General features: G+C 46.1%; 111 protein-coding genes and 1 tRNA gene (2 of these 112 cut by a window edge). 81 read left to right on the top strand and 31 right to left on the bottom strand.

Going from position 1 to position 115,343, the window contains the following annotated elements; all coding sequences use genetic code 11:
• The 11 genes from melA to LC508_RS21565 form a co-directional block, all read left to right on the top strand.
• Nucleotides 1-205, top strand: partial view of an alpha-glucosidase/alpha-galactosidase gene (melA, locus tag LC508_RS21515; protein WP_103731213.1) — the 3' portion only. It extends 1,118 nt beyond the left edge of the window; the window shows 205 of its 1,323 coding nt (coding positions 1,119-1,323); its start codon lies off the left edge, out of view; it ends in the stop codon at nucleotides 203-205.
• Between the two features lie 29 nt (nucleotides 206-234).
• Complete coding sequence (locus tag LC508_RS21520) at nucleotides 235-1,236, top strand: Gfo/Idh/MocA family protein (protein ID WP_103731212.1); 1,002 nt, start codon at nucleotides 235-237, stop codon at nucleotides 1,234-1,236.
• A gap of 29 nt (nucleotides 1,237-1,265) precedes the next feature.
• Entirely contained in the window at nucleotides 1,266-2,303 is a 1,038-nt protein-coding gene (locus tag LC508_RS21525; RefSeq protein ID WP_103731211.1) for a zinc-dependent alcohol dehydrogenase, read from the top strand.
• 172 nt (nucleotides 2,304-2,475) lie between these two features.
• Nucleotides 2,476-3,096, top strand: a complete 621-nt coding sequence (locus LC508_RS21530; protein ID WP_103731210.1) for a hypothetical protein — start codon at nucleotides 2,476-2,478, stop codon at nucleotides 3,094-3,096.
• A gap of 237 nt (nucleotides 3,097-3,333) precedes the next feature.
• On the top strand, nucleotides 3,334-3,903 hold the full coding sequence (locus LC508_RS21535) for a PduL/EutD family phosphate acyltransferase (RefSeq protein WP_033142122.1): 570 nt from the start codon (nucleotides 3,334-3,336) through the stop codon (nucleotides 3,901-3,903).
• 266 nt (nucleotides 3,904-4,169) lie between these two features.
• The gene (locus LC508_RS21540) at nucleotides 4,170-5,165 is read left to right on the top strand and encodes a hypothetical protein (RefSeq protein ID WP_103731209.1); all 996 of its coding nucleotides are present in this window, start codon (nucleotides 4,170-4,172) and stop codon (nucleotides 5,163-5,165) included.
• Nucleotides 5,166-5,477: 312 nt separating this feature from the next.
• Nucleotides 5,478-6,380, top strand: a complete 903-nt coding sequence (gene pfkB, locus LC508_RS21545) for a 1-phosphofructokinase (protein WP_103731208.1) — start codon at nucleotides 5,478-5,480, stop codon at nucleotides 6,378-6,380.
• 15 nt (nucleotides 6,381-6,395) lie between these two features.
• Nucleotides 6,396-8,309 carry a PTS fructose transporter subunit IIABC gene (locus LC508_RS21550; protein ID WP_103731207.1) on the top strand — a complete coding sequence of 638 codons (1,914 nt, stop codon included), beginning with the start codon at nucleotides 6,396-6,398 and terminating at the stop codon, nucleotides 8,307-8,309.
• A 25-nt stretch (nucleotides 8,310-8,334) separates the two neighbouring features.
• Nucleotides 8,335-8,592: an HPr family phosphocarrier protein gene (locus LC508_RS21555; protein WP_033142125.1), complete on the top strand. Its 258-nt coding sequence runs from the start codon at nucleotides 8,335-8,337 to the stop codon at nucleotides 8,590-8,592.
• Between the two features lie 175 nt (nucleotides 8,593-8,767).
• Entirely contained in the window at nucleotides 8,768-10,420 is a 1,653-nt protein-coding gene (gene ptsP, locus LC508_RS21560) for a phosphoenolpyruvate--protein phosphotransferase (protein WP_225305246.1), read from the top strand.
• Nucleotides 10,410-11,156 (top strand): DeoR/GlpR family DNA-binding transcription regulator, encoded by a 747-nt coding sequence (locus LC508_RS21565; RefSeq protein WP_103733220.1) that lies wholly within the window; start codon nucleotides 10,410-10,412, stop codon nucleotides 11,154-11,156. The genes ptsP and LC508_RS21565 overlap by 11 nt, the downstream gene beginning before the upstream one ends.
• Before the next feature lie 64 nt (nucleotides 11,157-11,220).
• Here the strand turns inward: LC508_RS21565 and LC508_RS21570 are convergent, their stop codons facing one another.
• On the bottom strand, nucleotides 11,221-12,102 hold the full coding sequence (locus tag LC508_RS21570) for a helix-turn-helix transcriptional regulator (protein WP_118593846.1): 882 nt from the start codon (nucleotides 12,100-12,102) through the stop codon (nucleotides 11,221-11,223).
• Between the two features lie 537 nt (nucleotides 12,103-12,639).
• Between LC508_RS21570 and LC508_RS21575 the strand changes: the two genes are divergently transcribed.
• The 9 genes from LC508_RS21575 (at nucleotide 12,640) to LC508_RS21615 (ending at nucleotide 23,329) form a co-directional block, all read left to right on the top strand.
• Nucleotides 12,640-13,464, top strand: a complete 825-nt coding sequence (locus tag LC508_RS21575; RefSeq protein ID WP_146051791.1) for a uroporphyrinogen decarboxylase/cobalamine-independent methonine synthase family protein — start codon at nucleotides 12,640-12,642, stop codon at nucleotides 13,462-13,464.
• A 175-nt stretch (nucleotides 13,465-13,639) separates the two neighbouring features.
• A complete protein-coding gene (locus LC508_RS21580) occupies nucleotides 13,640-15,397 on the top strand; it encodes a cache domain-containing sensor histidine kinase (RefSeq protein WP_033142129.1) in 1,758 nt (585 codons plus the stop codon).
• 9 nt (nucleotides 15,398-15,406) lie between these two features.
• On the top strand, nucleotides 15,407-16,159 hold the full coding sequence (locus LC508_RS21585) for a response regulator transcription factor (protein ID WP_033142130.1): 753 nt from the start codon (nucleotides 15,407-15,409) through the stop codon (nucleotides 16,157-16,159).
• Between the two features lie 379 nt (nucleotides 16,160-16,538).
• Nucleotides 16,539-17,888, top strand: a complete 1,350-nt coding sequence (locus LC508_RS21590) for an ABC transporter substrate-binding protein (RefSeq protein ID WP_033142131.1) — start codon at nucleotides 16,539-16,541, stop codon at nucleotides 17,886-17,888.
• 60 nt (nucleotides 17,889-17,948) lie between these two features.
• Nucleotides 17,949-18,857 (top strand): carbohydrate ABC transporter permease, encoded by a 909-nt coding sequence (locus tag LC508_RS21595; RefSeq protein WP_081960425.1) that lies wholly within the window; start codon nucleotides 17,949-17,951, stop codon nucleotides 18,855-18,857.
• Nucleotides 18,858-18,862: 5 nt separating this feature from the next.
• Nucleotides 18,863-19,702 carry a carbohydrate ABC transporter permease gene (locus LC508_RS21600; RefSeq protein ID WP_103732727.1) on the top strand — a complete coding sequence of 280 codons (840 nt, stop codon included), beginning with the start codon at nucleotides 18,863-18,865 and terminating at the stop codon, nucleotides 19,700-19,702.
• 14 nt (nucleotides 19,703-19,716) lie between these two features.
• Nucleotides 19,717-21,594: a Gfo/Idh/MocA family oxidoreductase gene (locus LC508_RS21605; protein WP_103732726.1), complete on the top strand. Its 1,878-nt coding sequence runs from the start codon at nucleotides 19,717-19,719 to the stop codon at nucleotides 21,592-21,594.
• 24 nt (nucleotides 21,595-21,618) lie between these two features.
• Nucleotides 21,619-22,791 (top strand): Gfo/Idh/MocA family protein, encoded by a 1,173-nt coding sequence (locus LC508_RS21610; RefSeq protein WP_033142133.1) that lies wholly within the window; start codon nucleotides 21,619-21,621, stop codon nucleotides 22,789-22,791.
• Between the two features lie 88 nt (nucleotides 22,792-22,879).
• Nucleotides 22,880-23,329 (top strand): MarR family winged helix-turn-helix transcriptional regulator, encoded by a 450-nt coding sequence (locus LC508_RS21615; RefSeq protein WP_033142134.1) that lies wholly within the window; start codon nucleotides 22,880-22,882, stop codon nucleotides 23,327-23,329.
• A 63-nt stretch (nucleotides 23,330-23,392) separates the two neighbouring features.
• On the opposite strand, the gene LC508_RS21620 is transcribed toward LC508_RS21615, so the two are convergent.
• The gene (locus tag LC508_RS21620) at nucleotides 23,393-25,174 is read right to left on the bottom strand and encodes a DUF885 domain-containing protein (protein WP_103732673.1); all 1,782 of its coding nucleotides are present in this window, start codon (nucleotides 25,172-25,174) and stop codon (nucleotides 23,393-23,395) included.
• Between the two features lie 126 nt (nucleotides 25,175-25,300).
• On the opposite strand from LC508_RS21620, the gene LC508_RS21625 reads away from it, so the two are divergent.
• The 5 genes from LC508_RS21625 to LC508_RS21645 all read left to right on the top strand — a co-directional run bounded on the left by LC508_RS21625 (nucleotide 25,301) and on the right by LC508_RS21645 (nucleotide 31,508).
• Nucleotides 25,301-26,617 (top strand): hypothetical protein, encoded by a 1,317-nt coding sequence (locus LC508_RS21625; protein ID WP_225305406.1) that lies wholly within the window; start codon nucleotides 25,301-25,303, stop codon nucleotides 26,615-26,617.
• A 19-nt stretch (nucleotides 26,618-26,636) separates the two neighbouring features.
• Nucleotides 26,637-27,566 (top strand): thioredoxin-disulfide reductase, encoded by a 930-nt coding sequence (gene trxB / locus LC508_RS21630; RefSeq protein ID WP_103732674.1) that lies wholly within the window; start codon nucleotides 26,637-26,639, stop codon nucleotides 27,564-27,566.
• Nucleotides 27,567-27,647: 81 nt separating this feature from the next.
• Nucleotides 27,648-28,928 (top strand): galactokinase, encoded by a 1,281-nt coding sequence (locus LC508_RS21635; RefSeq protein ID WP_033142137.1) that lies wholly within the window; start codon nucleotides 27,648-27,650, stop codon nucleotides 28,926-28,928.
• 1,595 nt (nucleotides 28,929-30,523) lie between these two features.
• A complete protein-coding gene (locus LC508_RS21640) occupies nucleotides 30,524-30,865 on the top strand; it encodes a PadR family transcriptional regulator (protein WP_103733318.1) in 342 nt (113 codons plus the stop codon).
• Complete coding sequence (locus tag LC508_RS21645; protein ID WP_118593847.1) at nucleotides 30,858-31,508, top strand: hypothetical protein; 651 nt, start codon at nucleotides 30,858-30,860, stop codon at nucleotides 31,506-31,508. Before LC508_RS21640 ends, LC508_RS21645 begins: the two co-directional genes overlap by 8 nt.
• 662 nt (nucleotides 31,509-32,170) lie before the next feature.
• Here the strand turns inward: LC508_RS21645 and LC508_RS21650 are convergent.
• Genes LC508_RS21650 through LC508_RS21680 form a run of 7 tightly spaced genes read right to left on the bottom strand, consistent with a single transcriptional unit; the run spans nucleotide 32,171 to nucleotide 38,664 of the window.
• Entirely contained in the window at nucleotides 32,171-33,832 is a 1,662-nt protein-coding gene (locus LC508_RS21650) for a sensor histidine kinase (protein ID WP_033142679.1), read from the bottom strand.
• Nucleotides 33,829-34,506, bottom strand: coding sequence for a response regulator transcription factor (locus LC508_RS21655; protein ID WP_033142724.1), 678 nt, complete (start codon nucleotides 34,504-34,506; stop codon nucleotides 33,829-33,831). Before LC508_RS21655 ends, LC508_RS21650 begins: the two co-directional genes overlap by 4 nt.
• A gap of 10 nt (nucleotides 34,507-34,516) precedes the next feature.
• Nucleotides 34,517-35,188 (bottom strand): phosphate signaling complex protein PhoU, encoded by a 672-nt coding sequence (gene phoU, locus LC508_RS21660; RefSeq protein ID WP_033142680.1) that lies wholly within the window; start codon nucleotides 35,186-35,188, stop codon nucleotides 34,517-34,519.
• A gap of 1 nt (nucleotide 35,189) precedes the next feature.
• Entirely contained in the window at nucleotides 35,190-35,948 is a 759-nt protein-coding gene (pstB, locus tag LC508_RS21665) for a phosphate ABC transporter ATP-binding protein PstB (RefSeq protein ID WP_033142681.1), read from the bottom strand.
• A gap of 1 nt (nucleotide 35,949) precedes the next feature.
• Nucleotides 35,950-36,813, bottom strand: a complete 864-nt coding sequence (pstA, locus tag LC508_RS21670) for a phosphate ABC transporter permease PstA (protein ID WP_103732672.1) — start codon at nucleotides 36,811-36,813, stop codon at nucleotides 35,950-35,952.
• The gene (gene pstC, locus LC508_RS21675) at nucleotides 36,806-37,690 is read right to left on the bottom strand and encodes a phosphate ABC transporter permease subunit PstC (protein ID WP_103732671.1); all 885 of its coding nucleotides are present in this window, start codon (nucleotides 37,688-37,690) and stop codon (nucleotides 36,806-36,808) included. Before pstC ends, pstA begins: the two co-directional genes overlap by 8 nt.
• A gap of 29 nt (nucleotides 37,691-37,719) precedes the next feature.
• The gene (locus tag LC508_RS21680; RefSeq protein WP_103732670.1) at nucleotides 37,720-38,664 is read right to left on the bottom strand and encodes a substrate-binding domain-containing protein; all 945 of its coding nucleotides are present in this window, start codon (nucleotides 38,662-38,664) and stop codon (nucleotides 37,720-37,722) included.
• A gap of 237 nt (nucleotides 38,665-38,901) precedes the next feature.
• Between LC508_RS21680 and LC508_RS21685 the strand changes: the two genes are divergently transcribed.
• Nucleotides 38,902-40,599: an AAA family ATPase gene (locus LC508_RS21685; protein ID WP_118593848.1), complete on the top strand. Its 1,698-nt coding sequence runs from the start codon at nucleotides 38,902-38,904 to the stop codon at nucleotides 40,597-40,599.
• Between the two features lie 65 nt (nucleotides 40,600-40,664).
• Here the strand turns inward: LC508_RS21685 and LC508_RS21690 are convergent, their stop codons facing one another.
• From LC508_RS21690 to LC508_RS21730, 9 genes are all read right to left on the bottom strand, one after another.
• Nucleotides 40,665-41,285, bottom strand: a complete 621-nt coding sequence (locus tag LC508_RS21690) for a V-type ATP synthase subunit D (RefSeq protein WP_033142686.1) — start codon at nucleotides 41,283-41,285, stop codon at nucleotides 40,665-40,667.
• A gap of 67 nt (nucleotides 41,286-41,352) precedes the next feature.
• Nucleotides 41,353-42,741 (bottom strand): V-type ATP synthase subunit B, encoded by a 1,389-nt coding sequence (locus LC508_RS21695; protein WP_103731600.1) that lies wholly within the window; start codon nucleotides 42,739-42,741, stop codon nucleotides 41,353-41,355.
• 12 nt (nucleotides 42,742-42,753) lie between these two features.
• Nucleotides 42,754-44,520: a V-type ATP synthase subunit A gene (locus LC508_RS21700; RefSeq protein ID WP_033142688.1), complete on the bottom strand. Its 1,767-nt coding sequence runs from the start codon at nucleotides 44,518-44,520 to the stop codon at nucleotides 42,754-42,756.
• Nucleotides 44,513-45,100: a V-type ATP synthase subunit E gene (locus LC508_RS21705; RefSeq protein WP_103731599.1), complete on the bottom strand. Its 588-nt coding sequence runs from the start codon at nucleotides 45,098-45,100 to the stop codon at nucleotides 44,513-44,515. The genes LC508_RS21700 and LC508_RS21705 overlap by 8 nt, the downstream gene beginning before the upstream one ends.
• Nucleotides 45,101-45,118: 18 nt before the next feature.
• Nucleotides 45,119-45,427 (bottom strand): V-type ATP synthase subunit F, encoded by a 309-nt coding sequence (locus LC508_RS21710; protein ID WP_033142690.1) that lies wholly within the window; start codon nucleotides 45,425-45,427, stop codon nucleotides 45,119-45,121.
• Between the two features lie 42 nt (nucleotides 45,428-45,469).
• The gene (locus LC508_RS21715) at nucleotides 45,470-45,907 is read right to left on the bottom strand and encodes an ATP synthase subunit C (RefSeq protein ID WP_033142691.1); all 438 of its coding nucleotides are present in this window, start codon (nucleotides 45,905-45,907) and stop codon (nucleotides 45,470-45,472) included.
• Nucleotides 45,908-45,929: 22 nt separating this feature from the next.
• Nucleotides 45,930-47,879, bottom strand: coding sequence for a V-type ATP synthase subunit I (locus LC508_RS21720; RefSeq protein WP_103731598.1), 1,950 nt, complete (start codon nucleotides 47,877-47,879; stop codon nucleotides 45,930-45,932).
• 17 nt (nucleotides 47,880-47,896) lie between these two features.
• Complete coding sequence (locus LC508_RS21725; RefSeq protein ID WP_033142693.1) at nucleotides 47,897-48,937, bottom strand: V0D/AC39 family V-type ATPase subunit; 1,041 nt, start codon at nucleotides 48,935-48,937, stop codon at nucleotides 47,897-47,899.
• Between the two features lie 4 nt (nucleotides 48,938-48,941).
• On the bottom strand, nucleotides 48,942-49,253 hold the full coding sequence (locus tag LC508_RS21730; protein ID WP_033142694.1) for a hypothetical protein: 312 nt from the start codon (nucleotides 49,251-49,253) through the stop codon (nucleotides 48,942-48,944).
• A gap of 258 nt (nucleotides 49,254-49,511) precedes the next feature.
• Here LC508_RS21730 and trmB point away from each other — a divergent pair, with 258 nt between their 5' ends.
• The 9 genes from trmB (at nucleotide 49,512) to LC508_RS21775 (ending at nucleotide 56,155) form a co-directional block, all read left to right on the top strand.
• On the top strand, nucleotides 49,512-50,165 hold the full coding sequence (gene trmB, locus LC508_RS21735) for a tRNA (guanosine(46)-N7)-methyltransferase TrmB (RefSeq protein WP_033142695.1): 654 nt from the start codon (nucleotides 49,512-49,514) through the stop codon (nucleotides 50,163-50,165).
• Between the two features lie 79 nt (nucleotides 50,166-50,244).
• Nucleotides 50,245-50,388, top strand: coding sequence for a hypothetical protein (locus LC508_RS21740; RefSeq protein ID WP_156120879.1), 144 nt, complete (start codon nucleotides 50,245-50,247; stop codon nucleotides 50,386-50,388).
• Nucleotides 50,389-50,458: 70 nt separating this feature from the next.
• Nucleotides 50,459-50,776 carry a thioredoxin gene (gene trxA, locus LC508_RS21745; RefSeq protein WP_018595538.1) on the top strand — a complete coding sequence of 106 codons (318 nt, stop codon included), beginning with the start codon at nucleotides 50,459-50,461 and terminating at the stop codon, nucleotides 50,774-50,776.
• Between the two features lie 166 nt (nucleotides 50,777-50,942).
• A tRNA-Lys gene (locus LC508_RS21750) sits at nucleotides 50,943-51,015 on the top strand.
• A gap of 159 nt (nucleotides 51,016-51,174) precedes the next feature.
• Nucleotides 51,175-51,969, top strand: coding sequence for a SagB/ThcOx family dehydrogenase (locus LC508_RS21755; RefSeq protein ID WP_199687233.1), 795 nt, complete (start codon nucleotides 51,175-51,177; stop codon nucleotides 51,967-51,969).
• A 16-nt stretch (nucleotides 51,970-51,985) separates the two neighbouring features.
• On the top strand, nucleotides 51,986-52,531 hold the full coding sequence (locus LC508_RS21760; protein WP_033142696.1) for a TetR/AcrR family transcriptional regulator C-terminal domain-containing protein: 546 nt from the start codon (nucleotides 51,986-51,988) through the stop codon (nucleotides 52,529-52,531).
• Between the two features lie 136 nt (nucleotides 52,532-52,667).
• Entirely contained in the window at nucleotides 52,668-54,035 is a 1,368-nt protein-coding gene (locus LC508_RS21765; protein ID WP_103731597.1) for a radical SAM protein, read from the top strand.
• Between the two features lie 28 nt (nucleotides 54,036-54,063).
• Nucleotides 54,064-55,035: a lysylphosphatidylglycerol synthase transmembrane domain-containing protein gene (locus LC508_RS21770; protein ID WP_158587248.1), complete on the top strand. Its 972-nt coding sequence runs from the start codon at nucleotides 54,064-54,066 to the stop codon at nucleotides 55,033-55,035.
• A gap of 94 nt (nucleotides 55,036-55,129) precedes the next feature.
• Nucleotides 55,130-56,155, top strand: a complete 1,026-nt coding sequence (locus LC508_RS21775; protein ID WP_103731595.1) for an SDR family oxidoreductase — start codon at nucleotides 55,130-55,132, stop codon at nucleotides 56,153-56,155.
• Between the two features lie 97 nt (nucleotides 56,156-56,252).
• On the opposite strand, the gene LC508_RS21780 is transcribed toward LC508_RS21775, so the two are convergent.
• Nucleotides 56,253-56,699: a GatB/YqeY domain-containing protein gene (locus LC508_RS21780; protein ID WP_033142700.1), complete on the bottom strand. Its 447-nt coding sequence runs from the start codon at nucleotides 56,697-56,699 to the stop codon at nucleotides 56,253-56,255.
• A 349-nt stretch (nucleotides 56,700-57,048) separates the two neighbouring features.
• Nucleotides 57,049-57,687 carry a trimeric intracellular cation channel family protein gene (locus LC508_RS21785; protein WP_033142726.1) on the bottom strand — a complete coding sequence of 213 codons (639 nt, stop codon included), beginning with the start codon at nucleotides 57,685-57,687 and terminating at the stop codon, nucleotides 57,049-57,051.
• 214 nt (nucleotides 57,688-57,901) lie between these two features.
• Here LC508_RS21785 and LC508_RS21790 point away from each other — a divergent pair, with 214 nt between their 5' ends.
• The 3 genes from LC508_RS21790 to LC508_RS21800 all read left to right on the top strand — a co-directional run bounded on the left by LC508_RS21790 (nucleotide 57,902) and on the right by LC508_RS21800 (nucleotide 61,287).
• Complete coding sequence (locus LC508_RS21790; RefSeq protein ID WP_118593850.1) at nucleotides 57,902-59,086, top strand: P-loop NTPase family protein; 1,185 nt, start codon at nucleotides 57,902-57,904, stop codon at nucleotides 59,084-59,086.
• The gene (locus LC508_RS21795) at nucleotides 59,079-59,822 is read left to right on the top strand and encodes a PD-(D/E)XK nuclease domain-containing protein (protein WP_118743611.1); all 744 of its coding nucleotides are present in this window, start codon (nucleotides 59,079-59,081) and stop codon (nucleotides 59,820-59,822) included. The genes LC508_RS21790 and LC508_RS21795 overlap by 8 nt, the downstream gene beginning before the upstream one ends.
• Nucleotides 59,823-59,967: 145 nt before the next feature.
• Complete coding sequence (locus LC508_RS21800) at nucleotides 59,968-61,287, top strand: sodium-dependent transporter (RefSeq protein ID WP_103731319.1); 1,320 nt, start codon at nucleotides 59,968-59,970, stop codon at nucleotides 61,285-61,287.
• 57 nt (nucleotides 61,288-61,344) lie between these two features.
• Here LC508_RS21800 and LC508_RS21805 read toward each other — a convergent pair whose 3' ends face one another.
• Together LC508_RS21805 and LC508_RS21810 are read right to left on the bottom strand one after the other, a co-directional pair.
• Nucleotides 61,345-62,946: a helix-turn-helix domain-containing protein gene (locus LC508_RS21805; protein ID WP_103731320.1), complete on the bottom strand. Its 1,602-nt coding sequence runs from the start codon at nucleotides 62,944-62,946 to the stop codon at nucleotides 61,345-61,347.
• The gene (locus LC508_RS21810) at nucleotides 62,921-64,747 is read right to left on the bottom strand and encodes a sensor histidine kinase (RefSeq protein WP_199687236.1); all 1,827 of its coding nucleotides are present in this window, start codon (nucleotides 64,745-64,747) and stop codon (nucleotides 62,921-62,923) included. The genes LC508_RS21805 and LC508_RS21810 overlap by 26 nt, the downstream gene beginning before the upstream one ends.
• 192 nt (nucleotides 64,748-64,939) lie before the next feature.
• Between LC508_RS21810 and LC508_RS21815 the strand changes: the two genes are divergently transcribed.
• The 6 genes from LC508_RS21815 (at nucleotide 64,940) to LC508_RS21840 (ending at nucleotide 71,668) form a co-directional block, all read left to right on the top strand.
• Entirely contained in the window at nucleotides 64,940-66,205 is a 1,266-nt protein-coding gene (locus tag LC508_RS21815; protein WP_255625456.1) for an ABC transporter substrate-binding protein, read from the top strand.
• An 84-nt stretch (nucleotides 66,206-66,289) separates the two neighbouring features.
• On the top strand, nucleotides 66,290-67,147 hold the full coding sequence (locus tag LC508_RS21820; protein ID WP_033142728.1) for a carbohydrate ABC transporter permease: 858 nt from the start codon (nucleotides 66,290-66,292) through the stop codon (nucleotides 67,145-67,147).
• Between the two features lie 10 nt (nucleotides 67,148-67,157).
• Complete coding sequence (locus LC508_RS21825; protein ID WP_033142704.1) at nucleotides 67,158-68,012, top strand: carbohydrate ABC transporter permease; 855 nt, start codon at nucleotides 67,158-67,160, stop codon at nucleotides 68,010-68,012.
• Between the two features lie 23 nt (nucleotides 68,013-68,035).
• Nucleotides 68,036-69,145 carry a glycoside hydrolase family 172 protein gene (locus LC508_RS21830; RefSeq protein WP_103731322.1) on the top strand — a complete coding sequence of 370 codons (1,110 nt, stop codon included), beginning with the start codon at nucleotides 68,036-68,038 and terminating at the stop codon, nucleotides 69,143-69,145.
• Between the two features lie 10 nt (nucleotides 69,146-69,155).
• Entirely contained in the window at nucleotides 69,156-70,391 is a 1,236-nt protein-coding gene (locus LC508_RS21835; RefSeq protein ID WP_103731323.1) for an ABC transporter substrate-binding protein, read from the top strand.
• A gap of 104 nt (nucleotides 70,392-70,495) precedes the next feature.
• Complete coding sequence (locus LC508_RS21840) at nucleotides 70,496-71,668, top strand: NAD(P)-dependent malic enzyme (RefSeq protein WP_033142707.1); 1,173 nt, start codon at nucleotides 70,496-70,498, stop codon at nucleotides 71,666-71,668.
• A gap of 97 nt (nucleotides 71,669-71,765) precedes the next feature.
• On the opposite strand, the gene LC508_RS21845 is transcribed toward LC508_RS21840, so the two are convergent.
• A complete protein-coding gene (locus tag LC508_RS21845; RefSeq protein ID WP_103731324.1) occupies nucleotides 71,766-72,827 on the bottom strand; it encodes an acyltransferase family protein in 1,062 nt (353 codons plus the stop codon).
• A gap of 206 nt (nucleotides 72,828-73,033) precedes the next feature.
• On the opposite strand from LC508_RS21845, the gene LC508_RS21850 reads away from it, so the two are divergent.
• Complete coding sequence (locus LC508_RS21850; RefSeq protein ID WP_103731325.1) at nucleotides 73,034-74,425, top strand: CapA family protein; 1,392 nt, start codon at nucleotides 73,034-73,036, stop codon at nucleotides 74,423-74,425.
• 56 nt (nucleotides 74,426-74,481) lie between these two features.
• On the opposite strand, the gene LC508_RS21855 is transcribed toward LC508_RS21850, so the two are convergent.
• Nucleotides 74,482-74,730: a hypothetical protein gene (locus tag LC508_RS21855; protein ID WP_033142708.1), complete on the bottom strand. Its 249-nt coding sequence runs from the start codon at nucleotides 74,728-74,730 to the stop codon at nucleotides 74,482-74,484.
• A 136-nt stretch (nucleotides 74,731-74,866) separates the two neighbouring features.
• On the opposite strand from LC508_RS21855, the gene cysK reads away from it, so the two are divergent.
• From cysK to ybaK, 3 genes are read left to right on the top strand one after another with little or no spacing between them, the layout of a single operon-like run.
• Nucleotides 74,867-75,796 (top strand): cysteine synthase A, encoded by a 930-nt coding sequence (cysK, locus tag LC508_RS21860; RefSeq protein WP_103731326.1) that lies wholly within the window; start codon nucleotides 74,867-74,869, stop codon nucleotides 75,794-75,796.
• A gap of 20 nt (nucleotides 75,797-75,816) precedes the next feature.
• Nucleotides 75,817-77,160, top strand: a complete 1,344-nt coding sequence (locus LC508_RS21865) for an MATE family efflux transporter (RefSeq protein ID WP_103731327.1) — start codon at nucleotides 75,817-75,819, stop codon at nucleotides 77,158-77,160.
• Between the two features lie 13 nt (nucleotides 77,161-77,173).
• Nucleotides 77,174-77,668 (top strand): Cys-tRNA(Pro) deacylase, encoded by a 495-nt coding sequence (gene ybaK, locus LC508_RS21870; RefSeq protein ID WP_054350442.1) that lies wholly within the window; start codon nucleotides 77,174-77,176, stop codon nucleotides 77,666-77,668.
• 95 nt (nucleotides 77,669-77,763) lie between these two features.
• On the opposite strand, the gene LC508_RS21875 is transcribed toward ybaK, so the two are convergent.
• Entirely contained in the window at nucleotides 77,764-78,378 is a 615-nt protein-coding gene (locus LC508_RS21875; RefSeq protein ID WP_033142712.1) for a GDSL-type esterase/lipase family protein, read from the bottom strand.
• A 264-nt stretch (nucleotides 78,379-78,642) separates the two neighbouring features.
• On the opposite strand from LC508_RS21875, the gene LC508_RS21880 reads away from it, so the two are divergent.
• From LC508_RS21880 to LC508_RS21935, 12 genes are all read left to right on the top strand, one after another.
• Nucleotides 78,643-79,152, top strand: a complete 510-nt coding sequence (locus tag LC508_RS21880) for a prepilin peptidase (RefSeq protein WP_103731328.1) — start codon at nucleotides 78,643-78,645, stop codon at nucleotides 79,150-79,152.
• Nucleotides 79,149-80,156 carry a P-loop NTPase family protein gene (locus tag LC508_RS21885; protein ID WP_103731329.1) on the top strand — a complete coding sequence of 336 codons (1,008 nt, stop codon included), beginning with the start codon at nucleotides 79,149-79,151 and terminating at the stop codon, nucleotides 80,154-80,156. Before LC508_RS21880 ends, LC508_RS21885 begins: the two co-directional genes overlap by 4 nt.
• Complete coding sequence (locus LC508_RS21890) at nucleotides 80,140-81,333, top strand: CpaF family protein (RefSeq protein ID WP_103731330.1); 1,194 nt, start codon at nucleotides 80,140-80,142, stop codon at nucleotides 81,331-81,333. Before LC508_RS21885 ends, LC508_RS21890 begins: the two co-directional genes overlap by 17 nt.
• Nucleotides 81,323-82,060: a type II secretion system F family protein gene (locus LC508_RS21895; protein ID WP_052099551.1), complete on the top strand. Its 738-nt coding sequence runs from the start codon at nucleotides 81,323-81,325 to the stop codon at nucleotides 82,058-82,060. Before LC508_RS21890 ends, LC508_RS21895 begins: the two co-directional genes overlap by 11 nt.
• Nucleotides 82,050-83,285, top strand: coding sequence for a type II secretion system F family protein (locus tag LC508_RS21900; RefSeq protein ID WP_118593853.1), 1,236 nt, complete (start codon nucleotides 82,050-82,052; stop codon nucleotides 83,283-83,285). Before LC508_RS21895 ends, LC508_RS21900 begins: the two co-directional genes overlap by 11 nt.
• 41 nt (nucleotides 83,286-83,326) lie before the next feature.
• Nucleotides 83,327-83,494 (top strand): Flp1 family type IVb pilin, encoded by a 168-nt coding sequence (locus LC508_RS21905; RefSeq protein ID WP_103732463.1) that lies wholly within the window; start codon nucleotides 83,327-83,329, stop codon nucleotides 83,492-83,494.
• A 10-nt stretch (nucleotides 83,495-83,504) separates the two neighbouring features.
• Nucleotides 83,505-84,911, top strand: coding sequence for a DUF5702 domain-containing protein (locus LC508_RS21910; protein WP_103732464.1), 1,407 nt, complete (start codon nucleotides 83,505-83,507; stop codon nucleotides 84,909-84,911).
• Between the two features lie 24 nt (nucleotides 84,912-84,935).
• Nucleotides 84,936-85,781 (top strand): TadE/TadG family type IV pilus assembly protein, encoded by an 846-nt coding sequence (locus tag LC508_RS21915; RefSeq protein ID WP_103732465.1) that lies wholly within the window; start codon nucleotides 84,936-84,938, stop codon nucleotides 85,779-85,781.
• Nucleotides 85,782-86,222, top strand: coding sequence for an A24 family peptidase (locus tag LC508_RS21920; protein ID WP_052099549.1), 441 nt, complete (start codon nucleotides 85,782-85,784; stop codon nucleotides 86,220-86,222). It begins immediately after the preceding gene.
• A gap of 12 nt (nucleotides 86,223-86,234) precedes the next feature.
• Nucleotides 86,235-86,660, top strand: a complete 426-nt coding sequence (locus tag LC508_RS21925) for a hypothetical protein (RefSeq protein WP_103732466.1) — start codon at nucleotides 86,235-86,237, stop codon at nucleotides 86,658-86,660.
• A 61-nt stretch (nucleotides 86,661-86,721) separates the two neighbouring features.
• On the top strand, nucleotides 86,722-88,095 hold the full coding sequence (locus tag LC508_RS21930; RefSeq protein WP_103732467.1) for a DUF6382 domain-containing protein: 1,374 nt from the start codon (nucleotides 86,722-86,724) through the stop codon (nucleotides 88,093-88,095).
• A gap of 220 nt (nucleotides 88,096-88,315) precedes the next feature.
• Nucleotides 88,316-88,906, top strand: a complete 591-nt coding sequence (locus LC508_RS21935; RefSeq protein ID WP_033142097.1) for a rhomboid family intramembrane serine protease — start codon at nucleotides 88,316-88,318, stop codon at nucleotides 88,904-88,906.
• Nucleotides 88,907-88,931: 25 nt separating this feature from the next.
• Here LC508_RS21935 and LC508_RS21940 read toward each other — a convergent pair whose 3' ends face one another.
• Nucleotides 88,932-89,657 carry a sensor histidine kinase gene (locus LC508_RS21940; protein ID WP_103732468.1) on the bottom strand — a complete coding sequence of 242 codons (726 nt, stop codon included), beginning with the start codon at nucleotides 89,655-89,657 and terminating at the stop codon, nucleotides 88,932-88,934.
• Nucleotides 89,658-89,817: 160 nt separating this feature from the next.
• Here LC508_RS21940 and LC508_RS21945 point away from each other — a divergent pair, with 160 nt between their 5' ends.
• Both LC508_RS21945 and LC508_RS21950 read left to right on the top strand, forming a co-directional pair.
• Nucleotides 89,818-90,225, top strand: coding sequence for an HIT family protein (locus LC508_RS21945; RefSeq protein ID WP_033142069.1), 408 nt, complete (start codon nucleotides 89,818-89,820; stop codon nucleotides 90,223-90,225).
• 43 nt (nucleotides 90,226-90,268) lie between these two features.
• Nucleotides 90,269-90,802, top strand: coding sequence for an RNA polymerase sigma factor (locus LC508_RS21950; RefSeq protein WP_225305407.1), 534 nt, complete (start codon nucleotides 90,269-90,271; stop codon nucleotides 90,800-90,802).
• Between the two features lies 1 nt (nucleotide 90,803).
• Here LC508_RS21950 and LC508_RS21955 read toward each other — a convergent pair whose 3' ends face one another.
• Nucleotides 90,804-91,871 carry an undecaprenyldiphospho-muramoylpentapeptide beta-N-acetylglucosaminyltransferase gene (locus tag LC508_RS21955; protein ID WP_054350461.1) on the bottom strand — a complete coding sequence of 356 codons (1,068 nt, stop codon included), beginning with the start codon at nucleotides 91,869-91,871 and terminating at the stop codon, nucleotides 90,804-90,806.
• Between the two features lie 97 nt (nucleotides 91,872-91,968).
• On the opposite strand from LC508_RS21955, the gene LC508_RS21960 reads away from it, so the two are divergent.
• From LC508_RS21960 to LC508_RS22000, 9 genes are all read left to right on the top strand, one after another.
• Nucleotides 91,969-92,928 (top strand): DUF4367 domain-containing protein, encoded by a 960-nt coding sequence (locus tag LC508_RS21960; RefSeq protein WP_103733250.1) that lies wholly within the window; start codon nucleotides 91,969-91,971, stop codon nucleotides 92,926-92,928.
• Between the two features lie 10 nt (nucleotides 92,929-92,938).
• The gene (locus LC508_RS21965; RefSeq protein WP_103733249.1) at nucleotides 92,939-93,427 is read left to right on the top strand and encodes a DUF6147 family protein; all 489 of its coding nucleotides are present in this window, start codon (nucleotides 92,939-92,941) and stop codon (nucleotides 93,425-93,427) included.
• A gap of 118 nt (nucleotides 93,428-93,545) precedes the next feature.
• On the top strand, nucleotides 93,546-95,153 hold the full coding sequence (locus LC508_RS21970) for an MBL fold metallo-hydrolase RNA specificity domain-containing protein (RefSeq protein ID WP_033142065.1): 1,608 nt from the start codon (nucleotides 93,546-93,548) through the stop codon (nucleotides 95,151-95,153).
• Between the two features lie 194 nt (nucleotides 95,154-95,347).
• Complete coding sequence (gene glnA, locus LC508_RS21975) at nucleotides 95,348-96,778, top strand: type I glutamate--ammonia ligase (RefSeq protein WP_033142064.1); 1,431 nt, start codon at nucleotides 95,348-95,350, stop codon at nucleotides 96,776-96,778.
• A gap of 66 nt (nucleotides 96,779-96,844) precedes the next feature.
• Nucleotides 96,845-97,117 carry a DUF6171 family protein gene (locus LC508_RS21980; protein ID WP_033142063.1) on the top strand — a complete coding sequence of 91 codons (273 nt, stop codon included), beginning with the start codon at nucleotides 96,845-96,847 and terminating at the stop codon, nucleotides 97,115-97,117.
• Nucleotides 97,118-97,132: 15 nt separating this feature from the next.
• Nucleotides 97,133-97,516, top strand: a complete 384-nt coding sequence (locus tag LC508_RS21985; protein WP_103731833.1) for a DUF6483 family protein — start codon at nucleotides 97,133-97,135, stop codon at nucleotides 97,514-97,516.
• An 86-nt stretch (nucleotides 97,517-97,602) separates the two neighbouring features.
• A complete protein-coding gene (locus tag LC508_RS21990; RefSeq protein ID WP_033142061.1) occupies nucleotides 97,603-97,926 on the top strand; it encodes a PadR family transcriptional regulator in 324 nt (107 codons plus the stop codon).
• A complete protein-coding gene (locus tag LC508_RS21995) occupies nucleotides 97,913-98,524 on the top strand; it encodes a DUF1700 domain-containing protein (protein ID WP_103731832.1) in 612 nt (203 codons plus the stop codon). Before LC508_RS21990 ends, LC508_RS21995 begins: the two co-directional genes overlap by 14 nt.
• Nucleotides 98,521-98,754: a hypothetical protein gene (locus tag LC508_RS22000; RefSeq protein ID WP_103731831.1), complete on the top strand. Its 234-nt coding sequence runs from the start codon at nucleotides 98,521-98,523 to the stop codon at nucleotides 98,752-98,754. Before LC508_RS21995 ends, LC508_RS22000 begins: the two co-directional genes overlap by 4 nt.
• A 9-nt stretch (nucleotides 98,755-98,763) precedes the next feature.
• Here LC508_RS22000 and LC508_RS22005 read toward each other — a convergent pair whose 3' ends face one another.
• On the bottom strand, nucleotides 98,764-99,390 hold the full coding sequence (locus LC508_RS22005) for a response regulator transcription factor (RefSeq protein ID WP_033142058.1): 627 nt from the start codon (nucleotides 99,388-99,390) through the stop codon (nucleotides 98,764-98,766).
• Between the two features lie 10 nt (nucleotides 99,391-99,400).
• A complete protein-coding gene (locus LC508_RS22010) occupies nucleotides 99,401-100,486 on the bottom strand; it encodes a sensor histidine kinase (RefSeq protein ID WP_103731830.1) in 1,086 nt (361 codons plus the stop codon).
• 201 nt (nucleotides 100,487-100,687) lie between these two features.
• On the opposite strand from LC508_RS22010, the gene LC508_RS22015 reads away from it, so the two are divergent.
• From LC508_RS22015 to LC508_RS22025, 3 genes are read left to right on the top strand one after another with little or no spacing between them, the layout of a single operon-like run.
• On the top strand, nucleotides 100,688-101,620 hold the full coding sequence (locus LC508_RS22015) for an ABC transporter ATP-binding protein (RefSeq protein ID WP_103731829.1): 933 nt from the start codon (nucleotides 100,688-100,690) through the stop codon (nucleotides 101,618-101,620).
• Nucleotides 101,621-101,631: 11 nt separating this feature from the next.
• Nucleotides 101,632-102,771 carry an ABC transporter permease gene (locus LC508_RS22020; protein ID WP_103731828.1) on the top strand — a complete coding sequence of 380 codons (1,140 nt, stop codon included), beginning with the start codon at nucleotides 101,632-101,634 and terminating at the stop codon, nucleotides 102,769-102,771.
• On the top strand, nucleotides 102,758-103,969 hold the full coding sequence (locus LC508_RS22025; RefSeq protein WP_103731827.1) for an ABC transporter permease: 1,212 nt from the start codon (nucleotides 102,758-102,760) through the stop codon (nucleotides 103,967-103,969). The genes LC508_RS22020 and LC508_RS22025 overlap by 14 nt, the downstream gene beginning before the upstream one ends.
• Nucleotides 103,970-104,022: 53 nt before the next feature.
• Here the strand turns inward: LC508_RS22025 and LC508_RS22030 are convergent, their stop codons facing one another.
• Together LC508_RS22030 and LC508_RS22035 are read right to left on the bottom strand one after the other, a co-directional pair.
• Entirely contained in the window at nucleotides 104,023-105,132 is a 1,110-nt protein-coding gene (locus tag LC508_RS22030; protein ID WP_033142053.1) for an SLC13 family permease, read from the bottom strand.
• Nucleotides 105,133-105,140: 8 nt separating this feature from the next.
• Complete coding sequence (locus LC508_RS22035) at nucleotides 105,141-105,392, bottom strand: TIGR03905 family TSCPD domain-containing protein (protein ID WP_033142095.1); 252 nt, start codon at nucleotides 105,390-105,392, stop codon at nucleotides 105,141-105,143.
• A gap of 1,187 nt (nucleotides 105,393-106,579) precedes the next feature.
• Here LC508_RS22035 and LC508_RS22040 point away from each other — a divergent pair.
• The 7 genes from LC508_RS22040 to LC508_RS22070 form a co-directional block, all read left to right on the top strand.
• On the top strand, nucleotides 106,580-107,500 hold the full coding sequence (locus LC508_RS22040) for a hypothetical protein (RefSeq protein ID WP_147396170.1): 921 nt from the start codon (nucleotides 106,580-106,582) through the stop codon (nucleotides 107,498-107,500).
• Nucleotides 107,501-107,531: 31 nt separating this feature from the next.
• Entirely contained in the window at nucleotides 107,532-107,939 is a 408-nt protein-coding gene (locus tag LC508_RS22045; protein WP_118593856.1) for a hypothetical protein, read from the top strand.
• Between the two features lie 499 nt (nucleotides 107,940-108,438).
• Entirely contained in the window at nucleotides 108,439-109,242 is an 804-nt protein-coding gene (locus LC508_RS22050) for a prepilin-type N-terminal cleavage/methylation domain-containing protein (RefSeq protein WP_103733152.1), read from the top strand.
• Between the two features lie 169 nt (nucleotides 109,243-109,411).
• Nucleotides 109,412-110,674, top strand: coding sequence for an AfsR/SARP family transcriptional regulator (locus LC508_RS22055; RefSeq protein ID WP_033142050.1), 1,263 nt, complete (start codon nucleotides 109,412-109,414; stop codon nucleotides 110,672-110,674).
• A gap of 36 nt (nucleotides 110,675-110,710) precedes the next feature.
• A complete protein-coding gene (locus LC508_RS22060; RefSeq protein ID WP_033142049.1) occupies nucleotides 110,711-111,160 on the top strand; it encodes a hypothetical protein in 450 nt (149 codons plus the stop codon).
• Nucleotides 111,161-111,372: 212 nt separating this feature from the next.
• Nucleotides 111,373-111,582 (top strand): hypothetical protein, encoded by a 210-nt coding sequence (locus tag LC508_RS22065; protein ID WP_033142048.1) that lies wholly within the window; start codon nucleotides 111,373-111,375, stop codon nucleotides 111,580-111,582.
• Nucleotides 111,572-115,343, top strand: the 5' portion of a protein-coding gene (locus LC508_RS22070; protein ID WP_118593857.1) for a DUF7601 domain-containing protein. 1,355 nt of this gene lie beyond the right edge of the window; only the first 3,772 of its 5,127 coding nucleotides appear in the window; its start codon is at nucleotides 111,572-111,574; its stop codon lies off the right edge, out of view. The genes LC508_RS22065 and LC508_RS22070 overlap by 11 nt, the downstream gene beginning before the upstream one ends.

The following is a 115,343-nucleotide window of genomic DNA, read 5'->3' on the forward strand; positions in this document are numbered from 1 at the left end:
GGAACAGTGCGCTGCCATAAACCGTACGAACATCAATGTTCAGCTTCTGACGATCCAGGCCGCAAAATCCAGACGGAAAGAGGATATTTATATGGCGGCCATGATGGACCCCCATACAGCGGCGGAACTGTCCATGGATGACATCAGGGCAATGTGCGATGAAATGCTGGAGGCACACGGTTCCTGGATGCCTGAATACAGATAATAAACGTAAAAAGCAAGGAGATAAGTCAGATGGAGAAAGTATTGAGAGTGGGTGTGCTGGGCATGGGAAATATGGGAAAAGCCCATGCGCGCAGTATGATGAGAATGGAGAATGTGGAGATTGCAGGACTGTGTTCTTCTCCGGCAGATGATGCAGAGGCCTTTGCCCGTGAAAATCATCTGGACTGCGGGATTTATGATGACGGTTTCCGCATGATAGAGGAGGCAGACCTTGATGCACTTTATATCTGCCTGCCGCCTTTTGCCCACAGCGGACAGCTTGAAGCGGCAGCAGACAGGGGAATCCATGTATTTATTGAAAAGCCCATTGCCCTGGATGTGGAGAGAGGAAAATCCATGTCGGATGCAGTGGAGCGTAATCATATTGTTTCCCAGGTAGGATACCATATGAGATTTGGAAGTGCGGTCAGGAAATTTAAAGAGTATATGGAAAACGGTACTGCGGGAAAACCTACGCTTTACATGGCAGATTATGAGTGCAACAGCCTTCACGGGCCCTGGTGGCGTGATGTTTCAAAATGCGGCGGTCAGGTTTTTGAGCAGGTCATCCATCTGTATGATATGGGGCTTTATCTGATGGGGGATGCGGATTGTGTGAACGGACATATTGCGAATCTCTGCCATCAGGATGTGGAGGGTTATACCATTGAGGATACCAGTGTCTGCAGTATACATTTTAAAAATGGCGCTCTGGGTTCCATATGCGGTTCCAACTGTTCCGTAAAAGAACAGTGGAACGGCAGATTCCGGGTCATCTGTGAGCATATGACAGCAGATTTCACTGACCACAATCACGGTGTTTTTACTTTTACAGATGAGAAAGAGCTCCGTACAGAAACGGTTGCGGAGGAAGTGGATGCCACGTATCTGGAGGACTGCTGTTTTATAGACACTATACGGGGCAGAAGGGAAAATACGGCAGGTGTGCCGGAAGGTTTAAAAGGTCTGCGGCTGGTGAGCGCAGTGGTGGAATCATCAGGAAAAAACGGGGCACGTGTTGTGCCGGAATAAGAAAGAAATGACAAAAAGGAGAAGGTAAAATGACAGGAAAAGAGATTGTTTCAACAGAACCGAGAAAAGCATACCTCAGAGAATATGAAGACGTTCCGGTGAAAGAGAATGAGATTCGCGTGAAAGTAGAATTTGCCGCGGCAAAACACGGAACGGAGTTTACTCATTTCAGGGGTGAAGATCCATTTTTGGAAAATATTTTTGATGAAGAATATCTTCTTTTCAGAAAGAGCAAAGAGGCAGCAGAGAAACCATTTTTTATGCGCCCCGGAAATATGTGGATCGGTCATATCACAGAGATGGGAAAGGAAGTAAAGGGATTTGAAATCGGAGAGCGGATAGCCGGTTATGGCCCTCTCAAAAGTACCCACACCCTCAAGGCAGAGGAGGCATTTAAGATGCCGAAACGTATGACATGGAAGGAAGCTGTGTGCTATGACCCTGCACAGTTTGCCCTTGGAGGAATCCGGGACGGTCAGGTAAGGGTAGGAGATAATGTGGTGATCTCAGGTCTGGGAGCCATCGGCCTGCTCGCTGCACAGTTTGCAAGACTGGCGGGAGCGGCAATGGTGATTGTATGCGATCCTATCGAAAAGCGGAGAAATGTAGCATTGGAGAATGGGGCGGATCTGGCTCTCGATTCTTCCTCCGTGGATGTGGGATTTGAGATCAAGAAAGCAACCGGGAAACGTGGGGCTGATGTAGTGATAGAGACCAGCGGTAATTACCATGCGCTCCAGCAGGCGATCAGGGGTGTGGTTTATAACGGAAATGTAGCTGTCGTCGGATGGTATCACGAATGTCTGGGCGGCCTGAATCTCGGAAGGGAAGCACACTTTAACCAGCCCAACATCATTATATCAAGAGCCTGCAGTGAGCCGAACCGGGAATATCCCAGATGGAGCTTTGAAAGAATCTGTAACACCTGTTGGGATATGCTGGCAAAAGGCCTGCTGAAATGTGAAAATATTGTTGACCCGGTTGTGCCCATAGACAAGGCCGCTGAGACCTATATGAGTATTGACAGGAACCCGTCCAGCAGTGTAAAGATGGGAGTAGAATTTTAACTGAATAAAGTTGGTGTATAACGGCCGGCCGGAGACATCCTGCAGGCCGTTATTTTCATGTTTCCCTTCCCTCCGTTGGAAGATTGTGTTAAACTAGACAAAGAAAAAGAGTGAAAAGCTAAAAGTACCGGGATGTGCCCGGTCTGTGAGAGAACGATTAAGGGATAAAAAGATGAAGATTTTGAAAACGGCGGGGAAAGTCATAGCAGCACCTGTGCTTTTCTGTGTATTTTTGCTGGCAAGGTGTTTTCAGTTTTTTTTAAAGGTCTGTGGAGCTGTGGTAACATTTGTGTGCATTCTGGCAGCCGTGGTGCTGACCATCGGCGTGGTGGCACAGATTGCGCTGCAGATGCAGGGACGCGGTCCGGGGATCGCAGCGATCATCATCAGTGTCTTGGTGGCGGCTGTTCTGGCATACGTGCCGGGCGCCGGTGTAGGTGCCGTGATGGTTGTTCTGGAAGGTATCTGCAGCTGGATCATGAAGTTTTATAAAACAGCGCTGGAGAGCGTACATATTGTGCACAAAAAGACAGGATACAAATGGGCCGATTATGACTGGGACAGCAATAAAGTCTACAACAGTGTCAGGAATTCTGCCATTGGAGAGAGCGAGAGAAGGATACATTACTTTAAGGGTATCCACACCCAGGAGGAGTTAAAGCGGCGCGCCTGGGCACTGCTGAAGATCTACCAGCCGGACAACCGGTTTGGGGAGGATGAGATAACGAGAAGCATTATGGCGGAATATGATTATTTAAAAAAGAAGCTGCCCAAAAGCAGCAGCGAGGAGTGACAGCAGGCGCCTTCCGGCAGCAGTACACTTCGCCTCATGTACCGCGAAAAATGCAAAAAGTGCCAAAAGAATCCCTGCGGATGCGTTGACAAGCCTTTAAAAAAAGTTATAATAATAAATAGAGAATGTTAATTGCAACAGGAGTATGGTTGTTGTGTGTGTTGAATGTATGTATTCGTAACAGTTCAGCTGACTGAACCGTTATGAACAAATTAATGATTGTGTGGAGGATATGAAATGAAAGTATTAGTGGAAACATCTGCAAGACATTTACACTTATCCCAGGAACATCTGGAGATTCTGTTTGGCAAAGGCCATGAGCTGACTGTAAAGAAAATGCTGAGCCAGCCGGGACAGTTCGCATGTGAAGAAAAAGTTGAAGTGATCGGTTCCAAAGGCAGCCTGAAAATGTCTGTTTTAGGACCTGTAAGAAAAGATACTCAGGTTGAAGTATCCCTGACAGACGCAAGAAGCCTTGGCGTTGCTGCTCCTATCCGTGAGTCCGGCGATATCGCAGGCACAGGCGCATGTAAATTAGTTGGCCCGGAAGGTGAAGTAGAACTGACAGAGGGCGTTATTGCTGCAAAACGTCACGTACATATGACTCCGGAAGATGCTGAAAAAGCAGGCGTAAAAGACAAAGACATCGTTAAACTGGAAATCGAGTCTCCAAACGGAAGATCTCTTACATTCGGTGATGTAGTTGTACGTGTAAGCGCTTCTTATGCAACAGCAGCACACATTGATACAGATGAAGCCAACGCTTTGGCTCCTGGAAAAGAGTGCTACGGAGAAATGACGAAATAATCTGAGACTGACAGATTTGCGCCCGGTATTGACCGGGCGCTTTTTTTATAAAATTACTATTTACATTACCCTTGACAGAATCCCCCGGTTCTGTTACGCTGAGAACATATTCAAAACGAAGGCGTTCTGCTTTTGATTTCTTCGCAGTTTCTGCGGTTTTCCATTTTTAACAAATCTATAAAAGGAAGTGGGTGAGGCTTTGGGCGAAGTCTGTCTTTTTGTATTGTATTTTCCATTCTAAAAAGATATAATAAAGGGAGAAATGTATGGGAGACATTGCATATCAAAATAAAGATATTGCACTTAAATATTTCGGCGATGCACTGAAGAATAAAAAACTGACTGTATATGGCCTGCCGCATATAAAAATAAAGGATTCCAGGCCTACAAACCTTCCTGCTATAGAAGCCAATGAGTTAAGGATAGATAATCTATTTATCCTTGAGGACGATTCCTATGCGCTGATCGATTATGAGAGCACTTTCGGGATTCAGGACATCATAAAATATGTAAACTACATAGCCAGGATCTTGAAACGTTTTATCAGACAGGAAAAAGGCCGGAGATCAGGAAAAGGCAGAAAAAGGCTGCCGATCATCCATCTGATCATTATATTTTCAGCAGATATAAGTGATATAGATCCAAACATTCTGGACGTGGGATGTATGCAGCTGAAAATAGAACCGGTGTATCTTCTGCGCATGGATACAGCAAAAGTTTTATCAAAAATTCAGTGTAAAGTGGAAATGAAAGAAGCTTTGGATGATGATGAACTGCTGGAACTGATTGTTCTGCCGCTTACGGTAAAAGGCAGGGCAGAAAAGCAGGCATTGGCAGAGGAGACGGTAAGGCTGGCGCAGGAGATTCGGGATGAGGAGCAGCGCATGCAGGCCCTTGTCGGAATCCTTACCTTTGCGGATAAGATCTTAGACAGGGATTATGCAAAAAGGATCAAGGAGGTGATAGGCATGAATAAGGTTGAACAGTTATTTTTTGATGAAGGAGTTGAGATGGGTATTGCAAAGGGCATTGCCAGAGGCAGAGTAAAAGGTGCGGCAGAGGGCAGAGCGGAGCTGATTGGATGTATAAGAAAGAAGTTAAAAAAGGGCTATGCGGTGATTGAGATTGCTGAAGTATTGGAATTGGAGGCCTTATACGTCAGGAGAATAGCAGATCTGATACAAAATGAGCCCGAGGATTCTGATGTGGAGATTGCCGAGAAGCTGTTCCGGGAGGAGAGCGTGCAGCAGACCGCCGGATAAATCGGGAATGCTGATAAAATGTTATTATATGGTATAGGAAAGCCGAAGAAAGAAGATATTAATAGGGATATCTTTTTGCCTTCGGCTTTTTATATTGTCTTGAGGAAATACAAAGAATATAAATGACCGAGTATGAACGAATATGGATATATATACTTGAATACACATTAAAATATTCAAAACTGTGCATATTGCACCAAAATGAGTCGCCATTTTCGTGAATTAATTTGATTGAATTTGAACGAATATGGCTGTATAATACAGATAGTGAAAGAAAGAGATAACCGGAACAACCGGACAGGAGGGAAGCATATGATTTACACGGTCACATTCAATCCGTCACTGGATTATATCGTTTCCGTCGAGGATTTTCAGCTTGGTATGACGAACAGGACAGATTCCGAACTGCTGCTTCCGGGCGGCAAGGGCATCAATGTATCCACAGTGCTCATGAACCTGGGTATTGAGAATACGGCACTGGGATTTACCGCCGGATTCACTGGCGATGAGATCCGCAGGAAAGTGGAGGAGATTGGCGTGAAAGCGGACTTCATCCAGATAGAGAAGGGAGTCTCAAGGATCAATCTGAAGCTGAAATCCATTGACGGTACAGAGATTAACGGACAGGGGCCGGATATTGGGAAAGAAAAGGTGGAGGAGCTGCTTCGGCGGCTGGATGGCCTGAGTGAGGGGGATGTGCTTGTCCTTGCAGGCAGTATCCCGGCATCTATGCCGGATGATATTTACAGGGATATCATGAAGCGGCTCACCGGGAGAGGAATCATGATCGTGGTGGATGCCACCAGAGATCTGCTGGTCAATGTACTGGAGTATCACCCCTTCCTGATCAAGCCCAACAACCATGAACTGGGAGAGATATTCGGTACGGAGATCAAAACCAGGGAGGAAGTTCCCCCATACGCCAGAAAGCTGCAGGAAATGGGGGCTTGTAATGTGCTGGTTTCCATGGCAGGGCAGGGCGCGGTGCTGGCTGCTGCAGACGGAAGCTGCCATATGGCGCCTGCCCCAAAAGGGAGGCTTGTAAATGCAGTGGGAGCAGGGGATTCCATGGTGGCCGGATTTCTGGCCGGATGGATGGAAAAGAAAGATTATGTCCACGCATTTCATATGGGAATCGCGGCGGGAAGTGCCAGCGCGTTCTCGGAATACCTGGCGAAACGCGAGGAAATAGAAGCTGTCTATCAAACCATATAAAGGAAGGAAACGGGTATGAGAATAACAGATTTACTGGACAAGAGAAGTATTTCCCTGAATGGTGCCCCAAAAAGCAAGGAGGAGGCACTTGACCAAGTGGTCGCTCTGATGACAAAGAGCGGTAAGATCAATGACGAGGAGGCCTACAGAAAGCAGGTATATGCAAGGGAGGAGGAGAGCACCACAGGAATCGGTGAAGGAATCGCCATTCCTCACGGAAAATGTGACGCGGTTGACAGACCCGGCCTGGCGGCCATGGTCGTGAAGAACGGTGTTGACTTTGATGCCCTGGACGGGGAACCCGTGACTCTGATCTTTCTGATCGCGGCACCCAACACGGAAGACAATGTACATCTGGATGTGCTCAGCAAGCTTTCCGTTCTAATGATGGATGAAGATTTTTCAGACTCTCTCAGAAATGCAGGGTCTGTGGAAGAATTTCTGGAGATCATAGATAAGGCAGACGATGAAAAACCGGACATTGACCAGCGCCTGGCAGAACCCGCAGAGGAGCAGGGAGGGCAGGCTAAGATTCTGGCTGTTACCTCCTGTCCCACCGGCATTGCCCATACCTATATGGCGGCCGAGGGGATTGAGAAAGCAGCCAAGGCCAGAGGCTGTTTTGTCAAGGTGGAGACAAGAGGTTCCGGCGGTGCTAAAAATGTGCTGACAGACAGGGAGATCCAGGAAGCGGACTGCATCATTGTGGCCGCGGACGCACAGGTTCCCATGGACCGTTTTGACGGCAAAAAGGTGATTGAATGTCAGGTTTCAGACGGTATCAGCAAGGCAGACACACTGCTTGAGAGAGCGGTAAACGGGGATGCTCCTGTATACCACGCATCCGGTGCTGTGCAGAAGAGCTCCCAGACAAAGAGCGGCGGCAGTGTGGGACATCAGATTTATACACAGCTTATGAACGGCGTATCCCACATGCTTCCCTTTGTGGTGGGAGGCGGTATCCTGATCGCCATTGCGTTTTTGATCGACGGTTTCAGTGTGGATATGAATTCCCTGCCCATGGACCAGAGGGCGGATTTCGGTACCATCACACCGGTTGCAGCTCTGTTTAAAAGCATCGGCGGTACAGCATTTGCCTTCATGCTTCCGGTTCTGGCGGGATTCATCGCCATGGCTGTCGGTGACAGGCCTGCCCTTGCGGTTGGCTTTGTAGGCGGCATGATTGCATCCCAGGGACAATCCGGTTTTCTGGGCGCTCTGGCAGCGGGATTCGCGGCCGGTTATCTTATCCGTCTCCTTCGCAGGGTGTGTGATAAGCTTCCACAGGCCATCGAGAAGATTGCCCCGGTCCTGATCTATCCGGTTGTGGGGATTCTGGTTATGGGGCTGCTCATGACATTTGTGGTGGAACCCATCATGGGCGGTATCAACACAGCCCTGAACAATGGATTGACAAGTATGAGCGGCTCCAGTAAGATTATTTTAGGATTGATTTTGGGCGCCATGATGGCCATTGATATGGGCGGTCCTTTCAACAAGGCAGCCTATGTATTCGGAACAGCGTCCATCGCGGCGGGAAATTATGATATTATGGCAGCGGTTATGATCGGCGGTATGACACCTCCCTGTTCCATCGCTCTTGCAACACTGCTGTTTAAGAATAAATTTACGAGAGAACAGAGGGAGGCAGGCCCCACCAACTTTATCATGGGTCTGGCATTTATCACAGAGGGAGCCATTCCCTTTGCGGCTTCCGATCCCCTCCATGTGATTCCCGCATGTATGATCGGCTCCGGTGCTGCCGGGGCGCTGAGTATGCTCTTTAACTGTACACTGATGGCTCCCCACGGCGGAATCTTTGTTTTCCCTGTGGTTGGAAATGCGGTAATGTATCTGGTGGCGCTTGTGGCCGGAACTATTGTTTCTGCCGGGCTGCTGGGCGTTTTTAAGAAGAAAGTAAATGAATAAATAATCATAAAAGGAGAGAAAGATCATGAAAGAATTTAAGTACACCATCACAGACCCGGAAGGCATCCATGCACGTCCCGCAGGAGAGCTGGTTAAAGTTGCAAAAGGATTTGCCAGCAGCATCAAACTTGCAAAGGATGGAAAAGAAGGAGACTGCAAGCGGATTTTCGGTATCATGGGCCTTGGCGTGAAAAAAGGACAGGAAGTGACCCTGACATTTGACGGCGAAGACGAGGATGCCGCATATGAGGCAGTGAGCACATTTATGCAGGAAAATCTGTAATCAAAGCAAAATGAGTAAGAAATAGTTTAAAATACATTTGGGTAGGCAAGAAGCTGCTGCAGAGGAAAGCTGCAGCAGCTTTTTTCAGGTTACTGATCACACGCGGCTGTCCCGCCATGCACGGAGTGAACAGCAGCATTTTACAGGCAGGAACATGTCAGAAAGGAGTACAGGGATGAAGGAATATAGAGGAAAAAGTGTATTTGGCGGTATTGCAATTGGAAAGATATGTGTATACCGGAAAGGGGAACAGCAGGTCAAACGCGTAAAGACAGAGGATACCGACGATGAGATGCAGCACTACACCCGGGCAAAGGAGGAGGCAGTCAGTCAGCTGAAAGGCCTGTATGATAAGGCAGTAAAGGAAGTGGGGGAGGCGAATGCCGCTATATTTGAGATCCATCAGATGATGCTTGAGGATGATGACTATAATGAATCTGTCGAAAATATTATCAGGACACAGAAGGTCAATGCAGAGTACGCCGTCGCAGCGACCAGCGACAACTTTTCCCAGATGTTTGCCTCCATGGAGGATGAATATATGAGAGAGCGGGCTGCTGATGTAAAAGACATTTCCGAGCGTATCCTGGCAGTTCTGGGAGGCGGGTCGAAAAGTACGGTGAACACAGAGGAACCGGTGATTATCCTGGCGGATGATCTGGCGCCCTCCGAGACAGTGCAGCTTGATAAAGATAAGGTCCTCTCCTTTGTCACCGTCCACGGTTCCGTAAATTCCCATACCGCCATTCTGGCCCGTACCATGGGGATCCCTGCTCTTATCGGAACCGACATCCCTCTGGATGACCGTGTGGACGGAAAGCTTGCTGTAGTGGACGGCGCGGACGGCACAGTCTATGTGGACCCTGACCCGGAATTCCTTACCGAAATGCAGAAACGCCGGCAGGAGGAAGAGGAGAAAAAAGAACTTCTCCAGCAGTTAAAAGGAAAAGAAAATATAACGCTTGACGGTAAAAAAGTCATGCTATATGCTAATATTGGAAATATAAAAGATCTGGCTACTGTTGTACAGAATGATGCCGGCGGAATCGGCCTTTTCAGAAGTGAATTCATCTATCTGGAGAAGGAGGATTACCCCACCGAGGAGGAACAGTTTAAGATTTACAAAACGGTGGCTGAGACCATGGCCGGAAAGCGCGTGATCATCCGCACCCTGGATATCGGCGCCGACAAAAAATGCGGTTATTTTCATATGGATGATGAGGATAATCCGGCTCTGGGATACCGGGCCATCCGCATCTGCCTCACTCGCCCCCAGGTGTTCAAGACACAGCTCCGGGCTCTGTTCCGGGCTGCTGTCTACGGGAATCTGGCGGTCATGTATCCCATGATAACAAGCCTTTGGGAGATTAGGAGGATAAAGGAGATCGTGGAGGAAGTGAAAGCAGAGCTGGAGGAGCAGAATATGGATTACCGGATACCGGAACAGGGTATCATGATAGAAACGCCCGCAGCGGTCATGGTAAGCGCGGACCTGGCAGAAGAGGTGGACTTTTTCAGCATCGGCACCAATGACCTGACCCAGTATACCCTGGCTGTGGACCGTCAGAATCCACAACTGGATGCGTTCTATGATCCCCACCATCCTGCAGTCCTGGCCATGATTCGGATGACTGTGGAAAATGCCCACAGGGCAGGTATCTGGGCAGGAATCTGCGGAGAGCTGGGTGCGGACCTGACTCTGACCAGGGAGTTTCTGGCCATGGGAGTGGATGAACTCTCTGTTTCGCCCGGACGGATTCTCCCCATCCGCAAAATCGTTCTGGAGACAGATGTAGAAGAATACAAGAGGAAGAAAAATGCTGACTGAGAAACGTTTTGAAGAGATACTGAAGCTTCTGGATGAAAAGAAAAGTATAACGGTCACGGAGATAAAGGAAATGCTGAATACATCAGAATCCACCATTCGCCGTGACCTGACAGCCCTCGACCGGGCAGGAAAGCTGGTAAAGGTGTTCGGCGGTGCCGTGGCGGTGGATGCTGCGTTTACGGCTGCGGAGCCTTCCGTGGCCCAGAAAGTCGGTGTGAACAAGGAAGAAAAGCAGGCCATAGCCCGCTATGCCGCCTCTCTGCTGGTACCGGATGATTTTATCTATCTGGACGCAGGGACGACCACAGGATACATGATCGACTATGTCACAGAGAGATCCGTAACCTTTGTGACAAACGCGGTATCCCACGCACAGCGCCTGGCAGCCCTGGATTTCCGTGTCCTTTTGATCGGCGGGGAACTGAAGGGAACCACAGAGGCGGTAGTGGGAAATCAGGCAATCTTAAGCCTCCAGAACTTTCACTTTACAAAAGGTTTCTTCGGCACAAACGGAGTCAGCAGAAAAGCAGGCTACACCACACCGGACTGCAATGAGGCCCTGGTGAAGAAAACTGCCCTGGAACAGTCCGGAAAACGCTATATCCTGGCGGATGCGGCAAAGTTCGGGAATATCAGCTCTGTCACATTTGCACCCTTTGAATCTGCGGAGGTCCTGACCGACCGGGAACCGCCGGAATCTTTTGCAGGGTGCAGGAATGTTTTGATCATTAAATAGCAGGGATAAAAAAGAGTCCGGTTTTCCGGACTCTTCTGTTTACATTACCATCAGTGGTTAATATTTAGACTGTGTCTTGAAAGCTCTTTTTATGATTCAGTTGATATTTTTTAGGGCTGATACCAGTCTGTGATTTAAAAGATCTGCTAAAATGCGGTAGGCTGTTATATCCTGTCATCATACATACAGATTCAACAGAAAACCCCTGGAGCAGCAGTTCCTTTGCCTTTATAATTCGACAACGAATCAGATATTGATTAGGTGATGTTCCTGTCACCTTTTTAAAAATATTACATAAATAGAATTTATTAATATAAAATGCTTTAGACATTATATCGAGATTTAGATTCTCAGCATAATTTTGATGAATAAAATTTATGATTTGGTAAATCTGACGGTACTGGGCAGTAATATCAAGCATTGTAATTTTGTGATAATTTCTATAGTTCTGATTAACTTTCAATAAAAATTCTCCTAATAAAAGCCGTGCATTTAGTTCTGAACCGTAATTTCCATTTTCCTTTTTTAATTGTATGATCTTATCTAATAATAATGAATATTCTGCAGCATCCTGGCATGAGATAGGGAGTATCCAGGGTGTTTTGAATGGACGGAAGTAAAAACATTCCAGTAAGTCAGTCTGAGGTGTGGATAGGCCTTCCACGAATTCAGGTGAGAAAAATATAACATATCTGTCATGACTTTTATTGGCGGGTGATAGCATGTTATAGTGCAGATCCATGTGATTAAAAAGAAGTAGTGTATTTGCTGCGATAGGATGCCGTTCTTCTGCAATCATTGTTATAATACCATCGGTACGCACCAGCATGACTTCCAGTACATCATGGATGTGATAATTATTTTTAGCACTTATGTAAGATTTTTTGTATTGGACAGAGAAGTCCTGAGAGAAAGATTCTTTATATCGTTCATATTCATTTTTCAATACAGTCTCCTTCACGGGATATCTTCTACATTATTGCCGTTTTCCGGTATTTGGTTTTATTTGATATTTTTGTTCTGAGGGACAGCAGCAACATAGATAACAGATATCAATAGCTTTAAAAGATATATTCATTATACCGCTGCCAGTGAAAAAAACAAGAATTATCAAAAAAAATAATGAATTTCTAAAATAAAACAAAACAATCCTGATATTATAATTTCAAGATTAATAAAAATATAATTTTGATAAATATTAGTAAATTGGGAGAATGGAAAAATGGAGAGCATTAAAAGATATCTGGACGATTTGGAGTACAGAATTGATGACGAGCAGGAAATCAGGTTGGCACAAGAATGGGAAAATTTTGCTCGTGGGGGTATCACATCTGGTTATTTTAGTCCAAAAAGGAATATAAAAAAGCCGGCTTTAATCGACTGGCCCCGAATAATGATTAATGATGCAATAGAGGACTATGAGTTAATGATACTTTCTCAACTAAAGATGTGTTCTGATATTTTAGCAAGTGGGGGCGGTGAAATGCTGAGTGTCCGGGCGAATTACGGAACTGGCATCATTCCCACCATGTTTGGCGCTCCTTTCTTTATTATGCCATATGAAAATGACACGCTTCCTTGTACCAGAAATCTGGAAAGAGAGGAGGATACCATCTCCAAGCTGCTGGAACGCGGAATTCCGGACCTCCGCAGTGGACTTGGTAAAAAGGTGTTTGGATTTGCCATGTATTTGAAAGAACTGATAAGGGATTATCCAATGATACAAAAACATGTTCACGTTTATTCTCCTGACCTGCAGGGGCCGCTGCCTATTACAGAAAACTTGATGGGTTCCAACATGTATGTGGATTTGTATGATGAACCAGAAGAAGTCGAAAATATGATGCAGCTTGTGACGGATACTTTTATAGCGGTACAACGGGAATGGTATTATTATTATCCGCCATATAGCCAGGATATGTGTGTGGATTGGGGAATGCTCCACAAAGGAAATGTTTTAATCCGTAATGATGCAGCCATGAATATTTCGGGTGCTTGTTATGAGAGATTTGTACAGCCCTATGATCAACAAATATTAAATGCCTTTCGTGGAGGTGTGATACATTTTTGCGGAAAAGGGGATCACTATATTGACAAGCTGGCAGATTTAAAACAGATGTATGCCATCAATATGTCCCAGCCGCAGTGGAACGATATGAGCATTATATATAAAAATACTGTGGATAAAGGAATACAGATCATAGGTCTGGACCCTGCTGAGTGTGAAAGGGCGGTTCGGGAAGGAATTGAATTAAAGGGAAATGTGTACAGCGGTATTTCGTTGTCTGCCTGGATAAAAGATAAATAATATTTAGCCGCCGCTGCTGTGTATAGCACGGCGGTTTTGCTTACTTGAAATAGGCACAATATATGGAAAAAAATGGAATAAAATATATCTATTTGTCAGTTGCCTATATATTGCTTTGGTGTTAGTATGAAATAAATATGAAATTTCTGAAAATTTAAGGAGAAATATATGCCATATGAAGTATATAAGAAATAAAATGGCTTTCTTAATCAACAATATAAAACTGAAAAATAAGATACTATTGATTATGATAACTTGCATTAGTCTTATGACAGTATTTTCCCTCATAAGCATATATCATATTATTTCGACTTACAATTACACATTGTTTCAATCTGTAACCAATGTTCTAACCTACACCAACTATGATATTACAAAACAGCTTAATGGCTATGAACGCCTTTCTGGCTTGATATTAAAAGATACCAGGATTCAGGAAATACTCAGTAACGTGAAAGATTCTGATACACTTTATACAGAGGAGTATAACGAGCTTTACTACGAACTTTCCACGTATCTTAAGGAATATACATATATAAATTGTATTTCTCTGTATTCTGATAAGGCAGAAATTATTGTCCAGAACAAAGCTGCCTCGCCTTTGAACGATGAACTGAAAGAAGACATTGAAAAAAAGCTGGCAAGTGGTAAGGGAAGGGAAATCTGGGTTACTGAATACTGTGAGGAGCGTGGATTGATTCTTGCCAGAGAGATACGGAGAATGAAGGAAATCAAACTAGATCATTTAGCAACACTTATTATTAATATAGATACGCCGGGACTAATGGAGGCTGCACATGCTTTTAATCAGTATAAAGAATTTCATTATCTTCTTATAGATCAGGATGGAATCCCGATTTACAATCCATCAGGTTTTTCACTGCAGATTTTGGATGATGTTTATACAAATACAAAACAGAAATCATACGATATTCTTAAAATAGATAAAAGAAAGTACTTTGCAGTTTGCAGCCTAATGAGTGGATTGGGGTGGAATTATATATGCCTTGTACCGTATGACGATATAGTCAAACAGATATCTGCCTCCATATTACAGGCAAGTGTTCTGTTCATCATTTGTATTTTCATAGTGATATGGTTGACAAATTGGTTGATACATAAGCTTATGCGGCATTTCAAATATCTGATTTTGAAAATCAAAAAGTTTATGGGGGAGGAGGAGAGTATTGTGGAGAGTAATTATAATTATGCAGATAGAAGTGATGAAATAGGCCTGTTGCATCAACAGTTTGATGAAATGGAAAAACGTATAATGGAATTGATTCATACGAATTACGAAAAAGAACTGAGTATAAAGGAAGCTAAAATAGAAGTTCTTGAGACTCAGATAAACCCACACTTTTTATATAATACACTGGAGACAATCAATTGGAGAGCGAAAGTGATTAAAGAACAGGAAATCAGTGAGATGGTAGAGGCGCTGGGAAATTTACTTCATGCAACATTGGCTAATAAAGCAGGTATTATCACATTAGAGCAGGAACTGGATTTAGCCAGGTATTATGTTGTTATCCAGCAGGCAAGTATGGATGAACATCTTCTATACAGCCAGAAAGTGCCGGAAGAACTTCTGACGGCATTGTTGCCAAAGTTGATTATTCAACCATTGATTGAAAATGCAGTTATACATTCTATGGATGCTATGCTTGAGTCATGTATTATACAAATAACTGCATCAAAGGAAGGCAACGAATGGGATATTATAGTAAAAAACAATGGGTCAAAATTTCAGGAAAATCTTTTGGATAAGCTTAGAGAAGGGAGAGTTAAGCCAAGTGGTCATGGAATAGGTCTTTTAAATATAGATAATAGGATTAAGTTGACTTATGGAGAAGCTTTCGGATTGTTTTTGTACAATGATGGGGATATGGCGGCGGCAAAGGTACATTTGCCGTTCCACGAAGCAGAATAGGAGACAAATATGTTTAAAATAATAATTGCAGATGACAAGAAGATAATCAGGGAGAGTATCTGCGAGGTTATTGATTGGGGAAGCCTCGGCGTGGAGATGTCTGGTGTTTGTAAAAATGGGACGGAAGCTTATAATCTTGCTATGAAAATCAGACCGGATATTATACTAACGGATATTAGGATGCCTGGAATGACGGGATTAGAATTGATTAAGAAACTTTTTGAAAAAGGCATTTCGGCCAGATACATATTACTCTCAGCTTATGGGGAGTTTGAATATGCGCGGGAAGCCATGAAATATAATGTAAAACATTATTTATTAAAGCCCTGTAACGAAGAACAAATTATGAGTGCAGTAAGTGAAGTCTGCAGTGATATATTGAAAGACCGCAGTAAAGGTTTAGATATCGAGTCAGAAGAACAGCGGTCTTATTCCGATGTGATTGAGAAAATTATGATGCTTGTTGAAGAGAATATGGGGAATTCCGAAATGTCTTTGAAATGGATTGCAGAGAATTTTATGTTTATGAATGTGGATTATTTAAGTCGACGTTTTCAGCAGGAAACGGGGCAAAGATTTTCTGCCTATCTTAATGGTATACGGATGAGCAGAGCAAAGGAAATACTGATTAAATATGGCGGTGATGATATCTTTGCCATTGCGGAACAGGTAGGATATGGGAATAATCCGCAGTATTTCAGCCAGTCCTTTAAGAAATCTACGGGAATGAGCCCCCGCGAATTTGCAAAGAGAGTATACTAAACACAAGATTACGGAATTCTGATTATAATATGCCGCTTTTGTTGGTTATACCCAATAAAAGCGGTATTTTTTGAGGTTTATTTCAAAGATATGATAGACGAATTAGAGAAGATATATGTTTGATTGAAATATGACTATAATAAATTGGAAATTGTCTAAAAAGTAGGAAAAATGAACAAATGAGTAGGTTTTATATATATAAATAAATTATGGAAGGGAATATAATTTGTCTATATTCAAGTGATCACATGATAAAAGAGGGAATGCACAAAAAATACGGCCGTATTTTGGTGCTAAGTAATTTTTAACAACAGAAAACCGACAGAGTAATTTTCTATCAATAATGTATCAGATAATATGAATATATGGAGGATGACGAATGAAAAGAAAATGGATTTCACTGCTGATTTGTGCATTTATGGTGACAGGGCTTTCCGCGTGTGGAGGACAAGGTGAGGCAAAAGACGACAGGAATGATATAGAGGCAGAAAAAAACGAAACTGACGAAAAGGAAGAGGGGGAACCTGTTGAACTGGTTACATCCTGGTGGGGGTCTCAGATACGGAACGAAAGGTTTATATCATGTTTTGACTTGTATACGGAGCAAAATCAGGGTGTGTCAATTGAAACTCAGACTTCCAGTTTTGATGATTATTTTGTCACATTGTCGGCAGCAGCAGCGGGAGGAACACTTCCGGATCTGATGATGTCCCAGTCTGATTATATGGCACCATATGTAAATGCAGGTCAGCTTCTTGATCTGACGCCGTACATAGAGAGCGGAGCTTTAGATGTAAGTAATGTCAGCAAAGCTGTGTTGGACACTGGCAGGATGGGAGATGGGATATATGGAATCACTGCGGGGACAGCAGCACTTTCTATGGTGTATAACAAGACACTGCTGGATGATTTGGGAATAGAAATAAAAGACTTTATGACTATTGATGATTTTACAAGCATATGCAAAAAAGTTTTTGATGAGACTGGCGTAAAGACATTTCTGATCGGTCCATGCGATGGCATGGAGATGATGCTCAGAAGTGAGGGTAAGGTACTATTTGAGGACGGAAGGCTTGGGGTTGATAGTTGGGAGGAGTTACTTCCATATTGGGAACTGCTTGAGCAGGGGAATGAAGAGGGGTGGCTGCTGGATTATAGTGTAAGAATTGGCAGGACTGCGTTGGAGGAGGATCCGTTGATTAACTTTACTTCTCCTGAGACACAATCCTGGTGTGCAACATATAATTCAAATCAGATGGCAGCTCTTCAGGCTGCAGCACCTGAGGGGTTGAAGCTGGGTATTACCACCAGACCATCTGATGACGCCAAAAAATCGAATTATGTAAGACAGTCCATGTGCTGGACCGTTTCTGCTGCAAGTCAGCACATAGATGAGACTATAGCCCTTCTAAATTGGTGGCTGAACAATGAAGAACCTAATGATATTATCAAAGGCGAGCCGGGCGTTCCAGCATCTGCAGTAATTGCAGAACATGTTGCAGAGGGACTGGACGAAACCAGTTCCATGATTTTCAATTATATTACGAATGTAGTTGCCCCTAATTCTTCTCCGGCAAATCCAGCGCCACCTTCGGGGGTAAGTCAGATAAGAGACGGTTTGATGGAAGATATTAACGAAAAAGTATATTACGGTGAATATACTCCGGAACAAGCAGCTAAGGAATTATTTGAACAGGGAAATAAAATACTCCAGGAGGCTAAAGAATAAAAATATGTAAAGAAGGGCTGCCCCAAAAGCGGGGCAGCTCTTCAGAAAAAGGGTGGTAATATGCAAAACAAAATGACTGCAGGAAGTACCGGGAAGTGGAAGAAAAGGCTTTGTTCTGAAAGTGTGGCGGGATATATTTTTTCTTTGCCGTTTATCTTGGGATTCCTTCTTTTTATTCTGGTTCCCATGTTGATATCCATGTATTATTCTCTGTGCGATTTCAATATTGTGAGTGAACCTCGATTTGTGGGATTGAAAAATTATATAACCATATTTACGGATGACCCAAAATTCTACAAAGCACTTAGCGTTACACTGTTTTACACCTTTGTAGCTGTGCCTCTTCGGGTAGTGTTCGCACTTTTAGTAGCATTAGTGTTATTAAAAACTACAAAAATGACACCTGTGTATAGGGCGATGTACTATCTTCCGTCAATCATTGGGCCCTCTGTAGCGGTGGCAATTTTGTGGAAACAGATGTTTTCAGGGGACGGGGTAATAAATCAGATATTCGGACTGCATCACCTGTGGCTGGGCAGTACCAAGACTGCAATATGGGTGATCATACTTCTGAGCGCCTGGCAGTTCGGCTCCTCTATGCTTGTATTTCTTACAAGTATCAAGCAGATTCCGGCTACGTTGTTTGAAGCAGCAAAGGTTGATGGGGCTATGGGAATAAGGCGTTTCTTCAGTATTACGCTGCCGCTTATTACGCCTGCAATTTTTCTGAATTTTCTACTTCAGTTTATTAACGGGCTGCTGGTTTTTTCTCAGGGTCAGATTATCACTGCAGGAAAACCGCTTGATTCAACACTGTTTTATGTATTATATATGTATGATCAGTCATTTTTATATAACAGTGCTGGGTATGCGGCAGCACTGGGATGGGTGCTTCTGGGAATAATCGCAATCTTCACGGCTGTACTGTTCGGAACAAAGAAGTTTTGGGTATATGAAGGAGGATATTAGGAATGATCAGAAAAAAAAAGAATAATATCATTTATCATATACTGACATTGCTGGGAGGAATCCTTATGCTGTATCCATTGATTTGGATGCTCATGAGTTCCTTTAAAGAAACTAATACCATTATTAATACGGCAACACAGCTATTTCCAGAGGTTGTCACTTTTGACAATTACCAAAACGGATGGAGAGGTGTTTCACACACTACGTTTGGAGTGTTTATCAAGAATACAGCATTCGTTACACTTACCGTAGTATTTGGAAGTCTGCTTTCATCCTCTCTAGTGGCTTATGGTTTGTCACGACTCAGGTTTAAAGGAAGGAATATTTTGTTTGCGCTTGTCCTGCTGACTATGATGCTGCCAGAGCAGGTAATGATGATACCTCAGTATCTCTGGTACCACAATTTGGGATGGGTTAACAGTTTTAAACCATTGATTATACCTTACTTTTTTGCTATTCAGGGATTTTTTGTTTATTTGCTGATGAATTTTATAAACGGTATCCCCAGAGAGCTGGATGAGGCTGCGAAGATTGATGGATGTTCTTATTATACAATTTTTACAAAGATATTTGTTCCACTTATGAAGCCGGGCCTTGGAACTGTAGCAATATTTGCATTTATCAATAGGTGGAATGACTATATGGCACCGCTTCTCTATCTGAAAAAAACTAAAATGTATACCATAAGTATAGCCCTGAAGTTATATTGTGATCCAAGTTCTACATCGGATTACGGTGCCATGTTTGCTATGTCAACCATATCACTAGTGCCGGTTCTTTTAATTTTTATATTTCTACAGAAATATTTGGTTGAAGGTATGAGTACGCAGGGACTTAAAGGTTAAGGGAGGATATTATTATGAATATTTCAATTTTTACGGATGAATTATATGTCGATGTGGATAAGGCTCTGCCTGTGATCAAGGGATGGGGAGTAACTCATGTGGATTTTAGAGGCATGATTAATGGAAAGGGAATAGAGTTTCAGACGGAAGAGGAACTCAGGGACTTAAAAGAAAAATTGGACAGATATGGTCTCAAAGTCGGTGCATTACAGACCTCTTTGGCAAAAGTCCATCTGCCAGATAAAGAAAGACAAGAGGAAGAAAGGGAGAAACTGGAAGGTATTATCCGTGCATCGGAAATATTGGGTACAAAGCTGGTTAGATGTTTTTGTTATTGGCAGCAAGAACCGGAAGACAAATATTTTGGAGCTCTGGCTATGATGCCGGATATGATGAATCAGGTTCTTGAACGGTTCCAGCCGTTGGCAAGTAGAGCCAAGGAAGCAGGACTTATTTTGGGATTTGAAAACTGTGGACAAACACCGGATGAAGTGATTTCCATTTTGAAAGCACTTGATGTACCCGGATGGGGTATGGCGTGGGATCCCGCTAATTATTTTGATGTACTTCCTGAGGCAAAAGGGGACTGTATTTCTTATTTTGCAAAAGCGCTGCAGTATACAAATATGATTCATGCCAAAAGCTGGGGTGTGATAGATGAATTAGGATTTAAACATGTTCCATGGGATAGAATATTGGCAGGTGCATCCACATTAGGTAAAGATTTTCCTGTATCTATTGAGACACACAATCCTCCTTTTTCTCCATATACAAATAAGGAAGCCACACATATTGTATATAATTACATTAAAAAAATGATGCCTGCATCAGCTCCGTCGGACATGCAGAGTGCGTTAAAAATTATGGATGAATTTCCCAGGCCATATTCTGCTGATCCGGTACGTTTTGTAGTCGTCGGTCTTGGAATGGGCAAGAATAGGGCAAAGCAGATAACAGAGACGGATGGAACCTGCTTATATGGAGTGTGTGATATAAATGTCGAGAAGGCAAAAGAAATTGGGGAATTGTACAAGGTACCATATAGCGATGACATTGAAACTTTTCTTCAAGATCCGGAAGTGGAGGTGATGTATATTGTTACACCTACGGGTATGCATTGTTCTATTGCAGAAAAATGCCTTGAGGCAGGCAAACACGTGTTGGTGACAAAGCCGATAGATGCTAATGTGGACAACTGTAGCAGAGCAATTCAATTAGCGAAGGAAAAGGGATTGCTGTTCGGTATTGATTTTGATTTCCATTTTGATACAGAGCTGAGCGACCTGAAAGCAGCACTAGAGAAAGGCTTTTTTGGTCAAGTGCTGTCGGTCAATACAATACTCAATATACTCCGAACTGATGAATATTACAAGGAAAACGGAGAATGGAGGGGAACATGGAAACTGGATGGCGGAGGAGCCTTTTCAAACCAGGGTATACATGAAATAAACAGGATACTTACGTTATTTGGAAGACCAGATAAAGTAAGAGCTATGATTGATACCAAGATACATGATATTGAGGCGGAAGATTTTGGTATATCAGAATGGATTTATGAGGGTGGACCTACTGTCCGATTTTCATCCACTACATGTTATCCGGCATCCACATGGAGTGCTCGAATAGAGATTATTGGGACGAAAGGTGTTTATTATTATACAACAGGCGGACCTGAGGGAAATCACATTTATTGGTGGAGTGATGGAAAATGGAAAGAGGAGGCACCATATCCCACAAGCAGACAGTGGAGGCAGGCGAGCGATAATTTCGCATATTGTGTAAGAACAGGTCAAGCTCTGGAACTCGATGCGGAAGTGGGAAGGGAATCCCGATATATTCTAGACAAAATGTATGAAAGTGCCAAGAGCGGAGAAGGATGGGTGAAGCTCTGAAGAAGAAAGCAGGGCAGTGAAAGTATGGAAGAAGTTAGAATAGGAATCGTGGGATTTGGTAATATAGGGAGTGCCCATGCATCATGTATATATGAAAATAATGTAGAGGGTCTGAGGCTGACTGCAGTATGTGACATAAACTTAGACAAAAGAAAGCGCGCAGAGAGAAAATACCCAGATATTGAAGTCTTTTCAGATTACAAAGAACTTGTAGACAGTAAATCGGTGGATGCCGTCCTTATTGCAGTGCCGCATCGGCTGCACACTGTTGTTGGGATATATGCACTTAATGCAGGCTTGCATGTACTTACGGAAAAACCGGAAGCGGTATCGGTGACAGAAGCTAAAAAGATGAATGAGGCGGCCCAAAAATCAAATTGTGTTTTTGGAATTATGTTTAATCAGAGAACAAATACACTATTCCAAAAAGCTCGTGATATGATACACACGGGTAGCCTGGGTGAACTTAAGAGCTTGATATGGATTGTTACTAACTGGTACAGGACACAGGAGTATTACGATTCTGGGGGATGGCGTGCGACATGGAAGGGTGAGGGGGGTGGAGTTTTGATAAATCAAGCACCCCATAATTTGGACTTGATGCAGTGGATTTTTGGTATGCCTGACAGAGTATATGCTTTCTGTAATGTGGGAAAATATCATAACATTGAGGTGGAGGATGAAGCCCTTATTTATGGCATGTATAATAGTGGTGCAACAGCTGTATTTATTGCTTCCACAGGAGAATATCCGGGCACGAACAGATTAGAGATAAGCGGAGATCAGGGCAAGATGGTATTGGAAAATGGAACTCTTAAATACTGGAAGTATGACATTCCCGAACGCTATTACTGTTTTCATGCAGAACAGTATGAAGAAATGCCGAAAATAAAATATCAGGAATTTTTTGAAAGTGAGAAGGAGATTGGACATAGGGGAATACTTCAGAATTTTTCAGATGCAATTTTGAAAGGCACACCTTTATTGGCACCTGGAGAAGAGGGAATCTTTGAGCTGTCTATTTCTAATAGTGCTTATCTTTCTAGTTGGACCGACAAAGTTGTAGAAATTCCGTTTGATGATGATATGTTTAATCGTATGCTGGAGGAACACACCAAAACATCCCCAACAAATAAAAGTATTACAGATGAAAAATTAAGCAGCAGCTATAAAAAAAGATGGAAGGTAAATTGGTAAGGTAAATCCTTTGATTATCAAAAGTTTTGATTGTTTTATATATATAAATCATATATAATAGAATCAAACATAACAAAGGAGTGATAAAGTGGAACCTTATGAAGTCTTTCATGACGTCCTGGTCAATCTTTTCCAGGAAATTATGGATATAGAAGAGAAGGCCCTTATTACTTCTGAATTCAAAGATATTTCCGTAAACGACATGCACATTTTAGAAGCAATCGGAGTGAACAGCGCCCGAAACATGTCATCCGTGGCAAAGACCCTGTCCGTGACCGTGGGAACCCTGACGATTGCCATAAACAGCCTGGTGAAAAAAGGATATGTGAACCGAGTCAGAAGTGAGGAGGACCGTCGGGTGGTGCTCATATCCCTGACAAAAAAGGGAGAAAAGGCCAATACCCACCATATGAAATTCCATGACGGAATGATTCAGGCTCTGATGAAGGACCTGGATGAAGAGCAGCAGAAAATACTGGTGAAGTCATTGCTGAATCTGAGAAAATTCTTTGATTCCTACAGGGATAAGAAAGAATAGAAATTTCAAAAATGCCGTAAGAACAGACTGCATCTCTGCAGACTGTTTTTACGGCATCTCTTTTTACTGTTTATATTCCATGAGCAGATATTTTTTCAAAACAGGAAACTGTGCAGGTCCCAGTTCCAGAATGTATCGGTGAAATTCCTTTAACTGGAAGGACTTTCCGGCAGCCGTCTGCGCTTCTTTTTTCAAATCCATAAAGTTCAGATATCCCAGATAGTATTTCAGATAATTCCCCGGATTTTCCACTATATACTGGAAGATTTCCCTGCATGTATCCTGTGAGGCGATTCCAAAAGAGTTCAGTGTCTTTGTCACTGTCCCCAGGTCCCAACCATGGTCATGGATACCAATGTCCAGCAGGGAATAGAGGCAAAGGCTCACGGAGCGGTTCAGCCACAGAAGTTCCATCAGGGAATCATCCAGTTTCAGATATTCTGCGCCGTACCCATAGGACAGGGATTCCACGTAAGTGGCCCAGCCCTCCACATAACCGCCGAAACTCAGGAGATGCCGTATATCATCCGGTTCTGTTTTTCCGAAATACAATGTCTGGTACAAATGACCCGGAAATCCCTCATGCGCCAGTGTAGTGAAGAGTTCCGCCTCGCTTACCTGACTGCTCTTGTTGATATAGATGATATTGGGACTCAGGGTATCGGCCGGTGGTGTGAGGTAAAAGGCAGGGCTGGAAAAGTTCTCCATGGATTCATGCACATATTTTACCTTGTAGGCAGGCTTTCCGCTGTCGGGGAAATCTTCGCAGATGGCTTTGTTCAGGTAATCAAGCATCTGTGCCGGCGTACTGCTGCAGGTTTCCGGCAGGGAGGAGGCATCTGCCAGCAATTTGGGATTGGATACAATCAGGCTCTGCATTTTTTTATAATCGGTCAGGAGTTGCGTGTAGAGCCGTTCTTCGATTTCCTTGATGGTCCTGTAATCTCCGGTTTCACTGCGGATCAGATATCGGTAGTATGATGTCCCTCCAGGGAGATTGGACAACCCTCCGGAATTTGTTCCGTTTCCCTTTAAGTCAGCCAGACCTTTGGCCAGGGACTGATAGGCAGGGAAGACACGTTTGGCCATGATTTTTTCATGCATTTTTATGTAAGAGTCAGCCTGCTTCTGAGTCATGGCTTTCCGGGAGACAAATCCCTTCATCTTATCCTTAAACATGGTGGAAAGATAATTGGCGGACAGGTCTTCTGTGAACGCATTGCACTGGGCAATGATGCGGTCCACGCTGGTATCACTCATAAACAGGCCTTCTTCTGCCTTTTTCTTTTCAAATTCCAGGATCTCGTCAAAATATCCGGTCATGGAGGAGAGAAGTGTAAAGTAATCCTTGATATCATCAGAGGTGCGGAAAGTATATTCCGCCAAAAGTACAGGAAGCTGGGACTGGATGCCGAGATTGGGGCTCAGCGGTTCCTGCAGCATATAATTATCTTTTATGGAAAGCTGTGTGTTAAAGTCAAGCTTCAGGATGTCGTAGGTGATACGGTTGTCTTTGGACAGCTCTTTGTAGGTGAACTTTTCCAGGTTTTTCTTGTACTCCTCCACGGAATCATAGCTGTCCTTTAGTTTATCCGGGTCCATGGAACCCAGCTTGATGGGATAATTCTTTATCCCGTATTTTTCAGGATAGGCCAGAGTATAATGGAGGTTTAAGGTGTTGGATTTCACCTCCTCGGTAAAAAGCTGATGTGTAAATTTTTCAAAACGGGCATCTTCTGTAAGAAAGCGGTCTTTTTGGGTATAAATAATAAGGAAGAGGAAGACAGCCAGGACAATAAAACAGGGGACCAGAAATCTCTTCTTGGAAGATAAGAATTTTTTCAAAAGATGCTCCTTGGATGATACTTGAGAACTCTTTAACAGTTTATGAAAAAATCAGGCATGTATGCGTATTTTCATTGTAAAAGGGCACGGGGATGTGATAAACTTTTGGTAGTGGATGTAAAGGAGGTGACTGGTTTGAAGAAGAAGTTATGTATGGTATGCCTGCTGGCAGCGCTTCTGACGGCGGGCTGTACACAGAACGGGCAGGAACCCGCGCCTGAAGATGAGGACGTGATGACGCTGCCGGATGAAGAACAAACAGATGAGGAGACAAAAGAAGAACAAAAAGAATACAGCGTGGAGCTTTCAGATAAACTCTCAGATTTTCAGTTTTCCATCAATGAGACGGTCTACACACTTCCGGCAAAGCTGCAGGAGTGGAAGAATGCCGGCTGGACCTATGAGAAGGACAACGGCAAAAAAGCCCTTGATCCGGAATCTTTCCTGGAAGGTGAGACGCTGGACAGTGAGGGCGGTTCCCTTACGGCGGATATTGTCAACCTGGACGGGGAGAAGAAACTGCTTGGTGAATGCTATGTAGGCGGTGTACAGCTTGAGAGCGGGGAGGATGACAGCCGTGTCTACCAGCTTCCGGGAAAAATCAGGATGGGAACCTCCACTTTGGATGAAGTCACAGAGGCATACGGCATGCCGACGGACCAGTATGAAGAAAAGGATAATATCTACCTGACTTATGAATATGGAATTTACAAGCAGGCTGATCTTGTATTTGACGTACAGGATGAGATACTGTATAAGGCAGTGCTGAAAAATTACAGAGAGCCTGAGGACAGTAATGAAGAGGTAAGTAAAGAGACCCCGGCGGAGGTGCTGAGCTATCAGGCACCGGGAGCATTTCCGGAGGACATCATGGAGTTTGTGGTGCGGTATGGGGGCGATTTCTATAAGCTTCCGGCTCCGGTCTCAGAATTTACGAAGAACGGGTGGGAGATTTTGGAGGATGGTTCAGACAGCATTGTTAAGAGCGGCCGCCATGGTTATGTGACGCTGGAGCGTGACGGACAGACCCTGTATGCAGTGGTGAACAATTACGCTGATCTGGCAGTCCCTCTGGAAAACAGTTTTGTTATCAGCGTGCACGGCGACTTTGATGTCACCAAAGTATCTGTGGAGATTTACAGGGGAATCACCTTGGGTATGAGTGAAGAGACTATGAAAGCTCTGCTTGGTGATAATGTATATGAGACGGAGGAGCTGGACAATGGTGTTTCCTATTTTATCTACGCAGATGAGGCAAAACAGAATTACACCAGGATCTTTGTGGATAAGGACCTGAAGCTGGTCAGAGAAATAGAACTGTCCAACAGCCCGGACACACTTTCTGCGGCGGCCATCGGTACGCCAAAGGAAGAGCCGGACAGCGTGGATGCCGCGGCGATGTACGGGGATGACGATTTTCCCAGTGACGCAGGCGAAGAATAAAGAACAGAGGTAAAACAAAATGGAGCAGAAAATATACGACATCATCATCATCGGTTCAGGCCCGGCAGGGCTTTGTGCAGCGATTTATGCCAAACGGGCACAGCTTGATATGCTGGTCATTGAGAAAGATTTCTCCAGCGGGGGGCAGATGGTGAAGACCTACGAGGTGGACAATTATCCGGGACTTCCGGGGATGAGCGGCTATGATATGGCGGAAGCTTTCCGAGGCCATGCGGATAAACTGGGTGCGGTATTTGTCAGGGAGAATGTGAAAGAGGTACAGACAGCGGGTGAACTGAAGAAAATAATCACAAATAAAAACCAGTACCTTACAAGAACCCTTGTTATTGCGGCAGGTGCCCGGCACAGGACACTGGGAATCCCCGGTGAGGAGGAATTTTCCGGAATGGGTGTTTCCTACTGTGCTACCTGTGACGGCGCATTTTTCAAGGACGGGGTCACGGCTGTGATCGGCGGCGGCGATGTGGCGGTGGAGGATGCCATTTTCCTGTCCAGGATTTGTAAAAAAGTGTATCTGATCCACCGCAGAGATGAACTTCGGGCAGCAGGTATTTTGCAGGAAAGCGTAAAGGCTATTGAAAACGTGGAGATTGTGTGGGATACTATTCCGAGGGAAATCAGGGGCACAGACCAGGTGCAGAGTCTCGCGGTAGAAAATGTAAAGACAGGGGAGACGAAGGAGCTTGCCGTTGACGGTGTATTTATCGCAGTGGGTATCCTGCCTAACACAGAGGAATACGGCAGTCTTGTAAAATTAAACAATGCCGGCTATATAGAGGCGGGAGAAGACTGTGCATCCAGCGTTCCGGGTATCTTTGCAGCCGGTGACATACGGACAAAACAACTGCGCCAGATCGTGACAGCAGCGGCAGATGGAGCCAACGCGGTGGATTCTGCCCAGAAATACCTGATGGAACAGAAATTATGAAAAAAATATAAGAAACATTCAGTCAGGTCCGGGCATTTACTGCACAGACCGTACAGCAGTATGATAAAGGAGGAATTACAAATGAAAAACATGAAGGTTCTGGCAGAGGAAATACTCCAGGGAAAATACGATGAGATTCTGAAAGAGATCTATGTGGATGAAAGCGTTCTGGATTACCAGAGAAAACGTTATAAAAAGGCAATTGAAGAATTTGAGAAAATTTTTGGCGAGAGTGATGTGGAAATCTACAGCGCTCCCGGCAGATGTGAAGTCGGAGGCAACCATACAGACCATCAGAACGGCATGGTTTTGGCTACATCCATTAACCAGGACGCGCTGGCTGTTGTGGGCAGATCAGAGGATGGCATGATCCATGTGCTCTCAGACGGATATGAGATGGTGGATGTGGATGTCAATGATCTGGAAGAGCGTTACGATGAGGAGGGCACAACGGCTGCCCTGGTACGTGGTGTTGCAGCCGAGTTAAAGGCAAGAGGGTATGAAGTACAGGGGTACAATGCTTATATTGTCAGTGATGTTCTGATCGGTGCGGGCCTGTCATCCTCTGCAGCGTTTGAGGTTATCCTTGGAACTATCATATCCGGCCTCTTTAATGAAGGCAGTATTGATCCGGTTGTGATCGCGCAGACAGGACAGTATGCGGAAAATGTTTATTTTGGAAAACCATGCGGCCTGATGGATCAGATGGCATGTTCCGTAGGCGGTATGATCCATATTGATTTTAAAGAGCCGGGCAGTCCGGTTGTGGAAAAGGTCCCCTCAGATTTTGAATCTTACCAGTACAGCATGTGTATTGTGGATACAAAAGCTTCCCATGCGGATATGGGGGATGACTATGCATCTATCCCGGAAGAGATGAAAAAAGTGGCAAAATTCTTTGGAAAGACGTATCTGCGCGAGGTTGAGGAGGATGACTTTTACAAACAGATCTCTGGTCTGAGAAGTGTGCTGGGAGACCGTCCTATCCTGCGTGCGCTTCATTTCTTTGAGGAGGAGAGAAGAGTTGAGGGAGAGGTAAAGGCTCTGCGAGATGGGGATTTCAAAGAATTTCTGGAATTGGTAAAGGATTCCGGCAACTCTTCCTTTAAGTATCTCCAGAATATCTACAACAGCACCAATGTGCAGAAGCAGGCGATGTCTATTGCGCTCGCTGTCAGTGATAAGATTCTGAGAAAGCATGGAGTATCACGGGTACACGGCGGAGGATTCGCCGGTACCATTGAAATTTTTGTGGAAAACAGTTTTGTAGATGAGTATAAGGCCAGAATGGACAGGGTCTTCGGAAAAGGTTCCTGCCAGATTCTGAAGGTTCGTCAGTCAGGCGGAAGAAGAGTTTTATAATGATCTGATTAGGTGCTGCACCGGATAAATCCCTGATAGGGAGTGTCCGGTGCAGTTTTTATATAGGGGATATGTTATGGGGGATTGAGGTGTAGGGATGATGGGGATATAGATTCAGGAATGAATTCAGGAGTAGATTCAGGAGCAGGTTCAGGAATAAGTTCAAGTATAGGTTCAGGTATAGCTTTCAGGAATAGATTCAGGTATAGGTTAAGTTAGTGTTTAGAGGGGGAATTCATGTAAGGAAAATAGAAATATGGTTTACACTGGTTTACGTAATTTTACTGTCGGGTTACATAACGAAATCTGGGACATGGGGATGCCGTCGAAGAGGGAAAATTGAAGAAAATAGTAGGATTTTTAAGACATAATTTTCAGAATATTCTCAATTGTAGAATATGCACAATGCTTGTCGAAAAAACCAACATTTACCACATTCCATCCTCAAAGTTATCCACACACAAAAATCCACAAAACCCTGTAAAAATGAAGTTATCCTCAAAGTTATCCACATTCTCCACAAAAATGTGTGTGGATTAATATGATTTACATAATAAAAGAAAGAACAAAGGTTTTGTACACTTGTGATAAAAAGAAGAATTTTGGGGAAAAGTGGGGAAAAGGGATTGACATTTTTGAAATCTATTATTTGACGAGGTGCGACAAAATATGCTAATATCCGGGAAAAACTGATGATATTTTCTGAAAATTGCTGGTTTCCATAAAACTGTGAGGTGACGGGTGTGGGAGAGTTATGGAGAGGGGAGTTGCGGGTGGCTCACGGACGGTGCGCAGGAGGTATCCGTGTGGGGAAAAAGTCAGGGGAGACAGGGGCCGCGAATAAGAGCAAGGAAGTCAGCCTGCTGATTTTAAATAGTAAAAACAAAAAGATATGGGAGGTTATATATAAAAGAAGACTTCTTCTAAATTATATGTAAAATAAGAAGAAAGCGAAGCTGGGTGCTGTCAGATTACGGACGAAAGCCGAGGAAGTGCCTTAAATTATATGTAAAATAAGAAAAAAACGAAGCTGGGTGCTATCAAATTACGGACGAAAGCCGAGGAAGTGCCTTAAATTATATGTAAAATAAGAAAAAAACGAAGCTGGGTGCTATCAAATTACGGACGAAAGCCGAGGAAGTGCCTTAAATTATATGTAAAATAAGAAAAAAACGAAGTTGGGTGCTGTCAAATTACGGACAAAAGCCGAGGAAGTGCTTTGGATTATATGTAAAATAAGAAGAAAGCGAAGCTGGGTGCTGTCAGATTACGGACGAAAGCTGAGATGTAAAGTGAGAAGAAGGGAAGTCAGGCGTATTTAGATTAAATGCAAATGTCAAACTGTCTTTATGATTATCTATTTGGCAGGAAAAATATTGGTTATCCTTTGTAGTTGTCTACAAAAAGAGAAAATGCACGGGAATTTATTATATACCTGGATTGACGAGTATCCAACATAACAAATTACTACTGAGTGTCTACAGAAACAACTGCATTATAGATATTGTTTAGATAGAAGAATGCAATTGACAAAACAACTATCTTGCATTACAATGTAGCTAACTATATTGCAATGCAAGATAGGAGGTAAAGCGGTGATTTCTTCACAGATGTTGAAGGGGACTTTAGAGGGGTGTGTGTTGGCTATTATTGGGAAGGGGGAGGCTTATGGGTATGAGATTTCGGAGCAGTTGGGGGAGTATGGATTTGGGAAAGTGGCTGAGGGGACGATTTATCCGCTGTTGCTGAGATTGGAGAAGAATCAGTTGATACAGGCTACATTTCGGGAGTCGGAGGTAGGGCCCAGAAGGAAGTATTATTCTATAACGCAGGAAGGAAAAAAGGAATTCAAAAGATTTCTGGAGAGTTATATGGAATTATCCGGTGCAGTTTCCAGTTTGTTGGATGATGTGAAAGGGGATTTAATAAATGAATAAACAAACAAAGCAGTTAATGAAGGAAAATAATGACTTATCTTTTCATCTGAAAGCAGCAGATAATAAAATTCTGACTGATATGGTAGTCTATATCCGAGGTGCGGATATCAGCGGATACCAACAGGAACTGGTCAGGCGTGATATTACACAGATGATCCTGGACGGAGAGCAGAGGGGGGATACCATGGAGGACATAATAGGCAGTGATTACAAGATATTCTGCGACAATGTTCTGAGAGAGGTTCCACATCTCACCCGTGCGGAAAAAGCGGTCTCCTTTTTAGGAACGTTATGTGTCGCATTAGCAGTCCTGCTTGCAGTCCGCCTTCTTTTCGGTCTGTCAGACATGTTTGGAGACACCCCCACCTGGCCTTATATCCCCGTAACCACAGGTGCTATCATAAGTATGGTCATACTTTTATGCTCCGTCCTCCTTCTGTATAACACCATCACCAGAAATTCCTTCAACATCAGTTCCCAAAACAACAAAAGAATTCCCGTACTTTTCGCAGCCATTATACTGGCCTGCATCTGTGCTGATTTCTTCCTGAAAACAGTCATTCTTTCCGTCCACATATCCATTGTCCTCATTGCCATTCTACTCCTGCTCATCATCTATAAAATAACAGACACCATTAACTAAACCAAACTAAAACTAAAGCCTAACCTGTAGCCAAAATGTATCTAAAAATTAGTAAGCCACAATAAAATTGTAGTTATACAACAGCAATACAAATGCTGCATATGAATCCATTATAAGAATAGAATTGAAAATCTTAGTTTTCAGTATTTTAGTCGTTTTACAAAAACACTTACACAAAAACAGCATATACAACAACCAACAATTTTATAATATACATTTCAACCGCCTTAAACCAACAGATACTGACTTGCGGAACCCCAGACGGAATATTGGAGGAACGTGAATAGAGTTTCTTAATGAAAAACGGCCTCCGGGTGCGTGATGAAATTTGATTTCCGAATCAAATTTCAAGGATAGTTGAGCGGACTAATCATCAGATTAGTGCGCGGTTCTATCCGGTTCACGTACCCGGAGGCCGTTTTTCATTTAGAAACTCTTCACGTCCCGACTATTCCGTCTGGGGTTCTGCAAGTCAGAATCGTCCGCATAAGCCAAAGCAGGTTCCGCAAGTCAGAATCGTCCGCATAAGCCAAAGCAGGTTCCGCAAGTCAGAATCGTCCGCATAAGCCAAAGCAGGTTCCGCAAGTCAGAATCATCCGCATAAGCCAAAGCAGGTCCCACAAGTCAGTATCCCCCGCTTAAGCAATAATACAGAAAAAAAGTCAACACTCCTTCCCCCACACCAGCCGAAACAAACTCCCTTCCCCCACACAACTCTCCAATTCCACCTGCGCCCCCAAATAAGCCGCCCCATGCTTCACAATCGACAACCCAAGCCCAGTGCCCCCAATCTCTTTGGAATGGCTCTTATCCACCCTATAAAACCGTTCAAACACCCTGGCCTGATCCGTGGAAGGGATTCCGATGCCCGTGTCCGCTACAGATACGCTGATTGTATTCTTCCCATTCAGGACAGTGACAGTCACCTTCCCGTCCGGATGATTATATTTAATGGCATTATCGCACAGATTATAGAGAACTTCCTCCAAAATCGGCCTGGTAGTATTGAATACAGCATGTTCCCCCTCTAAGAAGAGCGAAACCTGTTTGCGTTTTGCAGGCTCCCGCAGCCGTTCCAATGTCTCTTTTGCCAGAGTATACAGATCTGTTTCCTCCTTTTGATAAGGAAGACACCCCTCATCAAGCTGTGATATCTTGATCACATCCCCGACTAAGGCAATCAGCCTCTGTGCCTCATCGAAAATCTTTCCGGCGAATTTATTGATGTCCTCCGGTTTCACAAACCCATCCTGTATGATTTCTGCAAATCCAGATATAGAAGTAAGCGGTGTCTTCAACTCATGTGACACATTGGCAGTGAATTCCCTCCGCAGATTTTCCCGCTGAATTTTTTCAGTTATGTCAACCAACAAAAGCACTGCGCCGGTCACTTCTTTATCTCGGAGCACAGGGTTGGCAATGACCTGGCAGAAGTTCTCACCAATCTGCAGATCGGAAGTGGTGTGTTTTCCGGATAGGACTGCATCCACGGTCTGCTGGAAGGATTCACTTCTGTTGAGAGAGAGAACGCTGGCATGTGCCTGTGCCTCTGTGGCATCCAGCAGATGCAGGGCGCTGGAGTTGTAGGAGAGAAGGTCAGTCTGGGCGTCAATGACTAAAAGCCCCTCACTCATATTTTCCGTGATGATGGAAAACTCCTGCTGCTGTCTTCTGGCATCTGAGAGCTGCCTGCGGATAGTGCGCTGTTGTTTGTTGATCTTTGTGAGCAGTGGTGATATCTCGTCGTAGGCCTCTGTGCGCTCCGGCTGATCCAGGTCCAGGCTGTTGATGGGTGAGACAATTTTCTTGGAAATGCGCGCAGCAAAAAGGGCGGAGAGCACTACCATCATGAGCAGCACATACAGCATGGGCTGTACCAGCTCTCCAATCAGGGCAGCTACAGTGTACTGGGTGCTGGATACACGGAGAATCTGGCCGTTTGAGAGCTGCTTGGCATAGTAAATTGTTTTTTCCGAAAGCGTATCGGACTGGCGTGTAGCCTTTCCGACACCCTTTAGTTTTGCTGCGATCACTTCCTGGCGGTTGGAATGGTTCTCCATTTTAGAGGCGTCAGCCTTGTTATCAAAGAGAACACTGCCATCCTCGGCGATGAGAGTGATTCTGGCGGATTCCGCAGGAAGATCATCTAAGGCGGTAATGCCCATGTTTTCCACAGAGATTGCCAGATAAGCAGTTTCAGATTTCAGTTCCTTTTCAATCTGGCTGCCGAAATAGTGATACAGAATGCCCATAATGAAGCCCAGTCCGATGACCAGCACAAGAGCAGATACAAGCATTATGGAGCGGAAGATTCGTTTTGTCATGCGGTTTTTCCTCCAATTTTATAACCCACTCCCCTTACGGTTTTGATACAGTCACCGGCGCTTCCCAGCTTTTGGCGCAGGGTGCGGACGTGGACATCAATGGTTCGGCTCTCCCCGTCAAATTCATATCCCCAGATGCGGTCCAGAAGCTGGGCTCTGGTAAATACGGTCTCCTGTTCCGACAGAAGGAGGCAGAGCAGTTCAAATTCTTTCAGGGTCAGGATGATCTCTGTGCCGTCCACCCGCACGATATGGCGCGAGGGGCAGACGTAGAGGGAGCCGAGGCGGTATTCCGGAATCTTTTCCTGTTCCTGGCTGCGGCGCAGCAGGGCACGGATGCGGGAAATCAGTTCCATCATCCGGAAAGGTTTCGGAATATAGTCGTCGGCTCCGTTGTCGAGTCCCAGTACCGTGTCATATTCACTTCCCTTTGCGGTCAGCATGATAACGGGAAGCTTTTTCGTGTCTCTGGATGTGCGGAGCTTTTTTAATATGCTCAGCCCGTCCTCCTCCGGAAGCATGATATCCAGGAGCACCAGGGAGGGGACAGCCACGGACATGGCATCCCAGAAGTCAGAGGGCCGTGCAAAGCCTTCCGCTTCCAGGCCCTGGCTGTTCAGGGTGTAAGTGACCAGTTCCCGGATATTTTCATCGTCCTCTACAAGATAAATCAATTTATTCACCTCATTCTTTTTCCGTATCCAGATGATGTTCATCGCTTTTATGGATACCTGTTATGGAATATTGTACCCATTCTGCCACATTTACGGCATGATCGCCAATCCGTTCAAAATACTTGGCGGCCATGAGAATATCCAGGGCGGCCCTTGGGTCCACGTTATTTTTCCGAATCAGATCCAGCAGCTCGCCTTTTACCTTGTTGAAGAGGTCATCCACTATATCATCGGAGATGACCACAGATTCCGCCAGCTCCAGATCATTTTTAACAAATGCATCTACGCTTAAGGTTACCATGCGGATGGTAGCTGCCGCCATGTCATGAATCTGTACTTTACTGCTGATGCTGCTGCTGACAATATATGGAGCCAGGTCTGCAATATCTGCTGCCTGGTCACCGATGCGCTCCAGGTCGGAGATCATTTTAAGGGCAGCAGATATGATTCTCAGATCGCGTGCTACGGGCTGCTGCTGTAAAAGAAGGCGCATACAGATATTTTCAATCTCCCGCTCTTTCTCATCAATTTCACCCTCCATGGCAGCTACCTTTTTCACAACATCCCGCTCCGGCTGATCCAGTGCCTGGGCGGCCAGAGTGATGGCCTGTTCACACAGGCTTCCCATTTTGATCAGTTCTACATGAAGCTGTTCTAATTGTTTGTCAAATCTTGTGCGCATATCAACCAAACCTCCCTGTAATATAGTCCTCTGTGCGTTTATCCTTTGGCATTGAGAATATTTGTTCTGTTTCACCGTACTCCACAATCTCGCCCAGCAGGAAAAAGGCAGTTTTATCGGAAATACGGGCTGCCTGCTGCATATTGTGGGTAACCATGACAATGGTGTAATCCTTTTTCAGTTCCACTGCCAGGTCTTCAATCTTGGATGTGGATATAGGGTCAAGGGCGGATGTGGGTTCATCCATAAGGAGGACTTCCGGCTGGACAGCCAGCGCTCTTGCGATGCAGAGCCTCTGCTGCTGGCCACCGGACATGCCCAGAGCGTTCTGCTTCAGGCGGTCTTTTGTCTCATCCCAGATGGCAGCATCCCGCAGGGATCTCTCCACAATGTCATCCAGCTTTGCCTTGGAATGGATACCGTGGGTGCGGGGGCCGAATGCAATGTTATCGTAAATACTCATGGGGAAGGGATTGGGCTTCTGGAACACCATGCCTACCCTTTTCCGCAGCAGGTTTACATCCATTCTGCCGTAAATATCCTCGCCATCCAGTAAAATACTGCCCTCGATACGGCAGCCCTCAACCAGGTCATTCATGCGGTTCAGGGATTTTAAAAGTGTGGATTTACCGCAGCCGGAGGGGCCGATGAAGGCGGTGATCTTATTTTCCGGTATCTTTAAATTTATGTTCTTCAGCGCCTTAAAGTCTGTATAATACAGATCCAGGCTGCTGATGGATATCTTTTCCGTATTGTTCATATTACATTCCTTTCGCCAGTTTTTTTGCCAGAGTGCCGGAAATCCAGTTGATGACCAGCACCAGCAGAAGCAGTACAACAGAGACAGCGTAGGCCTGGTCCATATACAGACCCTCTCTGGAGAGATTGTACATATGGACAGCCAGTGTGGAGCCTGAGGACATTACGCTTGATGGTACCTCAGCCACAGCTCCCGCGGTATAGATCAGAGCGGCTGTCTCGCCTACGATCCTGCCCACAGACAGGATAACACCGGCCAGTATGCCGGGAACGGCGCTGGGCAGTACGATGCGGAAGACGGTGCGCAGTTTTCCGGCGCCCAGGCCAAAGCTTCCCTCACGGAAGGAGTCCGGAACGGATTTCAGGGCCTCCTCTGTGGTCCGCATTATGAGGGGAAGGATCATGATAGACAGTGTCAGGGCACCGGCCAGCAGAGAATATCCCCATTTTAGTGTGGTCACAAAGAAGAGGGCGCCAAACAGTCCGTATACGATAGAAGGAATACCGGACAGGGTCTCTGTGGTAAGGCGGATGATCTCCACGAATTTGTTCCCGCGTTTGGCGTATTCCACCAGATAGATGGCAGAGAAGATACCAAGGGGGACAGCGATCAGCAGAGATAAAAAGGTGATGACCAAGGTATTGATAATGGAGGGCATCATGGACGCATTCTCCGACGTATATGTCCAGGCAAAGAGTTCCGGTTTCAGATTGGGAACCCCGTTTATTAAAATATAGGCAATTAAGAAAAACAGGACGGCAAAGGTAACGGCAGCGCAGAGCATCACCAGCATCATAAGGATAAATGAGCCGGGGGTGCGCTTGTACTCTCTCAGTTTCTGCCGCAGGTTATGATCATTATGCATGGCGGTTCCTCCGATTGAGCAGGGCTACACAGAAGTTGATCAGCAGAATGAAGACAAACAGGACCACACCTGTGGCGATCAGCGCTTCCCTGTGCAGGTCTGCTGCATAGCCCATTTCCAGTACAATATTGGCGGTCATGGTGCGGACACCCCGGAGGATACCCCTGGGCATTCTGGGCTGATTGCCGGCGATCATGACAACCGCCATGGTCTCACCGATGGCACGGCCAATCCCCAATACCACGCCGGCAATGACACCGGATTTGGCAGCAGGGAGCACAATGGCAAAAATACTCCTCTCATGTGTGGCACCAAGGGCCAGCGCCCCTTCGTAGTAGGTGCGCGGAACAGAGCGCAGTGCGGATTCACTGACACCTATGATAGTGGGCAGTATCATGATTCCCAGTAAAATAGAGGCGGTCAGCATACTGCTTCCGTTTCCTTCCCGGAACATGCCGCGGATCAGAGGGACAAGCACCACAAGACCGAAGAAGCCATACACGACAGATGGGATTCCGGCCAGCAGTTCCGTAGCTGATTTTAAAAACGGGTATATTTTTTTCGGGCAGTATTCAGCCATGAAGATGGAGGTCAGGATGCCTATGGGCACGCCTATGACAATAGCTCCGGCTGTCACATAGATACTTCCCATGATCATAGGGAAGATACCGAATATGTTGTTGCCCGGTTTCCAGCGCTCTCCTAATAGGAAACTGAAAAAGCCGATTTCCTTCATGGCAGGAATGCCGTTTACAAAAAGGAAGAGACAGATTAAGGCAACTGCGAATATGGATGCGCAGGCAGCTATAAAAAAGACTGCCTGCATTACTTGTTCCTTACGCTTATTTTGTTTGCAAAACGGGTTGTGTTTTTTCATACTTTCTAACCTCGGATAGGAGTGTGGGATCAAAGGGCTTCATCCCAGGCCAGAGCATCTCCGGTGAAGATGGATTTTACCTGGTCAGAGGTCATTTCATCGGTGGGGTTGCTATTGTTCACAATAACAGCAATACCGTCCAGGGCAATGACTGTAGGGGTCAGGCCAGCGTCCAGTTCAGAATCTTTCAGTTCTCTGGAAGCCATTCCGATATCACACACACCATCAATGGCATTCTGCATGCCGGTGGTGGAATCACTTGTCTGAATCTCAATCTCCACATTGCTGTTCATCTCCGCGTAAGCTTCTTTCAGCTTCTCCATGACGGGAGATACAGAGGAAGAGCCTGCAATGACAACCTTGCCGGATGCGCCGTTTGATGCGTAGGCTTCTGCGCTGTCCAGGGGGATGTAGTTGTTGTCAGCCACTACAGCCTGGCCTTCTTTACTCAGAATGAAGTTGATGAAGTCCTGTCCGGCTTCACTGAGACCTTCTCTTGCCGCAATATTGAAAGGTCTGGAAATTTTGTAGGTGCCTGCTTTAATGTTTTCCGCTGTGGCTTCTGTACCGTCAATTTTTAAAGCTTTCACTGTATTATTTAAAGAGCCGAGGGAAATGTAGCCGATGCTGTACTCATCCTGTGCTACACTGGACATCATGACAGAGGTGCTGTTTGTGATGTTTGCCTCCTCAGTTGTCATATCCATCTTTTCACCGTTTACTTCCTCTTCAATGCCGAACAGTTCAACAAAAGCACCACGTGTACCGGAACCGTCTTCCCTGGATACCACTGTGATGTCATTGGTGCTGTCCCAGTCACCTGATGTATCTTTTGAGCCGCTGTCGGCAGTTCCTTTATCAGATTCTGTACCGGATGCGGCCTCTGTGCTGTTTCCTGCATCTTCATTTCCGCCGCATGCTGCAAGTCCGAATACCATTACACCGGCGAGTATAACTGCTGCTAATCTTTTCATAGTTTTGATCTCCTTTTTCCTCGAATTGTCTAATGATTTGTCCTTGTTACGAATTTCAGTATATAGGGGGAAAGTAAAATACAAAATCTTGATTTTGTTAAATGTAAGTAAAGTTAAATAAGAAATATTTTGAAATGTAAAATGTTAAATGAAGCATAAATGCTATAATTACAGAAAATATGTGCTATAATCTTTTTATGGAGCTGCAAATTATAAAGACTGCTGCAGGAGGTCTATATGGATAAAAGCAGGAAGATTCTCCCGGTGGGAATCAGTGATTTCAGGAAAATTATAGAAGAACAGTATTATTTTGTAGATAAGTCACTGCTCATAAAAGAGATCATAAATTCAGGAGCAGAAGTAACGCTTTTGACAAGACCGAGACGATTCGGAAAAACCCTGAATATGAATATGATAAAATTATTTTTTGAAAAATCTGAGGAAGAGACGGCAAGTCTGTTCCAGGGACTTAAAATATGGCATTGTGAGGATACGGAAAAATACAGGTGTGAGCAGGGAAAATATCCGGTAGTATTTTTAACGCTAAAGGATATAAAATGTGACAGTTGGGGTGAAACTTACGAAAAATTGAAGAATATGATCCAGTTGGAGTATAATCGCCATGCATATTTGCTGCAGAGTGAATGTCTGACGAAGTTTGACCGGCAGTATCTGGGACGAATACTGAATATGGATGCTTCAGATGCCGACTGGCAGGATTCCTTAAATCGACTGACCGGATATTTAAAAGCTCATTATAAAACACCGGCAATTCTTCTTATTGATGAATATGATGTCCCTATACAGCAGGGGCATATGCTGGATTATTACGATAAAGTTATAAATTTTATGAGAAATTGGCTTTCAGGAGGCCTTAAAGATAATCAAAACCTAAAATTCGCTGTGTTAACAGGGATTCTTCATATTGCACAGGAGAGTATTTTCAGTGGTCTGAATAACCTGGATGTGTATACTGTACTGGATAAGACTTACAGGGAATATTTTGGTTTTACACAGGAAGAAGTGGATGAGATTGCTGCGTATTACGACTGCAAAGAGAAAAGCGGGGAGTTACGAACATGGTATAATGGCTATAATTTTGGCGGAATAGATATCTATAACCCATGGTCGGTGGTAAAATATATCCGTGCCGGAAATAAACCGGCGCCTTACTGGCTGTCCACAAGCAGTAATGATTTTGTGCACAGGATCATTGAAAGAAGTTCTCCTGAGACCGAAGATGCCTTAAAAAAGGTTATGGATGGCGGATACCTCATGACTTCACTTAACACACAGGTAGTATATCCGACAGTTTATGATAATCCGGATAATATCTTCAGTTTTCTGGTCATGACAGGATATTTGAAAGTCAATGCATTGGAGGAATTGGAATATGGTGAGGATTATGTTTTGTGTATTCCAAATGAGGAAATAGCTTGTGTTTATAAAGAGGAGATACTGTCAGTATTCGATGTGCAGAATGAGGGGATAATACGATACTCTGCCCAACTGCGGAGAGCACTGTTTACAGGGGACTTGGGACAGCTCGACGAACTGCTCCATAAGATAATAAAATGTTCAGTCATCTTTTATGACATACATGAAAGCTTTTACCATGGATGGATGCTGGCCCTGACAAGTATGTTTTATGATACTCATTATGTGCGTTCCAACAGGGAATCTGGAAAAGGTCGGTACGATATTATGATGGAACCTAAAAGTGCTCGTTTTCCGGGGATTATCCTGGAATTTAAGGTATTGACTGAGAACAGGGCAAAAGAGGTGGAAGAAAAGCTGCATCAGTTAGCAGAGAGTGCCCTTCAGCAGATAAATGAATGTGATTATGAAGCAGAGTTAAGAGACAGAGATTGCAGGAGCATTATAAAATATGGTATTGGATTTTATAAAAAGGAGTTTTCAATCGTAAAAGGATGATTTCTATATGATTAAAATAGGGGCGGCCGGCGTGCATTTTCCGCACTTCCGGCCGCTTTTCTTATTTACCCTTTCTGCTGCATCCTCTTGATCACCTTCAGACGGGTAAATTCTTCTCTCTCTTTTTCCTCCAATGCATTGGAAATAGATTTTGTCAGATCCTCAAATTTGGGGATTGTGATATTTTTCAGCGCGTTGGCGCGCTTCTGTGTTTTCTTAATATTGATAGCCAGCCTGTAGGCGGAATTTTCCACCATGGACAGGCGGATGGTGAGCTGCTTTACCTTCTCAAAGGCCGCTTTCGCTTCATCCAGGGAGGCTTTAGTGCCGTAGTAGGCATATGTGGGCGCCCCCGAGGCCGGATCAGACTGTACCAGGGGGATTTCTGTTCCCATGACACTTCTGGTCTTGATGCGGATGGAATCCTCCACAGGCACGGTGCGGGATATCTCCTGCACATTGCTGATGCCGATTTCCATGTTGGCCTTCTGGAGTGCTGCATAGGCGGTGCGGAAGGTGATATCGATCTGGTCCTGGATATCCTTGGCCTGGTCGATCAAATCCATCAGCTCACGGATGAGAATATTCCTCTTCTTGTCCATCAGGTCAAAGCCCTGCCTGGACAGCGCCAGGGAATTCTTGGCTAATATGAGATTACCTTTGGTTGGAAAGGTATTTGGATCCATAACATCACCCTTTCTGTGTTTTCAATCCATGTTCGGTCGATGCTCTTGTTTTTGGTGATTTCCTTGTTTATGATTCCTCTTCCGAAGGATGATAATACTGATCCAGAATCTTGGTGTCGATACGGTCCAGTTCGTCTCTCGGAATCATGCCCAGCAGTTTCCAGCCCAGGTCAAGGGTTTCCTCAATGCTGCGGTTCTCATCTGGTCTTTGGCCTACAAAATTGTGTTCAAAGGCATCACCGAATTTCAGGTATTTCTTATCCAGAGGTGAAAGCTCATCCTCACCGATAACAGAAGCCAGCGCCCTTGCGTCTCCCACCTTGGCATAGCAGGAGAAGAGCTGATTGGCGACGTCCTGATGGTCGCCTCTTGTGTAGCCTTCACCGATACCGTCCTTCATAAGCCTTGACAGGGAGGGCAGTACATTGATAGGCGGATAGATGGCCTGTCCGTGGAGCTGCCGCTCAAGAACGATCTGTCCTTCTGTGATGTAGCCGGTAAGGTCAGGAATGGGGTGTGTGATATCATCATTGGGCATGGTCAGGATCGGTATCTGTGTAACAGAGCCGGTTCCGCCTCTTACAATGCCGGCGCGTTCATACAGGGTTGCCAGCTCACTGTACAGGTATCCGGGATAACCCTTTCTGGAAGGAATCTCGCCTTTTGAGGAAGAAACTTCACGCATGGCCTCCGCAAAGGAGGTGATATCTGTCAGGATAACAAGAATGTGCATTCCTTTTTCAAATGCCAGATACTCCGCAGCGGTCAGTGCCACTTTCGGGGTGATCAGTCGTTCCACAACCGGGTCATTTGCCAGGTTCAGGTACATGACCACATGGTCTGCAACACCGCTCTCCTCAAAGGTGCGGCGGAAAAATTCAGCAACGTCGTATTTGACACCCATAGCGGCAAATACAATGGCGAATTTTTCATTGCTGTCCCCGCCAAGGGAAGCCTGCTGTACGATCTGAGCTGCAAGCTGGTCGTGAGGAAGGCCGTTTCCTGAGAAAATAGGAAGCTTCTGTCCTCTGATCAGGGTGGTCAGGCCGTCAATGGCCGAGATACCGGTCTGGATATAGTTACGGGGATATTCCCTGGTTACCGGGTTCAGGGGAAGTCCGTTGATGTTGGTGCGGACTTCCGGCATAACAGGACCCAGGCCGTCAATGGGTTTTCCGATGCCGTTGAAGGTTCTTCCCAAGATATCAGCGGAGAGCTCCACCTCCATGGGATGGCCTGTGAGTTTTGTGTGGGTGTTCAGAAGGGACATGTTTTCCGTGCCCTCGAACACCTGGATCACTGCTTTGTCTTCATATATTTCTACAATTCGGCCCAGCTTTTTGGAACCGTCGTCCACCTTGAACTCCACAATTTCATCAAAGGAGGCATCGCGTACGCCTTCCAATACAACCAGAGGTCCATTGATTTCGCTCAAGCCGAGATATTCTATTGCCATAATCGTTCCTCCTTATGCATTCTTTTCCATGACGGTATTGTAGAAGTCGTCAACAGCCTTCATGTAATCGTCAATAAGTTCCAGCTTGTCATTGGGAACATCATATTTGATGGATATGATCTTCTCAAATATATTCTCCCTGCGGAGCACGGACATGGGCATACCCATGGCGATCAGGCTTCGGCAGCGTTTGTATAGGTACAGGATGACTTCCATCATCTTAAACTGCTTATCCAGGGACACGCAGGTGTCGTCAGGATGGAAGGCGTTCTGCTGCAGGAAGCCCAGACGGATGACTCTGGCAATCTCCAGCGTCAGCTTCTGGTCATCCGGGAGCACATCGCTTCCGATCAGCTTTACGATCTCCATCAGGCTGCTCTCCTGGTTCAGGATAGCCATCATGCGGTTTCTGTCATCCACGAATTTGGGTGATACATTCTCACTGTACCAGTGGGACAGATCCCCCAGATACTCGCTGTAGCTGGTGAGCCAGTGGATAGCAGGGAAATGTCTGGCATAGGCCAGGGATTTATCAAGACCCCAGAAACAGCGCACGAAACGTTTGGTGTTCTGGGTGACAGGCTCGGAGAAGTCACCGCCCTGGGGTGATACGGCTCCGATAATGGATACGGAACCCTCCGTGCCGTTTAAGTTCTGCATCATGCCTGCCCTCTCGTAGAATGCGGAGAGGCGGGAGGCCAGATAAGCGGGGAAACCTTCCTCGGCGGGCATTTCCTCCAGACGGCCTGACAGCTCACGAAGGGCTTCAGCCCACCTTGAAGTGGAGTCTGCCATGATGGCCACATCATATCCCATATCCCTGTAGTATTCCGCCAGGGATATGCCTGTGTAGATGGAAGCCTCACGGGCTGCCACGGGCATGTTGGAGGTGTTGGCGATCAGCGTGGTACGTGCCATGAGGGCATTGCCGGTCTTGGGGTCATGGAGCTTTGAGAAGTCTTCCAGAACCTGGGTCATTTCGTTGCCGCGCTCGCCGCAGCCGATGTAGACAATGATGTCCGCATCTGACCACTTGGCGATCTGGTGCTGTGTCATGGTCTTTCCTGTTCCGAAACCTCCGGGAACGGCTGCTGTGCCGCCTTTTGCAATGGGAAACAGGGTATCCAGGATACGCTGTCCTGTCACAAGAGGTATCGTAGCCGGGTAACGCTTGTTTGTGGGGCGCGGAATACGGATCGGCCATTTCTGCGCCAGTTTGAGGGGATACTCACTGCCGTCGGCAAGCTGGACCACTGCCAGCACATCGGTTACGGTGTAAGCGCCGTCTTTTACCACCTTGGATACAATGCCTTCCACCTGAGGCGGAACCATGGATTTATGCACAATGGACGGGGTTTCCTGCAGCTCCGCGATGATGGTGCCGCCGTGGACTTCCATACCGTCCTTGATAGTCATGTGTACGTCCCATTTTTTTTCTGTGTCCAGGGAATCTACCTGCATACCGCGGGAGATATATTTACCGGACTGTTTGGCAATCACGGAGAGTGGACGCTGGATACCGTCGAAAATATTGTCCAGGATTCCGGGGCCGAGCATAACGGAAATAGCGTCACCTGTGGCTGTTACCGTTTCCCCCGGCTTTAAACCGCTGGTTTCCTCGTAAACCTGAACAGTAGTGGTATCCTTTTTCAGAGAAATAACCTCGCCGACCAGGTGTTCCTTTCCCACGTATACCATTTCCGACATCTTGAATCCTGTATTACCTTTCAGATAAATGACGGGACCGTTGATGCCATAGATAATTCCTGTTCTATTCATGTAGCAGTCCTCCGTCAAAATTAAATTCTTCTTTTTCGCTTTCGTATAAGGTTTTAAATGTGTGGTCGATCAAAATATTTTTAGCCGGAATCACAGCGCGGACACCTCCCATGAAGGGAGTCTCCGAGATGTGAAGGGAAGTCCCGCATCTGGCCGCCAGTGTTTCCAGCAGGGAAGAATCCGCAGGGGTCAGATAGATCTGTACCTCATCCTCACCGGCAATGGTAAGGGCCTCCCGGATCTTTTCTTCCAGCCAGACCAGGTATTCGGGGCTGCTCATGAAAGTCTCCAGTTTATTTCTGACCTCCACAAACAGTACCTCACGCAGTTCCTGCTGTTTTTTTGACAGACGTCTTTTGATGTGAAGCTGCTCCGCAGACAATGCCTTGTTGATCTCGCGTTTTGCGTTCTCTGTCTCCAGCTTTAACTGGTTGCCGGCATTTTTCTGTTTATCTTCTTTATGTTCAGCGAGCATCTGGGAGAGAGCAGCGCGGTATTCTTCCAGGGCCTTTTCAGACTCATCCCGTGCGCTTTCCATGGATACTTCGTAGAAATGCTGCAGTTTTTCTTCGGTTGTCATGTCATTCACCTTCTTTATCTATAATTTCAAACCGATTGCCTCATTGACATAAGAGAGAATAAAATCTGGTGCACGGCCGGTACCATGTCGGTCGGGGATTTCTATAATGAGCGGCAGACGATGGTTCAGCCGCATGTCGTCAATGATATCGGGAAACTCTCTGCCGAACTTTTCCGTCAGCAGGATGATGCCGTTTTCCTTGTTGGCAATGGCGTCCTCCAGAGCTCTCCTGAGCTCCTCGCGTTCATGCACCACAACACCCTCCACGCCTGCAAGCCGCATGCCTGTATAGGTGTCAATATTATCGCTGATCAAAAACATTTTCATAATGCATCAGTCTCTTTTCTTTATCAAAATATAAGGCAGCCCTTATCCCAGTTTACCTAAGATCATGAAGGAGATGATCAGTCCGTACAGAGCAATACCTTCTGCCATAGCTACGAAGATCATGGATTTACCGAACAGGGAGCCATCCTCGCTGATAGCACCTAAAGCAGCGCTTGCGGAGGAGGCAACAGCGATACCGGAACCGATGCCGGAAAGTCCTGTAACCAGTGCGGCGCCGATGTAGCCAAGGCCCGTTGCGAGGCCTGCGGATGCTGTGTCAGTGGCAGCGCTTACGGAAGCGGTTCCGCCGATCATGACGATGGAAGCCACTAAAAGGGTTCCGAAGAAGAAGAAACAGTTGACTCCCAGTGATTTTTTGTAGCGTTTTTTATTTTTCTCTCCCAGGAAAAAGTATCCGAAGGGAACAATGATGCTTAAGATCAGTGCGGCTGCTATAGTAAATTGAATTAATGTTGTCATAATAATGAATCCTCCTTAGGTTTTATGCATTTTTGTTTTCTCTTTTTACGCGCTTTAAGAATGGGTGGAATTCCCTGCCGCTGCCTTTGTAGAAGCGACTGAACATCTCATAATATTCCAGACGGAGTACCTGGATACCTACGATCAGGCCCTCCATTGCGCATACGAAAGCATTGCCCAGCACGATGACCAGCCAGTTGATGCTGCCCCCGCTCTCAGCGCCCGCCAGCATGAGCACAACGCCCATCATGGCTGCATGGCTGACAGCAAATGCGCCGATACGGACGAAGGAAAGGGTGTTGGAGAGATAACTCAGCATGACCTCGAACAGTTCAAAGAAGCTCTGAACAAAGAACATGACCTTTCCGCCCTCCACAACGGGCTGTTTTTTCTTGATGATTCGCGTCAGCGGCTCTTTCAGCATGATCAGTATAAGCGGCACGCCGAACATAATGACCAGGATCGCGGTTGCCGGAAGGGAATGACCCGTCAGGTACAGTAGGATCATAACGGTCAGTGCCCCGTAGAATACAAGGCCGCAGACGGCATTCTGGTCAAACAGGATATTTTCCGTATCATGGCACCTCACCGCGTTGATGATGTGGAAGATCATGGTCAGCAGTATGAGGAACATACCAAAGACGATCGCCACGATGAACACGGTGTTCATGTTGCCAAGGCCCGGTACATTGGTCATGGCATCCACAGGCCGCAGCCATATGGGTGACAGCACATCCTCAAATCCGAAGATGCTGCCGAACATGAAGCCAAAGAAAGTGGAGAAGATACCGGCTGTGCCGATGATGGCAGCCAGATCCATTTTCTTAAATTTGTACAGCAGAAAACCGCCGATCGCCAGCAGAAGCCCCTGTCCCACATCACCGAACATGGCGCCGAAGATGAAGGAATATGTGATGGCCACAAACATGGTGGGGTCCATCTCATTGTAGGCGGGAAGGCCGTACATTTTAACATACATCTCAAAGGGTTTGAACACCTTGGGATTTTTCAGTTTGGTAGGCGGCTGTGTGCGAATATTGTTCTGGTCATCCTCGATGATGCAGAACAGCCTGGCATCGTCCTCAATGTCTTTTTGGAAAGCCAGGGCATCCTTCTCAGTCATCCATCCGCAGAGAATGTAGAAGGTCTCCTGATGCTCCTTGACGCAGGCAGCAACCTTTCTCACGTCAAAGTTGGTGGAGAGGGCACTTAAAGCCTCTTTTGCTGAGAGTATGGCAGATGCGTCGTCGCGGAGCATCAGCCGTATCTCTTCCTGGCAGGAAGCCATGTGTTTGTCCAGGGTCTCCAGCTTCATTTTCAGCTCCCTGTGTATGGCCTGAGGCGTGCCGTGGTAGTAATCCTTTTTCAGATAGATTCTTTCAAAATGCATGGAAGAGAAAATCGCGTCCACTTCCTCCATCTTGGTCCAGGGCACGAAATAGACGCCCCATACATATTCATCCTCATGGCATGGATAAAACCAGGTATCCATACCATCATAGACATACTCTTTGAACTTGTTGTAATATTCCTTCGCGATCCGGCCGAATCGGACCTGGACAAAACGGTAGTGCACCAGTTTATCCACATCTTCCGGCAGGTTCAGGAAGGGGGTGATTCGGTTTAAGTCTTCCACAACTGCCGTCCGCTGTGCCTTCAGGTCATCGCATTCTGCATTGATGTCTGAGAGCTTCTGGCTGAGGGAGTCAATAAGACCGGTGGCTTCATCCAGGGAAATATCCCTGACAGGCACATCCTCTGTGTTCTGCAGCAGCCCTGCAAACTCTGTGGCCTTGTTCAGAAGCTCCTTATAGGGGTTGATCTGAATATAGGGGGACAGGTGCTGCACCTGCGTCAGCTGTGCCATGGCATTTTCCAGATGGATTTCATACTTAGCCAGGTATTCGTTGACAACTCTGTCAATGTCAGACTTCGGACCGGTAATGCTCAAGAATTTCATTTTCTCAATCATGTCAATTACCTCCGAGGTTAGTTTTTGTGAATATAATCCAGCGTCTCAGCCGGGGACAGTCCGTAGCGGATACACTCTATGGCAGTGGTGAGCCGGTCTACTTCGTGTTCCTTGTGATAAAAATAGGAATAGATCATAATAACTGAGTGCGGATATTTTCTTGCTTCTGATTCCAGGATATTCCTGAGATTCAGAGTGTAGTATTCTTCCAGGTTCTCCGGCGCAAGTTCCGGATAACGTTTTTTATAAGCAGTAGTATCCAGCACGCGGCGGAATTCTTCATTGTCCGCTGCCTCAACCAGTGCGGTGATCTCTTTGTGGGAGAGCTTATAGTGCACAGGTATGAGCAGTGCGTAGATATCAGCCGGGGCCATATGGTAATACCTGCGGGAACGGTAGATCCACTGCAGGTTGAGCATATCGAATTTATTGCCGTAGGCTTTGATGATCTCTTGCAGATCTCTTTTTTTGAACAGCTTATCTTTCACTGACCAGATATTTGCAAAGTAATACTGGTCCAGCGCCATGCCGTAATCAAAAAGGAGCGGTGTATATTCTTCCCCGATTTTTGACAGAGGAGAGTAATATTCCGTACCTTTCAAACTGTTTACAAATTCTTCAATTGTATTTGCTTGGGTAAGCTTTTCCAAATCCAGTTTGGAATGCCGGTCAAAGAAATCTTTGAACAGCGACAGATCCAGCCCTTCCCGGGTCTTGTCAAACACCCTTCTGAGGCATTCCTTCATAACGGCGATCTCGTACCGCTTAAAGTACAGAGCCATAAAGGTGCGCTGGGAGGGATTGGCGAATTTGTAAATCTTAGCAAAGTTCTGATGGATCGTGTGGGTAAGCAGCTTCTCGATGTCACCCCTGTGGAGGGAGTTTTCATCCAGGTCAGTCCACAGTTCTTTGAATCCGGGCTGCTTTTTTAAGTAGGCAACCACCTGGGGAACAGATTCCAACTGAGAAATTTCCTGATACTGCTTTTCCGTCATGAGCTTGCTCTGCATGGCACGGATCTTGGTTGAAAGACCGCTGTAAGATAACAGGGTTCCCATAACATCACATCCTTAATATTTTGTCATACAGTTTCTGAGCCATCTCTTCGTGATGCGCTTCATAATACTTTTCCATTTTATGCAGGATTTCATCCGTCTCCGCCTTCTGGTTTTCCAGTTCTTTCTCCATGCTGACCTCCAGGTTCCTGCGGATGGACTCCAGTTCTTTGGCAGTCTGCCGGTCTACTTCCTCGTCAAAGGCTTTGATCTGGGCATCATTTTCTTCGGAAAGCCTTTTTTTCTGGACGGCAACGTCCTCCATGATCCGGGAAGCTGCGGCTTCTATTTCTGCCAGTTTGCTGATAACATCTTCCATAGATTTTCCTCCTTGTGTCTTCTTTATATCATACACCTTTTTCAGAAAAAATCCATAGAAATCTTCATAATTTTTAAGCTAATTTATACAAAAGATATAATTATTATGGTGGTTTTTCTCGTGTTTTTTGGCGAATTTTGCGGTAATCTTTGACAAAACAAAAAGTTTTCAGTTATACTGAAGGAAGACGGAAAAAGCCGGCTCTGGGGCCGGCGTGCTTCGTCTGCAAGAAAGACAAGGAGAAAGGCTGGATATAAAATGCGTTTGAGAAACATACCCGGGGCAAAGGATGCCATTGCCGAGAGCGCTTATGTGATACAGAATCCTCAGGAAAATGCAGGAAAGTGGCATGAGATATTTCAAAACGGAAATCCTGTCCATATAGAGGTCGGCATGGGAAAAGGCCGTTTTATCATGGATATGGCGGCGAGAAATCCACACATTAATTATGTAGGGATTGAAATGTACGACAGCGTTCTTCTGCGGGCGCTCCAGAAAATGGAGGAGCGGGAAACAGAGGCAGAGGCGCTGAAAAATCTGTTTTTCATGAGAATGGATGCCAGGGAGCTGCCGCTTGTATTTAATCGGGGAGAAGTGGACAGAATATATTTAAACTTTTCCGATCCGTGGCCCAAGGAGCGCCACGCAAAGAGAAGGCTCACTTCAAGGCAGTTTCTGGAGCGCTATGACGCTGTTTTGGCAGAGGACGGCACAGTGGAGTTCAAGACAGACAACAGAGACCTCTTTGATTTCTCTGTGGAGGAGGTAAAGGAAGCCGGCTGGAAACTATTGGCCTGCACCTATGACCTGCATCACGATGAGGAACTGAGTCGGGGAAATGTCATGACTGAGTACGAGGAGAAATTTTCCTCTATGGGGAATCCCATACACAAGCTGGTCACAGCCAGATAGGGATGCAGAAGCCGGGTTTCGGTCCGGGATTTTCGTCATATGATATAGAGAAGCAGTTTTACCTGAAAGGAAGTATCCTATGGCGAAGAAGAAAAACATGCAGAACTCCCTCTTTGAATGGGCATATACAAACAGGAAAGCGGGCAGCAAAACTGCTGATATTTTAAAATCAGTCGGAGAAGTGGAGAAGCTTTTAAGTTCAGCTGGAAAGAAGAAAAAGTGATCTAATGGGGAAAAACAGTAAAAACTACTATAAGAAAGCGTAAGAGCGCTTAACCGGAAAGGAGAAAATCATGGTTGAAGTGATTACGGAACAGAATTTTGACAAGGTTGTGATGGGGGCGGATCTTCCTGTACTGGTGGATTTTTATGCAACCTGGTGCGGCCCGTGCAAACAGATGGCACCTGTGATCGAGGAGCTGTCAGAGGATCTGGAGGGCAAAGCCCTCTTCGGCAAGGTCAATGTGGATGAAAATATCAATCTCGCGCAGAGATATAAAATCATGCAGGTCCCGACCTTTCTGTTCGTCAAGGACGGTAAGGTGATGAGCCGGGAGACCGGTGGAATCAGCAAGGAAGAACTGGCAGAGGAACTTGGGGTGTGGCTGTAAAGCCGCCCCCGGCCTGCGGCCGGCAGTCGAAAAAAGGCAGAAAATGCGTTAACGAACTGCAGTGTTACATGTATATGATAAAAAACATAAAAAAATGTAAAAAAGATACTTGCATTTTTCCAGTATATCGCTTATAATATGTCTTGCGTTACAAAATAAAGCGTATGCGCCTTTAGCTCAGTTGGTAGAGCAGTAGACTCTTAATCTATTTGTCCAGGGTTCGAGTCCCTGAAGGCGCACTAAAAAGCACTGTTTTTGCAGAGTTGGAGCTGCGGGGACGGTGCTTTTCTTTTCGTGTTCTGCCCAGCGCTGCGTAGAGTCCGGGTTTGGAAACGGATTGTGCAGATGCAGGATCTTTGTTATAATATAGAGCAAAAAGGACTGGGAGGATGATGGGTATGAAGGATGAGACAAAATATAAGATCATGCAGAACCGGGAACTGCTGAAAGCCTACAATGTTTCCGATGTCAATGCTGAGGCCACAGACCAGGAACAGAAGCTTGCGGCAGCGCCTTATGTGAAGGATAAAAGGGGCGGGGAGACCATAACTCTCACAACGGATTTTGACGGCATTGCAGGCAGTATGGACCTGTACGGGCTTCTTAAGAACAGGGTGAGCCGGAGAAAATACAGCAATGAGGCGCTCACGTTAAGAGAACTGTCTTTTCTTTTATGGGCAACCCAGGGGATCCGGAAAGTGGTGGGGAAGAATAACTTTGCCACATTCCGTAATGTTCCGTCAGCCGGTTCCCGCCATGCCTTTGAGACCTACCTGTTTGTCAGTCATGTGGACGGGCTTGACAAGGGGATTTACCATTATCTTCCCATGGAACATGCGCTGGAAGTGTGGGATGGGAGGCAGGATTTTGAGGAAGAACTGACCCATGCGCTCTGCGGGCAGCGATTTGCGGCGTCTGCGCCTGTGACTTTTGTATGGAGCGCGGTTCCATACCGGATGGAGTGGCGGTATGGGCTGAAGGCTCATAAGTATATCCTTCTGGACGCAGGGCATGTGTGTGAGAATCTGTACCTGGCATGTGAGGCTGTCGGCTGCGGAACCTGTGCTATCGGCGCCTATGACCAGGATGCCCTTGACGAGCTTCTGGGCTTTGCCCCGGGGCCCTCCGCCGAGACTGATTATGAATGTGCCGTGTATGCGGCAGGTGTGGGTAAGGCTGTGACGGAGGAGTAGGCAAAGGGGGAGTTTTATGTCGGAATCGTATATTACCAAAAATGCCCTGGCTGCGTCCATGAAAAAGCTTATGGAGGAACGGGATTTCTCCAAAGTGACTGTGGCTGATATCTGTGAAGGCTGCGGGATGAACCGGAAGAGCTTTTATTACCATTTTAAAGACAAATATGAGCTGGTGAACTGGATCTTTTATGAGGAGTTCCTGAAAAACATGGATGTGAGCCGCTATAAGACATCGCGCGATATTCTGGAAGATCTGTGCAAATATTTTTACAGGGAGAGAACCTTTTATGAAAATGCGCTGATGGTGGAGGGGCAGAATTCTTTCAGGGAATACCTGTTTGAGAGCATGCTCCCGGTGATCAAAACCCAGACAAAAGATCTGTTCCGGGACAGAGAATACAATCTGTTTTTTGTGTATTTCTTTTACGAGGCGTTTTTGGCTGCTATTATAAGCTGGCTGCGTGACGGTGAGAAGATACCGCCGGATGAGTTTCTGAGACAGCTTCATGCCATCCTCATAACGCTGGCAGAAAATTTCATAGAGGAGAGCAGAGAGTGAGAGCGGGCCTGATAAGGCCTGCTTTTTTTAGACATTTTTCGCGGGGTGTCCCAAAATGTGACAGTGTGAAAATTGTGACCAATGACGGATAATTACCGGGGCCATATAATCATATTCATACAAGGAGGGATTATGTATGAGTAAAATAACACACGCAGCTACAAGAGCGGCTTTCGGAACTGCCATTGACGGAGTTCTGAAGTATGTCAGCAGGGACAGGAAAGAGCATATGATGAAGCTGGTGGACCTGTCTGAGAAATTTTTGGGAGACACCTTCCGCCAGCAGACTTATGATGGTGCCAGAAACCTGATTCTGGAGGATGGGAAGTGGATGCAGTTTATTGACAGGGCACTGAGCGAGCTGGACCCTCATGTGCTGAAGACGACTGCGCTGAATCTGGGATTTGAGGCGGGATTTGCAGGGTTTAAGAAGACCAGGGAGCTTTCAGAGAAGCTGGATACCAACATACCCTGGATCATTCTCATGGACCCCACAAGCGCCTGCAATCTCCACTGTACGGGGTGCTGGGCCGCAGAGTACGGCAATAAACTGAATCTGACATTTGAGGATATGGACAGCATTATCACCCAGGGAAAAGAACTGGGGATCTATTTCTATATGATGACAGGCGGGGAACCGCTGGTGCGCAGAAAGGATATTATCCGTCTGTGCGAAAAGCACAGTGACTGTGCATTCCACGCTTTTACAAACGCCACGCTGATAGACGAGGAATTGTGCAGGGAAATGCAGAGGGTAGGGAACCTGTCTCTGTCTATCAGCCTGGAGGGATTTGAGGAGGTCAACGACGGAAGAAGAGGACAGGGTATCTACAAAAAAGTGCTGGATGCCATGGATCTGCTGAAAGCCCACGGGCTTATCTTCGGAACCTCTATCTGTTATACCAGGAACAATGTGGACGTGGTAAGCTCAGATGAGTTTTTGGATCTGATCATTGAAAAGGGCTGCCGTTTCACCTGGTATTTCCACTATATGCCGGTTGGAAATGACGCAGCCACAGAACTGCTCCCCACTCGGGAACAGAGGGAATATATGTACCACAGGGTACGCGAGATCCGAGCAAAAGAGGGAGGGAAACCTATTTTTGCCATGGACTTCCAGAATGACGGCGGGTATGTGGGAGGCTGCATCGCAGGGGGAAGGTTCTACTGCCACATCAATCCCAACGGAGATATGGAACCCTGTGTGTTTATCCATTATTCGGATGCCAATATACACAATAACACCCTGCTTGAATGTTTTCAGCAGCCCATTTTCCAGGCTTACCGCCGGGGCCAGCCTTTCAATGAAAATCACCTGCGCCCCTGCCCCATGCTGGAAAATCCGGAATGCTTAAAAGCCATGGTTGAAGAAACAGGCGCCAGATCCACAGACCTGCAGTCCCCGGAGAGCGCGGAGCATCTGTGCGAAAAATGTATGCCTTATGCAAAGGATTGGAAGGATAAGGCAGACGAACTGTGGGAGAACAGGAAAAGCAGAGGTTAATCAGGCGAAATTGCAAGTGGTGAGGCAAATGGCAAAAAGAAAATATATAAAATATGGCATAGTGGTTTTGATAACAGCTCTGCTGGTGTTTTATTTTCGTGATTCCTGGGGAGAAACTGCCCGGGAGATCATGCATACTCCCTTAAAAAATGTTCTGGCCGTCACGGGTCTCTCCACTTGCTTTTTCTTAATAGATGGGAGAATCATACAAATGCTGGCAGGGCGCACAAAACAGGAATTCTCTGTGCGGCATGGAATCGGCTGTGCCTTCTACTGCGCACTTTTCAGGATGGTTACGTTCGGAAGCGGTACAGCCGTGGCCGAGGTGTTTTATCTGAACAAGAAAAAAGTATTGCCCGCAAAGGCCAGTTCCGCTGCGGTCGTGCAGTACACGGCCCAGAGAATCGCAGTCGGAGTCTACGGTACTGCGGGCTTTCTTTTCCTCTCCCTGAAGAACAGACAGCTCCTGGGAAAATACCATACATATCTTCCTGCCGGAATCGGAATCTGCATTCTGATCGCAGCCGTGCTGCTGACCATCAGTGTATCGAAAACCGCAGCAGGATGTATCTTTCAAGCAGCGGATAGAGCAGCCGCAAAACACCCCAAATGGAAGGAAAAGCTTGAAAAAGCCAGAGAGCAGACGGAAATTCTCCAACAGGAAACAAGAGATCTGTTTCTCTATGACAGAAAAAGGCTGGCTGAAATTTTTCTATGCAGTCTTGCGAAAATGACATGCTGGTATCTGATTCCCTGTGTCATGCTCTGCGGACAGAACGGAAATTCCTTTGACACAGTGCTGCCTCTGACTGCAGTTTCTTACATGCTGTCAGGCGTGATTCCCGTGCCTGGAGGCTTTGGGTCTGTGGAAGGCATATTTTATCTTTTTTTTTCACCGCTGACCGGACAGGGAGCGGTATTGTCCGCCATTCTCATATTCCGCTTCGCGGTGACATTTTTTCCGGCCCTTATAGGTGCCTTCGTCTTTTTTACCGAGTAATGCTTGTGTGCCGCGGTTTCCCGGGATATAATAAAACTTACAGACCGGGTGTATATCAAACCGGTAATTTTATGATTCGGGAGGAAAAAGAGAGATGAGAGTGCTATTTATCGGAGGCACCGGAACCATCAGCATGGCGATCACCAGAAGGCTGCTGACAGAGGGACACAAAGTGTACCTGCTGAACCGGGGAACACGAAACGGGGAGCTGCCTCCGGGAGCCATCGGGCTTACGGGAGATATTGAGGATGAGGAGCAGATAGGCAGGCTTACAGAGGGCATGAAATTTGACGTGGTGGCAGACTTCATTGCATTTGTGCCGGAGCACGTAGAGCGTGATTACAGGATGTTTAAGGGAAGGACCGGACAGTATATATTCATAAGCTCCGCGTCCGCATACCAGAAGCCCCCTTCTGACTACAGAATGACAGAGGGAACCCCGCTTGCCAACCCAAAATGGCAGTATTCCAGGGACAAGATCGCCTGCGAGGCGTTTCTTATGGAGAAATACAGGGAAGAAGGATTTCCCGTGACCATAGTACGTCCAAGCCATACTTATGACGAGCGCAGCATCCCTATGGGACTTCACGGCGACAACGGAAGCTACCAGGTAGTCAAACGGATCAAAGAGGGAAAACCGGTGCTGATACCGGGAGACGGAACATCACTTTGGACGGTTACCCACAACTCCGATTTTGCAAAAGGCTTTGTGGGCCTTATGGGAAACATCCATGCCATTGGCGAGGCAGTTCAGATCACCTCAGATGAAACTCTGACCTGGAACCAGATCTATCAGACAGTTGCGGACGCGCTGGGCGTACCGCTTCATCCGGTGCGCGTCTCCAGTGATTTCCTGGATGCCTGTAGCGATTACGACTTCAACGGCAGCATGATGGGGGATAAATCCAATTCCGTGGTATTTCTAAATGACAAACTGAAACGCCTGGTACCCGGCTTCACAGCCGTAAAACGCTTCGACCAGGGTGTCCGGGAAAGCCTTGCCTACATTGCATCCCATCCGGAATGCCAGAAAGAGGACCCGGAATTTGACGCCTTTTGTGACCGGGTAGTGGAAGCCCTGGAACGTGCAAAAGACTACGTGAGAAAAGGGATCTCATAAAACAAGGGACAGACATACCGGATAATTGTAAAATCACCGGTACGTCTGTCCCATTTTCTTCCTGATCCATAACCATTCGGCCGCCTGAACAGCTGCCTTAATTCATCATACTTCCCAACACCTGGTTCACCAGCTTGCCGTCTGCGATTCCCTTTACTTTCGGCATCAGGACCTTCATGATCTTTCCTTTATCCTTACCGGTAGGAGCCTCAATCTCCAGCTCTTTCAACACACCGGCGATCACTTCCCTGATCTCCTCCTCATTCAGCATTTTCGGAGCAAATTCTTCATAGACAGCAATACGCTTTGTACACTCATCAATAATTTCACTTCTATCTGCAGGAGTCATTTCCAGAGTTTCTTTTGTCTGTTTGATCTCTTTTAACACCACTTCATTCTCTTCCGCCTCAGTCAGGTCTTCTCTCTTATCAATGGCTTTATTTTTCAGAGCTGACAGCAGCATGGACAAAGAATCCTTACGTTCTTTCTCACCGGCTTTCATAGCAGCGACCATGGCTTTTCTTACTTCATCAATTTTACTCATTGTCGGAATCTCCTTTTCATTTTTTATAACGCGCAAAACCTATCACGTTCCCGTCCATTAGTATACCACTATCATTTCCCTCTTTCCACATTTTTATTTATAATGTCAGACGATGAGAATCGTCAAGATGTTTTTATCTTTTATACCTCCCGCAGATGGTGTCAGGGATGTCGGGGCGGTGTCTTCCTTTGACAGACATTGCGGCAGTGAACCGGAAAATCCACCGTTTACGGAAACTTAGGCGCGACGGCTCTTCCGGAGCGTCTTAGTTGCAGTTAACGGTTAGTTGGAGGCGAACGGAGCTGGCTGTCAAAGGAAGACACCGCCCCGGCATCCCGTCCGCCCTTCTTCATCTAACCCGTAGCAAATTCCACCTAAAATAAGCCGCCAGCAGCCGAATCACCACCGTAACGATCAACCCCAAAATAACCCCCGCCGGCTCCCCCATAGAATCCCTGCACACAACACATACAATCCCGCCGGCAATAGAAGCACACGCATAAATCTCCCTTACCAGAATATAAGGCGTCTCCCCTGCCATAATATCCCTCAGCACACCCCCGCCGACTCCCGTGAGCACACCCACAAACACAAAAAAGAACGTATTATTATCCGTCACCACACTGGCTGCTGCCTGAATCCCCACCACCGTGAAAATCCCCAGCCCCAGAGTATCACACAGCATCATCACGTTATCATAATACTTATTCTTAGCCCTTGATTTAAGAATCTCCGGATTCGTATAAGTAATAGCAAAAAGCAATGTAGAAGTCAGTATGGCAAAAAGCACATACACCGGCTTGGCAAATGCGGTAGGCGGAGTGATTCCCAATATAATATCCCGCATCATACCACCGCCCACCGCCGTGGTAGCTCCCAGAATATTAACCCCGAAGATATCCATTTTTTTCTCAATGGCGATCATTGCCCCTGATGAGGCGAAAGCCACTGTGCCTATTATTTCCAGTACAAAGATAAAGGTATCCATATTTTCCCCTTTGAAATATATTTTATTATCCATTATACGATAAACATATAAAAAAATCGTCAGAAACGGACATAATATTATACGGAAATATAAAAAGTACACGTTTACCATTTTCTTTGATCTTCGCAGATATATTTATATAAAATATAATAAAATGTGTAAAAATGAATAAAATATGTTATAATTATAATAATTTATATTATGAGGTGATAATATGGGATTAAAAGCAGAAAATGTATTTAAACCGGGGGCATATCCGGAATATACATATGTATCCAGAAACTATGAAAATACAGGCATATCGTATGAGCTGCGTTTAAAGCAGGCGTTAAGGACGGCGGGATGCCTGACTTCCCTGATCGGCCCTTCTAAAATGGGAAAGACGATATTATGTGAAACGGTGATTGGCTTTGATAATATTGTTGAAGTTTCCGGTGCTGATTTTAATAATAATGCTGACTTTTGGGCCACTGTAGCAGCAAAAGTAGAGCTACCTTATTTGGGTGAGATCACAACAGAGAGAGAGATGAAGGAAGGAGAAGCGAAAGAAACAGACAGTAAAAGCGAAAGATATGTACTATCTAAGGATAAAGTCATTCAATATTATAAAGACCATGATAAAGTGCTGGTAATTGATGATTTCCATTATGCGTCTAAGGAAATGCAGATGATAATGGCACAGCAGCTGAAAGATGCCATCAGAAGAGAATTGAAGGTGGTGGTGGTTTCCCTGCCGCATAGGTCAGATGACGCAATACGGCAGAATGCTGATCTGTCAGGAAGACTGAGCTTGATCAATATTGAGGCGTGGAAAAAAGAAGATCTGAAGGAAATCGCACTAAAAGGCTTTAAACAGCTCAATATTAAAATAACAGATGAAGTTGCTGACCGGCTGGCTGTTGAATGTCTGACATCACCACAGCTAATGCAGTATATCTGTCTGAGTATCTGTACATTGCTGGAGGATAAAAATGAAGACACAGTAAATGAAAATATTCTGGAAACAGCATATAGATTTACAACAGTTAATTTTAATTATTATGATGTAGTGAATGTAATGTCTAAAGGACCGAATACACGAGGAAAGAAAAGAAATAAATATAAAACTGTGACAGGAAGAGAATTGGATCTATATGGATTGATCGTAGAATCGTTAGCGAAAAATCCCCCTGTTATGGAGCTGGATTTTGACGCAGTTTATGACAGAATAGTAAAATTGATTCCGGAGAAAGAAGGTAGACCGGATAAACAGTCAGTGAAAACCCATTTGAATAATCTGCATCTTATACTGAAAGAGAAAGAAGAGATATACAAAGCCATTGACTGGAAAGACGGCAAGGTTTATATTTTGGATCCGCTGTTTTTATTTTATCTGCGATGGGGAAGAATAGGTGAATAATTTGTTAAAGGATTATATAGAAGCGCTGAAAGGGATAGATACAATAGAGAAATATGAGTTATTTATCCCGAAGTTGAATGAAATGCTGCAGCAGGAGGCTTATAATGCTGAGATTATCCGGGCAGTCCGAAACAGGGAAACGTATATGTCCAATAGGTTTTCAAAGGAATCCGCTACAGATAATATGCTGAAAGCAAAAGAGAAACTGATATTCTATTTGAACAGTATTTTGTCGGAAAACGATGAAAGTCCATCACAGACGGTTCAATTTTATATTGAAAAGTATTTAAATAATTTTTATTCATTTTTAGAGGCATTGAGGGAAGTAAGCCCACACAAAAGAGCATCGCTAAAAGCAGAAAATATGCAGGAAATACGAATAGAAAATGAATATGATCTGCAGCATTTACTATTCGCAGCTCTGAAACCGTTATGTTTGGATGCCAGGAAAGAAGTGACCGAGGATTCAGGAGTCGGAGCCGTAAGAAGTGATATAAAAATTCCTTCTGTCAACACTGTCATTGAAGCAAAATGTACAAGGAACACAATGAATTTAAAGAAGCTGACAGAGGAAATAGAAGCTGACATTGTACATTATGATGCTGATTATATATATTTTTACATTTATGACAGAGAAAAAATTATAAAAGATAAGTATACTTTTGAAATAAACTTTAACCGAAACTTTGATGGTAAAGTAATAAGGGCTGTTATATTACAACCTGTGCATATGTAAAGAGGTACGGAATTGTGTCAGATGATTTGACTTTTCCTCCTGTCTTTGATACATTAAAGCTACATACTTCAAAAAGCTAACGCATCAACCGGTCAGGGGACAAAAGCTGGCTGCCCCGGTACCGGATCACACGGAGGAAAAGAAAATGCAGAAACACAATAACGGCAGCTTCACCAATTCCCTGGGCTTTGTACTGGCCTGTGTGGGCTCTGCGGTGGGGCTTGGGAATATATGGATGTTCCCATACAGACTGGGAGAATACGGAGGCGCGGCTTTTCTGATCCCGTATCTCTTCTTTATCTGCCTGTTCGGTTTTGTCGGCCTGTCGGCTGAGTTTGCCATAGGGCGCCGGGCGGGAACAGGTACCCTTGGCTCTTACGAATACTGCTGGGAATCCAGAAAGAAGGGAAAGATCGGAAAGGTACTGGGCTGGATTCCGCTGTTAGGTTCTCTGGGGATCGCCATCGGCTATTCCATCATCATCGGCTGGGTGCTCCGCTTCCTGGCAGGCTCTGTGACAAATACAGTGCTCACAGAGGATTCCGCAGAATTTTTCGGACAGGTAACAGCCAATATGAAAAACCTGCCCTGGCATGTTCTTGTCATTGCCATTACCGTGATCATCCTGATCACCGGAGCGGTGAATCAGATTGAGAGGGCGAATAAGATTCTGATGCCCCTGTTTTTCATCCTTTTTGCCATTCTGGCGGTGAGAGTGTTCTTCCTGCCGGGGTCCCATGAGGGGTACCGTTTCCTGTTCGTGCCCAAATGGGAGGCGCTGGCGAAGGTGGATACCTGGGTCATGGCTATGGGACAGGCGTTTTTCTCATTGTCTATCACAGGTTCGGGCATGATCGTTTACGGCTCCTACCTGAGCAAAAAGGAAGATATCCCCAAATCTTCCATACAGACAGCAGTCTTTGATACCATTGCGGCCATGCTGGCAGCCCTGGCTATCATGCCGGCTGTGTTTGCCTTCGGGATCGAGCCATCCGCAGGTCCGTCCCTGATGTTCATTACGATACCGAATATCTTCAAGCAGATGCCCATGGGCCGGCTTTTTGCCGTGATCTTCTTCCTCTCCGTCTGCTTTGCGGGTATCACATCCCTCATCAATATGTTTGAGGCGGTGATCGAGAGCTGGCAGCAGAAGTTCGGTCTGCAGAGGACAAAAGCAGTTGCCCTCTGCGGCGGTGTTGCACTTGCAGTAGGGCTGCTTCTGGAGGAGGAGTCTAAGGTGGGGCACTGGATGGATTTTATCACCATCATCATCGTGCCGTTCGGAGCCGTGCTGGGAGCTGTTTCCATCTACTATGTCCTTGGATTTGACAAGATTAGGGAAGAGCTGGAGGAGGGCAGGAAAAAGCCCCTTCCGAAAGCCTTTAAAGTGGCTGCAAAGTATCTGTACGTGCCCCTGGCAGTCATCGTATTTATACTGGGCCTCATCTATAAAGGAATCGGATGACGCTCCTGTCATAATGTAAAATTATAGTAACTGTTCAGCTGGCTGAGTAGTTACAAATTATATTCCGGAATGTTGTTCTCTGTACGCGGAGGGCGACATTCCGATTTTCTTTTTAAAGCTGTTGCTGAAATAATACTGGTTGGCATATCCGCACCGGCTGCTGATCTCCTTCAGAGACAGGGTGGAATTTTTCAGGTACTGGCAGGCCGCTTCTATTCTGAGGGCAGTGATGGTGTCGCTGATACTCTGCCCATACACTTTTTTAAAGAGGGCGCTGAGATAAGCAGGGCTTACATTGGCATGTCCGGCAATGTCACCTAAGCAGAGGGTATTGTCCTCATAATTTTCCCTGATGTAGCAGAGAACCAGCTCACAGACCTGGTCATGGTAGGTCTGCAGCGAGGTGTCCAGCTTCTCGCATACCTGGAGACAGAGATGGTTCATCCATTTGAAAAATTCTTCGTAAGTGTGAAACAGTTCAAAGTGGTTGTAAACGGAAATAATGTCATTTTCCAGGTCACCGGTGTCAATGTTCAGCTCATACAAGAATTTCAGGATACGGCCCAGAAGGGAGTAGATCCTTATGAACACTATATTCTTGGTCTGGTATTTCAGTGACACCTCCTGAAAGAATCCTCTGAGCCACTCTTCAATGGCAGGGGCGTTTTTCTGACAGAGGAGGCGGATCAGCTCCTCCTCCTTTGACTCGGAGAAAGAGAAGAGGCTGAACTCCCGTCCGAGAGCCTCCCGGGCATCAAAAATATTTTTATGAGGAAAGAAAAACCGGTATTTCAGCGCATGGGAGGCATTTTCGTAGGAGATATGCAGATCCCAGAAATCCTCCACCACAGTGCCGATGCCCACGTTCAGGGAGAACACCCCTTCCCGGTACTTCTCCATCAGGCCTGCAACAGCCTTGTGGGCGGCCTGAAGGAAATGCCCGGGACTGTTGGTGTTCTGGGCAAGTATGGCGATGATGCCGTTAAATTCCTTCACAAAATAAACCTGCCCGAAGCCTTTGCACTGTTCTCCTAACAGATCGCAGACATTTAAGAGCTCGATCTGGTACTGAGTGATGCCCAGCCCGTCTTCCGCCTGGGAGGCGTTTTCTACCTCCAGCTTCAGCACATTAAAACAGGAAAAGTCAAGGTTTAAGTTCAGGTATCCCGGATAGCGCCCCAGATGTCCGGCCGCGTCCTTGCCGGAATAGTGAAGAAGGTCCGAAAAGAATTTTTCCGTCATCAGAGGGCGGCTCTGCTCCACAAGCTCCCGGTTGTGCTGCTCCCTGTCAATGGCAGTGAAGGCGTTGCGTATTTTCTCTGTCAGGTAGCCGTAGTCCAGAGGTTTTTCAATATAGTCGCAGACACCCAGGCGGATGGCGCGTTTGGCGTACTCGAATTTGTCATAGGCACTGATGAGAATGATCTTCACCAGGGGATTGACGGACAGGGCAAGGCTGCTCATGGAAATGCCGTCCAGGTTGGGCATCTCAATATCCGAGATGATCAGGTCCACAGGGGCGCGCCGCATAGATTCAATGGCGGAATCCCCGTTGTTCTCCACATGGACCACCTCCGCATCCAGAAGCTCCCAGTCTATATTTCTTACAATGCCCTCTGCGGAGAGCGCATTGTCATCCACAATCATTACTTTCTTCATCGCTGTCCTCCATCTGTTCAAATGTGATCACAATTTCAGTCCCCTCGTTGAGTCGGCTGTCCACCCGGACGGTTCCGTTGTCGAAGGAGGGACTGGAGAGTCTCTTGTTTACGTTTCCAATGCCGAAATGTTTCTGATAGTCAACCGTCCTGTTTTCCAGTGTGGCGCGCAGATCCTCAAGCTGCCTGGGGGCAATGCCGGCTCCGTTGTCGGTTATGGTGATGATGACCGTATCATCCCCGTAAGAGACATCCAGGGAAATGTGCACACAGGGGGTCTGCCGGGAAATGCCGTGCTGGATACTGTTTTCCAGGAAAGGCTGCAGGGTAAAGCGGCATATAAGGAAGTTCTGGATGCCGTCCTCCGCCCGGATCTCCCAGCTCAGGCTGTCCCCGTGGCACAGCTTTTCCATTTCCAGATACAGACGCGCGATCTCAAGCTCATCCCGGATGGCGATCAGATCCCCGGACTTGCGCAGGGTGAGCCTGTAAAAGCGGGTCAGGTCTGTGATCATCTCATCCGCGGTCTTAAGGCGGTCCAGGCTGATGCAGGTCTTGATGGAACCCAGAATGTTGTAGAGAAAATGCGGGTTGATCTGAGACTGGAGAAGCTGGTATTTCAGCCGTTCCTCTGACAGGGAGAGTTCCAGGATGGAATCCATGTTCTGATTCAGGGATTCCTGCATGTTCTGGAAGGTGATCCCCAGCCGGTCTATCTCGTCATAGGAGGAGGGAGACTTTGCCGCGGAAACCAGCTCCGGTACCGGGGAAGGGGTATTCTTTCCGAGATGAAAGGATTCCATGGCAAGGGAAAGCCTCTTCAGCCGTTTGGTCAGATTGCCTGAGATCATAATGATGACAAGGACCGTAAGCGGCAGGGATACCAGCAGGGTAAATACAAGGGTCTTTAACAGAATCTGTGTGTTTTTCCGTATATAGCTGCCGGGAATCTCCGTAACGTGATACCAGCCGTTGTCCAGCCTGGCAGTGTGGTAATTGATATCCCCGGCCTTTTGTGTTTCCGCCTCATCCCGGGAGATCAGGTCCAGGGTATCCTGATCCAGGACCGTGCCGCAGAGGGACGCATCGCTGTGTGCCATGATGGTGCCGTCCTCCGCTGCCAGATAGCTTGTGATATCCGTATCGCTGAATGTGTCCGCAAGGGCATCGGAGAACTCAGCCGGGTCTATGAGGATCGTGTAGGCGTACTCCGTGGCTCCCGTTCCCTGGTTGCGCAGGAGGCGGCAGCAGACGATCACATCCCTGGCTGTATAGCCGTCTGACAGGATGAAAGGGATCTGCATATCCGGATGATAGAACCAGATAGAATCCGTTCCGGGATTGAGCCGTTTCTGCCGGGGGATACGGAAGCTCTCCAGATCCTCCAGAGGGTAAAAATAAAGCCCCTCCCCTGCCCCTGTCTGCTCCCGGGGCAGAAATATGGAAATATGGTAATAGCCGAATGTAGTCTTGAACATGGAGATATCATTTCTCACACTGCCGAACACAGACAGGGACTGGGTGGATGAGCTGTCCGTCTGTGACAGGGTATACATATCATACTGAATGGAATCCGCCACATTTTCCGTCTGCCGTATGCGGTCATTCATCTGTACATTAAGCTGGTCATCTGCCAGGAGGGCAGAGCTCATGATCTTATCCTCAGCAATCTGATAGGTCACATGGTAGAAGATAAAACCAAGGGTGCCCAGGGGCAGCAGGGTGCAGACCAGAAAGGCCAGCAGCAGTTTTGCCTGGAAATGGGAAAAGACGGACCATATTCTGTCAGAAATTTTTTTCATACCTGACTCCTTCTTCATATATTTTAATGGTTCCCATTATAAAACACGGATAATCCCCATTTCAACACAGATAAAAATAATATAAACGAATCAAAAAATATTGTATTTTGAAAAACAGATATCTTTGGTATTTTTATGCTATCAAAAAACAATGCAGACGGCACGAAAGAGAATGCCGGAAATGGAGGAATTATGAAAAAGACAGTTAGTATTCTACTTACAACAGCTTTGGCGGCCGGTATGCTGGCAGGCTGCGGCGGCAATTCCAGCGAGACGAAAGAGGAGGGCAGCAGCGCAAAAAAAGGGGATTATGACCTGACCCTCTACAGCATCAACACCACAGACCCCGACTTTGACGACTGGCTGAAAAATGTGGAGGATGCCACAGGGCTGAAGATCAATGTCATTGCAGCTCCTACGGATTCCGACACCCGCCAGCAGAAGATAACCACCATACTCTCCACAGGCGACAGCAGCGTGGATATCATTGAAATCAACGATGAGATGAGCGCTTCCTTCAAGAACTCCGGCTGGCTGGAAGGCTTAAACGACACAGTTATGACAGAGGATATCCGCGGCGAATTTCCCCAGGGCTACCTGGAGGATATGATCACAGATAAAGACGGAAATATTATCGGTGTGCCGGGCTACTCCGGATATCTGGCTTTCTGGGTGAACCAGGAGATCATGGATGAAGTGGGCATTGCATCCATTGACACAAAAGAGGATTTTGTGAAATACATGGAAGCTGTCTCAGGGGACGGCAGATATGGCTACGGCGGTTCCTGGGAGAAGACCTATGTCTTCAATGAGATTGCCCAGTTTGTCAACATGTTCGGCGGTGATTATTTCGACTGGACCAACCCTGCCAACAAAGAGGCGATCCAGTTCCTGCATGACATGGTGCAGAACGGACAGACACCCATTGACCAGATCGCTGACAAATACGAGCAGATGAATCCAAAGGCCAATGACGGCAAATACGGAAGCTGGTTCATGTGGGGCCTGGGAACAGACTATGAGAAGGCAGATATGCTGGGCGCAGACAAGATCCATATGGCAATGGTACCGGATTTCAGCGGAAAAGGCCAGCGTGCCATCTTCACGGATTCCTGGAGCTATGTTCTGAACAAAGCATCCGAGAACAAAGAGGCAGCAGTCAAATTCCTGGAATATATGGCGGATGAGGGCGGTATGGAAGCCTCCTACAAGGCATTTGACCGTTATCCCGCCAGAGCTGACGTGGCTGCGAAAGTGGTTCCGGACACAGATCCTGCAAAGGAAATGTACAGCAGATACGCAGAGGAATGCAATGTGGCAGGACGTCCCATGCTTCCCCAAACCATGGAGTTCATCACAGATATGGGAACCATTTACCAGTCCTGCATGAAGGATGAGATCACAGTGGATGATTTCTGCAAGAAAGCACAGGAGCTTGTGGATAAATACAGTAAATAATGTCAGGCACAGGCACCGCAGCGGATCCCATCCCGCGGTGCCTTTTTGAGAGGAGGAAGCCAATTGACCATCAGTAAGAAATCAATGAAATGGATACCGTGGATCCTGATCCTGCCGGTTATCCTGATCCGTGGGTTCACAACCCTGTACCCCATCGGGGCAACCCTGAAAAACAGCCTGTTTGACATTAAGGTGCTGTCAGGTGTCAATGAATTTGTAGGACTCAGCAATTATATCAATGTGTTTAAAGACCCCAAGATCATTTCCTCGATCAGTTTCACCGTGATCTTCGTGGTGGTATCCATGGTCTTCCATGTTGTCCTGGGAGTGGCACTGGCTCTTATCCTGAACATGAAATTTAAGGGGCGCCGGTTTTTGCGGACGATCGTGCTGATTCCCTGGGCCATGCCCGCTGTCGTGATCGGTATGGCAGCCAAGTGGGGATTTAACAATGACTATGGCATGATCAATGATTTTATCCGCCGGTTCGTGTCGGATTTCCAGTTTAACTGGCTGATCAATACAGGGTCCGCCAGGGCTGCGGTGATCGCCATGGACCTGTGGAAGGATCTGCCGTTCTTTGCCATACTGGTACTTTCCGGCCTGCAGTTTATTTCCGGGGATATCTATGAGGCAGCCAAGGTGGACGGGGCAAACGGCATACAGAGCTTTTTTAGGATCACGCTTCCTCTGATCACACGCAATGTGATCACCCTGTGTATTCCCTTTACTCTGTGGAGGCTGACCACCTTTGATCTGGTGTATGCCATGACATCAGGAGGACCGGGGGAGGATACGTCCCTGATCGCTTACCGGATCACCATGGAGGCGTTCACCAACCTGAACGTGGGGTACGCGGCAACGCTGGCGGTGATGCTGTTCCTTGTGATGGCGCTGTTTTCCTGGTTCAATATAAAGGTTATGAACAGGATGTCTGATTAGGAGGATGAACATGAGAGATACCAAGAAATACAGAATTTACAGAGGCTGCGTGACAGCCGGCAGATGGCTGCTGTTTGCAGTCGTGGCTTTCCTCATACTCTTTCCGGTGTACTGGATATTTATTTCATCCATCACACCGCCGGGTGAGCTGTTCCAGACACCCATTCAGTATCTGCCGAAACATCCCACACTGGAAAGCTATCAATTTCTGATTGAAAATGTAGGATTACTTGCTAAAATAGGAAATACAGTATTGATCGTAGGTGTGACACTGGTTGTCAGCACAGTGCTGTGCGCCATGGCTGCCTATGGTTTTTCAAGGTTCCAGTCAAAGGCTGTCAGCATCGCGTTCGCGTTCATCATTGCGACCATGCTGATTCCTGAAGTGGTGACTGCAAGACCTTTATATGAGTTCATGCGGAAGGTTGGGCTTTATGATACATATCCGGGGCTTATCATTCTCTATATCAGCGCTGTGATTCCCTTTACCGTGCTGATCCTCAGGAATTTTGTGTCGGAGATACCGGTATCCTTGGAGGAGGCCGCGGCCATTGACGGGGCAAGCTTTTCCCAGAGACTCTTTTTAGTGGTCCTGCCGCTTATGAAGCCGGCCATTGCCACTGTATGCATTATCAACTTTATTACATGTCTGAACAACTTTTTTACACCGTTATACTATTCGAACGGCATCCAGGTGCTCTCCGTGGCCATCGTGCAGCTTCCCCTCCGGGACAATATGTACGGCGTACCGTGGGATCTGGTAAGTTCCATGGGATGGATCATTCTTCTGCCTATCATTCTTTTTGTGGCAGTGTTTGAGAAACAGATCATGGATGGAATCATGGCAGGCGGAGTGAAAGCTTAGAGAAGGAACAGGGAGGAAAAAATATGTACGATTATTTGGGCGGAAGTCTGGGAACACTGGCTTATGCAAAGCACGGAAGGAGCAGGGCCATTAACGCGGAGAACCCCACAGGGGAAAAGGGAAAGGGCGGTATGGCGGCAAGCCATCTGGGAGCATCCAGAAAGGGCAGCCCGTGTCTGCACCATATCGGCAGCGGGGAGACGGTCACACTGGCTGAGATAGAAGGGCCGGGAGTGATCAATCATATCTGGGTCACAGTGACGGATAAGACGACGGAGGCGGACTGTTTTGTGCTCCGGGACCTGGTGCTGCGCATGTACTGGGATGATGAGACGGAGCCGTCTGTGGAAAGCCCTCTCGGAGATTTCTTCTGCTGCGGGTTCGGAAGGGAATGTATCGTCAATTCCGTTCCCATGGCAGTGGTGCCAAGCCGGGGGATGAACTGCTATTTCCAGATGCCTTTTGGCAGGAAGGCCAGGATCACCCTGAAGAACCAGCACGCAAACCCCATCCCCGCCTTTTTCTACCAGGTGGATTACTGTCTCTATGATACGCTGCCTGAGGATATTGCGTATTTCCATGCCAGGTGGCGGCGGGAGAGGATGACCAGGCTGCAGGAGGATTACGTGATCCTGGATCAGGTGAAGGGAAAAGGCCACTATGTGGGGACGTATATGGCGCTGACCACACTGGAACGTTACTGGTGGGGAGAAGGGGAGATCAAGTTCTATCTGGATGGAGATGAAGACTATCCCACCATCTGCGGCACCGGGACGGAAGACTATTTCGGAGGCTCCTGGAGCTTTGCAAAGCAGGTGGACGGCAGGACGGTGGAGCAGAATTACTGCACCCCGTATCTGGGATATCCCTACTATTCCGCCCATGATACGGCAGTCCATAATCTTTACCACAATGATGACTGCCCGCCTATGAGAGGCTTCTACAGGTGGCATATTCAGGACCCCATCTGCTTTGAGGAGGATCTGCGGGTGACCATACAACAGATAGGTGTGGGCCACAGGGGATTGTTTGAGCGCCAGGACGATGTGGCAAGTGTGGCATACTGGTATCAGGCAGAGCCTCACAATCCTTTCCCTGCCCTGATGAAGAAAGAGGAGCGCTGGCCCAGATAAGGTGTAGAAGGTGAAAAAATATATATTGGGGATTTTATTGGGAGCAGGTATTTTATGCGCCGGGTGCGGCGGGGAGGACCATAAGGTGCAGGAGGTACCTGCGGATGAAAAAGCGTACGGGGAAGAGATTACACTGATGCATCCGGACGCGGACAAGGCGGAATTCAGGCAGTATATAGAGGCGGCAGAGAAGGAGCTTGACATGAAGATCCATCTGCTTGCCAGTCCCATCAATGCGGATAACCGCCATGCCAGGATCTCCACCATCCTCTCATCCGGGGATGATTCAGTGGATGTGATCGCTGTGAATGATGAGATGATCAATGAATTTAAGTATCAGGGGTATCTGGAACCTCTGGGGGATGATGTGATGACAGAGGAGATCTGTGCCTGCTATCCTCAGGACTATATGGAGAAAATCGCCATGGCAGAGGGGAAGGTGTATTCAGTCCCCTACATGATGGACCTTATGGTTTTCTGGGTCAATGAAAAGTTTCTGGACAAGGCGGGCATTGCGGCTGTGACGAACCGGGAGGATTTTGAGAAGCTTCTGGACGGCAGATACGGGTATGGTAACTACGGGTACGGAAGTGCCTGGGAGACTACTTATGTCTACAATGAATTGTCACAGTTCATCAACATGTTCGGAGGGACATACGGGGACTGGAAGGATGAAAATACAAGACAGGCACTGGTGTTTTTACACGATATGGCCGAAGCGGACAAGACGCCCAGGGAGCAGCTTGTGGACCAGTATGAACAGATGGAGCAGAAATTCATACAGGGAAAGTACGGAGCCATTTTCATGTACAGCGGGGCCATGGACACCTTTTTAAGGGCAGGCGTGTACGGGAATGACAAAATCCATGCAGCGCCCATGCCTTTATTCAAAAAGAACGCCACAAATGTGGCAACATGGCAGTATGTGCTCAACAAGGCCTCTGTCCACAAGGAGGCGGCAAAGAAGTTTTTATCCTATGCGGCAGGATATGAAGGAAGCGCTGCCTATGCGGAGCACATGAAGAAGCTGCCTGCACGTCTTGACATTATCCTGGAGGGAAATCTGGACATTCCGGACCTGGATATCCTGAAAAAATACGCGGAGGAGCTGGAACTTAAATCACGCCCCCTGTCGAAGACACCTATGAAGGACATTAAGGCCATAGGGGAACTTTTCCAGAAATATATCACGGATGAGATCAGCCTGGATGAATTCTGTCAGCGGGCAGAAAACGTGTTGCCCTGAGGCTTTTCTTATGCTAAAATAAAAGCGCACGCAGCCCGGGAAATTCTGCGGCTGCGGCTGTACAAGCAAACAACATGAGATTCCATAGGAAAAGGAGATAAATCATGAACGCAAAAGAATTCGCTTTAAAACAGCATGAGGAATGGAATGGCAAGATTGAAGTGATCAGCCGTGCAAAGCTGGAGACCCCGGAAGATCTGGCAGTGGCTTACACACCAGGTGTAGCTGAACCGTGCCTGAAGATCGCTGAGGATGTAGATTTATCCTATAAGTATACAAGACGCCACAATATGGTAGCAGTTGTGACCGACGGAAGTGCAGTTCTCGGTCTGGGCGACATCGGACCTGAGGCAGGTATGCCGGTTATGGAAGGAAAATGTGTGCTCTTTAAAGAATTCGGAGATGTGGATGCATTTCCTTTATGTATCAGAAGCAACGATGTGGATGAAATCGTAAATACCGTCCGCCTGCTGGCAGGAAGCTTCGGCGGTGTGAACCTGGAAGATATCTCTGCACCGCGCTGCTTTGAGATAGAGAGAAAGCTGAAAGAATGCTGTGATATCCCTATCTTCCACGATGACCAGCACGGAACGGCCGTTGTCACTGCTGCGGCAATGCTCAATGCTTTAAAACTCACAGGCAGAAAACTGGAGGACATCAAGGTAGTCACATCAGGTGCGGGAGCAGCCGGAATTGCTATTATTAAGCTGCTGGTAAGCCTGGGACTGAAGACTGTCATCATGTGCGACAGAAAAGGCGCCATCTATGAAGGACGCGGCGACTTAAATGCCGAGAAAGAGGAGATGGCTAAGATCAGCAACCGCGGCATGGAAAAAGGCAGCCTGGCAGATGTACTGAAGGGCGCTGACGTATTTATCGGTGTCTCTGCGCCGGGAACTGTGACAGAGGAGATGGTTAAGACCATGGCTCCTGATCCGATTCTCTTCCCAATGGCAAACCCGGTACCGGAGATCATGCCGGACCTGGCAAAGGCAGCAGGAGCAGCCGTTGTGGGAACAGGAAGAAGCGATTTCCCCAACCAGATCAACAATGTTCTGGCATTCCCGGGTATCTTCCGCGGCGCGCTGGATGTGAGAGCAAAGGACATCAACGATGAAATGAAGGTGGCAGCAGCGTATGCCATCGCCGGTCTTATCGACGAAAAAGAGCTGAACGCAGATTACATTATCCCGAATCCTTTTGACAAACGTGTGGCAAAGGCAGTTGCCGAGGCAGTGGCAAAAGCAGCCAGAGACACAGGTGTGAGCAGAATCTAAATCACGTTCTGCAGGATTTTTATCATCATGAAGCAAAGAGCTGCATTTCCGGCATCCGTATGGATATGGGAAATGCAGCTCTTTTCTGCGCATGTGATCACGCGGAGAGTCCTTTTTTTATCTTTCCGCCGAAACCGGCAGATTTTCCTGTAAAATGCCCCGAATTCTTTCCTGATCCGTCTCCGAAGAAGGAGGGAACAGGAAAGGAGGAAACCTTTGTCACGAAACGGTTCGGCCCGTCCATGGACAGAAGCCATGAGAGCGTCAGGCAAAAAACGATCAGCAGAATGCCCTGCCAGATTTCCGACACGGATTCCAAAAGCGGCGTGGCGCTCAGCACACTGTATACAAGGCCATGGAACAGATAGATAGGCATGGTACGCTGCCCGAGTCTGGAATAGCCGTGGGGTTTCCTGGAGATTATGGTGCTTATGAGGAAAACGGCCAGGAAGGACACACCATAGCAGGCCAGCCTTACCAGAATCCCTTCCCCGTACCCTGTGTCCATCTCTTCGTAGGAATATCTTCCGTAAAAGATTTTCGGTGTCAGGTGCACCCGGAAAGTAAGGACAAGGGCCAGGCAGCCTCCCAGATAGAGGGAAAACACGGCCAGCAGCCTGCCGGCTTTTTCTTTGATCTTCTCAAACCAATCCCTTTCAAAATGGTATCCCGCCAGGAAGAAGGGGAAGAATACCAGGATCCTGGGAATACTGAAAAAGTTATCAAGCTCCGTCATCCCCACCAGCAGTCCTGCAGTGACAGCGATAAATATGTGCCCCGGGATCTTTTTCAGATAAGGGGTAACCAAGCGCCAGAAAAACAGGGCCATAATGTACCACAGGGAGAATTTCGGTCTTGCAAAGTACAGACCCGTTTCCTTATGTATGATGAAAACATATAAAAAATAATAGATGAGTTCATAGACAAAATAGGGTATGACCAGCTTCTGCACCAGCTTTCCAAAGCTTATCTCTCTCTTGGAAAAGTAGCCGGATATAAAAATAAAGGCCGGCATGTGGAAGGAAAAGATCATCCATTTCAGTCCTGATAAAAACACATTATTGTCATAACACGGTTCTATAAAATGCCCCACTACTACCAGAACAATGAGAAGGGCTTTGTAATTATCGAAAAAGTAATCACGGTTTTTGGTTGACATAATAACACCTCTGACCTTTACAGATAAGATTCACAGTCTCGTTTTGTATGATACACCGTATGGAAAACAGGTGCAAATAGAAATTTGGGCCTTTTTTCCACTCACTGTTGGATAAATTTACATAGAAATAGAATTGTGTTTTACAGAATATTTGTTATAATGGTTGTATACTTTCCAAATCGAATCAGGCAGAAAAGGGTGAATATATGAACGAAGACGAAAAAAGAGAAATCGAGAGAAAGAAAAGAATTCAGGCCCGTGAAGCAAGACGACGTCAGCAGGTGATGAAGCAGAGAATGATTCTTGCGGGGGCTGCTGTTTTAATATTGCTGGTAATCATTGTGAGTGCTGCAGTCGGCAGCCACAAGAAAAAAGTAAAGCAGGAAGAGGAGATCAAAGCTGCTCAGCAGAAAAAAGCGGAGGAAGAGGCTAAGAAAGCGGAAGCGGACAGTGAACTGCATTTCCTGGCGGTGGGAGACAATATCCTGCAGGATGCCCTGCTTGAAGCGGGAAAAGAAAATGAGGAGAACTGGAATTACGATTCTCTGTATGAGAAGGTGGCAGGAGATATCCAGGCAGCCGATCTGGCAGCGGTCAGCCAGGAGACACCTCTGGTCAATGACCACAAGGATGTGTCGGGAAGCGGGCTTATGGGAACACCCCTTGAAGCAGGTGACGCGCTGGCGAAGGCCGGATTTGACATTGTGACACAGGCAACCAACCATGCATTTGATAAGGGGAAGCCGGGGATCTTAAATTCTGCTGCATTCTGGCAGACCCAGCATTCCGATATCCAGCTTCTTGGCATCCATGCGGATGAGGCGGATGCGGAGAACCGTGTGAAAGTCATTGAGAAGAAGAACATGAAGATCGCTGTGATGAACTACACGTACGGGGTGGATGAGGAGGCTGGTTTTTCTGAGGCGGATTCCTTTATGATTGATGTCTACTCTGAGGACAAAGTAAAGGCAGATGTGGAAAAAGCAAAAGGAGAAGCTGATTTTGTCATGGTATTTCTCCATGCGGGAGCTGAGTATTCAGAGGAATTTTCCGATACGGCAAAGCAGAGGATAGATTTCCTGGCAGAGCAGGGAGTGGACGCGGTGATCTGCAGCAATCCCCATGTTCTGCAGTCTTACGGCATGATGCCGCGGCAGGATGGAAAAGAGATGCTGGTTTACAGCTCGCTGGGCAATTTTGTTTCCGCGGATAATCAGGTCAAAGGTCTCATCGGAGGTATGGCGGACATTACCCTGAAAAAGGACGGCAAGACCGGGGAAGTGACAGTCAGTGATTACAAGATGATACCGCTTGTGATGCACTATGACAGTGAAAAGAAAAACTGTGCGGTGTATAAGGTTTCAGATTACACAGAGGACCTGGCAAAAGCACATGGCATCCATCAGGAGACAGAGGAGACTTTTACTCTTGACAGCATCCGGGAGCTGGCAGCCAAGTATGAGGCCCCGCAGGCGTTTTCCCTGTCCGGGCAGACCGGTTCTGACGGAACAGAGACGGAAATAAAAGGAAAAGGCGTATCAGATAAAGATACGGACAATAAAGAGGACAGCACTTCAGGTGAGAAAGATAAAACCTGAACTTAGGGCGGAGATGTGTAAAGATACACAGCTCCGCCCTTTATACGGGAAACGGATCATTCTTCCGTATATTGTTCAGGAGAGAAGGGATAGACCTCTTTATAGGATTCCAGCTCTGCCTGGCTGGTGGGCGGTTTGTACATCAGTCCTGTCATCTCCATGGCTGCCTGACCGTCCAGGTCATCGGAGGAGCTGGATTCCACATGGTAGGTATCCCTGCTGCCTCCCTTTCCTCCATTGCCGCTTCCCTGGCCTTTTCCGCCTTTGCCGCCGCCTCTGTGGCAGTTTTCAGAATTATCTTTCATTTCGCACATCTCCTTTCACCGTTTCTCTTAGTATGTGCGAAAAACACGGGAAAATGCATTGACAAACAAAACAGGCATAGTCTATGCTTTTATTTGATGAAGAGAAACGGAAAAAATGTTAAGGAGTGGTCCCAATATGGAAAATATTAAAAAAAGCGCTGCGCAGCTTATCGGCAATACGCCTCTTATGGAGCTGTGTAATTATGAAAAAAAATATGAACTGCAGGCGCGGGTAATCGCGAAACTGGAGTACTTCAACCCGGCGGGCAGCGCAAAGGACAGAGTTGCCCTGAGCATGATCGAAGAGGCAGAGCGGGAAGGAAAGTTAAAGCCCGGAGCCACGATCATAGAGCCGACTTCGGGTAATACGGGGATAGGCATTGCCTCCGTAGCTGCCGCCAAGGGCTACCGCGCGATTCTCACCATGCCGGAGACCATGAGCGTGGAGCGGCAGAAGCTGCTTAAGGCTTACGGAGCTACAGTGGTCCTCACAGACGGCAGCAAGGGGATGCAGGGCAGCATCGAGAAGGCAGAGGAGCTTAGGAAGAGCATTCCCGGCTCTGTCATTATGGGGCAGTTTGACAATGAGGCCAATCCGGCAGCCCACGAGGTATCCACAGGACCGGAGATTTACAGGGATACAGACGGGAAAGTGGACATCTTTGTAGCCACGGTGGGAACAGGGGGAACCCTGACCGGTACAGGCAGATATCTGAAAAAGCAGAATCCCGCTGTTCAGATCGTTGCGGTTGAACCTGCGGAATCCCCGCTTTTATCAGGAGGGCAGGCCGGGGCGCACGGCATTCAGGGTATCGGGGCTAATTTTATTCCCGCTATTCTGGACAGGAATATTTATGATGAGGTGATTTGTGTCACCACAGAGGACGCTTATAAAACAGGTAATGACATTGCAAAGTGCGAGGGAATCCTTGTGGGAATCTCCTCCGGCGCTGCTGTGTGGGCAGCCGCACAACTGGCAAAGCGCCCTGAAAATGCAGGAAAAAATATAGTGGTTCTGCTTCCGGATACGGGAGACCACTATTTATCCACAACGATGTATGACTAAAGTAAAGGACTGACTAAAATATGAAACAGACAGAAAATATCATGGGAACGAAAAAGGTCCTCCCTCTTCTCGTTTCCATGTCCATACCGCCTATGGTATCCATGATGATCCAGGCGCTTTATAATATTGTAGACAGCATGTATGTGGCGAGGGTCAGCGAGGATGCCCTGACGGCAGTCTCCCTGGCCTATCCCCTTCAGAATCTGATCCTGGCAGTATCCGTGGGCTTTGGCATCGGCCTGAACGCCTGCGTTGCCAGGTCGCTTGGGGCGAAGAACGTGGAGGAGACGGAGGCCACCGCAGCCCACGGCATTGTGCTGACAGGCGTGCACAGTGTTCTTTTTATACTGATTGGCCTTTTATTGGTCAAACCTTTTATAGGAATGTTCACTGACAATGCCCGGATTTATAAGATGAGCTGTGAGTATGCAGGCATTGTGCTCTGCTTTTCTTTCGGAAGCATGTATCATCTCTTTGCGGAGAAGATCTTCCAGTCCGTGGGAAATATGGTATTTCCCATGTTCTTTCAGGCCATCGGTGCAGTGTTAAATATTATCCTGGACCCGATTATGATCTTCGGCCTGCTGGGATTCCCCGCCATGGGCGTGAAGGGGGCGGCTGTTGCCACTGTCACGGCACAGATCACGGCCGGAATCATCGCCATGGTCTGCTATCTGAAGAAATGCACCCAGGTAAAACTGGATTTTCACGGCTTTCATTTTGACCGGGAGATCATAAAGAAAATATATATGGTTGGTATTCCCTCTGCCATTATGATCTCCATGCCTTCCCTGCTTGTGGGGGCGCTGAACTCCATACTGGCGGCATTTTCCGGGACAGCCATCGCTGCGTTTGGGCTTTACATTAAGATCCAGTCCTTTGTGTACATGCCGGCCAACGGCGTTGTGCAGGGAATGCGCCCCATTATGAGTTATAACTACGGCGCGGGCAGCAGAAAGAGGATGATGGAGACACTGAAAAGCAGCCTGCAGGTGGCAGGGGCCATTATGCTTCTGGGAACCGTACTTTTTCTGGCCTGCCCCGGGTGGATCATGAAGCTGTTTGACGCCGGGGATGAGATGATGCGGCTGGGGGTTCCCATGCTGCGGATCATCAGCCTTGGTTTTGTGGTGTCCACAGTGGGATGCGTGCTCTCCGGTTCTTTTGAAGCGCTGGGACAGGGCCTCCATTCTCTTCTCATATCCATGCTGAGGCAGCTTGTGATCATTGTGCCGCTGTCTGCCCTGTTCTGCAGAATATGGGGCATATACGGCGTATGGGTGACCTTTCCGCTGGCAGAGCTCATTGCAGCCGCGGCCGCAGTGGTTCTATTTAAAAGGTTCATGAAGAAACTAAAAGTTTAGGAGGGCAGTCAAAATGGCAAAAAACAAGGACAAAGAAGTGAAGACAAATGCCATGAGAATCCTGGATAAGAATAAAATTTCCTATGAGACCATCACCTACGAGTGCGACGAGTTCATAGACGGTCTGCACACGGCAGAGAAGACCGGCGCCCCCGTGGAGCAGTCCTTTAAAACCCTGGTGGCGCAGGGGAAAAGTAAGGAATACTATGTACTGGTTATCCCCATCGCGGAGGAAGTGGACTTAAAAGCAGCGGCCAGAGTGCTGGGAGAAAAGTCCATTGAGATGATCCATGTAAAAGACATCACAGCAGTGACGGGATATGTCAGGGGCGGATGCAGCCCCCTTGGCATGAAAAAGAAGTATAAGACCATCATCCAGGAGAGTGCAGAGAAATACAGTGAGATCTATGTGAGCGGCGGAAGGATTGGCTCCACCATAAAGGTAAACCCGGTGGATCTGGCCCGGGCAGCCGGGGCGGAGTTTGCCGCGTTTACGGTAAAAGAGTAAAAAAATAGAACTGTTGCGGAATATTGAAGCACCTGTATGGATGGGGTTTCAACATTCCGCGACAGTTCTTTTGCATTTGAGCAAAGGAGCAACGCTTACAATTTAAAAGCATTTCTGACGATTTCCGCCAGAATCTTCTGTCCGAGGACGGTCAGGTGGATGCCGTCTGTAGTGATGGCGTCGTAACCGTGCTTCTCGATTTCCTGTTCCAGAGGCTTCTGCAGCGGGATGAAATGCGCACTGTAATTTCTGGCAAGCTTGCGGATATTTTTGGACATTTTGTGCTGCCAGGGAACCCAGTCATCGTATTTTCCCTGTTTCGGAAAAATAAACGGTTCCAGTGTGATAACTGCTGCTGTGGTCTCTCTGGACAGATCAAACAGCATTTCGTGGTAAGCCCGGATACTGTCCTCCAGCATATAGAGCTTCTCCTGCTCTGAGACATCAGCCTGTACAATAAGGCCCACATCATTGATCCCTACCAGGATGCTTACATAATCCGGGTGGTAGGAAATGCAGTCCCTCTGCAGTACACCGGCAATTCGTTCTGTGATATTGCCGTCCACACCCTTATTCAAAACCCGCCAGTTGGGGTCAGTTCCTGTAATATAGGCCGCGAACTCGCTGACATATCCGTCTCCCAGAGGATTGTCAGATGTCATTCTGCCGGCATCGGTAATGCTGTCTCCTAAAAATACAATGATACCCATAGCGATTCTCCTTCGGCATATAACCATTTTCAGGCCATCTGATTGTATAATATACTATTTTAACTGAAAATGACCGTTATTGCAAATAGTAATTTTGTGAAGGGTTGCCAAAAAGACGTTTTGGTTATTTTTTCTATGGACAAGAGGTGCCGGGAAGTATATAATCATTTCAAGCTAAGTCGTTAGCTTTTCTGTTTTAATCAGCCGTTCGGCAGATGGATTCCACGTTGATCACAAAAGTAAATAGTGAAGAGAGGTGTTTTTATGTCTTTAGAGACAGGTATGGCACTGTTTTTTTCCGCCGGGGCAGTCTGCACGGATTTATTCCTGGAAAAAGTGCCGAACAGATGGATCGTTCTGGGGCTTGCGGCAGGCGCAGTATGCCAGGGGCTGCTGCACGGCGCAGGCGGAATCCCATTTTATCTGGGCGGGGTATTCCTGCCTCTGATTCTGCTGTTTCCGCTGTTCTGCTTCCGTATGATGGGGGCGGGTGACATCAAGCTTATGGCTGTCATGGGTGGAATCCTGGGAAGCTGCGGTATCCTGAAAGGGATGTTCTGTGCCTTTATTCTGGGTGCTGTTTTATCTTTGGCATTTCTTATTTCCTGCGGGAATCTGCGGGAGCGTTTTTCTTATTTTTTCCACTATCTGAAAGTTTGTAAAGAGAAGCATTGCCCTGTACCATACAGGAGGCAGGGCGCGCAGGCGGAGAATCTGCACTTTACCGTGCCGATACTCTTGGGGATCATGCTGTATGCGGGAGGTTTTTGTTGAGAAAGAAGATATTAGCAGTCTGCGATGAGGAGGCGTCTTATGCCTGCAGCTTCACCGCATGGCTGGAGAGGAAGGGGCACTATCCCTTTGAGTTTATTGCTTTTACCGGGGCGGATAAGGTCTGCAGCTATGCCAGGCAGCATTCTGTGGAGCTGCTGCTGGTTGCGGAGGGGACCATGTGCCCTGAGATCAGGGAGCTGCCTGTGGGCAGGCTTGTGATTTTGGACGAGGAGAACGGCACAGCGCCGGAAGAGCTGCCCGCTGTGTCAAAGTACCAGTCCTGCGAAAGAATCATGCAGGAGGTAACAGCCCTCTATGGGGAGGAAGTACGGTCAGAGGAAAGCGGGGCCTCTCCGGGAAGGAAGATGCACATTCTGGGAGTCTATTCCCCTCTGGGCCGGACGGGCAAAACTTCTTATGCACTTGCGCTGGGCCAGATACTGGCAGTACGGTATTCTGTTCTCTTTCTGAACCTCGAAGCCTACTCCGGTTTTGAGGACCTGCTTTCCTGCAGCTTTGAGCGGAACCTGGGAGATTTATTTTACTGCATAAGGCAGAAGAAAGGCCAGCCCGCAGTACAGCTTGCCGCAATGGTGCGGGAGGCCGGGGGTATGCACTATGTTCCTCCGGTCACCATCCCGGAGGATGTGGAACAGGTGACACAGGAAGAGTGGCAGGTCCTGTTCGAGGAGCTGAGACTTTACAGCACATATCAGGTAGTTCTCCTTGATTTTGGCACAGGGGTCAGCCGGGCGTCAGGGCTGCTGGATGAATGCAGCAGGATCTATATGCCTGTTCTGCAGGACCGGATTTCCGCGGCGAAGCTTGCCCAGTATGAGACATGGCTGAAAACTGCGGGAAGAGAGGATGTACTGGAAAAGACAAAGAGGATTCTCCTGCCGCCGGTGGACGGGGAAGGGGAGATGCCGTGGCCGGAGTGCCTTACCTCCGGAAGATTCGGAGATTATGTGAGAAAGCAGGTGCAGGATGGAGGCATTTTCTGAGCTTAGGAGCCGTCTGATGGAAAGGCTGGACAGCATGTGGGAGAGTACGGATGAAGAGGTGATGGAGCTTATTGACAGCCTGATCATGGAGGAGGGAAGAATGCTGGGCCTGAACCTTGGGCAGAAAAGCGCACTGCGGCAGGAACTGTTCTGCTCCGTCCGGAAACTGGATGTCCTGCAGGAGCTATTGGAGGATCCCGGCGTTACGGAGATCATGGTGAATGGCTGGCAGTACATTTTTGTGGAGCGGGAGGGAAAGCTCTCCCCCTGGGGGAAACATTTTACATCCCCGGAAAAACTGGATGATGTGATACAGCAGATCGCCGGAAGGTGCAACCGGGTCATCAATACCCTGCACCCTATTGTGGATGCCAGACTGGAGAACGGTTCCAGGGTCAATGCGGTCATAGCACCCGCGGCGCTGAACGGCCCGATCCTCACTATCCGCCAGTTCCCGGAGGAGCCTGTCACTATGGAGCGGCTGCTGTCCCTGGGAAGTGTGACCGAGGAGGCACTTAGGCTGCTGATCCCTCTGGTGCAGGCCAAGTACACGATCCTCATCGGAGGGGGAACCGGGGCAGGGAAGACAACTATGCTGAATGCACTGTCCGCCTTCATTCCCGGGGATGAGAGGATCATAACCATTGAGGACAACGCGGAGCTGCAGATACAGGGGATTCCCAATCTGGTCAGGCTGGAGTGCAGGGCAGCCAACATTGAAGAGTCGCAGGAGATTTCCATGGCAGACCTTCTCAAGACCGCACTCAGAATGCGGCCTGACAGGATCATCGTGGGCGAGGTGAGAAGCGACGCGGAGGAACTGCTGCAGGCTGTCAATGTGGGGGCTGAGGGCAGCATGTCAACCATCCACGCCAATAGCTGCCGCGATATGGTCACAAGGCTGGAGACATTGGTTCTCATGGGAATCAATCTTCCGCTTCCGGCTGTCAGGAGGCAGATTGCGGCGGGGTTTGATCTGTTTGTCCACCTTGGCAGGCTCAGGGATAAGAGCCGCAGGCTGCTGGAAATCTGCGAGGTAGACGGGATGAATGAGGATGAAGTGCTGCTGCACCCCCTGTTTCTGTATGAGGAGGATCAGGGCCTGGTGCAGAAAGGGAAGCTGAAACACAGGGAAAAATTAGAAAGGGCGGGGATCATACTTGAAGATGGACTATGAACACTACAAACTGACAATTCTGGAATGGGCCAGATATCTGGGGGAGAGCGTACTTATCTGTGTGGTGATAGATGCGCTCTGCTACCAGAGCCTTATCACCTTTTTATTCATGCTGCCCATTCCTTTCTGGTATATCAGGCAGAGGAAACGCCAGCTTCTGATGCTGCGGCGCAGGAGGCTTCACCATCAGTTCAGGGATGCACTCAACGCTCTGGGAGCCGGTATCTCAGCGGGTTATTCACTGGAAAACGCGGTTCTGGAGGCGGGAAAGGACATGAACCGCATATACGGTCCCGACAGGGAGATCTCAAGAGAGATGGCGTACATGGCAGCGCAGATGCGTGTCAGTGTTCCCGTGGAGAAGCTGTTTTATGATTTGGGGAGCAGAAGCCAGGTAGAAGATATCCGCAGCTTTTCCGAAATCCTGGCACAATCCAAACGCATGGGCGGCAATATGCGGGAGACTATACAGAACTGTGTCAGTATCATGGAGGACAAGATTGACGTGAAAAAAGAGATTGACGCCATGCTGGCCGCAAGGAAAATGGAGCAGAACATGATGAGCTTCATGCCTGTGGGAATCATCCTCTATATGCGCCTGACATCGCCAGGATTTATGGATGTCCTGTATCACAATGCGGCAGGGGTCTGTATCATGACGATTTGTCTTGGCTGCTACGCAGCCGCATTTATCTGGGGCAGGAGGATTGTGGAGATTGAAGTCTGAAAAAATCTTTTCCCGAGAGAGAAAGGTCCTGGCTGCCGGAATCGCCGTGGTCCTTCTTGCAAACGCCGCCGGACTTACCCTGTACATCCTGGAAAAGAGGTCAGGTGACAGGGAAAACACGGAGTATCTGGAACGGCGTGAATTCGGTCAGGGGGATTATGAGGAGAAGCTGACTGTAAAGTCAGAGAAGGGAAACCAGGATATCACAGTACAGGTCCGCGAAAAGGAGTATGGAGAGGAAGAGGCAGAAGAAATCATTGAGCAGGTAAAAGAGGAGATGGACGCTCTGATTCGGGGAGAAAACAAGAGCCTGAACAAAGTGCAGCATCCGCTTTATCTGCCGGACCGCAGCCCTGATTTCCCGGTAAATCTGTCCTGGAGCACAGACGCGCCTGAGATATTGGATTGGGAAGGGAAGATAAGGGAAAATGCTGCAGAAGGAGGCACCGGCGTGAAGCTTACCTGCGACCTGAGTCTGGGGGAGGCAGAGGGGCGGTGGGAGAAAGAAGTCACCGTTTACCCGGAGCTGGTATCCCATAAGATAAAACTGGAAAGGGAGATACAAAGGGCAGTGGATGCGCAGAATCCGGCCTCCGGGGATAAGGTAAAACTCCCAAAAGAAGTGGATGGAACCAAGGTCATTTTTCGGAAAGAACAGAGCGGAAACGGATTGCTCATATCCTTGTTCGGCACCTTGCTGGGCCTGCTGATCCTGCCGCTGTACAGAGAAAAAGAAAAGGAAAAAGAGAGAAAGAAAAAGGCCGAAATGCAGGCAGATTACCCCGATATCGTGAGCAGAATACTGCTGTTTCTGCAGGCCGGTCTGACCGTGCACAGTGCCATGGAGAAGATCGCAAAAGACTATATAAATACCTGCAGAATATACGGGAGAAAGAGGCGTCCGGCGTATGAAGAACTGGTGGAAACCTACCGCGAAATGGAGGGCGGAATGGCAGAGGTTCAGGCATATGAACGGTTTGGAAACCGCTGTGATTCACCGGAATATAAGGTCCTTTCCGTGCTTCTTGTCCAGAATCTGAAGAAGGGAAACCGGGGAGTTCTGGCACTTCTTGAGCGGGAGTCTGCAGCCGCTATAGAGGAGCGGAAACGAAAGGCGAAAATATGCGGTGAACAGGCGTCTGCAAAGCTTTTGGGGCCTATGTTCATACAGCTTGCACTGGTAATGGCACTGGTTATGATCCCGGCTTTTTTAAGCTTTTATTAGAGCATAACAGGGTGAAAATATGTGGAAAGGGGGTGATAAATATGAATGTATTCAGGGAGTTTTATGAGGATGAATCAGGGATCACGGTGATTGAAATTGTGCTCGTGTTAGTGGTTCTTATAGGGCTTGTCATCATCTTTAAAAAGCAGCTTACCAGTCTGATACAGAGTATTCTGTCCAAGATCACAAGCCAGAGCAACAGTATTTAGAGAGGTTGTTATGAGACAAAAGGGAAGTATGACCATTGCCATGTGTATGATGCTCTCTGTCATGCTTGGAATCGTGGCGGCAGGCATAAAGCTCTGCAGAGAACAGTATGCCCGGGTACAGGCCGTGAATGCGGCAGATACGGGACTGTATTCTGTATTCTCCGAGTATGAGAGGGATCTTCTGGAGGATTACGATTTATTCTTCCTGGACAGCGGTTACGGCAGAGGCGCCATTGATGCTTACCATGTGGTACAGCAGATGGAAAACTCCATGGCTCTGACTCTAAAAAGCGGCATCCGGGGAAGTAGGCAGGAGAGCTGTTCCATTACAGGATACAGACTGGCCACGGATAATGCGGGGGAGGCATTCTGTGCGCAGGCGGCAGAAGCTGTCAGGGAACATCTGGGCACAGCGGCTGTCAAACGCCTGAAGGAGTATTTAGGCAATACCAAAGAGGTGACAGAACAGCAGCAGGCGCAAAAGGATGCCGGCGCGCCTCCTATGCCTGAGGTGCAGGCACCGGAGGAAACCGTACAGGAGAATACGGATGCGCCGCAGATCACCCCGGAAAATAATCCCCTGGAAATCATCAAACGAATACGGTCCATGGGGATTCTGGGTCTGGTTCTTCCGGATGATGCAGTGATTTCCGAAAAGGAAGCAGATGTTTCCGTTTTCACTTCAAACCGAAATCTGCAGAAAGGCATGGGAGATATAAAAGGCCGGGAATCCGGGGGATCTGATAAACTTTTTCTCCAGGCGTATGCCATGAATAAGCTTGGAACCTACAGGGAACCGGGAAATCCGGGAGCCCTTGACTACCAGGTGGAGTACATTGTGGGAGGCAGAGGCAGCGACAGGGAGAACCTGAAGAAGACGGTAAACAGGATTTTACTGCTTCGGGAGGCAGCGAATGCGGCGTACCTCTATACAGACCCGGAGAAGCGGGCACAGTCCGGTGCGCTGGCTGCGTCCCTGTGTACTGCGCTGCTGATACCGGAGGGTGCTTTCGTTGTGGAAAAACTGCTGCTTCTGGGATGGGCTTACGGAGAAAGTCTTCTGGATGTGCGTCAGCTCATGGCAGGCGGAAAAGTCCCCCTGGTTAAGACCGGTGCAGGCTGGCAGTTAGAGCTTTCCAATATCGGACAGATATTTACCATGCTGCAGGAGGGACAGGCAAAGAATACTTCCGGGCTGGATTATAACGATTACCTGCAGATACTGTTGTTTGCATCCTCGGGACACAGCCTGGCATTCCGCTGCATGGATATGATAGAGCAGAATATACGGCTCAAACCCGGAAAAGAAAACTTCCGTATAGACTCCTGCATGGAGTGTCTGGAGATAGAAACCCGTTTTTTAAGCCCATCGGGAAACCAATGGACAGCAGTCAGAAACTACGGATACGATATGTAAAAAGCAGAAAAGGGAGGGGAGCAGATGCCCGATGTAAAAGACAGACAAAGATGTAATAGAAAGGATTGGTACTCTCTTCAGCAAAAAGGCAGTCTGACACTGGAAAGCGCGGCAGTGCTCCCCCTCTATTTTCTGGCAATGGTGATGCTGGTCAGTATGATGGATATCTTCCGGATACAGACAATTCTGGTATCTTCTCTGAGTCAGAGTGCCAAGGAGCTGGGGATGTATGCCTACAGCATAGACGGGGAGAGCAGATCACCGGTTGGTGCCGTGACAGACGCGGCATGTATTGTTTATGCCTCAGCGGAGGTTCAGAAGAGAGTAAAAGGCGAGAACCTCACGGGAATTGTGGGAAAACAGGCAGGGATTACACTGCTGGGGTCATCATACAGGGATGGCATCGTAACATTGAAAGCAAATTATCTGTACAAAAGCCCTGTGTCGCTCTTTCCGGTTTTTCCGGTGAAGATAGAAGCTGCCGCCGCCGCACAGGCCTGGCTGGGATATAACGGGGACAAATACGGCAATACGGATGACAGTCCCGGCGGGGAGATGGTATATGTGACAGACTATGAAAGTGTATATCACACATCAGGGGACTGTACCCATATAAAACTGGCGGTAAAGCACGTGGGGATGCAGAGTGCAGTACAGGGAAGAAACGAGTATGGGGATAAATACTACCCCTGTGAAAAGTGTATGAGAGGACATGAGAAGGATGGGTTTGTATACATTACAGACAAGGGGAACCGTTACCACAGTGACAGCGCATGCGGCGGCCTTTCCCGCCATGTGCGGTTCATGAAAAAATCCGAGGCGGACAACAGAAATCTCTGTTCACGCTGCGGACAAAAACAGGGGGATTAGATGACAGAAAAGATAACAGCAGGTATTTTTCTTGCATTTATGGGGTGGGAAGATTCGAGAGGGAAAACGGTTTCTGTCCGGAAGATTCTTTTATTTTTTGCGGGCAGCCTTATCTGTACAGCCTTAAAAATAAAAGAAGTTCCGGGGGAACTGTGGGATGTATCACGGGATGTTATGCTGGGCAGTCTGCCCGGTATCTCTCTTTTGCTCTTTGGGAAACTGTCCGGCTGGGCTGTGGGCAGCGCAGATGGAATCATTGTATTGGTGCTGGGAATCTATCTGGGCTTCTGGCAGGTTTTAAGTGTACTGTCGGGCGCGTTTTTAACGGCTGTTATGGCTGCCGGATTTTTACTGGCAGTGAAGAAAAAAGACAGGAAGTATGAGATACCGTTTATTCCCTTTTTATTTGCCGGGATGATGTTTAGCATTATCACAGGATGATACAGGAGAGATATGGATAGAAAAGACAGAAAAAAATTCGTATGCAGGGGGAGTTATACGCTGGAAGCGGCCTGCATCAGCGGTGTTTGGATGCTGACAGTGTTTGCGGTTCTGCTGTTGCTGACAGGAACCATAAAAAGAGGAGTATACACAGCAAAGGCATATGAGACGGCTGTGGCAGGCAGCACGGAGGCTGTGCGCAGGCAGGGAGACGGGTTGGAAACTGCCCGGGAACGGCTTGCAGGTGAAAACGGAAATTATTCTGTAAACGGCAGCAAAAGGGAGATTACAGTCAATTATGAGGAATATGTGAAATATCCTTTTGCAGGTCTGCAGTGGCATATACAGGGCAATGCAAAAAGTAAAGTAATCCGCCCGGTGTCCTTTATCGGGAAGGTGAGAAGTGTGAGAAAATGGAAGGAAGAACTGATGGATTAAGCGGCGAGTTCCGGATGAAACAGAAAAAAGTACGGTTGTTCCGGGAAAAGGGGGAAAGAAAATGCAGGCAGAGTACAGAAGAGAGATGAATCACAGCTATCTGGTACTGAAGGCAGGCGGTGCAGTAAATCCGCAGGGATATGAGATAAAAATGCTTCTTCATAACCAGCCGCCGGGACTGCTTCCCCTCTCTGTGCGTTATATAGACGGAGAACCCCTGTTTTATTATGAGGTGACATCCAGACAAAGCATCTTTGTGATGTATGAGGCGAAGAAGTTCGGAAAGGCGGATTTGGAACAGATATTCCGGGCCGCCGCGGACATAATGGAGGGATTGGAGGAATACCTGCTGGATGTAGGAACAATACTGTTCAATCCCAAATATATTTATATGGATACAGAACGGCAGCACCTTTATTTTTGCTGCTTTCCTGCAGAACGGAATCAGGAACAGAGCGGCATATTAGAGCTTACAGAATACATCCTTCCGAAAATAGACCATAAGGATGCAGGTGCCGTTGTTCTGGGATATGGAGTATACCGGGAGAGTGTGGAGACCGGAACGGGAGCAGATGAGATTCGCAGAGAACTTAGGAAAGTATCCCGGGAATCTGTAAAAGAAGAGGAGTACAGGGAGAAAAGGGTGTGCGCAGAGCAGGAGTTCAGTGGAGAGCCGGTGATGACAGAGGAGAAGAGAAAACAGGCTCTGGATGCCTTTTTTGAGGAGGAGGAAGACGTGGAGGAAAAACATCCGCTTTTAAATGCCGTGGGGTGTATTTTTACACTGGCGGCAGCAGCCATATGTGTCTATCTGCTTCTTCATTATGAGATTGCCAATGCGCTGCAGGTCTGCATAGGAATAGTAGTGGCCGCATCGGCTGCCGCTGTGGCTTTCGTTATGTTCCGGCTGAAGAACAAAAGGGAAGAGAAAAAGAAGCAGAAGCATGAGTTGGACCGGTTAGAAGCATGGGGATGGGAGCGGGATACCGAATATGAAAGAGAAGAGGAGAGGAATACGGAAAAACAGGAAGATAACGGCAAAAAAGAGAAGGATATAAAGCCGGACGATTTTGAGTCCTGCGGACCGACGATTCTTCTCTCAGCGGGGAAACGAAATGATGAAAATGCGTGTTTGCTCTGGGAGGAGGAGGGAAATCAAAAGCGGTTTGTGCTTGATAAAGAGATTGAGATCATTGGAAAGCTAACAGCAGCGGCGGATATATGTCTGAGACATCCTGCGGTAAGCAGGATACATGGCAGAATACGCAGAGAAGAAAATGATTTTTTTATATCGGATTTAAATTCAAAGAACGGTACCCTTTTAAATGACAGAATCCTGGAACCGGAGCAGGAATATTTGCTGCATAATGGTGACAAGATAAGTATTGCGGGAACGGAGTTACAGTACCTTAATTTTCAGAATAAGAGGGCCTGAATGGCTTATTTTAAACTGCACAATTGGAAGTATATGGTTGCGTTAACCTGGGAAAGAGCTTATAATGAAGCTATGTCCTGCAGGCAGGGAGTGATGAGTGGTTTGTGGTTATCGCAGGGCTGAGAACTATATCAGATAAGAAGAAAAAGGCAGGTAGTGCATGGTGGATTACAGTTACTGGAACCAGAGGCCGGAATCCGATTTCAGACGGTTTTTACGGATGCGGAAGAGTGTTTTGATGAACACGATCATGATAGCGGTCAATGTTCTGGTGTTTCTGTTGACTGAAATAACAGGGTCATCACTGGACAGCAGGCATCTTATAAACTGGGGAGCTGCGTATACACCCTTCATAGAACAAGGGCATGAATATTATCGGCTTTTCACCTGTATGTTTCTTCATTTCGGACTGGCTCATCTGGGGAATAATATGTTGGTGCTTGCATTTCTCGGTGACAGCCTGGAAAGGGAAGTTGGCAGAATACGCTATCTTCTTATTTATCTGATTGGCGGAATCGGTGCCAGCTATATTTCTTATTACGCAGAGATAAGAGGAGGGGAGGCGGTAGTCTCCGCAGGTGCTTCCGGAGCGGTGTTTGCCGTGATTGGAGCACTGATTTATGTGGTGATGAGAAATAGAGGAAGACTGGGGAACTTTACAACAAGGCAGTTGGTATTCCTGGCTGCGCTTACACTTTATCACGGATTTACAAGTGCAGGAGTAGATAATGCAGCTCACTTTGGCGGGCTTTTATGTGGATTTGCTCTTGGGATCATTCTTTATCACGGAAAGAAAAGGCTGCCTTCATAGTGAAAGGCAGCACATTTTTGTGTGATTAGCTGATGGGTAGAACTACTTTGAATGTGGTACCTTCACCGGATTTTGATTTGAAGGAAATAGTGCCTTTGTGAGCGCTGACGATGCGCCTGCAGATAGGCAGACCGAGACCGGTACCTTCCTGTTTATGCGTGATAAACGGCTCAAACAGGTCGTCCTGATATTCAGAAGGAATACCGTTACCGGTATCCGATACCGTGAAGATGATGGATTCGCCGTCTGACTGTATGGCGCAGTAAATATGTCCTTCTGTTTCAATCGCGTCTGACGCGTTTCTTATCAGGTTGAGAAAAAGTTGACGAAGTTTAATACCGTCAGCTTTTATAACGGGTATTGGAGATAGTTTCTGCAAATCTATAGTGATATGCCGTTCATTCAAAGCCGGGGTCACAGATTCAATTACTTCGCAGAATGTATTATATATGTTGGAATTCTGCAGATTCAGTTTTTCAGAGTTATTGAAGGCGGATAATTCATTGAGAAGTGATTTTAGAAAATCCATATTCTCCATGATTTTTTGCCAGTAGTTATCCTGTATAAGTTCAGGATGCCGTCCTTCCAGTAGCTGCATAAAGCTGTTAATCAAAGTGACAGGATTTCTTATTTCATGAGAAACCTGGGAAAGCATAAACTGATGCTTCATTTTTAATTGCTGATAAAGCATCTTATAATCAGCAGTTTCGGGCATCCTGGTGCTCTGGTCAGTGCCGGATTGTATCGTCATTAGGTGTCCCCCCTGTTCTTTCTTTACGTTGATAGTGTAGCACTGTTACTGCCAAATATCAAATAATTTCATAACCTAAAAAGCGCCAAAAAACGACAAACTAATGACAGAATGCCGTCGAAATGAGCCGGCAAAAGCAGCACAGAAAGGAGAAATAAATATGTCGGATTGTATTTTTTGTAAGATTGCAAACGGCGAGATTCCGTCTGCAACGCTCTATGAGGATGAGGACTTCCGGGTCATACTGGATCTGGGACCAGCAAACAAAGGACATGCTTTAGTTCTGCCGAAACAGCACTATGCCAATCTCTATGAAATTCCGGATGAACTGGCAGGTAAAGCGATGGTGCTTGCAAAGAAAATAATCACCAGAATGAGGGATGTTCTCGGCTGCGATGGTTACAATGTTGTGCAGAACAACGGGGAAGCAGCGGGCCAGACTGTTTTCCATTTCCATATCCATCTGATTCCGCGCAGCGTTGGGGACAATGCTGGGATTACATGGACGCCGGGCGAATTAACAGAGGAGGATAAGCAGGAAATCCTTGAGAAGTTTTCAATGGATTAGACTTCAGGAAAAGGGTTGAGATGACAGAAGAAAATTTCGTGAAATCTTTCGTCAATATTATCGTTTAGTTATGAAAGCGGCATACTGCGTTTTATTTGATGCAGACCTTTCACAGGATATCTGCCAGGAAACATTTCTAAAGTTTCTGGAAAAGGTGGACACTGTGGATAAAACACGTTATGCGGAGTGGCTTACAGTCTGTGCAAGAAGAAAGGCAATTGACTTTTGCAAGAAAGCCTATCAGGTACATGAAGTAGTTACGGCTGACCGTGCCGAAAAAGAAGATACGGATAAAATGGCACAAAGGAGTGACAGCGGAGGAAAGCGCACCGGATTTTATAATGATGATATGGCGCAGATGATGGTGCACAAAGAATTTACCGGTACGATTCTGAATTCTTTAAAAGCAAAGAATACGGACTGGTATGAGATTATGGTAAGAACACATGTCATGGGAGAAAACGATGAAGAGATTGCCTGCGCTCTTGGTATCACCATAGGAAATGTGCGTACCAAGAGACACAGGATGATGGAATGGCTGAAGCAGAGATTTCAGTCAGAATATGAATCACTATGATTTATTTGTTCACGGCCTGTTCAAAAAGCCGGACGATTTCTTCAATAGAATCTGTCAGCTTGCTTTTTGACATGGCATCCGCATAAGAGGCGCGGTTTTTATAGAGGGAGTGAATGGTCTCAAGGAGTTTTTCATTTGTGATCTCTTCCTCTTCCAGAACTACACTGTAGCCCATACGTTCAAAAGAACGGGCATTCAGTATCTGGTCACCGCGGCTTGCACGGGCAGAGAGCGGAATCAGGAGATTGGGCTTTTTCAATGCACTCAGTTCACAGATGGCATTGGCGCCGGCTCTTGAAATGACAACATCCGCAAGGGCAAACAGATCGGCAAGCTCCTTTTTGATATATTCATACTGTACATAGCCTTTTGTGTTTTTTAATGATTCGTCCAGTTTTCCTTTGCCGCACAGATGGATCACCTGGAAAGTTTTAAGCAGTTCAGGAAGGACTGCACGGACGGCATCATTAACGGCTGCAGCGCCAAGACTTCCTCCAATGATCATAATAACCGGTTTGTCTTTTGTAAAACCGGTAAATTCCAGAGCCCTTTCGGGGCTTCCTTCCAGCAGTTCCTGCCGTATAGGAGTTCCGGTCAGCACAGCCTTGTCGGCTGGCAGTTCAGACACGGTCTCAGGAAAGTTGCAGCACACTTTTGTGGCAAAAGGAATGGATATTTTATTAGCCAGACCGGGTGTCATGTCAGATTCGTGGATAAAAGTGGGAATTTTCCTCCTGCTCGCCGCGATCACCACAGGCACGGTAACAAAACCGCCTTTGGAAAAGACAACATCGGGTTTTAACTGCTTCATAAGTTTTTTAGCTTCCGCAAAGCCTTTCATAACTTTGAATGGGTCAGTAAAGTTTTTGACATCAAAATAGCGTCTTAATTTACCGGATGCAATCCCATAGTAAGGGATGCCCATTTCTTCTATCAGTTTTTTTTCGATTCCTTCATAGGAACCGATGTAAGAAATGGTATAACCAAGTTCCTTTAGGCGGGGAATCATTGCAATATTGGGGGTAACGTGTCCGGCAGTACCGCCGCCGGTAAGTACGATATGTTTCATGGTGTCCTCCTGCTCATTCAAAATAATAGTTAAAAACAAATACTATAAGATAATATGATACACTTGTCAGGAAAAGTCAAGGAAAGATAGGAGTTTCATGAGTAAATTGGACGAAAAGCAAATTGAAAAAACACATAAGTCTGCGGCAGGCCAGGAAGACAAAGCGTTTGAGGAATGGGTCAGCCAAAGAGTCCTTGATGAAACCGCAGAGATGATAAACGGGTTAGAAAACGACCCGGACTTAGATGATTTTGAGCCCTCCGAGGAACTGTTCCAAAAGATAGTCGGAATAGCAAAGGAAAGGGGCCTCCTGGCCGAAGATGATGAGACAACTGAAGACGAGGCAGATGAGATTGTTGAGAAAATAGAACTTTCAGATGATGTAAAAGAAAAGGTACCTGTAGAAACCATTCCAGCTAAAGATGAAATCCATAATAACGAAAATGGAAAAGTGGTTGGGTTCACTCACCGCAAGCATATGGCAGTAAAATGGGTTGCTATGTTAGCTGTAACGCTGTTGGGAGTATTTGGGGTGTCTATGAGTAGCCAAGCAAATAGAACTTTTGTAATGCAAAAGGTAGATGAGATACTTGATAATGGTAAAAATACGGTAGTCAATAATTCGGGAAAAACGATTCAGGATGATAACAAAGATGAGGAAGTGGATAGAAAAGAAATAGAAGAAAAGTTTGAAGTTCAATTACCTTCATTTTTTTATATTCCTGATGATATGGGATATATTGATTATAGTATTGACGAAAAGGCGCAAATTGCATATTTAAGATATTCATACAAAAAAGATATTGTATGTCTTATGATAATGGCAAATTATAAAGATGCAGTTGGGATATCTAAAAATGATCAAGGGGAAAAAATAGAGAACGTTGAGAGTGATTTATCCCCCATTTCCGTAGAGCTTTGGAAGATTGAAGAGGAAGGCGATGAAAAGCCTACATACGTAGCTCAATGGGAAGACCAAAATGCATTATTTGAATTTGTTGGAAAATTTGAGGAAAGAGATATAAAGGATATCATAAAAAATATAGCAAGTGAATAAGGAGAGAATTATGAAAAAAGTATTGAAATTTGTTAATGTAATTGTATTGTGTTTTAGTTTTTTATGCCTAAATATTGTTGATGTTTATGCAGATGGATTAGATGATTTAGGTAAAGTCGTTGATGGCTCTAAACTAATAGATGAACAATATTCTGAGAGTATTGCCCAATCTTTGATAAGAGGGAATATTTTGAATCAGGGTACAACAAGAATTACAAATAACGGTGATGGAACGGCTAATATATATGGAGCCGTTTTAGGAAGTGTCACATGTGATAAACTTACATTAAAATTAACAATCCAGCAGTATAGAAATGGGTCATGGTATAATTATGGAACATATAGTGATGTTGCTTATAATACATCTACATTTTCAAGGAGCTGGGATGTAAGTGTATCAGGTGGCTATTACTATCGAGTAAAAGCAGCTTGTGTTGCCCAAAAAGGCAGTACGACAGAGAGTCAATTACCTATCACTGATGGCCTTTGGATAGGATAATAATTAATCACTACAATCAAAAATAATAAAATAATCTGAAAAGTTCTATTAAACTCCCCCCCTTTACGGTATAATGAAAGTAACCATACTTTTATATAACCGCAAAGGGGGTTCTTTTATGAAACTGACTTTTATAGGTGCGACTCATGAGGTTACGGGAAGTTGTTATTTCCTGGAGGCGGCGGGGAAGAAGTTTTTGGTGGACTGTGGAATGGAGCAGGGGCCGGATCAGTATGAAAACCAGGAGATTCCGGTGGCATTGTCCGAGGTGGATTTTGCACTGCTGACCCATGCCCACATTGACCATTCCGGCAATTTCCCGCTGGCTTATGCAAAAGGATTCCGGGGACCTATTTATGCGACAAATGCTACCTGCGACTTGTGTGACATCATGCTTCGTGACAGTGCGCATATTCAGATGTTCGAGGCTGAGTGGCGTAACCGCAAGGGACAGAGAAACGGACAGCCTGATTTTGTACCGGCGTATACCATGGAGGATGCTCTGAATGTGATCAAACAGTTTGTGGGGTGTGAATACAGCAGAAAAATCCAGATTGCAGACGGTATACAGGTAAGATTTGTGGATGCCGGGCATCTTCTGGGGTCCTCAAGTATTGAGATTTGGATAACAGAGGAGGGCGTGGAGAAGAAAATCGTGTTCTCCGGAGACATCGGCAACCTGGACCAGCCGCTTATAAAAGATCCGGAATATCTGGACAGTGCGGATTACGTGGTCATGGAATCCACCTATGGGGACAGGAGTCACGGCGAACGGCCGGACTACGCCAGGGAATTGGTGAAAATTCTGAAAAGAACCTTTGACAAGAACGGAAACGTGGTGGTGCCTTCCTTTGCTGTGGGCAGAACTCAGGAGATGCTGTATTTCCTCAGACGAATCAAAGAGGAGAATATGCTTCCGGAATACCCGTATTTTGATGTCTATGTGGATAGCCCCCTGGCTGTCCAGGCTACCAATATTTTTAAGGAGCATTATACAGACTGCTACGACGAGGAGGCTATGGCGCTTATCGAGAAAGGTATCAACCCCATTGCATTTCCGGGGCTGAAACTCTCCATAACCAGTGACGAATCAAGAGCCATCAATATGGATGACAGCCATAAGGTCATCCTGTCAGCCAGCGGCATGTGTGACGCGGGACGTATCAAGCATCATTTGAAACATAATCTCTGGAGGCGCGAATCCACCATTGTATTTGTGGGATACCAGGCAGTCGGCACGCTGGGACGCGCGCTGCTGGAGGGGGCCACGGATGTGAGGCTGTTCGGTGAGGAAATCCATGTCTGTGCCGATATCGTGAAGCTTCCGGGAATCAGCGGCCATGCGGATGACGCGGGGCTGATGCGCTGGGCGTCCTCCTTCAAGGAGAAGCCAAAGCGTGTCTTCGTGACACACGGGGATGACCAGGTATGCGATCTGTTTGCGGAAAGACTGAAAAATGAGCTGGGATACGATGCCATGGCGCCCTTCAGCGGCACAGAATTTGATATGCTGGCAAATGAGTTTGAGAAGGAAACGGTTGGAATTGTCATCAAACACGCGAAGGAGAAGGCAAAAGCCCGCAAGGCTTCCGGTGTTTATGCAAGACTTCTTGCAGCAGGACAGCGGTTAATGACGGTTATCCGTCATAATGAGGGCGGCGCAAATAAGGACCTGGCGAAGTTTGCAGATCAGATCAATTCCATGTGTGATAAGTGGGACCGCTGACTGCCGGGAAGCGGCGATAAAACTATTGTAACTGTTCAGTACCCTCACAGTTACGAGCAAAAATCCATGCAGAATCGCCTTCGGCGATGGGATTTTTGCCTGGCTGCTGAACGTGTTCTTACGGTCAGCGCGGTAAATGCGCAGACCTGCTGAATAGTTACAAACTATTTTACAAAAAGAATGGGGGATTTAAAATGAAAACAAGTGAAGACGTGAGAAAACTGTGTGAGGAAAAGCAGATCCGTATGATAGACTTTAAAATGACGGATTTAAACGGACGCTGGCGTCATGTGACAATTCCGGTGGAACGTTTTGATGATGACATTTTCGTCTATGGAATCGGTTTTGACGGTTCTAATTACGGTTATGCTCCTATAGAAAAAAGTGATATGGTATTTATTCCGGACCCGGATACTGCCACAGTAGACCCATTTGCCGAGATTCCCACACTGACTATGTGCGGAAATGTCTGCACCATAGGGGAAGATGAGAATCGGCCTTTTGACCAGTATCCCAGGAATGTGGCCCTCAAAGCAGTGGAATACATGAAGGAAGAGCAGATTGCTGACCGTATGGTGATTGGACCGGAGTTTGAATTTTATTTGCTGGACCATGTGAGTTATAATGTGACACCACAGAAGTGCAGCTACAGTATTGACACCAGGCAGGCGGAGTGGAACAGCGGCATAGACAACGGACAGAACAGCGGCTATCAGGTACCGTATCAAGGCGGCTACCACGCGGCAGCTCCCCAGGATGTGGGATACAATCTCAGAAGTAAAATGTGTATGCTTCTTGAGGACTGGGGCGTAAAGGTGAAATATCATCACCACGAGGTGGGCGGCCCGGGCCAGATGGAGATTGAGGTAGAGCTGGGCGATATGGTGGATATGGCAGATAAGACCATGATCGTAAAATATGTTCTGAAAAATGCAGCAGCCGCAGAAGGCAGAACCGTTACCTTCATGCCGAAACCCATTTACAAAGAGGCCGGAAACGGTATGCACGTGCATATGCTGCTCATGAAGGACGGGGCTCCCATTTTCTACGACAAAGACGGATATTCGGGGCTGAGCGATACAGCGCACTATTTTATCGGCGGTCTGCTCAGACATATTGCGTCCCTGTGCGCGTTTACCAACCCCTCCACCAACTCTTTCAAACGCCTCGTACCCGGTTATGAAGCGCCTGTGACCATCGGATATGCAACATCGAACAGAAGTGCTGTCATCCGTATTCCGGCTTATGCCAAGAAACCGGAGGCCAAGAGGTTTGAACTGCGCAACCCGGATGCCACAGCAAATCCGTATTATGCCTATTCCGCCATTCTCATGGCAGGCCTGGACGGAATCAGGAATAAGATAGACCCGCGCGAGCACGGATGGGGTCCGTTTGACTGCAACCTGTATTCCCTGTCCCCTGAGGAGCAGAAGAAGATACAGAGTCTGCCCCATTCCATGGGAGAGGCCCTGGACGCTTTGGAGAATGACCACGATTACCTGACAGCAGGCGGTGTCTTCCCTCAGCGTCTCATTGATATCTGGCTGGAAAGGAAGAGGAAGGAGCTGCAGGAGATCGAGCAGATTCCAAGCCCTTCAGAATTTAAATATTATTATGATCTGTAAATAGACAACATCACAGGCGGGATCCCGTTAAAATCCCGCCTGTGATAAAGGAGACGGAGGTACAGCATGGAGAACACGGGTAACCAGCCCAGGCGCTTCTGCAGAAAATGCCTTCTTCAGGACATGGATGAAGGACAGTATTTTGATGACATGCGCAGATACATAGATAATCTGGATGAAGATCTGAAGGTATCTTCACAGCTCTATGATGAGCGGCTTGCCTTCTGCAGAAAATGTGATAACTTAATAAGCGGAATGTGCAGAGTCTGCGGCTGTTTTGTGGAGATGCGCGCTGTTATGAAGAAGAACGGTTGTCCGGGGATTCCGAAGAAATGGTGAGAAGGAGGAGCCAGCATGAAGTTTGAAGAAGATTATGTCATGAGAATGATAAAGGATATGGTGAAAGCATTGGCCAGTGTTGTTTTCGGAAAGAGATTTACGGAATATGAAGTGGAGGAGGAAAAAGCCGACGACACGGATTTTCTCTACCGTGACATTATTGAGATGGCAGACAGGGGAAAGATCAACGAGGCGGAAAACATACTTCTCACGGATATGGACCGGACGGACAAAAGATACATGGAAATGGCCATGAGCTTTTATCTTCATATCAACAAATACACAGATGAGTTTCTGTCAGCCAACGGCTACAGCCGCCAGGAAATCCTGGACGGGGTGGAGGCATTGGCTGAGGCAAATGGCATCATAGGACTGGACGGACTGTCTGACGGATTATAAGTCAGATCGTCCGTTTTTTTTGTGCATATACCCCTTGACACATTATACTATGTAATGTATAGTATAATGCATAAGGAGGCGATACCATGGACACACAGCTAAAAAAAGGTTTTCTGGAATTTTGTGTTCTTGCTGCACTATACAGATCGGATTCCTACGGATACCAGATCATAAAAGACATATCCGTTTGTATTGAGATATCAGAATCGACGCTGTATCCCATATTAAAGCGTCTGGAGGCAAACGGATGCCTGGAGACATATTCTGTGGAGCACAACAGCCGACTGCGCAAGTATTACAGGATAACAGAGACAGGGAAAGAACATATCCAGGAGTTTTTAAATGACTGGCAGCAAGTGACAGACATATATGAATTTGTGAAGGGAGCGGTTGAACATGAAGAAGGATGAATTTTTAAGCAGTCTCGAACGGCTGCTGCGGAGCTTGAAAAGGGAGGAACGGAACAGATTCCTGTCCTACTACGCGGAAATGATCGAGGATTACATGGAGGACGGATGTGAGGAGGAGGATGCCGTACAGCGGATCGGAAGTCCCGGTGAGATTGCACAGGAAATCCTCTCTGACAGGGAGACGCAGCCGGCACGGCCCACACCCACATGGATGAAAATAGGTGTGATCGTTCTGCTGATACTTGGCTCACCTCTCTGGGGAAGCCTGGTCCTGGTTGCTATCTGCTGCGCACTGGCTGTTGTGATCATGGTAATGAGTGCCTATGTGATTATCTGGTGTATTCCCTTTATATTCGGGGTATTTTCTGTATCCAGTCTGGTACTGGCTGTAGTCAGTACGGTGGGTTCCGTGATAATAATGTTCCGGGACACAGCCACCGGTACGGTGCAGATGGGAGTCGGAATCCTGCTTGCAGGCATCTTTTTGGTGACAGCACTGCTTACCTTGGAACTGGGCAAGAGATTTGTAGGTGTAACGAAAAAATTCAGCAGATGGCTTGCAGGTCTGTATCAGAAAAGGAGAGGTGTCAGAGCATGAATATAAAATCATTAAAAAGTAAAATCCTTCTGGCCGGCATTATTTTCATGCTGGTCGGTACCACAGTAGGACTGATCGGTCTCGGTATGACCGGATTTGAACCGGATAGACTGATGAAATGGAAAGAGGGCAGATGGTACCAGACCGTTAATTATACGAACGGGAACTTCTGGATAGGCATCAGGCTCAAGGACGGGCGTTACATCACCAGCTTTACCACTTTTGACTGATAAATAGGATCAGTCACCCATATTTTTATAGTAAAACACGGCAAGCTGTGTCCTGTCACGCAGGCTCAGCTTGTCCAATATCGCACTCAGATAATTCCGCACAGTGCCCTCACTGAGATAGAGGCTCTGTGCGATTTCTTTGTTATTCAGGCCTTTTGCCACCAGCTCTATGACATCCATTTCCCTGTCAAGAATCCCGTATTTGCCAAGATCTGTTCTCTGCGGCTTTCCCATCATTTTAGGGATTTTCGTGACGATCTCGCTGCCGAACACACTCTGTCCGGACATGACAGAGCGCAGGGCAGGGGCAATGGTCTCAATATCCTGTTTTATCAGATACCCCTTGGCACCGATACGCAGCGCGCGGATAATATATTCGTCGTCGGAGAAGGTGGTCAGAAAAAGAATCCTGGCATCCGGGTGCTTTTCCAGTATCTCTGCGCCGGCGTCCAGCCCGGAGCAGCTTCCCATCTGAATGTCCATGAGCAGAATGTCGGGCTGTATTTCTTCATACAGGCGGACTGCCTCCTCTCCGCTGCTGCCGGAGGCGCACACCTCTATGCCCGGTTCTGCCTGCAGGATCGTTTTCAGCGAAATGCAGACAAAGGGATCGTCGTCAACAATAATAATTCTCATAAATAACACCTCACATCTGATTTTTCATGGTATGTCCCTGTTTGGGGATGGAAATAAATATGCGGAAACCGTTCTGCACCTCTGTCCTGAAAATGCCGTGAAGATCTTCCACCCGCTCCCTCATATTCATAAGCCCGATTCCCCCGGACCCTGCCGCTGCCGCCTGTGTTCCGTTATCCCGGATGATAACCTGATAGAATCCGGGATGTTCCAGTACAGACAGAGAGGCCTCCGTAGCATTGCTGTGCCGGGAGATATTGGACAGAGCCTCCCGGACAATGGCGATAATGCAGTATTTCAGTTCCTTCCGTTCAATCTCGGCACTGTAATTCAGGGTTACAGGACAAAAAGTAAATTCTTCTGCCAGCCGGGTGAGCACCATGCGCAGGTCCACAGATTCCTCATGCAGATTGTGGACGCTGCTGCGCACATTGTTCATGGCATCATCCAGTGTGGATTTGACAGCAGTAAGCTGCGCGGCCAGCTCCTTCTGTTCCTTCCATATAACCTGCATGGCACTTATTTGGAAGAGGGAGCGTGTCAGGAGGTGCCCCACATTGTCATGGATTTCCCGGGCGATCCTGTTTCGCTCTGTCAGAGTCGCAAGCTGGATCTCATACTCCTGCTTTTCCAGAAGCTCCTTGTTTTTCTGTTCCAGATGCAGAGATTCCTCCCGGGTGCTGTCCTGGGAGAGATGGAACTGTGCCATCATATTTTCATATTCCATGGTCAGCCGGGACAGATACAGCGCCAGCACCCCTGTGAACAGAAAGAGGAAAAATGCCGGCAGTGTGAAGTTATGAAAATGATACAGGTATAAAGGCACCCATGCGAACCGCAGGTACCATTTCCCGGATCTCTCACAGTCGTAGAAAAACAGCGGGAGAAACAATGCCAGTTCAGGAAGGAAGAGGGAGAGCACAAGACACCCGCCGCAGAGATATTCCAGCGGCCGTTCCCTGTCAAAATAGGAAATGAGGGCAGATACGCTGACGGATAAAAGCAGCAGGGAGATAAGGGAAATATCCACAGGCTGCCCGATGAGATTCATGGTACAGAATAAGAAAATAAAACACTTGTTCAACAGCTCTCTCATATATCCCCCTCCTCTTTGCAGACCCGCTCACTTCTGTGCTTGTATTTAGAGTGTATCACAGGAATGGGCAAAAAGTAAGGTGCAGCAGGAAGAAATGACAAATGTCATGTACAGAGGCCTGTATTCATGACAACGCTCACTGTCCCCAGCAGCAGATACCTGTTAGAATGAAGTCAGATAAGAAAAAGGGAGGATTAACCTATGATCATAGAAGTGAACAATCTCGTAAAACGATATAAAGACCTGGTAGCCCTGGACCATTTTGAGCTTCATGTTGAACAGGGTGAGATATACGGCCTGCTCGGGCCAAACGGCAGCGGCAAGACTACAGCGATCAACTGTATGCTGTCTCTGCTGAAATACGACAGAGGGGAGATCCGGCTTTTCGGTGAACCCATGGCACCGGACAACCGGGCAGTAAAGCAGCGGATTGGCGTTGTCATGCAAAATGTGGCGGTTTTCAGCGAACTGACTGTATATGAAAATATAGACTATTTCTGCGGCATGTATGTCCCTGAAAAGACAAAGCGGAAAGCCCTGGTCGAGGAAGCTCTGGAATTTACGGATCTGAAAGACTTCAGAAAGTTTCTGCCCAGAAAGTTAAGCGGCGGTCTTTTAAGGCGTCTGAACATTGCATGCGGCATAGCACACAAGCCGGAGCTGATCTTTATGGATGAGCCGACAGTGGCCGTTGACCCCCAGAGCAGAAACAGCATTCTGGAAGGCATCAAAAAGCTGAATAAGAACGGCGCTACCATTATTTACACCACACATTACATGGAAGAGGTGGAGCAGATATGTTCTCGCATCATGATCATGGATAAGGGCAGGGAAATCGCCTCCGGCACAAAGGAGGAGCTGAAAGGCCTCATCCGCACAGGGGAGAAGATAACTGTGGAGGTGTCCGAGCTGGCACCGGATATCCTGGAAAAAATCCGGAAAGCAGAGGGGGTCCTTAACGCGGAATATGAGGGAAATCTTCTTCAGGTACAGTGTGAGAGCGGCGGTCACAGCCTTATTACGCTGCTGGATATCCTCAAAAAGAATAAAATCTATTTCGGCAGAATATTCTCAGAGCCGCCGACCTTAAATGATGTCTTTCTGGAAATTACGGGAAAAGAGCTGAGGGATTAGGAGGGATATATATGTTCTGGAATATTTACAGCAAACGTTTACTGAGCTGCTTACGGAACAGAGACCAGCTTATATGGATTTGGGCCTTTCCGCTGATTCTGGCCACTCTGTTTTATTTTACCCTGTCATCCGTGGGGGAGGCAGATAATCTGAAAGCCATACCCACAGGTGTGGTCACAGACGCGGCATATGAGGCGGACCCCATGTTCGGCCAGGTGCTTGATCAGGTGGGCAGCGGGGAGGATGCACTTCTTAACATAACGGAATACACCCGGGAGAATGAGGCGGACAGAGACCTGGAGACAGGCAAGATCGCCGGATATATCCTGCTTCAGGACAATACCCCGAAGCTTATGGTAAAGCAAGACGGAATGAACCAGACCATACTGAAGAGCTTTCTAGACCGCTATGTGCAGACAGAGGGAAATATAAAGGCGATTATGGAGAAAAATCCGGACTACAATCTTAACTGGGAGGAGATCATGGGCGGGGCTTCCCTGACAGAGAATATGTCACTCTCCTCACAGCCCTATTCCCCCATCCTGAATCCTTACTACGGCCTGATAGCAATGGTATGCATGTACGGTGGGATGCAGGGCCTTATGAGCATCACCTATCTGCAGGGGAACCTCTCCCCTCTCGGAGCCAGACGTATGATGGCGCCTCTTAGCAGGATCCGGGTGATCTTCTGTGATATGACAGGAAGCATAACCGTGCATATGATGAGCCTGCTGTTTCTTCTGTTTTACATTACAGTGATTCTGAAGGTGGACTTTGGAAACAAGCTGCCGCTTCTTGTTCTGACCTGTTTTGTTGGCTCCATTCTGGGCGTAGCATTCGGCACGGCGGTCAGTTGTCTGTCAAAGCTGGGAGAGAGCATGAAGGTGGGCATACTGGTATCTGTTACCATGCTCTGCTGCTTCGGTGCAGGTATGATGGAATCCAGTATGAAGTACCTGATAGACCAGAAGTTTCCGGTCATCTCCTGGCTGAACCCTGCAGCGAGAATTTCGGATGCATTATACTGTCTGTATTATTTTGACGACTATCAGAGATACGGTCAGAATATAGCGGTGATCATGGCTATGTCGGCTGTTCTGCTGCTGTTGTCAGGCGTATCATTAAGGAGGCAGAGTTATGAGAGTATTTAAGGCGTGTCTTTTGGTAATAAAGCGCAGAATGGTTACATTTGCCACCTATTTCGCTATATTTATCGGCCTGTCCATTCTGCTTTCACAGTTTTCTAAGGAGAGCTTTAACAGCGGATTTGAGGAGAACCGTCCGGAATTTACCGTGATAAACAGGGACGGGGAAACCCCATACACGGAAAAAATGATGGATTTTCTGAAGGAACACGGAACCTATGTGCCCCTGGAGGATAGTATGGAGGCCCTCAAGGATGCCAGGTTCAACGACGCAGTCAGTTATATCCTCATTATACCGGAGGGATTCCAGGATGCCCTGCAGAAGGATAAACCCATAAAGCTCCTGGAAAATATGACACAGAATTCCGCGTCAGGCTATCAGATGAGTAGTTATGTCAACCAATATTGGAATTATATAAGAACATGGGAAAAAATAGGGGGGAATCCTGACAAAGAGAAGACAGCAGATAAAGTTCTGGAACTGCTGGGAACCGGCGCTAAGGTGGAAAAACGCCAGTATCTGAAAACGCAGCCCGTATCTGCCGGTTATCAGGCCCAGTATCAGGTGGCGCCGTATATCATACTTGTCATCTGTGTACTCTGCATCACATCTATTTTTCTCAGTTTCCAGCGCTCAGATATCAGGATGAGAAATATGTGCGGGCCTTTGAAACCATTCACACGGCTGTGGCAGATGGGGCTGGGATGTGCCAGCGTGGGGATCGTATTTTGGATACTGCTCACCATAGCCGGGTTTATCATATATTATGACTCGGTGAAGGAAATGGATATCAGAATAACCGCACTGATCCTTCTGAACAGCTTTGTCATGCTTCTGTTAGCCATGGCGATTTCTGTGCTGGCTGCGCTCTTTGTGAGAGATGCCAACACCCAGAACGCTGTTGCCAATATACTGGCACTGGGCCTGTCATTTCTTGGAGGAGCCTTTGTGCCTACCAGCATTATGGGGGAAAGCGTGCTGAAGTTTGCAAAATGCCTGCCTGTGTACTGGTATGAAGAATGTCTGAACGAGATCAGCGGTCTTACCGGCTTCGGTATGGAGAACCTGATGCCTGTGTGGAAATGCATGGGGATATTGATGGGATTTACCGCAGCCGTCCTCTGTATCACTTTAGCTGTCAATAAGCAGAAGAGCGGCGCTGAGGAGTCCTTTGGAAGCAACAAGACGGAAATAGAATTATAGCCTCTAAGCGGGCATTTTGAAACAGCCGGAGTTCAGCGATGAAGTCCGGCTGTTTAAAGGATACAGGCAGCCGCCAGAAGAAGGAGCAGCCCGCCCGCATTCAGGGAAAGGAACAGCAGCAGGTAGGATTTTAAATCAGCCTGTTCTGTTTTCAGATAAAATTTCAGGGATATAAGGCTTGCAAGGGAGGCAATGGGAGTTCCCAGGCCTCCCAGATTTGTTCCCAGAAGGAGGGCCTTCCAGTTCTCCGTGAAAGAGGACAACAGTACAGCAGCAGGCACATTGCTGATAACCTGGCTGGAAAGTACAGCAGTCAGCATCCCGTTTTTTTCCATCAGTCCGGACAAAAAGGCACGCACTGCCTCCATCCTTCCCAGATTTCCGGAAAAGATAAAAAAGCAGATAAAAGTGGCAAGCAGAAAATAATCCACACTCCGAAACAGATCCCTGGAAAAAAGCAGCATACATGCAAGCACACACAGGGTCAGAACCTGATAAGACAGAACATGGAAGATGGTCAGCAGACACATAAGGAAAAGTACGGCAAAGACAGCCAGAAGCCGCGGCTGTTCCAGCGGTGAAGACTCCTTAAAATAAACCCTTATGGGTTCCCTGCGCACAAAGCAGATACAGAACAGAAGCAGCACCAGACTGATAGCGGCAAAGGGGAGCATGGTAAGGAAAAAGCTGCCCATCCCCAGGTCATATCTGGAACAGAGGTAAAGATTCTGCGGATTACCTGGCGGAGTTGCCATACTTCCCAGATTGGCGGCAATGGTCTGCAGCACAATGACAGGTGAGGTATACCTGTCCTGTTTTATTATATGCAGCACCAGTATGGTGAACGGGACAAAGGTGAGGAGCGCCACATCGTTTGTGATCACCATGGAGCTGAAGAAGGGGAGCAGGACCAGAACCAGTGCAAGTCCCCGCATGTGGTTCTGTGCTCCCAGAAGCTTTTCCGCCATTATACGGAAAATACCGCATTTCTGAAAGCCTGCCGTCACTGCCATGAGACAGAACAGAAGGCAGAGGGTACGAAGGTCTATGTAACCTGCATAAGCTTTATCCGGCTTCACGGCAAGCATGGAGAGCAGGGCAAAAAGGAGAGAGATGCAGAATACAGTCTCTCCCCTGATGAGTTTTTGAAAATAAGATTTCATATTTCAGTTTACGCATTCTGTGCCTTGATGGATTCCAGAGCCAGTGCAAGCTGATCCGGGCAGGAAGTGCCGCGTCCGCCGCAGTCGGTTCCTTTCAGGCGTTCGATGACTTCGTTAACCTTCATTCCCTTTACAAGGCTGGCAATTCCCTTTGTATTGCCATTGCATCCTCCGTTGAATTTTACAGATGCGATGGTGTCTCCGTCCAGCTCGATCTCGATAGAACGTGAACATACGCCTCTTGTCTTATATACAGTCATGATATATTCCTCCATTCGTATTATCTGCGGATAATTATAGCAGATATGAGAGGAAAAGAAAATAGGTGATTTTTGCATTGTATTTTCGGCTGTTTTTGGCCGCTTTTGGCTGCGGTTCCCGGATTTTTCGTAACAGTTCAGACAGGTCTGTGCATTTATTGCACTGACCGTCAGCCCATCGCGAAGCGATTTTTAATGGCTGGATGCGCAATGGTTCGGCTTGTCTGAACTGTTATGGAATCTTAAGGTATACCTATAATTCTAAGATATTGAATTAAGATAGTAGGTAAAGCAGAAAGAAAATTTGTCCAGGAACTTAAGGGATACTAATAATTTTAAACTCTTGGATTGAATTATAGGTAAAGCAGAAGGAAAAATTGGTCAGAAACTTAGGAAATACCTATAATTCTAAAATGTTAGAGTTGAATAGTAGGTAAAACAGGAAGAAAAATTGTCAGAAACTTAGGAAATACCTATAATTCTAAAATGTTAGAGTTGAATAGTAGGTAAAACAGGAAGAAAAATTGGTCAGAAACTTAAGAAATGCCTATAATTTTAAAATGTTAGAGTTGAATAGTAGGTAAAGCAGGAAGAAAAATTGGTTAGAAACTTAAGAAATGCCTATAATTTTAAAATGTTAGAGTTGAATAGTAGGTAAAGCAGGAAGAAAAATTGGTTAGAAACTTAAGAAATGCCTATAATTCTAAAATGCTAGAAATGAATAGTAGGTAAAGCAGGAAGAGAATCTGATCAGAATCTCCAGAAATGTTTATAATTCTAAGATATTGGAACGGAATATCAGGTAATCTTTCATAGGCCAAGTCAGACTTACTGGAAGTGCCGGGGCTTTCTGAATTTTTGCTGTATATCTGCGATAAGCGAGGCTATAGTTCGGCCTTCCGGCTGAATTGTAACGATTTTTCCTAAAATAATAGAAAAAGGTTATAGAATCTTTATTGACTTTAAATGGTATATCATGTAAGCTTTTAAAAACAGCGGAAATGTTACCGCTTAAATTTATATATTTTCTTATAGCGCAGAATTTCTCTGCATCACGGCATCTCGCCGTTTATTCCCAATATTTATTTTAAAAAAGTTCGGACAGGAATCGGGGGTGGTATCCATGACGATATTTTTATGATTGCATGTTAATTATAAATTTGCTAAAATAAAGAGAGGATATGTATATGAGTGATGTTGCATATCAGAATAAAGATATTGTATCCAAAATACTTACAGATGGAATGAAAGAAAAATCTTTCGCGGTCTACGGTGTACCCATGTCAAGGATTAAGGACGTACTTCCGGTTAATCTGCCTGCAATTGAGGCAAACGAGATGGCCACAGACAACCTGTTTAGGCTGGAGGATGACAGCTATGCGGTTGTGGACTATGAAAGTTCTTTTTCAGAAAAGAGCAAGATAAAATATGTGTGTCATATTGCGAGAATCCTTAAAAAGTACGGAAGTATTATGAAGCTCAGAATGATAGTCCTATGCACATCCAGCACCTGCCGCATCAATACGGTACTGGATGCAGGATGCCTTCGCCTCAGCATTGAACCGGGATATCTGTCTTCTATCGAAACGGACAGGGTATTTGAAAATATCAGAAAACAGATAGAGGACGGGAAGAAGCTCAACGATACAGAAGTCATGCAGATGATTGTCCTTCCGCTGACGGTGAAGAATAGGGAAGAACAGAAGGAATTATTAGAAGAGGTGGTAAACCTGGCAAAGAATATAAAAGAGGAAGAGCAGCAGATGTTCGTCCTGTCAGGTGTCATTACTTTTGCTGATAAGATCATAGAACCGGATTTCGCAAGAAGGGTAGAGGAGTGGATAAAGATGACGAAAGTAGGAAGATTATTTGAAGAGGAGAAACTGCAGGCTATGGCAGATGTAAGGCAGTCTATGGAAAAGACTATAGCAGAGAAAGATATGGCTCTGGCGGTGGCAGAAAAAGAGAAGGCTATAGCTATTGCCGAAAAACAGCATGAGGCATTAAAATTGGCATCGGTCAGACTGCTGTTAAAAGGCAGTTCTCCTAAGGAAGTATCCAAAACAACAGGTCTGCCGTTAAAAGAAATTGAAGAGTTCTTGAAATGAGTGTGTAATACATACTGCATTATTAGAAGAGGTGGTAAACCTGGCAAAGAATATAAAAGAGGAAGAGCAGCAGATGTTCGTCCTGTCAGGTGTCATTACCTTTGCTGATAAGATCATAGAACCGGATTTCGCAAGACGGGTAGAGGAGTGGATAAAGATGACGAAAGTAGGAAGATTATTTGAAGAGGAGAAACTGCAGGCTATGGCAGATGTAAGGCAGTCTATGGAAAAGACTATAGCAGAGAAAGATATGGCTCTGGCAGAAAAAGATATGGCTTTGGCGGTGGCAGAAAAAGAGAAGGCTATAGCTATCGCCGAAAAACAGCATGAGACATTAAGATTAGCATCGGTCAGACTGCTGTTAAAAGGCAGCTCCCCCGAGGAAGTATCCAAAACAACAGGGCTGCCGTTAAAAGAAATTGAAGAGTTCTTAAAATGAGTGTACAATACATACTACATTATAAAACTTCCTTGTCATAGCACATAAAATAAGGTAAAGGTGCTATAAATGTGTCTTTACCTTTTCTTATTTACGATGCATATAGGAGAGACTATTATCTATTTTAGACACAGGAGCAGTGCAGACAAGCTTGCTGAGGTAATCTCGGATATGCTTGGGATATATTATATATAGAAGAAACAGGTATGAATGAAAGATACGCTGACCTCATCAGATTATTTCTGTATAGTTTTTCTGTGCAGTTCGCCAGAAGGTAAGTAATTGAGGAATATAATTGTTTTTTAAAATTATGTAAACTAATAATGGGGGCTTAATAAAATATTAAGAATATTAGAAATGGGCATTTTCGGCGTAAAATGCCCATTTTTTGCATGATATGTACATATAAATGATTGACAGAGACAAACCTTTAGTAATATGATGGGAATATAAAAAATATTGGCAAATTATGCCCGTAAAAGGAAAGGCTGAAAATAAAATGCTGCAAAAGAAAAAGAAGAATCAGGGATTTACCCTGGTGGAATTAATTGTAGTAATTGTAATTATTTTGATACTTGCCGCAGTGGCAGTGCCTTCCATTACACGTTACGTGCAGAAGTCCAAGATCGCCAAATGTGCGAATCAGAGACATGAACTGGCGACGCAGTTTCAGATTATGGGGACGGATGTACCGGAGCTGGCGCTTTGTACCTTAGAAGGTGAAGTTGAGAATATCTTAAAAAAAGATGTTCTGAATTATATGATTGAGAATGGGTATTGTTCTCAAGATATTACAGTTTGCCCGGTATATAATGAGAAATATGAACTGGAGATATCTGTAGAGAATGGCCAGCAGCATGTGGAGTTTGTTTGTCAATGTGTTGACAGTGTTAAAGGATATGTTTCTACATGCTCAAAATATTATAATGAAATCATCAAAAATGGAAATGAAAATCCTGATAGAAAGGATTTACTTTCTAAGGTGGCTGACGAGAAAGGATTTATGAAAGTCTCTGATTCTATAAAGAGTAGTACTTTATTTAAAGATAAACCTTTATACTGGAAACCTTATTTTCTGGCAGACGGTACAATGGCATTATATGGAACAACAAATTCTGAAGGAGAGAATGCCTGGTCTAACTGGAATGCGTACCTTATATATTATAATGGACAAGTTTACCAAAGTACTAAGAAGAATGGTACAAAACCGACTAATGGTAATATAGCAAGTATGAATGGTATTAAAAAAGAGACAATGGAAGAATACCTTAAAAATCATGATTTCGAGAAGGTAGAAAAATAGTATAGATTTTGAATATTGACAGTGTCCGATAAGTTATCCACACAATGTTTAATGGCGTCTAAACTGCAGTTTTGTCGACGCATAAACCATTGACAAAAGATAGTACAAACTTTAGAATTAAAAATAATGATATGATAGGGCAATAAAACGAGCGGAGGCGTGCAGACAAATGGGAGAGAGTATGATAGAAGAAAAATTACCGGTGTTAAAAGTGCACATGTTGGGAGGCTTCTCCATGGAATATGGCGGCAAGCCCATATCCTTCCGCAGGAATACAGCAACCAAGTCCATGAAGCTGCTTCAGATACTGCTCCACTGCGGTGATGAAGGAATAGCGAGAAGCAAACTGCTGGAAAACTTATATGGAAGAGAAGAACTGGCGGATGTAGCCAACAATTTAAGAGTGACTTCCCACCGCCTCAAGAAAATGCTGGTGGATGCAGGCCTTCCCGAATATGATTATATCCAGATAAAGTCAGGCATATACCGCTGGTCAGGCCCAATGGAAGTTGAAGTGGATGCCCTGGTATTTTCCAACCTTGTGGATTTAAGTGAAAAGGAAGACAACGAAGATAAAAAAATCCAGCTTTTAAAAGATGCGTGTGAAGTATACCACGGAGAATTCCTTCCGGGCCTGTCCGGTGAGGATTGGGTACTTCTTGAAAGCGTTCAGTATAAAAAGAAATACACACAGGCTTTGGGACAAATATGCGATACCCTCATGAAACAGCGTGAATATGAAACGGTACTGGATTTATGTGAAAAGGCAAGTGAGCTGTATCCTTTCGATGAATGGCAGTCTGTTCAGGTAGACTGTCTCATGGCTCTGAACAGATATAAAGAAGCAATTCAGCTCTATGAAGATACTGCGAAACTGTTTTTTGAAGAGCTGGGAATCAGTCCTTCAGAAAAAATGATGAACCAGTTTAAAGAAATGAGCGCCAAGATGAGCCACAAACCACAGGCACTCAATGAGATCAAGGGCGGCCTGAAAGAAGAAGAGGAAGAGGAAGGGGCATTTTACTGCAACCTGCCGAGTTTCCGGGATGGCTATCGTCTGGTAAGGCGAATCATTGAGCGGAGCGGCCAGTCAGTGTACCTTATGCTGTGCACAGTAACAGACGGAAAAGGACATCCAATGGAAAATAAAGAGAAATTGGCTGCTATGACCGATGAACTGTATGACGCGATCAAACACTGCCTGCGCAGGGGGGATTCCTTTACAAAATATAGTCCCACACAGTTTTTGATTCTGCTGGTAGGCACGAATCAGGAAAACTGTTCTATGATTTTTGACCGCATTTCCCGCTATTTTGCCAGAGAACATAAATCATGGGAACAATATCTGGAATACTATGTATCATCTATAGCTGATGTGGAGAATGATAATTCCAGAATAAGTTTCCGAAGCAACGGGTTCCACTGGGATTAACAGAAAAGACCCGGAAATGACTGGAGAGTGTGGACTATGAACAAAGAAGAGGGTTTAAATATAAATATATCGGCGCCTAACCTGATTAGTGTCTGTGTTGATACCAGTGACCGGGGCGAGTTTTCCGGGCGTCTATACCAGTGCTACAGCGAAGAGCCATGGTGCTTTGAAAATGTGGTGCAGCTGCTGCATCTCATGGATAAGCTCTATGACTGCATCAGCTACCCCCAGGCTTCCACAGAGAGCCGCAGTTTTATAAAAAGAGATAAAGAACCAATACTCAAATTACAGAAGAAAATACCTCAGGAAACCATTCTAAAGCAAAAAGGCAGTGTCGCAACCTTTGCCATATATGTCCAATACAGGCAGAATGCTACGTGGCAGGGTGATGTACTCTGGATGGAAAGAGGGATAAAACAGCATTTTTACAGTGCATTAGAGCTGATCAAACTCATAGACAGTGCACTTGGAGAATATGAAATCTGACACAATTGTGCCGCCGGTAATCCGGCGGTATTTTTTTGCCCTTTTTTCATAAACTTCACAGAATCTTTATAGAACCATTACACAAGAAGAAACATTGAAAAATATTTTGAAAAAAGTAATGGATGTAATGCTTTGCGTAATGCTCCTTTCAGTACAATAAGAACAAAGTTAAGCAAGAGTCGAAAAAATAACCCAAAGGAGGCGAGAATGTTGTGAGTGGCAAAACCATTAAGAAAGATAAAGGAACTTTTATAGTAAAGGTTCATGAATGTCAGAATGCCACATGGCAGGGCAGTGTCCTGTGGGTAGAAGAACAGCAGGAGCAATATTTTCGCAGTGCATTGGAGTTATTGAAACTGATAGACGGAGCAATATCCGGAATAGAAGAAAAAATAGTAGAAGGAGGAAGCCATGAAAAGTAATATAAAGAAAAGAGTATTAGCAGTTGTACTTTGCATGGTCCTGATGCTGAGTACTGGCATATCTACTATGGCAGATGGTGAGGTAGCAGCAGGAACTCCCGCACCGGAGAGCGGAGCCAGTCAGGAGCCTGCAGCAGCAAGTGTTGAGGGAGAAGCAGTTGAAGGAGAAACAGTTGAAGGAGAACAGACACCTGCAGAACAATCTACGGAAACACAGGAAGAGACACCCACTGAACCCAGCGCAGCAGAAAGCAAAGACGAACCGGCTGCAGACATAAACAGCGTATCTGGTGTAACAGAGCTGGTCGGCAGTAATGGAATTCAGGATGAAGCATCTGAACAGGAAACAGATTTGACAGAACAGGAACCTGAACCTGAAGTTGAAATCGTATCAGAGGCAACAGAATTAAAACAAGAGTTCACAGATGAAGCAGGAAATGTTACACAGCGTGTAATTGCAAATATACCGGAAGGTGCATTTCAGGCAAACGCTTCTGAAATAACCATGGAAGTTAATTATCTGGACGAAGCTGCAGAAAATCACGTAAAAGAACTGATGACAGCAGCACTTCCGGAGAACGAAATCCTTGGTGATTACATACTTTATGATATTAAGTTTAAAGTAAACGGAGAAGTAACAGAACCTCAGAAAGCAATTGCTATTACATTTGAAGGCAGCGGACTTCATATCGAAGACACAAAGAAAGCAAATGTTTTCTACCTCGATCCGGCTGACCCGGAAGTGCAGGATGATAAGGATGAAATCGTAGAGATCACTCAGAAGAGTGAAATGATTGAAAACCTTCAGAATGCAGGACAGAGCATTGAGAATATTGATGAGTATGATCTGTCTGAGATTTCTGTAAAGGAAGATGGGACAGCAGATCAGATTCTGATGGAGGGAAGGATTTCTACAGTTTATGGTTGTTATGTAGAAAATATTAAACCAGAAGAAATCACAGAACCGGAAGAAAATGAAAATGTAGAAAACGTAGAGAAGGTAGAAGCGTTATTCTATGAAGATGAAGCTGTAACAGTAACAGTAACTGCCGAAAAAGAAGGGGCCATTCCGGAGAATTCAAAACTTCAGGTTATACCTATCTCAAAGACGGATAAAGAAACTGAAGCGCAGTATGAAGAAGTTCAGAATCAGCTTGATAAAAAAGCTGAGAATGAAGAATATGATATCGCAGGCTTTCTGGCATACGACATTAGTTTTGTAAACGCTGATGGTGAAGAAATAGAACCTAACAGTCAAGTGAAAGTAACGATGGAATATAAAAATGATGCTATTCCGGAAGAAGTTAAAAAAGATGATAACCTTGATGTGACCGTTATGCACCTGGAAGAGAATGAAAATGGCAGTATAAAAGAGGTTGTTGATATAGCGGCTGAAAATGAAAAGGGGGCCATAATAGAAACTACTGATGATGCGAAGATAAAGAAAGCGGAGTTTGAAACGGATAGTTTTTCTGCATTTATAATAACTTGGCGTACCAGTAGTGGAACAAAAAAAATAAGTGTTAAAATTATTGATGAAACGGGATATGAGATTGATGTAGACGAAGATTGTGCTGCATTAGATGGAATTTCGTTAAATTCATACAGCAATGAATTTTTAATGAAAAATATAACGGCATATGGTTCTGCAAGTCAATTTTATGAAATTAGAGATACTAGAGGACAAAAATATATTTTTAAAACGGCAATAAATGATTGGAACTTTGGAAAAAGTAATGGATTTCCAAATGGTGGAAGTGAAGTAGTTGGATTAAAGTACGAAGGTTATCAGGTTAAGTGGAAAAGGGCAGGGGAAAGTGGCTATAGAAACCACGATGATAGAGATGCTTTTTACTTTATTTATGCTAAAGAAGCTGCACCAATTCAGAAACTAGAAACAGTAGATACCAGGGCGGAAAATATAAACCTTTCTTTGTACAACTACAATAGTAAAATTATTAACAATCCGTTAGTAGAGTATGGGTTTAATTTTCATTCAGGATCAAGTGCTGTAGATTCTCCGAACGGATATTCTTATAATAATGATAAATATACAAATAGTTCCAATCAAGGAGTGCTTCAAGGGATAGTTAAGCGTAACTTACAGAAAAATAATCTTGTTTTAAATCATAGAAATAATCCAGACATGGGCTTTTTATTTGGAAGTACAAATAATGAGGCTGTAAGAAAATATGAGAATTTGGATGGCTTATTTCAAAAAGATGATAGCGGCTATTTCTATTACGACAGTTTGAAGAATGCAGCTGTCCTAAATGGTGATAAAGTTGATGTTTATGATGGGACTGTAAGTTCGGAAAAATTTAAATATGGTAATTTTTTACCGTTTAATAATCAGTATCTAACTAATAATGCAACAAACGGACTAAACAAGATTAATAGCAAAGATGCCGACATGTGGTTTGGTATGAACGTGGGAATGAGCTTTTACCAGCCAAAAGATGGAAGAATCAATAACCAGGATATGGTGTTTGAATTTAGGGGAGATGATGATGTATGGGTATTTGTCGATGGGATGCTTGTATTAGATATTGGAGGTATTCATGGTAAAAAAAGTGGCTCAATCAATTTTAGAACAGGAGTAGTAGAGGTTGAGGATCAGAAGTCCACTACTCTAGCAAATTGTTTTAGGGCTGCATATAAAGAATTAAATTTAACAGATACACAGATTGCTGCTAAGTTGAATACATTATTCAATAAAGTAAATGGCAGTTATACAACATTTAAAAACTACAGTTCTCATGATTTTAAATTTTTCTATATGGAAAGAGGCGGCGGAGCTGCAAACTGTAAAATTAAGTTTAATATGCCTAGAATACCAGAAGGCTCAGTTATGGTTACAAAAGAAGTCATTAATGATAACGATGAGTCGGTTGATTATTCTGCAGATATTGATTTTAAATTTAATATCAGAAAGAACGATACTGTTTTAGCAAACAAAACTTATATGCTTTATGAGAATGATGAAAAAACAGGAGAAGGGACCACAGATGCAGAAGGTAATTTCACATTAAAGCATGGACAGTCAGCAGTATTTGGAGATTTTCTGGCAACTGATAATTATGAGGTTAAAGAATTAGGTGCATATTTAGATGGGTATGAAGTATCTTATAATGGTGAAATATTAGTAAAACATACAGAATCAGAAGGTGAAACGACGATTCAATCTGCAACAACAGGGATTTTGAAGGTTGATGAAACATCAAGTGTAGTATTCAGAAATAAGGTTACGGATACTGCGAAGTTATCAATATCAAAATCGTTGGCTGCTGATAGTGATGAGTTAGTGGGTAAAAGTTTTCCGATTTCTGTAAAAATACAGGGTGAGGTATATACAGGCTCCTACAGTGTTAACGGAATCCGATATACTACAAATGATGGAATAATAGCTGTTAAAGGCGGTGAAGTGGCACAGATAACAGGGCTTCCATATGGAACGTCATTTGAAGTTGAAGAAAGATTAGATGGATCTTATATTCCTTCATATAGTATTTCAGGAGAAGCATATGATAAAGTCTTACCAGAGTATGATAAAGATGGAATATTACTAAATAATGTGACTTCGGCATCAGGGAAACTTGCAGGAGATAGTTTAGTTAGTATTGAAAACCGTGAAATACCCATCGGAACAGGAACAACTTCTGTCAAAGTTATAAAAAAATGGGAGAATTCAGCGCAATATGAAATCCCTGAATATGTTGACGTAACTTTATATGAAGATGTAAATGCGAATGGTCAGTATG

Origin of the sequence: Blautia parvula, assembly GCF_020215665.1 — a bacterium.
Classification (GTDB): Bacteria; Bacillota; Clostridia; order Lachnospirales; family Lachnospiraceae; genus Blautia; species Blautia celeris.

What these genes read in the sequence shown, in the direction of transcription:
- LC508_RS21520 (WP_103731212.1), top strand. Translation starts at nt 235, where the DNA reads ATGGAGAAAGTATTGAGAGTGGGTGTGCTGGGCATGGGAAATATGGGA.
- LC508_RS21525 (WP_103731211.1), top strand. Translation starts at nt 1,266, where the DNA reads ATGACAGGAAAAGAGATTGTTTCAACAGAACCGAGAAAAGCATACCTC.
- LC508_RS21530 (WP_103731210.1), top strand. Translation starts at nt 2,476, where the DNA reads ATGAAGATTTTGAAAACGGCGGGGAAAGTCATAGCAGCACCTGTGCTT.
- LC508_RS21535 (WP_033142122.1), top strand. Translation starts at nt 3,334, where the DNA reads ATGAAAGTATTAGTGGAAACATCTGCAAGACATTTACACTTATCCCAG.
- LC508_RS21540 (WP_103731209.1), top strand. Translation starts at nt 4,170, where the DNA reads ATGGGAGACATTGCATATCAAAATAAAGATATTGCACTTAAATATTTC.
- pfkB (WP_103731208.1), top strand. Translation starts at nt 5,478, where the DNA reads ATGATTTACACGGTCACATTCAATCCGTCACTGGATTATATCGTTTCC.
- LC508_RS21550 (WP_103731207.1), top strand. Translation starts at nt 6,396, where the DNA reads ATGAGAATAACAGATTTACTGGACAAGAGAAGTATTTCCCTGAATGGT.
- LC508_RS21555 (WP_033142125.1), top strand. Translation starts at nt 8,335, where the DNA reads ATGAAAGAATTTAAGTACACCATCACAGACCCGGAAGGCATCCATGCA.
- ptsP (WP_225305246.1), top strand. Translation starts at nt 8,768, where the DNA reads ATGAAGGAATATAGAGGAAAAAGTGTATTTGGCGGTATTGCAATTGGA.
- LC508_RS21565 (WP_103733220.1), top strand. Translation starts at nt 10,410, where the DNA reads ATGCTGACTGAGAAACGTTTTGAAGAGATACTGAAGCTTCTGGATGAA.
- LC508_RS21575 (WP_146051791.1), top strand. Translation starts at nt 12,640, where the DNA reads ATGCTGAGTGTCCGGGCGAATTACGGAACTGGCATCATTCCCACCATG.
- LC508_RS21580 (WP_033142129.1), top strand. Translation starts at nt 13,640, where the DNA reads ATGAAGTATATAAGAAATAAAATGGCTTTCTTAATCAACAATATAAAA.
- LC508_RS21585 (WP_033142130.1), top strand. Translation starts at nt 15,407, where the DNA reads ATGTTTAAAATAATAATTGCAGATGACAAGAAGATAATCAGGGAGAGT.
- LC508_RS21590 (WP_033142131.1), top strand. Translation starts at nt 16,539, where the DNA reads ATGAAAAGAAAATGGATTTCACTGCTGATTTGTGCATTTATGGTGACA.
- LC508_RS21595 (WP_081960425.1), top strand. Translation starts at nt 17,949, where the DNA reads ATGCAAAACAAAATGACTGCAGGAAGTACCGGGAAGTGGAAGAAAAGG.
- LC508_RS21605 (WP_103732726.1), top strand. Translation starts at nt 19,717, where the DNA reads ATGAATATTTCAATTTTTACGGATGAATTATATGTCGATGTGGATAAG.
- LC508_RS21610 (WP_033142133.1), top strand. Translation starts at nt 21,619, where the DNA reads ATGGAAGAAGTTAGAATAGGAATCGTGGGATTTGGTAATATAGGGAGT.
- trxB (WP_103732674.1), top strand. Translation starts at nt 26,637, where the DNA reads ATGGAGCAGAAAATATACGACATCATCATCATCGGTTCAGGCCCGGCA.
- LC508_RS21635 (WP_033142137.1), top strand. Translation starts at nt 27,648, where the DNA reads ATGAAAAACATGAAGGTTCTGGCAGAGGAAATACTCCAGGGAAAATAC.
- LC508_RS21645 (WP_118593847.1), top strand. Translation starts at nt 30,858, where the DNA reads ATGAATAAACAAACAAAGCAGTTAATGAAGGAAAATAATGACTTATCT.
- LC508_RS21650 (WP_033142679.1), bottom strand. Translation starts at nt 33,832, where the DNA reads ATGACAAAACGAATCTTCCGCTCCATAATGCTTGTATCTGCTCTTGTG.
- phoU (WP_033142680.1), bottom strand. Translation starts at nt 35,188, where the DNA reads ATGCGCACAAGATTTGACAAACAATTAGAACAGCTTCATGTAGAACTG.
- pstB (WP_033142681.1), bottom strand. Translation starts at nt 35,948, where the DNA reads ATGAACAATACGGAAAAGATATCCATCAGCAGCCTGGATCTGTATTAT.
- pstA (WP_103732672.1), bottom strand. Translation starts at nt 36,813, where the DNA reads ATGCATAATGATCATAACCTGCGGCAGAAACTGAGAGAGTACAAGCGC.
- pstC (WP_103732671.1), bottom strand. Translation starts at nt 37,690, where the DNA reads ATGAAAAAACACAACCCGTTTTGCAAACAAAATAAGCGTAAGGAACAA.
- LC508_RS21680 (WP_103732670.1), bottom strand. Translation starts at nt 38,664, where the DNA reads ATGAAAAGATTAGCAGCAGTTATACTCGCCGGTGTAATGGTATTCGGA.
- LC508_RS21685 (WP_118593848.1), top strand. Translation starts at nt 38,902, where the DNA reads ATGGATAAAAGCAGGAAGATTCTCCCGGTGGGAATCAGTGATTTCAGG.
- LC508_RS21690 (WP_033142686.1), bottom strand. Translation starts at nt 41,285, where the DNA reads ATGGATCCAAATACCTTTCCAACCAAAGGTAATCTCATATTAGCCAAG.
- LC508_RS21695 (WP_103731600.1), bottom strand. Translation starts at nt 42,741, where the DNA reads ATGGCAATAGAATATCTCGGCTTGAGCGAAATCAATGGACCTCTGGTT.
- LC508_RS21700 (WP_033142688.1), bottom strand. Translation starts at nt 44,520, where the DNA reads ATGAATAGAACAGGAATTATCTATGGCATCAACGGTCCCGTCATTTAT.
- LC508_RS21705 (WP_103731599.1), bottom strand. Translation starts at nt 45,100, where the DNA reads ATGACAACCGAAGAAAAACTGCAGCATTTCTACGAAGTATCCATGGAA.
- LC508_RS21710 (WP_033142690.1), bottom strand. Translation starts at nt 45,427, where the DNA reads ATGAAAATGTTTTTGATCAGCGATAATATTGACACCTATACAGGCATG.
- LC508_RS21715 (WP_033142691.1), bottom strand. Translation starts at nt 45,907, where the DNA reads ATGACAACATTAATTCAATTTACTATAGCAGCCGCACTGATCTTAAGC.
- LC508_RS21720 (WP_103731598.1), bottom strand. Translation starts at nt 47,879, where the DNA reads ATGATTGAGAAAATGAAATTCTTGAGCATTACCGGTCCGAAGTCTGAC.
- LC508_RS21725 (WP_033142693.1), bottom strand. Translation starts at nt 48,937, where the DNA reads ATGGGAACCCTGTTATCTTACAGCGGTCTTTCAACCAAGATCCGTGCC.
- LC508_RS21730 (WP_033142694.1), bottom strand. Translation starts at nt 49,253, where the DNA reads ATGGAAGATGTTATCAGCAAACTGGCAGAAATAGAAGCCGCAGCTTCC.
- trmB (WP_033142695.1), top strand. Translation starts at nt 49,512, where the DNA reads ATGCGTTTGAGAAACATACCCGGGGCAAAGGATGCCATTGCCGAGAGC.
- LC508_RS21740 (WP_156120879.1), top strand. Translation starts at nt 50,245, where the DNA reads ATGGCGAAGAAGAAAAACATGCAGAACTCCCTCTTTGAATGGGCATAT.
- trxA (WP_018595538.1), top strand. Translation starts at nt 50,459, where the DNA reads ATGGTTGAAGTGATTACGGAACAGAATTTTGACAAGGTTGTGATGGGG.
- LC508_RS21755 (WP_199687233.1), top strand. Translation starts at nt 51,175, where the DNA reads ATGAAGGATGAGACAAAATATAAGATCATGCAGAACCGGGAACTGCTG.
- LC508_RS21760 (WP_033142696.1), top strand. Translation starts at nt 51,986, where the DNA reads ATGTCGGAATCGTATATTACCAAAAATGCCCTGGCTGCGTCCATGAAA.
- LC508_RS21765 (WP_103731597.1), top strand. Translation starts at nt 52,668, where the DNA reads ATGAGTAAAATAACACACGCAGCTACAAGAGCGGCTTTCGGAACTGCC.
- LC508_RS21770 (WP_158587248.1), top strand. Translation starts at nt 54,064, where the DNA reads ATGGCAAAAAGAAAATATATAAAATATGGCATAGTGGTTTTGATAACA.
- LC508_RS21775 (WP_103731595.1), top strand. Translation starts at nt 55,130, where the DNA reads ATGAGAGTGCTATTTATCGGAGGCACCGGAACCATCAGCATGGCGATC.
- LC508_RS21780 (WP_033142700.1), bottom strand. Translation starts at nt 56,699, where the DNA reads ATGAGTAAAATTGATGAAGTAAGAAAAGCCATGGTCGCTGCTATGAAA.
- LC508_RS21785 (WP_033142726.1), bottom strand. Translation starts at nt 57,687, where the DNA reads ATGGATACCTTTATCTTTGTACTGGAAATAATAGGCACAGTGGCTTTC.
- LC508_RS21790 (WP_118593850.1), top strand. Translation starts at nt 57,902, where the DNA reads ATGGGATTAAAAGCAGAAAATGTATTTAAACCGGGGGCATATCCGGAA.
- LC508_RS21800 (WP_103731319.1), top strand. Translation starts at nt 59,968, where the DNA reads ATGCAGAAACACAATAACGGCAGCTTCACCAATTCCCTGGGCTTTGTA.
- LC508_RS21805 (WP_103731320.1), bottom strand. Translation starts at nt 62,946, where the DNA reads ATGAAGAAAGTAATGATTGTGGATGACAATGCGCTCTCCGCAGAGGGC.
- LC508_RS21810 (WP_199687236.1), bottom strand. Translation starts at nt 64,747, where the DNA reads ATGAAAAAAATTTCTGACAGAATATGGTCCGTCTTTTCCCATTTCCAG.
- LC508_RS21815 (WP_255625456.1), top strand. Translation starts at nt 64,940, where the DNA reads ATGAAAAAGACAGTTAGTATTCTACTTACAACAGCTTTGGCGGCCGGT.
- LC508_RS21820 (WP_033142728.1), top strand. Translation starts at nt 66,290, where the DNA reads ATGAAATGGATACCGTGGATCCTGATCCTGCCGGTTATCCTGATCCGT.
- LC508_RS21825 (WP_033142704.1), top strand. Translation starts at nt 67,158, where the DNA reads ATGAGAGATACCAAGAAATACAGAATTTACAGAGGCTGCGTGACAGCC.
- LC508_RS21830 (WP_103731322.1), top strand. Translation starts at nt 68,036, where the DNA reads ATGTACGATTATTTGGGCGGAAGTCTGGGAACACTGGCTTATGCAAAG.
- LC508_RS21840 (WP_033142707.1), top strand. Translation starts at nt 70,496, where the DNA reads ATGAACGCAAAAGAATTCGCTTTAAAACAGCATGAGGAATGGAATGGC.
- LC508_RS21845 (WP_103731324.1), bottom strand. Translation starts at nt 72,827, where the DNA reads ATGTCAACCAAAAACCGTGATTACTTTTTCGATAATTACAAAGCCCTT.
- LC508_RS21850 (WP_103731325.1), top strand. Translation starts at nt 73,034, where the DNA reads ATGAACGAAGACGAAAAAAGAGAAATCGAGAGAAAGAAAAGAATTCAG.
- LC508_RS21855 (WP_033142708.1), bottom strand. Translation starts at nt 74,730, where the DNA reads ATGAAAGATAATTCTGAAAACTGCCACAGAGGCGGCGGCAAAGGCGGA.
- cysK (WP_103731326.1), top strand. Translation starts at nt 74,867, where the DNA reads ATGGAAAATATTAAAAAAAGCGCTGCGCAGCTTATCGGCAATACGCCT.
- LC508_RS21865 (WP_103731327.1), top strand. Translation starts at nt 75,817, where the DNA reads ATGAAACAGACAGAAAATATCATGGGAACGAAAAAGGTCCTCCCTCTT.
- ybaK (WP_054350442.1), top strand. Translation starts at nt 77,174, where the DNA reads ATGGCAAAAAACAAGGACAAAGAAGTGAAGACAAATGCCATGAGAATC.
- LC508_RS21875 (WP_033142712.1), bottom strand. Translation starts at nt 78,378, where the DNA reads ATGGGTATCATTGTATTTTTAGGAGACAGCATTACCGATGCCGGCAGA.
- LC508_RS21880 (WP_103731328.1), top strand. Translation starts at nt 78,643, where the DNA reads ATGTCTTTAGAGACAGGTATGGCACTGTTTTTTTCCGCCGGGGCAGTC.
- LC508_RS21890 (WP_103731330.1), top strand. Translation starts at nt 80,140, where the DNA reads ATGGAGGCATTTTCTGAGCTTAGGAGCCGTCTGATGGAAAGGCTGGAC.
- LC508_RS21895 (WP_052099551.1), top strand. Translation starts at nt 81,323, where the DNA reads ATGGACTATGAACACTACAAACTGACAATTCTGGAATGGGCCAGATAT.
- LC508_RS21905 (WP_103732463.1), top strand. Translation starts at nt 83,327, where the DNA reads ATGAATGTATTCAGGGAGTTTTATGAGGATGAATCAGGGATCACGGTG.
- LC508_RS21910 (WP_103732464.1), top strand. Translation starts at nt 83,505, where the DNA reads ATGAGACAAAAGGGAAGTATGACCATTGCCATGTGTATGATGCTCTCT.
- LC508_RS21915 (WP_103732465.1), top strand. Translation starts at nt 84,936, where the DNA reads ATGCCCGATGTAAAAGACAGACAAAGATGTAATAGAAAGGATTGGTAC.
- LC508_RS21920 (WP_052099549.1), top strand. Translation starts at nt 85,782, where the DNA reads ATGACAGAAAAGATAACAGCAGGTATTTTTCTTGCATTTATGGGGTGG.
- LC508_RS21925 (WP_103732466.1), top strand. Translation starts at nt 86,235, where the DNA reads ATGGATAGAAAAGACAGAAAAAAATTCGTATGCAGGGGGAGTTATACG.
- LC508_RS21930 (WP_103732467.1), top strand. Translation starts at nt 86,722, where the DNA reads ATGCAGGCAGAGTACAGAAGAGAGATGAATCACAGCTATCTGGTACTG.
- LC508_RS21935 (WP_033142097.1), top strand. Translation starts at nt 88,316, where the DNA reads ATGCGGAAGAGTGTTTTGATGAACACGATCATGATAGCGGTCAATGTT.
- LC508_RS21940 (WP_103732468.1), bottom strand. Translation starts at nt 89,657, where the DNA reads ATGACGATACAATCCGGCACTGACCAGAGCACCAGGATGCCCGAAACT.
- LC508_RS21945 (WP_033142069.1), top strand. Translation starts at nt 89,818, where the DNA reads ATGTCGGATTGTATTTTTTGTAAGATTGCAAACGGCGAGATTCCGTCT.
- LC508_RS21955 (WP_054350461.1), bottom strand. Translation starts at nt 91,871, where the DNA reads ATGAAACATATCGTACTTACCGGCGGCGGTACTGCCGGACACGTTACC.
- LC508_RS21960 (WP_103733250.1), top strand. Translation starts at nt 91,969, where the DNA reads ATGAGTAAATTGGACGAAAAGCAAATTGAAAAAACACATAAGTCTGCG.
- LC508_RS21965 (WP_103733249.1), top strand. Translation starts at nt 92,939, where the DNA reads ATGAAAAAAGTATTGAAATTTGTTAATGTAATTGTATTGTGTTTTAGT.
- LC508_RS21970 (WP_033142065.1), top strand. Translation starts at nt 93,546, where the DNA reads ATGAAACTGACTTTTATAGGTGCGACTCATGAGGTTACGGGAAGTTGT.
- glnA (WP_033142064.1), top strand. Translation starts at nt 95,348, where the DNA reads ATGAAAACAAGTGAAGACGTGAGAAAACTGTGTGAGGAAAAGCAGATC.
- LC508_RS21980 (WP_033142063.1), top strand. Translation starts at nt 96,845, where the DNA reads ATGGAGAACACGGGTAACCAGCCCAGGCGCTTCTGCAGAAAATGCCTT.
- LC508_RS21985 (WP_103731833.1), top strand. Translation starts at nt 97,133, where the DNA reads ATGAAGTTTGAAGAAGATTATGTCATGAGAATGATAAAGGATATGGTG.
- LC508_RS21990 (WP_033142061.1), top strand. Translation starts at nt 97,603, where the DNA reads ATGGACACACAGCTAAAAAAAGGTTTTCTGGAATTTTGTGTTCTTGCT.
- LC508_RS21995 (WP_103731832.1), top strand. Translation starts at nt 97,913, where the DNA reads ATGAAGAAGGATGAATTTTTAAGCAGTCTCGAACGGCTGCTGCGGAGC.
- LC508_RS22000 (WP_103731831.1), top strand. Translation starts at nt 98,521, where the DNA reads ATGAATATAAAATCATTAAAAAGTAAAATCCTTCTGGCCGGCATTATT.
- LC508_RS22005 (WP_033142058.1), bottom strand. Translation starts at nt 99,390, where the DNA reads ATGAGAATTATTATTGTTGACGACGATCCCTTTGTCTGCATTTCGCTG.
- LC508_RS22010 (WP_103731830.1), bottom strand. Translation starts at nt 100,486, where the DNA reads ATGAGAGAGCTGTTGAACAAGTGTTTTATTTTCTTATTCTGTACCATG.
- LC508_RS22015 (WP_103731829.1), top strand. Translation starts at nt 100,688, where the DNA reads ATGATCATAGAAGTGAACAATCTCGTAAAACGATATAAAGACCTGGTA.
- LC508_RS22020 (WP_103731828.1), top strand. Translation starts at nt 101,632, where the DNA reads ATGTTCTGGAATATTTACAGCAAACGTTTACTGAGCTGCTTACGGAAC.
- LC508_RS22025 (WP_103731827.1), top strand. Translation starts at nt 102,758, where the DNA reads ATGAGAGTATTTAAGGCGTGTCTTTTGGTAATAAAGCGCAGAATGGTT.
- LC508_RS22030 (WP_033142053.1), bottom strand. Translation starts at nt 105,132, where the DNA reads ATGAAATCTTATTTTCAAAAACTCATCAGGGGAGAGACTGTATTCTGC.
- LC508_RS22035 (WP_033142095.1), bottom strand. Translation starts at nt 105,392, where the DNA reads ATGACTGTATATAAGACAAGAGGCGTATGTTCACGTTCTATCGAGATC.
- LC508_RS22040 (WP_147396170.1), top strand. Translation starts at nt 106,580, where the DNA reads ATGAGTGATGTTGCATATCAGAATAAAGATATTGTATCCAAAATACTT.
- LC508_RS22050 (WP_103733152.1), top strand. Translation starts at nt 108,439, where the DNA reads ATGCTGCAAAAGAAAAAGAAGAATCAGGGATTTACCCTGGTGGAATTA.
- LC508_RS22055 (WP_033142050.1), top strand. Translation starts at nt 109,412, where the DNA reads ATGGGAGAGAGTATGATAGAAGAAAAATTACCGGTGTTAAAAGTGCAC.
- LC508_RS22060 (WP_033142049.1), top strand. Translation starts at nt 110,711, where the DNA reads ATGAACAAAGAAGAGGGTTTAAATATAAATATATCGGCGCCTAACCTG.